Source organism: Streptomyces sp. P3 (assembly GCF_003032475.1).
Taxonomy (GTDB): domain Bacteria; phylum Actinomycetota; class Actinomycetes; order Streptomycetales; family Streptomycetaceae; genus Streptomyces.
The window spans coordinates 8,364,222-8,479,564 of sequence record NZ_CP028369.1 but is presented as its reverse complement, the minus strand read 5'-3'; the positions used below and the strand labels follow the sequence as shown (position 1 = coordinate 8,479,564).

97 protein-coding genes and 16 pseudogenes (2 of these 113 cut by a window edge) are annotated in these 115,343 nt (G+C 70.2%); 77 read left to right on the top strand and 36 right to left on the bottom strand.

The annotated features are described in order from the left end of the window. Positions 1-839 carry the 3' portion of an MBL fold metallo-hydrolase gene (locus C6376_RS37540; protein WP_107447469.1) on the top strand. It extends 205 nt beyond the left edge of the window, so 839 of the gene's 1,044 nt are visible here — the last part of the coding sequence; its start codon lies beyond the left edge, outside the window; the stop codon is at positions 837-839. A 356-nt stretch (positions 840-1,195) separates the two neighbouring features. After that, a complete protein-coding gene (locus C6376_RS37535) occupies positions 1,196-1,495 on the top strand; it encodes a hypothetical protein (protein WP_107447468.1) in 300 nt (99 codons plus the stop codon). Between the two features lie 186 nt (positions 1,496-1,681). Here the strand turns inward: C6376_RS37535 and C6376_RS37530 are convergent, their stop codons facing one another. Further along, on the bottom strand, positions 1,682-2,104 hold the full coding sequence (locus C6376_RS37530; protein WP_107447467.1) for a secondary thiamine-phosphate synthase enzyme YjbQ: 423 nt from the start codon (positions 2,102-2,104) through the stop codon (positions 1,682-1,684). 97 nt (positions 2,105-2,201) lie between these two features. Here C6376_RS37530 and C6376_RS37525 point away from each other — a divergent pair, with 97 nt between their 5' ends. Next, a complete protein-coding gene (locus C6376_RS37525) occupies positions 2,202-3,278 on the top strand; it encodes an NAD(P)-binding domain-containing protein (RefSeq protein ID WP_107447466.1) in 1,077 nt (358 codons plus the stop codon). A 38-nt stretch (positions 3,279-3,316) separates the two neighbouring features. Here C6376_RS37525 and mltG read toward each other — a convergent pair whose 3' ends face one another. Continuing rightward, positions 3,317-4,213, bottom strand: coding sequence for an endolytic transglycosylase MltG (mltG, locus tag C6376_RS37520; RefSeq protein WP_107447465.1), 897 nt, complete (start codon positions 4,211-4,213; stop codon positions 3,317-3,319). Between the two features lie 53 nt (positions 4,214-4,266). Next, complete coding sequence (locus C6376_RS37515; protein ID WP_107447464.1) at positions 4,267-6,069, bottom strand: ABC transporter ATP-binding protein; 1,803 nt, start codon at positions 6,067-6,069, stop codon at positions 4,267-4,269. 93 nt (positions 6,070-6,162) lie between these two features. Here C6376_RS37515 and C6376_RS37510 point away from each other — a divergent pair, with 93 nt between their 5' ends. The 5 genes from C6376_RS37510 (at position 6,163) to C6376_RS37490 (ending at position 12,002) form a co-directional block, all read left to right on the top strand. Beyond that, positions 6,163-6,657, top strand: coding sequence for a MarR family winged helix-turn-helix transcriptional regulator (locus tag C6376_RS37510; protein ID WP_107447463.1), 495 nt, complete (start codon positions 6,163-6,165; stop codon positions 6,655-6,657). Between the two features lie 528 nt (positions 6,658-7,185). Further along, the gene (locus tag C6376_RS37505; protein ID WP_107447462.1) at positions 7,186-9,060 is read left to right on the top strand and encodes an ABC transporter ATP-binding protein; all 1,875 of its coding nucleotides are present in this window, start codon (positions 7,186-7,188) and stop codon (positions 9,058-9,060) included. Further along, on the top strand, positions 9,057-10,838 hold the full coding sequence (locus C6376_RS37500) for an ABC transporter ATP-binding protein (protein WP_107447461.1): 1,782 nt from the start codon (positions 9,057-9,059) through the stop codon (positions 10,836-10,838). The genes C6376_RS37505 and C6376_RS37500 overlap by 4 nt, the downstream gene beginning before the upstream one ends. A 363-nt stretch (positions 10,839-11,201) precedes the next feature. Beyond that, positions 11,202-11,672: a DUF5709 domain-containing protein gene (locus C6376_RS37495; RefSeq protein ID WP_107447460.1), complete on the top strand. Its 471-nt coding sequence runs from the start codon at positions 11,202-11,204 to the stop codon at positions 11,670-11,672. 72 nt (positions 11,673-11,744) lie between these two features. Further along, positions 11,745-12,002, top strand: coding sequence for a type B 50S ribosomal protein L31 (locus C6376_RS37490; RefSeq protein ID WP_107447459.1), 258 nt, complete (start codon positions 11,745-11,747; stop codon positions 12,000-12,002). Positions 12,003-12,088: 86 nt separating this feature from the next. Here the strand turns inward: C6376_RS37490 and C6376_RS37485 are convergent, their stop codons facing one another. Further along, positions 12,089-12,883: a metal-dependent hydrolase gene (locus C6376_RS37485; protein ID WP_107447458.1), complete on the bottom strand. Its 795-nt coding sequence runs from the start codon at positions 12,881-12,883 to the stop codon at positions 12,089-12,091. Between the two features lie 145 nt (positions 12,884-13,028). On the opposite strand from C6376_RS37485, the gene C6376_RS37480 reads away from it, so the two are divergent. Both C6376_RS37480 and C6376_RS37475 read left to right on the top strand, forming a co-directional pair. Next, a complete protein-coding gene (locus C6376_RS37480) occupies positions 13,029-15,542 on the top strand; it encodes an RNA helicase (protein WP_107447457.1) in 2,514 nt (837 codons plus the stop codon). Positions 15,543-15,609: 67 nt separating this feature from the next. Next, positions 15,610-16,476 carry an acyl-CoA thioesterase II gene (locus C6376_RS37475; protein WP_107447456.1) on the top strand — a complete coding sequence of 289 codons (867 nt, stop codon included), beginning with the start codon at positions 15,610-15,612 and terminating at the stop codon, positions 16,474-16,476. A gap of 8 nt (positions 16,477-16,484) precedes the next feature. Here C6376_RS37475 and C6376_RS37470 read toward each other — a convergent pair whose 3' ends face one another. From C6376_RS37470 to C6376_RS37440, 7 genes are all read right to left on the bottom strand, one after another. Further along, on the bottom strand, positions 16,485-17,468 hold the full coding sequence (locus C6376_RS37470) for a DUF6397 family protein (protein WP_254076236.1): 984 nt from the start codon (positions 17,466-17,468) through the stop codon (positions 16,485-16,487). Between the two features lie 148 nt (positions 17,469-17,616). After that, entirely contained in the window at positions 17,617-18,018 is a 402-nt protein-coding gene (locus C6376_RS37465; RefSeq protein WP_107447455.1) for a roadblock/LC7 domain-containing protein, read from the bottom strand. A gap of 221 nt (positions 18,019-18,239) precedes the next feature. Continuing rightward, on the bottom strand, positions 18,240-18,845 hold the full coding sequence (locus C6376_RS37460; RefSeq protein WP_107447454.1) for an ATP/GTP-binding protein: 606 nt from the start codon (positions 18,843-18,845) through the stop codon (positions 18,240-18,242). Between the two features lie 138 nt (positions 18,846-18,983). Further along, positions 18,984-19,394: a DUF742 domain-containing protein gene (locus C6376_RS37455; protein WP_107447453.1), complete on the bottom strand. Its 411-nt coding sequence runs from the start codon at positions 19,392-19,394 to the stop codon at positions 18,984-18,986. Positions 19,395-19,410: 16 nt separating this feature from the next. Then, a complete protein-coding gene (locus C6376_RS37450) occupies positions 19,411-19,848 on the bottom strand; it encodes a roadblock/LC7 domain-containing protein (protein WP_107447452.1) in 438 nt (145 codons plus the stop codon). Further along, positions 19,845-22,523 carry a sensor histidine kinase gene (locus tag C6376_RS37445; protein ID WP_107447451.1) on the bottom strand — a complete coding sequence of 893 codons (2,679 nt, stop codon included), beginning with the start codon at positions 22,521-22,523 and terminating at the stop codon, positions 19,845-19,847. The genes C6376_RS37450 and C6376_RS37445 overlap by 4 nt, the downstream gene beginning before the upstream one ends. A gap of 45 nt (positions 22,524-22,568) precedes the next feature. Next, complete coding sequence (locus tag C6376_RS37440; RefSeq protein ID WP_107447450.1) at positions 22,569-23,369, bottom strand: MHYT domain-containing protein; 801 nt, start codon at positions 23,367-23,369, stop codon at positions 22,569-22,571. Positions 23,370-23,516: 147 nt separating this feature from the next. Between C6376_RS37440 and C6376_RS37435 the strand changes: the two genes are divergently transcribed. Continuing rightward, on the top strand, positions 23,517-24,116 hold the full coding sequence (locus C6376_RS37435; RefSeq protein WP_107447449.1) for a class I SAM-dependent methyltransferase: 600 nt from the start codon (positions 23,517-23,519) through the stop codon (positions 24,114-24,116). Between the two features lie 4 nt (positions 24,117-24,120). Here the strand turns inward: C6376_RS37435 and C6376_RS37430 are convergent, their stop codons facing one another. Beyond that, positions 24,121-24,879 carry an alpha/beta fold hydrolase gene (locus C6376_RS37430; RefSeq protein WP_107447448.1) on the bottom strand — a complete coding sequence of 253 codons (759 nt, stop codon included), beginning with the start codon at positions 24,877-24,879 and terminating at the stop codon, positions 24,121-24,123. 157 nt (positions 24,880-25,036) lie between these two features. Between C6376_RS37430 and C6376_RS37425 the strand changes: the two genes are divergently transcribed. The 3 genes from C6376_RS37425 to C6376_RS37415 all read left to right on the top strand — a co-directional run bounded on the left by C6376_RS37425 (position 25,037) and on the right by C6376_RS37415 (position 27,106). Further along, on the top strand, positions 25,037-25,561 hold the full coding sequence (locus C6376_RS37425; protein WP_107447447.1) for a PadR family transcriptional regulator: 525 nt from the start codon (positions 25,037-25,039) through the stop codon (positions 25,559-25,561). 110 nt (positions 25,562-25,671) lie between these two features. Continuing rightward, a complete protein-coding gene (locus tag C6376_RS37420; RefSeq protein ID WP_107447446.1) occupies positions 25,672-26,001 on the top strand; it encodes a hypothetical protein in 330 nt (109 codons plus the stop codon). Positions 26,002-26,140: 139 nt separating this feature from the next. Continuing rightward, positions 26,141-27,106, top strand: coding sequence for a hypothetical protein (locus C6376_RS37415; protein ID WP_107447445.1), 966 nt, complete (start codon positions 26,141-26,143; stop codon positions 27,104-27,106). A 55-nt stretch (positions 27,107-27,161) separates the two neighbouring features. Here the strand turns inward: C6376_RS37415 and C6376_RS37410 are convergent, their stop codons facing one another. Further along, positions 27,162-27,344, bottom strand: coding sequence for a hypothetical protein (locus C6376_RS37410; protein WP_107447444.1), 183 nt, complete (start codon positions 27,342-27,344; stop codon positions 27,162-27,164). Between the two features lie 261 nt (positions 27,345-27,605). On the opposite strand from C6376_RS37410, the gene C6376_RS37405 reads away from it, so the two are divergent. Next, on the top strand, positions 27,606-30,632 hold the full coding sequence (locus C6376_RS37405) for a DEAD/DEAH box helicase (RefSeq protein ID WP_254076235.1): 3,027 nt from the start codon (positions 27,606-27,608) through the stop codon (positions 30,630-30,632). Positions 30,633-30,670: 38 nt separating this feature from the next. Beyond that, complete coding sequence (locus C6376_RS37400) at positions 30,671-32,032, top strand: SWF or SNF family helicase (RefSeq protein WP_107449411.1); 1,362 nt, start codon at positions 30,671-30,673, stop codon at positions 32,030-32,032. Between the two features lie 81 nt (positions 32,033-32,113). On the opposite strand, the gene C6376_RS37395 is transcribed toward C6376_RS37400, so the two are convergent. Further along, entirely contained in the window at positions 32,114-32,539 is a 426-nt protein-coding gene (locus C6376_RS37395; RefSeq protein ID WP_107447443.1) for a hypothetical protein, read from the bottom strand. A 178-nt stretch (positions 32,540-32,717) separates the two neighbouring features. Then, complete coding sequence (xylA, locus tag C6376_RS37390) at positions 32,718-33,884, bottom strand: xylose isomerase (protein ID WP_107447442.1); 1,167 nt, start codon at positions 33,882-33,884, stop codon at positions 32,718-32,720. A 137-nt stretch (positions 33,885-34,021) separates the two neighbouring features. Between xylA and xylB the strand changes: the two genes are divergently transcribed. The 4 genes from xylB (at position 34,022) to C6376_RS37370 (ending at position 40,276) form a co-directional block, all read left to right on the top strand. Further along, positions 34,022-35,467, top strand: a complete 1,446-nt coding sequence (gene xylB / locus C6376_RS37385) for a xylulokinase (RefSeq protein WP_107447441.1) — start codon at positions 34,022-34,024, stop codon at positions 35,465-35,467. A gap of 62 nt (positions 35,468-35,529) precedes the next feature. Continuing rightward, a complete protein-coding gene (locus tag C6376_RS37380) occupies positions 35,530-36,747 on the top strand; it encodes an ROK family transcriptional regulator (RefSeq protein WP_107447440.1) in 1,218 nt (405 codons plus the stop codon). A gap of 532 nt (positions 36,748-37,279) precedes the next feature. After that, entirely contained in the window at positions 37,280-38,548 is a 1,269-nt protein-coding gene (locus C6376_RS37375; protein WP_107449410.1) for a GAF domain-containing protein, read from the top strand. A gap of 204 nt (positions 38,549-38,752) precedes the next feature. Then, entirely contained in the window at positions 38,753-40,276 is a 1,524-nt protein-coding gene (locus C6376_RS37370; protein WP_107447439.1) for an aldehyde dehydrogenase family protein, read from the top strand. Positions 40,277-40,436: 160 nt separating this feature from the next. Here the strand turns inward: C6376_RS37370 and C6376_RS37365 are convergent, their stop codons facing one another. Further along, positions 40,437-41,828, bottom strand: a complete 1,392-nt coding sequence (locus C6376_RS37365; protein ID WP_107447438.1) for an integrase — start codon at positions 41,826-41,828, stop codon at positions 40,437-40,439. Further along, positions 41,819-42,016, bottom strand: a complete 198-nt coding sequence (locus C6376_RS45925) for an AlpA family transcriptional regulator (RefSeq protein WP_107447437.1) — start codon at positions 42,014-42,016, stop codon at positions 41,819-41,821. The genes C6376_RS37365 and C6376_RS45925 overlap by 10 nt, the downstream gene beginning before the upstream one ends. Positions 42,017-43,019: 1,003 nt before the next feature. On the opposite strand from C6376_RS45925, the gene cutA reads away from it, so the two are divergent. Next, on the top strand, positions 43,020-43,346 hold the full coding sequence (cutA, locus tag C6376_RS37350; RefSeq protein WP_107447436.1) for a divalent-cation tolerance protein CutA: 327 nt from the start codon (positions 43,020-43,022) through the stop codon (positions 43,344-43,346). Positions 43,347-43,409: 63 nt separating this feature from the next. Here the strand turns inward: cutA and C6376_RS37345 are convergent, their stop codons facing one another. Beyond that, complete coding sequence (locus C6376_RS37345) at positions 43,410-44,651, bottom strand: helix-turn-helix transcriptional regulator (protein WP_107447435.1); 1,242 nt, start codon at positions 44,649-44,651, stop codon at positions 43,410-43,412. Positions 44,652-44,782: 131 nt separating this feature from the next. On the opposite strand from C6376_RS37345, the gene C6376_RS37340 reads away from it, so the two are divergent. After that, positions 44,783-45,292 carry an ATP-binding protein gene (locus C6376_RS37340; protein ID WP_254076234.1) on the top strand — a complete coding sequence of 170 codons (510 nt, stop codon included), beginning with the start codon at positions 44,783-44,785 and terminating at the stop codon, positions 45,290-45,292. A gap of 62 nt (positions 45,293-45,354) precedes the next feature. On the opposite strand, the gene C6376_RS37335 is transcribed toward C6376_RS37340, so the two are convergent. Further along, positions 45,355-45,855, bottom strand: coding sequence for an SAM-dependent methyltransferase (locus C6376_RS37335; protein ID WP_107447433.1), 501 nt, complete (start codon positions 45,853-45,855; stop codon positions 45,355-45,357). A gap of 72 nt (positions 45,856-45,927) precedes the next feature. After that, positions 45,928-47,316 (bottom strand): Tat pathway signal protein, encoded by a 1,389-nt coding sequence (locus C6376_RS37330; protein ID WP_173985810.1) that lies wholly within the window; start codon positions 47,314-47,316, stop codon positions 45,928-45,930. 189 nt (positions 47,317-47,505) lie between these two features. On the opposite strand from C6376_RS37330, the gene C6376_RS37320 reads away from it, so the two are divergent. The 15 genes from C6376_RS37320 to folE all read left to right on the top strand — a co-directional run bounded on the left by C6376_RS37320 (position 47,506) and on the right by folE (position 59,427). Then, positions 47,506-48,003: a DUF6415 family natural product biosynthesis protein gene (locus C6376_RS37320; RefSeq protein ID WP_254076233.1), complete on the top strand. Its 498-nt coding sequence runs from the start codon at positions 47,506-47,508 to the stop codon at positions 48,001-48,003. A 228-nt stretch (positions 48,004-48,231) separates the two neighbouring features. Continuing rightward, entirely contained in the window at positions 48,232-50,076 is a 1,845-nt protein-coding gene (locus C6376_RS37315) for a glycoside hydrolase family 15 protein (RefSeq protein WP_107449406.1), read from the top strand. Beyond that, a complete protein-coding gene (locus tag C6376_RS37310) occupies positions 50,076-51,536 on the top strand; it encodes an ATP-binding protein (RefSeq protein ID WP_107447432.1) in 1,461 nt (486 codons plus the stop codon). Before C6376_RS37315 ends, C6376_RS37310 begins: the two co-directional genes overlap by 1 nt. Next, positions 51,533-51,943, top strand: coding sequence for a roadblock/LC7 domain-containing protein (locus C6376_RS37305; RefSeq protein WP_107447431.1), 411 nt, complete (start codon positions 51,533-51,535; stop codon positions 51,941-51,943). Before C6376_RS37310 ends, C6376_RS37305 begins: the two co-directional genes overlap by 4 nt. Beyond that, positions 51,940-52,296: a DUF742 domain-containing protein gene (locus C6376_RS37300; protein ID WP_107447430.1), complete on the top strand. Its 357-nt coding sequence runs from the start codon at positions 51,940-51,942 to the stop codon at positions 52,294-52,296. Before C6376_RS37305 ends, C6376_RS37300 begins: the two co-directional genes overlap by 4 nt. Then, positions 52,274-52,864 (top strand): ATP/GTP-binding protein, encoded by a 591-nt coding sequence (locus C6376_RS37295; RefSeq protein WP_107447429.1) that lies wholly within the window; start codon positions 52,274-52,276, stop codon positions 52,862-52,864. Before C6376_RS37300 ends, C6376_RS37295 begins: the two co-directional genes overlap by 23 nt. Further along, positions 52,861-54,039: a cytochrome P450 gene (locus tag C6376_RS37290; protein ID WP_107447428.1), complete on the top strand. Its 1,179-nt coding sequence runs from the start codon at positions 52,861-52,863 to the stop codon at positions 54,037-54,039. Before C6376_RS37295 ends, C6376_RS37290 begins: the two co-directional genes overlap by 4 nt. A 13-nt stretch (positions 54,040-54,052) precedes the next feature. Further along, complete coding sequence (locus tag C6376_RS37285) at positions 54,053-55,285, top strand: cytochrome P450 (protein ID WP_107447427.1); 1,233 nt, start codon at positions 54,053-54,055, stop codon at positions 55,283-55,285. A 26-nt stretch (positions 55,286-55,311) separates the two neighbouring features. Continuing rightward, on the top strand, positions 55,312-55,794 hold the full coding sequence (locus C6376_RS37280; protein ID WP_107447426.1) for a LuxR C-terminal-related transcriptional regulator: 483 nt from the start codon (positions 55,312-55,314) through the stop codon (positions 55,792-55,794). Continuing rightward, positions 55,791-56,432 carry a hypothetical protein gene (locus tag C6376_RS37275; protein ID WP_367881073.1) on the top strand — a complete coding sequence of 214 codons (642 nt, stop codon included), beginning with the start codon at positions 55,791-55,793 and terminating at the stop codon, positions 56,430-56,432. Before C6376_RS37280 ends, C6376_RS37275 begins: the two co-directional genes overlap by 4 nt. Beyond that, positions 56,429-57,004, top strand: a complete 576-nt coding sequence (locus tag C6376_RS37270) for a DUF6624 domain-containing protein (protein ID WP_107447425.1) — start codon at positions 56,429-56,431, stop codon at positions 57,002-57,004. Before C6376_RS37275 ends, C6376_RS37270 begins: the two co-directional genes overlap by 4 nt. 75 nt (positions 57,005-57,079) lie before the next feature. Then, a complete protein-coding gene (locus tag C6376_RS37265; protein ID WP_107447424.1) occupies positions 57,080-57,547 on the top strand; it encodes a DUF6082 family protein in 468 nt (155 codons plus the stop codon). A 39-nt stretch (positions 57,548-57,586) separates the two neighbouring features. Then, a complete protein-coding gene (locus tag C6376_RS37260) occupies positions 57,587-57,997 on the top strand; it encodes a 6-carboxytetrahydropterin synthase (RefSeq protein WP_107447423.1) in 411 nt (136 codons plus the stop codon). Further along, entirely contained in the window at positions 57,994-58,740 is a 747-nt protein-coding gene (locus tag C6376_RS37255) for a 7-carboxy-7-deazaguanine synthase QueE (protein ID WP_107447422.1), read from the top strand. Before C6376_RS37260 ends, C6376_RS37255 begins: the two co-directional genes overlap by 4 nt. Positions 58,741-58,797: 57 nt before the next feature. Then, on the top strand, positions 58,798-59,427 hold the full coding sequence (folE, locus tag C6376_RS37250; protein ID WP_107447421.1) for a GTP cyclohydrolase I: 630 nt from the start codon (positions 58,798-58,800) through the stop codon (positions 59,425-59,427). A gap of 130 nt (positions 59,428-59,557) precedes the next feature. Here folE and C6376_RS37245 read toward each other — a convergent pair whose 3' ends face one another. The 7 genes from C6376_RS37245 to C6376_RS37215 all read right to left on the bottom strand — a co-directional run bounded on the left by C6376_RS37245 (position 59,558) and on the right by C6376_RS37215 (position 64,117). Beyond that, positions 59,558-60,034, bottom strand: a complete 477-nt coding sequence (locus tag C6376_RS37245; protein WP_107447420.1) for a hypothetical protein — start codon at positions 60,032-60,034, stop codon at positions 59,558-59,560. Positions 60,035-60,127: 93 nt separating this feature from the next. After that, positions 60,128-60,442, bottom strand: coding sequence for an SH3 domain-containing protein (locus C6376_RS37240; protein ID WP_107447419.1), 315 nt, complete (start codon positions 60,440-60,442; stop codon positions 60,128-60,130). 181 nt (positions 60,443-60,623) lie between these two features. Then, positions 60,624-61,373 carry a hypothetical protein gene (locus C6376_RS37235; RefSeq protein ID WP_107447418.1) on the bottom strand — a complete coding sequence of 250 codons (750 nt, stop codon included), beginning with the start codon at positions 61,371-61,373 and terminating at the stop codon, positions 60,624-60,626. Positions 61,374-61,390: 17 nt separating this feature from the next. After that, entirely contained in the window at positions 61,391-62,050 is a 660-nt protein-coding gene (locus tag C6376_RS37230) for a hypothetical protein (protein ID WP_367881072.1), read from the bottom strand. Positions 62,051-62,102: 52 nt separating this feature from the next. Next, entirely contained in the window at positions 62,103-62,588 is a 486-nt protein-coding gene (locus C6376_RS37225; protein ID WP_107447417.1) for a hypothetical protein, read from the bottom strand. Continuing rightward, complete coding sequence (locus tag C6376_RS37220; RefSeq protein ID WP_173985953.1) at positions 62,585-63,121, bottom strand: DUF4913 domain-containing protein; 537 nt, start codon at positions 63,119-63,121, stop codon at positions 62,585-62,587. Before C6376_RS37220 ends, C6376_RS37225 begins: the two co-directional genes overlap by 4 nt. Positions 63,122-63,361: 240 nt before the next feature. Then, entirely contained in the window at positions 63,362-64,117 is a 756-nt protein-coding gene (locus C6376_RS37215) for a site-specific DNA-methyltransferase (protein ID WP_107447415.1), read from the bottom strand. Between the two features lie 515 nt (positions 64,118-64,632). Here C6376_RS37215 and C6376_RS37210 point away from each other — a divergent pair. From C6376_RS37210 to C6376_RS45900, 22 genes and pseudogenes are all read left to right on the top strand, one after another. Next, positions 64,633-65,766 carry a C40 family peptidase gene (locus tag C6376_RS37210; protein ID WP_107447414.1) on the top strand — a complete coding sequence of 378 codons (1,134 nt, stop codon included), beginning with the start codon at positions 64,633-64,635 and terminating at the stop codon, positions 65,764-65,766. 203 nt (positions 65,767-65,969) lie between these two features. Then, complete coding sequence (locus C6376_RS45920) at positions 65,970-66,197, top strand: hypothetical protein (RefSeq protein WP_254076232.1); 228 nt, start codon at positions 65,970-65,972, stop codon at positions 66,195-66,197. Positions 66,198-66,444: 247 nt separating this feature from the next. Further along, positions 66,445-66,753: a DUF6112 family protein gene (locus tag C6376_RS37200; RefSeq protein ID WP_061334899.1), complete on the top strand. Its 309-nt coding sequence runs from the start codon at positions 66,445-66,447 to the stop codon at positions 66,751-66,753. Next, positions 66,753-67,448, top strand: coding sequence for a hypothetical protein (locus C6376_RS37195; protein ID WP_107447413.1), 696 nt, complete (start codon positions 66,753-66,755; stop codon positions 67,446-67,448). The genes C6376_RS37200 and C6376_RS37195 overlap by 1 nt, the downstream gene beginning before the upstream one ends. Positions 67,449-67,484: 36 nt before the next feature. Next, the gene (locus C6376_RS37190; protein WP_107447412.1) at positions 67,485-68,861 is read left to right on the top strand and encodes an ATP-binding protein; all 1,377 of its coding nucleotides are present in this window, start codon (positions 67,485-67,487) and stop codon (positions 68,859-68,861) included. 80 nt (positions 68,862-68,941) lie between these two features. After that, a pseudogene (locus C6376_RS37185) lies at positions 68,942-69,457 on the top strand (SCO6880 family protein); the annotation flags it as partial. Positions 69,458-69,502: 45 nt separating this feature from the next. Then, positions 69,503-70,332, top strand: a pseudogene (locus tag C6376_RS37180) (IS5 family transposase). A gap of 16 nt (positions 70,333-70,348) precedes the next feature. Continuing rightward, positions 70,349-71,308, top strand: a pseudogene (locus C6376_RS37175) (SCO6880 family protein); the annotation flags it as partial. 98 nt (positions 71,309-71,406) lie between these two features. After that, positions 71,407-71,868 (top strand): DUF6238 family protein, encoded by a 462-nt coding sequence (locus C6376_RS37170; RefSeq protein WP_107447411.1) that lies wholly within the window; start codon positions 71,407-71,409, stop codon positions 71,866-71,868. Positions 71,869-71,896: 28 nt separating this feature from the next. After that, entirely contained in the window at positions 71,897-73,432 is a 1,536-nt protein-coding gene (locus tag C6376_RS37165) for a VirB4 family type IV secretion system protein (RefSeq protein WP_107447410.1), read from the top strand. Next, positions 73,429-73,995 carry a hypothetical protein gene (locus tag C6376_RS37160; protein ID WP_173985809.1) on the top strand — a complete coding sequence of 189 codons (567 nt, stop codon included), beginning with the start codon at positions 73,429-73,431 and terminating at the stop codon, positions 73,993-73,995. Before C6376_RS37165 ends, C6376_RS37160 begins: the two co-directional genes overlap by 4 nt. Positions 73,996-74,132: 137 nt before the next feature. Further along, on the top strand, positions 74,133-74,273 hold the full coding sequence (locus tag C6376_RS44120) for a hypothetical protein (protein ID WP_159083375.1): 141 nt from the start codon (positions 74,133-74,135) through the stop codon (positions 74,271-74,273). Continuing rightward, complete coding sequence (locus C6376_RS37150) at positions 74,263-75,180, top strand: hypothetical protein (RefSeq protein ID WP_107447408.1); 918 nt, start codon at positions 74,263-74,265, stop codon at positions 75,178-75,180. The genes C6376_RS44120 and C6376_RS37150 overlap by 11 nt, the downstream gene beginning before the upstream one ends. A gap of 213 nt (positions 75,181-75,393) precedes the next feature. Further along, entirely contained in the window at positions 75,394-76,173 is a 780-nt protein-coding gene (locus C6376_RS37145) for a hypothetical protein (protein ID WP_173985806.1), read from the top strand. Further along, the gene (locus C6376_RS37140; protein WP_107447406.1) at positions 76,157-77,128 is read left to right on the top strand and encodes a hypothetical protein; all 972 of its coding nucleotides are present in this window, start codon (positions 76,157-76,159) and stop codon (positions 77,126-77,128) included. The genes C6376_RS37145 and C6376_RS37140 overlap by 17 nt, the downstream gene beginning before the upstream one ends. Positions 77,129-77,285: 157 nt before the next feature. Then, complete coding sequence (locus C6376_RS37135; protein WP_107447405.1) at positions 77,286-77,792, top strand: hypothetical protein; 507 nt, start codon at positions 77,286-77,288, stop codon at positions 77,790-77,792. 576 nt (positions 77,793-78,368) lie between these two features. Next, entirely contained in the window at positions 78,369-79,187 is an 819-nt protein-coding gene (locus C6376_RS45915; RefSeq protein WP_254076231.1) for a TnsA-like heteromeric transposase endonuclease subunit, read from the top strand. Beyond that, complete coding sequence (locus C6376_RS45910; RefSeq protein WP_254076230.1) at positions 79,184-80,134, top strand: hypothetical protein; 951 nt, start codon at positions 79,184-79,186, stop codon at positions 80,132-80,134. The genes C6376_RS45915 and C6376_RS45910 overlap by 4 nt, the downstream gene beginning before the upstream one ends. A 5-nt stretch (positions 80,135-80,139) precedes the next feature. Further along, entirely contained in the window at positions 80,140-80,700 is a 561-nt protein-coding gene (locus C6376_RS45905; RefSeq protein WP_254076229.1) for a hypothetical protein, read from the top strand. A gap of 465 nt (positions 80,701-81,165) precedes the next feature. After that, entirely contained in the window at positions 81,166-81,399 is a 234-nt protein-coding gene (locus tag C6376_RS44605) for a hypothetical protein (RefSeq protein WP_173985547.1), read from the top strand. Between the two features lie 69 nt (positions 81,400-81,468). Next, positions 81,469-82,482 carry a TniB family NTP-binding protein gene (locus C6376_RS37125; protein WP_254076228.1) on the top strand — a complete coding sequence of 338 codons (1,014 nt, stop codon included), beginning with the start codon at positions 81,469-81,471 and terminating at the stop codon, positions 82,480-82,482. Positions 82,483-82,528: 46 nt separating this feature from the next. Further along, positions 82,529-82,777, top strand: a pseudogene (locus C6376_RS45900) (hypothetical protein); the annotation flags it as partial. Positions 82,778-82,847: 70 nt separating this feature from the next. Here the strand turns inward: C6376_RS45900 and C6376_RS45895 are convergent. The 7 genes and pseudogenes from C6376_RS45895 to C6376_RS37085 all read right to left on the bottom strand — a co-directional run. Beyond that, positions 82,848-83,115, bottom strand: a pseudogene (locus C6376_RS45895) (hypothetical protein); the annotation flags it as partial. 100 nt (positions 83,116-83,215) lie between these two features. Continuing rightward, complete coding sequence (locus C6376_RS37110; protein WP_061334509.1) at positions 83,216-83,530, bottom strand: SH3 domain-containing protein; 315 nt, start codon at positions 83,528-83,530, stop codon at positions 83,216-83,218. A gap of 181 nt (positions 83,531-83,711) precedes the next feature. Continuing rightward, the gene (locus tag C6376_RS37105; RefSeq protein ID WP_107446554.1) at positions 83,712-84,461 is read right to left on the bottom strand and encodes a hypothetical protein; all 750 of its coding nucleotides are present in this window, start codon (positions 84,459-84,461) and stop codon (positions 83,712-83,714) included. 17 nt (positions 84,462-84,478) lie between these two features. Further along, a pseudogene (locus C6376_RS37100) lies at positions 84,479-85,176 on the bottom strand (hypothetical protein). Between the two features lie 18 nt (positions 85,177-85,194). Then, a pseudogene (locus C6376_RS37095) lies at positions 85,195-85,645 on the bottom strand (hypothetical protein). Between the two features lie 28 nt (positions 85,646-85,673). Continuing rightward, positions 85,674-86,212: pseudogene (locus tag C6376_RS37090) on the bottom strand (DUF4913 domain-containing protein). Positions 86,213-86,450: 238 nt separating this feature from the next. Further along, positions 86,451-87,203: pseudogene (locus C6376_RS37085) on the bottom strand (site-specific DNA-methyltransferase). A gap of 510 nt (positions 87,204-87,713) precedes the next feature. Here C6376_RS37085 and C6376_RS37080 point away from each other — a divergent pair. From C6376_RS37080 to C6376_RS37000, 17 genes and pseudogenes are all read left to right on the top strand, one after another. After that, positions 87,714-88,844: pseudogene (locus C6376_RS37080) on the top strand (C40 family peptidase). A gap of 211 nt (positions 88,845-89,055) precedes the next feature. Further along, entirely contained in the window at positions 89,056-89,283 is a 228-nt protein-coding gene (locus C6376_RS37075; protein ID WP_254076227.1) for a hypothetical protein, read from the top strand. A gap of 244 nt (positions 89,284-89,527) precedes the next feature. Beyond that, positions 89,528-89,821, top strand: a pseudogene (locus C6376_RS45890) (DUF6112 family protein); the annotation flags it as partial. A gap of 13 nt (positions 89,822-89,834) precedes the next feature. Further along, a pseudogene (locus C6376_RS37065) lies at positions 89,835-90,525 on the top strand (hypothetical protein). 36 nt (positions 90,526-90,561) lie between these two features. Continuing rightward, a pseudogene (locus C6376_RS37060) lies at positions 90,562-91,936 on the top strand (ATP-binding protein). An 81-nt stretch (positions 91,937-92,017) separates the two neighbouring features. Beyond that, positions 92,018-93,485, top strand: a pseudogene (locus tag C6376_RS37055) (SCO6880 family protein). A 69-nt stretch (positions 93,486-93,554) separates the two neighbouring features. After that, a pseudogene (locus C6376_RS45885) lies at positions 93,555-94,039 on the top strand (DUF6238 family protein). Positions 94,040-94,067: 28 nt separating this feature from the next. Then, positions 94,068-95,604: pseudogene (locus tag C6376_RS37045) on the top strand (VirB4 family type IV secretion system protein). Then, positions 95,601-96,167, top strand: coding sequence for a hypothetical protein (locus tag C6376_RS37040; RefSeq protein WP_173985807.1), 567 nt, complete (start codon positions 95,601-95,603; stop codon positions 96,165-96,167). The pseudogene C6376_RS37045 and the gene C6376_RS37040 overlap by 4 nt, the downstream one beginning before the upstream one ends. A gap of 137 nt (positions 96,168-96,304) precedes the next feature. After that, entirely contained in the window at positions 96,305-96,445 is a 141-nt protein-coding gene (locus C6376_RS44110) for a hypothetical protein (RefSeq protein WP_159083375.1), read from the top strand. Then, positions 96,435-97,352: a hypothetical protein gene (locus C6376_RS37030; protein WP_107447408.1), complete on the top strand. Its 918-nt coding sequence runs from the start codon at positions 96,435-96,437 to the stop codon at positions 97,350-97,352. Before C6376_RS44110 ends, C6376_RS37030 begins: the two co-directional genes overlap by 11 nt. Positions 97,353-97,565: 213 nt before the next feature. Next, positions 97,566-98,345: a hypothetical protein gene (locus tag C6376_RS37025; RefSeq protein ID WP_173985806.1), complete on the top strand. Its 780-nt coding sequence runs from the start codon at positions 97,566-97,568 to the stop codon at positions 98,343-98,345. Beyond that, positions 98,329-99,300 (top strand): hypothetical protein, encoded by a 972-nt coding sequence (locus C6376_RS37020; protein ID WP_107447406.1) that lies wholly within the window; start codon positions 98,329-98,331, stop codon positions 99,298-99,300. Before C6376_RS37025 ends, C6376_RS37020 begins: the two co-directional genes overlap by 17 nt. Positions 99,301-99,457: 157 nt before the next feature. Next, complete coding sequence (locus C6376_RS37015) at positions 99,458-99,964, top strand: hypothetical protein (RefSeq protein ID WP_107447405.1); 507 nt, start codon at positions 99,458-99,460, stop codon at positions 99,962-99,964. 576 nt (positions 99,965-100,540) lie between these two features. After that, on the top strand, positions 100,541-103,567 hold the full coding sequence (locus C6376_RS37010; protein WP_254076226.1) for a TnsA-like heteromeric transposase endonuclease subunit: 3,027 nt from the start codon (positions 100,541-100,543) through the stop codon (positions 103,565-103,567). Next, positions 103,564-104,700, top strand: coding sequence for a TniB family NTP-binding protein (locus C6376_RS37005; RefSeq protein WP_173985805.1), 1,137 nt, complete (start codon positions 103,564-103,566; stop codon positions 104,698-104,700). Before C6376_RS37010 ends, C6376_RS37005 begins: the two co-directional genes overlap by 4 nt. Before the next feature lie 26 nt (positions 104,701-104,726). Continuing rightward, on the top strand, positions 104,727-107,402 hold the full coding sequence (locus tag C6376_RS37000) for a TniQ family protein (protein WP_159083374.1): 2,676 nt from the start codon (positions 104,727-104,729) through the stop codon (positions 107,400-107,402). A gap of 424 nt (positions 107,403-107,826) precedes the next feature. Here the strand turns inward: C6376_RS37000 and C6376_RS36995 are convergent, their stop codons facing one another. After that, entirely contained in the window at positions 107,827-108,006 is a 180-nt protein-coding gene (locus tag C6376_RS36995) for a hypothetical protein (protein ID WP_107447401.1), read from the bottom strand. Between the two features lie 158 nt (positions 108,007-108,164). After that, positions 108,165-114,404 carry a DNRLRE domain-containing protein gene (locus tag C6376_RS36990; protein ID WP_107447400.1) on the bottom strand — a complete coding sequence of 2,080 codons (6,240 nt, stop codon included), beginning with the start codon at positions 114,402-114,404 and terminating at the stop codon, positions 108,165-108,167. 610 nt (positions 114,405-115,014) lie between these two features. On the opposite strand from C6376_RS36990, the gene C6376_RS36980 reads away from it, so the two are divergent. Beyond that, positions 115,015-115,343 carry the 5' portion of a hypothetical protein gene (locus C6376_RS36980; protein WP_107447399.1) on the top strand. The gene runs 25 nt beyond the window's last position, so the window shows 329 of its 354 coding nt (coding positions 1-329); the start codon lies at positions 115,015-115,017; its stop codon lies beyond the right edge, outside the window.

Genomic DNA, 115,343 nt, shown 5'->3' with positions numbered 1-115,343 from the left:
GTCGTAACGGCTACGTGCTCATATCGGGAATCGCGCAGTGCGTCTTCGTCGTCACCCGTGAGGGCGTGGTCCTGGTCGACGCGCCTCCCAGTGCGCGGGCAGCGATAAAGGCCGCCATCCCGTCGGTGACACACAAGCCGGTCACCCATGTCATCTACACCCACGACCACGCGGACCACATCGGCGCCGTCGGCGACCACCCCAAGGCGACGGTGATCGCGCACAAGGACACCGCCACCCTCCTCTCCCTCTCCAACGACCCCGCCCGGCCCCTGCCTCAGTGGGTCATCCGCAAGGACCACGCGGTGATCCACATCGGCGGAGAGGAGATCCACCTCATCTACCCCGGCCCCAACCACGAGGCGGGCAACATCATCGTCCACTTTCCCGGGCTGCGGCTGACCGTCATGACCGACGTGGCCATGCCCGGCTGGGCGCCCTACCGTGCCTGGGGCAACGCCGACAGCATCCCCGGCCTGCTCAAGGCCCACGACGCCATCCTGGACCTCGACTTCGACACCTTCTGCGGCGGTCACGTGTACCGCACGGGCACCCGCGCCGAGGTCGCACAGTCCCGCGAGTTCTTCCTCGACATGTGGACGACGACCCTACGGACCAGCAACAGGATCGCGTACGCCGACGCGATGCAGTCCGTGGCCGAGCAGGAGAACAGCTGGGCTATCCAGAAGGTCTGGTTCGACCGGATCGCACAGTCGGCGACCTCCGAGTTGATCGACCGCTGGGGCACCAAGATCGCCGCGGTGGACACCTTCACAGCGGACTCTGTCGGCGCCTTGCTGGTCTCCAGCTTTACGGACGCGCCGGTCAACTTCCCCTGACCAGCCATACCGGACCGGCCCGCCCGAGGTGTGACAGGCGGGCCGGTCCCGTGCGTTGAACTCGACGACCTAGGAGTGGCGAGCGCGGGCTGCGCACCCGGACGAAGGGCGAGCGACGGCACCGATGCGTGGACATGCGGGGATCGGTCCGGACAAGGCGGCTCCCCTTCGGACGGGGTCCCGCTGCTCCAGCACAAGGACCTCGCCGAGCGGCTCGCGGAAATCTCGGCCGAGTCCGGGCCGAGCGGACACGTGCGACGTCGCCCACTACGCCACGCCCCAGGAGACCGGCTGGCTGCCACGCCCCCGGCGGCTGGTAGTCGTCCTGCCCGCAGGCCGCTCGTACGACCCCCCGTATGGCGGAACAAGGCGAGAGTTTTGATCCCGACGACGAGGTCGCCGACAACGCCGGCCGCGCCTGGCGCTTCGACGGCCCGTGGGACTGGCATCCCTTCGACGGCGCCGAGCCCCACGAGCCCGCCTGGCCCCTCACCCTCCTCCACCGCCACACCCGCGTCAACACGACGACCACTGAAGAAGTCTCCGTCGCCAATGCGACGAACACAGGTTCCCACCAGCAGGAATGCGCTCGCTGGAGCGGCGTCGCCCGGGCGAACCCTCAGTCGTCCGGGCGCCTCCTCGTTCGACCGCCGTGAACCGTGTCGAGAACTCGTCCGGCCTGCCGACAGACCGTTCACTCCATCAACAGCCCCTGCCGCCCGAATTCGGCCCGTCGGCCGCCCGGTCTCTCGCACATCCACATCGACCGTCGACGTCGTCGCCCCGCACCCACTCACTTGGTGCGGCCGGAATTCGGCCCTACAGTCGTGGCCGCACCAGGGCTACCCGAGAAACGACAAGCGGACCTGACGGTGGGGATTATCCCGGTTCGTGTCCACCAGACACACGGACTGCCAGGTTCCGAGTTCCAGCCTCCCGTCCACGACCGGCAGAGTTGCATGAGGCGGGACCAGGGCCGGCAGCACGTGGTCGCGTCCGTGGCCGGGGCTTCCGTGCCGGTGCTGCCAGCGGTCGTCGGCCGGCAGGAGCGTGTGCAGGGCGGTCAGCAGGTCGTCGTCGCTGCCGGCACCCGTCTCCATGATCGCGACGCCGGCCGTGGCGTGCGGCACGAAGACGTTCAGGAGGCCGTCGCGGCCGTCGGCCGCCTCCCTCAGGAACGCCTCGCAGTCACCGGTGAGGTCGACGACCCTCTCCCGGGAGCCGGAGGACACATGGAGGACTCGGGTGGTGAACGCGTCTGACATGCCCTCCATCCTGACGCATGAGCCGACTGCGCACGCGCCTGACGGAGGCCGGCGGCGCTCCGGGAAGATCCACACCTGTCACGCCGTTGGTAGAAGCGTGAACAATGTGCGTGAGGTCGAGGTGGTCGTCATCGGGGCGGGTCAGGCCGGTCTGGCCGGGGCCTACCACCTGCGGCGCAGCGGTTTCGAGCCGGAGCGCGACTTCGTGGTGCTCGACCACGCCCCCGGGCCGGGCGGCGCCTGGCAGTTCCGGTGGCCTTCGCTGACCTACGGCAAGGTGCACGGGATGCACGCACTGCCCGGCATGGAGCTGACCGGCGCCGATCCGTCCCGGCCGTCCTCCGAGGTGGTCGCCGGGTACTTCGACGCCTACGAGCGCGCCTTCGACCTGCGCGTGCGGCGGCCCGTCGACGTGAAGGCCGTGCGGGAGGGCGCCGACGGGCGGCTGCTGGTCGAGACCTCCGACGGCACGTGGTCCACGCGGGCGCTGATCAACGCGACCGGCACCTGGGACCGGCCGTTCTGGCCGCGCTATCCGGGGCAGGAGACCTTCCGCGGACGGCAGCTGCACACCGCTCGCTATCCGGGGCCCGAGGCGTTCGCCGGACAGCGGGTGGTCGTGGTGGGCGGCGGCGCGTCCGGTACGCAGCACCTCCTGGAGCTCGCGCCGTACGCGGCCGCCACCACGTGGGTGACACGGCGGCCTCCGGTCTTTCGCGAGGGACCCTTCGACGAGGGCGCGGGCCGCGCCGCCGTCGCCCTCGTGGAGGAGCGGGTGCGGCAGGGACTGCCGCCGAAGAGCGTGGTCTCGGTGACCGGGCTGCCGCTGAACGACGCGACCCGGCAGGGGCTGGCCGACGGCGTGCTGGACCGGCTGCCCATGTTCGACCGGATCACCCCGGACGGCGTTGCCTGGGAAGACGGCCGGCAGGTCGCCGCCGACGTGATCCTCTGGGCGACCGGCTTCCGTGCGGCCGTCGACCATCTCGCGCCCTTGCGGCTGCGGGAGCCGGGAGGCGGGATCCGCGTCGAGGGCACGCGCGCGGTCGCTGATCCACGCGTCCACCTCGTCGGCTACGGACCGTCGGCCAGCACCATCGGCGCCAACCGGGCCGGGCGCGCCGCCGTACGGGACATCCGGCGGCTGCTGACACGGGAACCGGCCGCCGCCTGATGGCCCGCCGGGTCGCCCGGCAGCGGGCTCCGGTCAGCTCATCCGGCCGCCGCCGACGTGGCCCTCGGGGTCTGCGCGGGGTTTGACCGAGGGCTCTTCCGAGGGGCCTGGCGGCCGCGGTCGAACTCGGCGACGTTGCGCTGGTGCTCCACGAAGCTCGACGTGAAGCGCGTGTCGCCGGGCCTGACCGTGACGAAGTACAGCCAGTCGCCCGGCGTCGGGCTGATGGCGGCGCGCATCGCCTCCTCCCCCGGGTTGTCGATCGGGGTCGGCGGCAGACCCATGCGCTGGTAGGAGTTGTAGGGGCTCTCGATACGGGTGTCGCTCCCGGTCGTCTTCAGGGTGGAGCGGTTCAGCGCGTAGTTGATGGTCGAGTCCATCTGCAACGGCATGCCGCGCTCGAGGCGGTTGTAGACGACCCGGGCCACCTTGCCCATGTCCGCCTTGGTGGCGGCCTCGGCCTGGACGAGGCTGGCGACGGTGACCGCCTGATAGACGTTCAGGGCGTTGCGCTGGGCGCCGGCCGCGACGGGTGCTCCGTTGAACCTCTTGTTCGCGGTGTCGACCATGTAGGTGAGCAGCGTCCGCGGCGTCGACTTCTTGTCCAGGGGGTAGGTCGCCGGGAAGAGATAGCCCTCGGGGTTGCCCGCGGCATCGTTCGGCAGTTTCAGACCGGCCCCCGGCAGCGCCTTTCTGGTGGTGCCGGGGGCCAGCGCGAGCGCCTTGTCCACGGCCTCGTAGACCTGGCTCGCCCGCCAGCCCTCGGGAACGACCAGGGTCGGCGGCGCCTTGGCCGCCTTCTCCTGCGGCGCCTCGACGCTCAGCAGCGGCACCGCCACGGCGGTGCCGGCCACGACGGCTCCGGTCGCGATGAGGACGAGACGGCCCCGGCGCGTCAGTCGAATCGTGCTCGGTGGCGGAGTGTTCATCTGCATGCGGGCACGGTAACCCCGATAACCTCACAAATCTGGCATAACCGGGCATATTTTCATCTTGTCGGCTCCAGTCGTGAGTCTCGCCGCAGCAGCGCCGCATACCGGCCGCCCTGCTCCAACAGCTCCTCGTGCGTGCCCCGTTCGGCCACCTGACCCGAGTCGAGGACGACGATCTGGTCGGCGCCCCGAACGGTGGACAGACGGTGGGCGATGGTGAGCGTGGTGCGGTTGGCCGAGAGCGCGTCGATGGCCTCCTGCACGGCGTGCTCCGTGCGGGTGTCCAGCGCGCTGGTCGCCTCGTCGAGGACCAGCACCGGCGGGTCGCGCAGGATCGTGCGGGCGATCGCCAGGCGCTGCTTCTCGCCGCCGGAGAACCGGTGGCCGCGTTCACCGACGACCGTGTCGTACCCGTCGGGCAGTGCCGCGATGTGGTCGTGGATCTGCGCCGCTCGCGCCGCCGCGTACAGCTCCTCGTCGGTGGCGTCCGGCTTGGCGAAGCGCAGGTTGTCGCCGACCGTCGCATGGAAGAGGTAGGTCTCCTGCGAGACGACGCCGACCGCGCGGGCGAGCGTGTCGAAGTCGAGGTCGCGCACGTCGACGCCGTCGAGTGTGACCCGGCCTCCGGTCACGTCGTACAGACGCGGCACCAGATAGCCGAGCGTGGACTTGCCGGCGCCGGTCGGACCGACGACCGCGAGGCTGCCGCCGGCCGGGACGGTCACATCGACGCCGTCCAGGACCGGCTCGCCCTCGTCGTCGTACCGGAAGGTGACGTTCTCGAAGCGGAGCTCGCCCTTGATGTGGTCGAGGCGGACCGGCTCCTCGCGCTCGGTGATGTCTATGGGCAGGTCGAGATACTCGAAGATGCGCTGGAAGAGCGCCAGGGAGGTCTGGACCTGCACGCCGGTCGACAGCAGACTGACGGCGGGCCGGAACAGGCCCTGCTGGAGCGAGACGAAGGCGACGATGGTGCCCAGCGACACGTCGGGGCCGCCGACCTGGAGCGCCATGCCCGCCGTCCAGTAGATGACGGCCGGCATGGCGGACATGACGATCCCGATCACGGCCATGCGCCAGCGACCGGCCATGTTCGACCGCACCTCGAGGTCGACCAGCTGCTCCGACTCCGCCGCGAAGGACCGCGTGAGGGAGTCGGCGCGGCCCATGGTGCGGCCCAGCAGGATGCCGCTGACCGACAGCGACTCGGTGACCGTGGCCGCCATCGCGGCCATCTGTTTCTGCCGCTGGGTGGTGATCTTCTTGCGTTCGTTGCCGACCCGGCGGCTGATCCACACGAAGACGGGCAGCAGGACCAGGGAGACGACGGTCAGCCGCCAGTCGAGCGCGACCATCGCGATGATCGTGGCGACCACGCTCGTGAAGTTGGAGACCAGGGACGTGGCGGTGGAGGTGACGGTGGCCTGCATGCCGCCGATGTCGTTGGCGATGCGGGACTGCACCTCGCCGGTACGCGTACGAGTGAAGAAGGCGAGGGACATGCGCTGCAGACGCCCGTATACGGCGGTGCGCAGGTCGTGCATGACGCGCTGGCCCACCGTCGTGGAGATCAGCGTCTGCAGGACGCCGAAGACTCCGCTGAGGAGGGTGCTGAAGATCATGCCGAGGGCCAGCAGGCTCAGCAGGCCGGTGCGCCCCTCGGGAATGGCGACGTCGAGCGTCTCCTTCAGCAGGAACGGGGTGGCCACGGCGACCAGGGACGAGGCGGCGACCAGGAGGCCGACCACCGCGAGGCGGGCGCGGTAGGGCTTGAAGAGTCCGAGGATGCGGCGCACCTGCCGGGGCTGGTCGGGTGCGGCGCCGGGCGAGGGGGTCCAGTCGATGTGGTCGCGGGGCATGGCTCCTACGGAGGGGGAGACGATGAGGATTGACGGAGCATAGCTCATTGTTACCTATACTCACAATGAACGGCATCCTGATATTGTTCCCCCATGACCACCCCCGATTCCGACGGACTGCTCGCCGAGCAGCTGCTGCGGCTCACGCGTCGGGTGCACCGCATCCAGAAGCGCCATCTGCAGCAGAGCGGGCTCGGCGTCACCCCGGCCCAGTCCCGGTTGCTGCGCACGCTGGCGCACTGCGACGCGCCGCCGCGCATGGCCGACCTCGCCGTGCGGCTGGAGGTGGTGCCACGGGCCGTCACGACACTGGTCGACGGGCTGGAGGCGAGCGGCAAGGTGCGGCGGGCACCCGACCCCACCAACCGCCGGGTCATCAGGATCGAGCTCACCGAGGACGGCCGTGCGGCCCTGCGGGAGTTGCAGGGCGCGAAGAGATCCGCCGCGGAGGAGATCCTGGATCCACTGACGGACCTCGAGCGCCAGGTCCTGAGCGGACTGCTGGACGCCCTGGTGGGCGTGGGCGACCCGGCGCAACCGGGGCACGGGGCGCCCCACGCGAAGCGGACCCCGGACCACACCTGCTGAACCACGCGCGAACGGGCCGCGGTCGCTCATGCGGCACCGCTTCGGGAACGGCCGCGCCCCACGGCGCAGCCGCCGCGCGTCACCTGTTCTGCAGGCGGCTTCCTTGCCGAGCCTCCGGGGGACGACCCCGACCGGGACACCATCGGCCGCCTTGCGGGCTCACGCAACCCGACAGGCCCGCAACGCAGTACACGCCGCAGGCGGCCGACGCCGCGAGCAGAAAAGCGCGGACCGCCAAGACGCCTCCCGCGCGCCGCACTTCACCATCTCGCATCGGGTGACGCTCGCATCACTTTCCGGACTTCCGGGGAAGGTTACGGACATGGCGACCTCATCGGACGGCTGCCGGATTCTGCCGCCGCCATGGAAAACCGGTTGATTCCGATCACCCTGCGCCGTCAACCTTGCACGGTTTGCTGCCGCTCCCCGCAAACACGTCCGTCGCCTTTTCCGGTTGTCCTTCCCCCCTCCTCTCTCCCCTCTCCCCGTCCTCCCCCTCCCCCCTCTGACTCGAGCCACTGGGACGTCATGCAGATCCAAGACCTTCCGTATCCCGACCCGGGTGTGCCGGACGTACGCTCGGGCCCCCGTTTCCTGTGGTGGCTCGGCCGCAACCAGCTGGGCGGCCAGCTCAAGGCCCTCGCCTGGGGCCTGCTGCACTTCGTCGCCGTCTCCGCGCAGCCGTTCTGCGTCGGGTTCGCCGTCGAGGCCGTCATCGACCGCTCCGGAACCCGACTGGCCCTCACCGGCGGGGTGATGGCGCTGTGCGGTGCAGCCACCGCGATCGGCGACACCTTCCTGCACCGCGCCGCCGTCACCAACTGGATCACCGCCGCCGCGCGGGTCCAGCAACTGCTCGCCCACAAGGCCTCGCACCTCGGCTCCGCGCTGACCCGGCGCGTCGCGGCCGGCGAGGTCGTGGCGGTCTCCACGGGCGACGTCGAGAAGATCGGCTGGTTCGTGGAGGCCGTGTCCCGCTTCACCGCCGCGGCCATCACGGTGCTGCTGGTCTGCGTAGGCCTGTTCGTCTACCAGCCGGCGCTCGGCGTCGTCGTCGCCGTGGGCCTGCCCGCTCTGGCCCTGGCGGTCCTGCCCCTGCTGCCCAAGGCGACCCAGCGGGCCGACCACCAGCGCGAGAAGGCCGGACGGGCCACCGAACTCGCCTCGGACACCGTGGCCGGCCTGCGGGTGCTGCGTGGCATCGGCGGCGAGGAACTGTTCCTCGAGCGCTACCGCAGCGCCTCGCAGGAGGTCCGGCACGCGGCCGTGCGCAGCGCGCGCATGTGGTCGCTGATCAGCGCCATCCAGGTGCTGATGCCGGGCCTGCTGCTGATCGCGGTCGTCTGCTACGGCGTCCACCTGGCGGGCGAGGGCCGCATCTCCGTCGGTGAACTCGTCACGGTCTACAGCTCCGTGATGGTCCTGACCTACCCGCTCAGGCACTTCGAGGAGATCGCGATGGCGTACTCGTTCTCCCGCCCGTCGGCGACCCGGGCCGCGGGCGTGCTGTCCCTCGAGCGGTCCAAGGACATCGACGGGTCGCGGCCGGCCGATGCTCCCACGGGCGACCTGTACGACCCGGCGACCGGTCTCCTCGCCCCGGCCTCACAGCTGACGGCGGTGGTGTGCGGCGACCCGGACGCGGCCGGACGACTGGCGGAACGCCTCGGCGGACACCCCCCGGAGGACGGCCCGTCGGTGCTGCTCGGCGGTGTCCCGCTGGACGAACTGCCGCTGGACTCGGCGCGATCGGCCGTCCTCGTCCAGGACAAGGACCCTGTGCTGTTGTCCGGTTCGCTGCGCGATCTGCTCGACGTGCCCGCCTCCGGCGCGGTCGACGCGCAGGCCGCGCTGGCCGCCGCCCAGTGCGCAGACGTCCTCGATGCGCTCGTCCAGGGCTCGTTCGACGCCGACGACCCGATGGACGCCCGCATCACCGAACGCGGCCGGTCCCTGTCCGGCGGGCAGCGCCAACGCCTCGCGCTGGCACGCTCGTTGTACACGGACCCCGAGGTTCTCGTCCTCGACGAGCCGACCTCAGCCGTCGACTCGCACACCGAGGCCCGCGTCGCCGAGAGCATGCGCGACCTGCGTGAAGGCCGTACGACCGTCGTGTTCACCTCCTCTCCGCTGCTGCTGGACCGCGCCGACCGGGTCGTGCTCGTGCACGAGGGCGAGGCCGTCGCGATCGGCGCGCACCGCGAGCTGCTGCACTCCGAGCCCCGGTACCGGGCCGTGGTGACCCGGGAGACCGACGACGAGGCCGCCCGGGGTAAGCGCCCCGTTTCCGTGGCAGGCGGGGCTCCGGACACGGAGCAGGCCCCCCTGAGCGATGTGTTGAAGAACCTGGAAGCCGACGAACTCGCACGCGACGAGCTCGAAGAGATCGAGGAGACGGCATGATCGGCGTGGCGCCGCCCGCCTACGACCCGGCAGCACCGACGACGGCGAACACCCTGCCCGTCGGTGCCCCCGCGACCGTACGCGCCTACGTGGCCGAACTCCTGCGTCGGCACCGGCGCGCCTTCCTGCTCCTCCTGCTCGTCAACACGGTCGCCACGGTCGCCTCCATGGTGGGCCCCTGGCTGCTCGGCGGCACCGTGGAGCGGCTGTCGGAGGGAGCACGAGAACTGCACCTCGGGCTCACCGCGACGCTGTTCGTGCTCGCCCTGGCCGTCCAGGCCGCCTTCGTACGGCAGGTACGGCTGCGCGGCGCGATGCTCGGTGAACGGATGCTGGCCGACCTGCGCGAGGACTTCCTCGTCCGGTCGGTCCGGCTGCCGCCCGGCGTGCTCGAGCGGGCCGGAACGGGCGACCTGCTGTCCCGCATCACCACCGACATCGACCGGCTGGCCAACGCCATGCGGGAGGCCGTGCCCCAGCTGACGATCGGCGTGATGTGGGCCCTGCTGCTGCTCGGCGGACTCGTGGTCACCTCGCCGCCGCTGGCGCCCGCGGTGCTCGTCGCGGTGCCGCTGCTGGTGGCGGGATGCCGCTGGTACTACAAGCGGGCGCCGGCCGGGTACCGCTCCGAGGCCGCCGGCTACGCGTCGGTGGCCGCTGCCCTCGCCGAGACCGTGGACGCGGGCCGCACCGTCGAGGCCCACCGCCTAGGCGAGCGCCGCATCGCGCTTTCGGACCAGCGCATCCAGCAGTGGACGGCGTGGGAGCGCTACACCCTGTGGCTGCGGTCCGTGCTCTTCCCGGTGATCAACATGGTGCACGTCACCGTGCTCGGCTCGGTCCTCATGCTCGGCGGGGCGTTCGTGCTGAAGGGCTGGATCGACGTCGGTCAGCTCACGACGGGCGCACTGCTGGCGCAGATGCTCGTCGACCCCGTGAACCTCATCCTGCGCTGGTACGACGAGCTCCAGGTGGCCCAGGTGTCGCTGGCGCGCCTCGTCGGGGTGCGCGACATCGAGCCGGACGCGGGGGACGCCGGGGTGGCGCCGGACGGGCGCGAGGTGCTCGCCGACCAGGTCCACTTCGGCTATCGCGAGGGCGTCGACGTGCTGCGCGAGGTATCCCTCGAAGTGTCCCCCGGCACCCGGCTGGCCCTGGTCGGCCCGTCCGGCGCGGGCAAGTCCACCCTGGGCCGGCTGCTCGCCGGGATCTACGCGCCCCGCGACGGCCGGGTCACCCTGGGCGGGGCCGAGCTGTCGCAGATGTCCGCCGAACGTGTCCGCTCGCACGTGGCGCTCGTCAACCAGGAGCACCACGTCTTCGTCGGCGCCCTGCGCGACAACCTCCGGCTCGCCCGCACCGGCGCCGACGACGCCGAACTGTGGGCGGCCCTGGGCGCCGTCGACGCGGACGGCTGGGCGCGTGCCCTGGACGACGGTCTCGACACCGAGGTCGGCTCCGGCGGCGTGCCGCTCACACCGGCCCAGGCCCAGCAGATCGCACTGGCCCGGCTGGTGCTGGCCGACCCGCACACGCTGGTCCTGGACGAGGCGACCTCGCTGCTCGACCCCCGAGCCGCACGTCACCTCGAACGGTCCCTGGCCCGCGTCCTGGAGGGCCGCACCGTGGTCGCCATCGCCCACCGCCTGCACACCGCGCACGACGCCGACGTCATCGCCGTCGTGGAGAACGGCCGGATCAGCGAGCTCGGCAGTCATACGGAGCTGGTCGCGGCGGGCGGGGCCTACGCGGCCCTCTGGCGTTCGTGGCACGGGTGAGCAGGCACGGGCCTCACCCGGGGGACCGCCGCCGCTGCGGTTCCTGAACCGGGCGGCGCCCGTGGTGCCCCCGGGAGGGGGATCCCCGGCGCCGGTTGCGATCGCACCGAAGGAGCGCGGCTCCGGGCGGGCCCTCGCTGGTCGCGGCCCCGGCGCCGCCGCCGGGCCGGCGCGGCGGCGCTGCGGCGAGCGCTCTGGCGTTGCGGGGAACCGATCAGGGGTGGAACGCTGGATACCGGCACCCGTGCGGGCGACCGTCGGGATCCATCCGGAAAGACACGACGAGACCGGCCGGTGCCCCGTGCGGCGGCAGCCCGTCGCCGACCGCGGTGAGAACGGGCCAGTCACCCCCTGGAGGTAGCCGTGACCAGCGCCGACGGATGGGGAGACGACGTCTACCAGCCGGACTCCTCCGACATCCAGGACGACGCGGGGCTGCTCGACGCGGAGGACACCCTGGAGGACGACGGGGTCGACGACCCGCTCGACCGCGGCTGGTCCCCTCCGGACCGGCCCTGGGCCGTGGAGCACGCCGGGGTGACCGCCGCGGAGCGCCGCCGGGGGGAGACCCTGGACCAGCGGCTGGCGGAGGAGCGCCCCGATGTCGGCGTGCCCGACGGTGACGGTCTGGGCGACTGCGACGGCACTGACGGGGAACTCCTCGACAACGAGGTCGGAGACGTACGCTCCGGCAGGCTCGTGGCACCCGACGAAGGAGCCCACGAGGACGAGGAGAGCGCGCTGGTCGCCACGGACGTGGGCATCGACGGGGCGGCCGCGTCGGCGGAGGAGGCCGCCATGCACATCGTCGACGAGGACGCCCTGTCCGGTTGACCCCCGCCCGGTCGACCCGACCGTTCGCCGCGGGTCGCCGCCATCGCCATCGCCACCGCACGAGGAGCACTCATGCAGCAGGACCAGCAGCCCGACTACCACCCGGTCGTCTTCCGCGACCGCACCGCCGGCTACGCCTTCCTGACCCGGTCCACCGCGACCAGCGAACAGACGATCGAGTGGGACGACGGCGAGACCTACCCGGTGGTGGACGTGGAGATCTCCTCGGAGAGCCACCCCTTCTTCACCGGCAGGTCGCGCACCGTGGACACCGAGGGGCGCGTCGCCCGCTTCGAGCGGCGCTACGGCGACGGCGGGGCGATGACCTGAGCGGACCCGGCCGCCGCCGGGTCCGCCACCCCGCCCGCGGCCGGCCGACCCCGCGCAGCAACGGGTCGGATGTACGGCGTCACAGGTCAGATGTAGTTGAGAGCGGCCGCCCCGCCCACTCCCCCGAGCACCATGAACACGGGCATCAGCACCTTCAGCTCGATCCAGCTGCCCGCGCGGAATCGCATCGCCTTGGGCGGGCCGATCGGGTACCAGCGCTTGCGCCCGATCGGGATGGGCCACAGCACCGGACAGCCCGAGACGGTCAGGGCGTCCCCGATGTCGTGGACCAGGGCGCCGAGCACGATGGGCAGCCCCAGCCACAGGTACTCCTGGCCGGGCTGGGTGAACAGCCAGTCCGCGCCGTTTCCGGGCTTGTCCAGAACACCGGCCAGGATCCACGCGCTGGTCGCGGCGAGCAGCCACACCAGGACGTCGCTGCTGGAGCCCCGGGCGGCCCGCCACAGCAGGCCCTCGATCGCCAGCACCATGTGCACGAAGAGAAGCCCCAGCACCGCCCAGCGGCCACCGGTGATCGCCAGCGCCGAGGCGCCCGCGCCGATCATGACCGCCCACAGCCAGGTGTGCGTGAGCGTGCGGTGCCCGCCGGAGCGGCGCGGGTCGCCCTGCTTCCTCGTGGACTTGTAGACGGCGTAGGAGAGCTTGTCGACGATCTCGCACAGCCAGCGTGAGACGGGACCGAAGGACCGGGAGATGGTGGCCGCCTTGTGGTCGAGATCCGGCGCGAGCGCGGCGCCGGCGCAGATCAGCGCACCGGCGAGCAGGACCGGCCACGGCATGGTGTGTCCGGCGGCGGCAGCGGCCGCACCGACGCCGAGCCAGGCGGCGGCGCCCGACAGTGAGTGTGCTGGTCCCATCATGGCCCTTGCCCGCCCTATCCCTCATGTACCGCTGTCCAGTTGACCGGGCGCGATGACGCTCCGTCGGCGACACAGCGTAGCTGCCATGATCTTCGGGTCGGGATCCGATTCCCCTCTCCGGACCGGGGGCAGGCAAGATGGGGTCGTGACCCTCATCGATCAGCTGCCGCCGACCGCAGATCCCGACGCCCTGTACGAAGCCTTCGAGTCCTGGGCGCAGGAGCGCGGTCTGACGCTCTACCCCCATCAGGAGGAGGCGCTGATCGAGGTGGTCTCCGGGGCGAACGTGATCGTCTCGACGCCCACCGGCTCCGGCAAGAGCATGATCGCCGCGGCCGCGCACTTCGCGGCCCTCGCCCGCGACGAGGTCACCTTCTACACGGCTCCGATCAAGGCACTCGTGTCGGAGAAGTTCTTCGAGCTGTGCAAGATCTTCGGCACGGAGAACGTCGGCATGCTGACCGGCGACGCGTCCGTGAACTCCGACGCCCCGGTCATCTGCTGCACCGCCGAGGTGCTCGCCTCCATCGCGCTGCGCGACGGCAGGCAGGCGGACGTCGGCCAGGTCGTCATGGACGAGTTCCACTTCTACGCCGAGGGCGACCGCGGCTGGGCCTGGCAGATCCCCATTCTGGAGCTGCCGCAGGCACAGTTCGTGCTCATGTCGGCGACACTGGGCGACGTGTCCTTCTTCGAGAAGGACCTCGCCCGGCGCACGGGCCGCCCCACGGCGGTGGTCCGCTCGGCGACCCGGCCCGTGCCGCTGTCCTACGAGTACCGGTACACCCCGATGACGGAGACCCTCACCGACCTGCTGGACACCCGCCAGGCGCCCGTCTACATCGTGCACTTCACCCAGGCGCAGGCGGTGGAGCGGGCGCAGGCGCTGATGAGCATCAACATGTGCTCGCGTGAGGAGAAGGACCGGATCGCCGACCTGATCGGCAACTTCCGCTTCAGCACCAAGTTCGGCCAGAACCTCTCGCGTTACGTGCGGCACGGCATCGGTGTCCACCACGCCGGCATGCTGCCGAAGTACCGGCGACTGGTGGAGAAGCTCGCCCAGGCCGGGCTGCTGAAGGTCATCTGCGGCACCGACACACTCGGCGTCGGCGTCAACGTGCCCATCCGGACGGTGCTGTTCACCGCGCTCACCAAGTACGACGGCAACCGGGTGCGCACCCTGCGGGCCCGTGAGTTCCACCAGATCGCGGGCCGGGCCGGCCGCGCCGGGTTCGACACGGCGGGGCTGGTGGTCGCGCAGGCTCCCGAGCACGTCATCGAGAACGAGAAGGCCCTCAGCAAGGCCGGGGACGACCCGAAGAAGCGCCGCAAGGTGGTGCGCAAGAAGGCGCCGGAAGGATTCGTGGGCTGGACGGAGAACACCTTCGACAAGCTCATCGAGTCCGATCCGGAGCCGTTGACGTCCCGCTTCCGGGTCACGCACACGATGCTGCTGTCCGTGATCGCCCGCCCCGGAAACGCCTTCGCGGCGATGCGGCACCTGCTGGAGGACAACCACGAGCCGCGCAGGCAGCAACTGCGGCACATCCGGCGCGCCATCGCGATCTACCGGTCGTTGCTGGACGGCGGCGTCGTGGAGAAGCTCGACGAGCCGGACGCCTCCGGACGTGTCGTCCGCCTCACCGTGGATCTGCAGCAGGACTTCGCGCTGAACCAGCCCCTGTCCACCTTCGCGCTGGCCGCGTTCGAGCTGCTGGACCCCGAGTCGCCCTCCTACGCCCTCGACATGGTCTCCGTCGTGGAGTCCACGCTGGACGACCCGCGCCAGATCCTGGCCGCCCAGCAGAACAAGGCGCGCGGCGAGGCGGTGGCCGCGATGAAGGCGGACGGCGTCGAGTACGAGGAGCGCATGGAACGCCTCCAGGACGTCTCGTACCCGAAGCCGCTGGAGGAGCTGCTCTTCCACGCGTACGACACCTACCGCAAGAGCCACCCGTGGGTGGGCGACCATCCGCTGTCGCCGAAGTCCGTCATCCGTGACATGTACGAGCGGGCGATGTCGTTCACCGAGTTGGTCTCCCACTACGAGCTGGCCCGTACCGAGGGCATCGTGCTGCGTTACCTGGCCGGCGCGTACAAGGCCCTCGACCACACCGTCCCGGACGATCTGAAGTCCGAGGACCTGCAGGATCTGATCGCGTGGCTGGGCGAGATGGTGCGCCAGGTGGACTCGAGCCTGCTGGACGAGTGGGAGCAGCTCGCCAACCCGGAGGAGATGACCGCCGAGGAGGCGCAGGAGAAGGCCGACGAGGTCAAGCCGGTCACGGCGAACGCACGTGCCTTCCGGGTCCTGGTCCGCAACGCGATGTTCCGCCGTGTCGAGCTCGCCGCACTCGACCACATCGCCCAACTCGGCGAGCTGGACGCGGACGCCGGCTGGGACGCCGACGCCTGGGGCGAGGCGATGGACAAGTACTGGGACGAGTACGACGACCTCGGCACCGGCCCCGACGCACGGGGTCCCAAACTGCTCGTCATCCAGGAAGAGCCGCAGAACGCCCTGTGGCGCGTCCGTCAGATCTTCGACGACCCGAACGACGACCACGACTGGGGAATCAGCGCGGAGGTCGACCTCACGGCCTCCGACGCCGAGGGCCGGGCGGTCGTCCGCGTCACGTCCGTCGGCCAGTTGTGAGCGCAGCGGCGGCCGCGGCCGCGGAAACCGGACCATGCACAGCACAGGGCACAGGAGAAACGCACCGATGACGAATCCGGCCGAGAGACTCGTCGACCTGCTCGACCTGGAGCAGATAGAGGTCAACATCTTCCGGGGCCGCAGCCCGCACGAGTCCCTGCAGCGGGTCTTCGGCGGCCAGGTGGCGGGCCAGGCTCTCGTCGCGGCCGGCCGGACCACCGAGGGCGACCGGCCCGTGCACTCGCTGCACGCGTACTTCCTGCGCCCGGGCCGGCCGGGCGTCCCCATCGTGTACCAGGTGGAACGGGTGCGCGACGGCCGGTCGTTCACGACCCGCCGGGTCACTGCCGTACAGCAAGGGCGGACGATCTTCAATCTCACCGCCTCCTTTCATCAGCCTGAGGAAGGTCCTTTCGAGCACCAGCTGCCTCCGGCGCGTGAGGTGCCGGACCCGGAGTCCCTGCCGAGCGTCACGGACGAGGTCCGGACACATCTGGGGTCGCTGCCCGAGCAGTTGGAGCGGATGGCCCGCCGTCAGCCCTTCGACATCCGGTACGCGGACCGGCTGCGCTGGACCGCCGAGGACGTCAAGGACGCCGAGCCGCGCAGCGCGGTGTGGATGCGTGCCGTCGGGCCGCTCGGCGACGACCCGCTCGTCCACACCTGCGCGCTCACCTACGCCAGCGACATGACCCTTCTGGACGCGGTCCGCCTCCCGGTGGAGCCGCTGTGGGGTCCGCGCAACTTCGACATGGCGTCGCTGGACCACGCGATGTGGTTCCATCGGCCGTTCCGCGCGGACGAGTGGTTCCTGTACGACCAGGAGTCGCCGATCGCCACGGGCGGGCGTGGGCTGGCCCGGGGCCGCATCTACGACCTGGAGGGGCGGCTGCTGGTGTCCGTCGTCCAGGAGGGGCTTTTCCGCGCGCTGTAGGCCGTGCGTCAGCCGCTTCGGCGGCGCAGCCAGCCGAACAGGGCGCGCGTCGACGGGCTCGGCTCGTCGGACACCTCTGACCCGCCGGCCGCGTCGGACTCGTGGTGGGACGCCTCGGACTCGTGGGACGCGGAAGTCTGTTCCTGCGTGTCCGGTGCGTCGTCAGGCCGTCCGTCTCGCGGTGACGGACGCTGCCGGGCGGGATTCGGGAGGGGGCGCGGTGCGGGCTGCACGGCACGGGCCTCGGCCAGGGTGTTCGCCAGGTCGGAGGTCAGCCAGTCGATCTCGTCGCGGTCCTGCGCGGTCATGATCTTCTCGATGAGCCGGGCGGCGGGAGAACCCGGGACTCCGTACGCCGGCGGCCTCGGCCGGAACCTGTTCAGGTGCGAGCGCTCGTGGGGGTCGTCGACGATTTCCGCGACGTGTGGCGGGCCGAGGAACGCCGCCAGCGCTCCGGCGCGCTGCCACGGGTCGTCCGTCTGTCGGAGCAGGAAGCCCAGGTGACGTCCCCGCCAGTTCCGGGGCCGCAGGTCGACGCCCGCGGCCAACTGGCTGCGCAACACCTCCGGCGTCCGGCCCGTGAGCAGGAACGCGTTCGTCCGGCCGGCCGCGAACTGCCGCAGTTCCTCGGCGAGATACAGCCACACGACGGCCCGGTACCTGTTGAGGTAGAACGTGACGGGCACCACCAGTCCCACCCGCGCGAGACGCGTGAACCGGGTGGGCGGCACCTCCAGGACGGCGGCGCCCTCGCCGGTGCTCACAGCCTGCACCCGCCGGCGCAGTGTCTCGGGAAAGCCGGGTTCCGCGCGCAGGCGGTCGATCTCTGCGCGGGTCACCCGACGGCCCCCTCCCCCGTCGTCGGGTGTCGTCCTGATCCGCCCGAGGTGCACGCCGAGGTCGAACTCGCTTCGCTTCAGGCACAGTTCGCGTGCCGCTCGGCCCGGCGCGAACGACGTGGAGTGCACACGTGTGACGGTGTTTCCGGACATGGTCGATCTCCCCCGTGGAGTGAGTGGAGTGAAGCAGGCCCGCGCCGTCCGCGGTGACCTCGGGAAAAACCGTACCCGCGGTCGCCGATTTCGTGGCAGCCTGTGGATAACTCCGGATGGGAGAGTGAAAGAGCAGGTCAGATGCCTGTCAGGGGGCACGGTCGGGATTCCGGACGTCCACGGTGAGGTGTTCGCCGACCCGGTTGACCAGCAGGGTCATCTCGTAGGCGATCCGTCCCATGTCGGCGTCCACTCCGCTGAGCACGCACAGACAGGTGCCGGCGCCCGCCGCGGTGACGAACAGCACCGCGTCATCGAACTCGATCATCGTCTGGCGCACCCGGCCCGCCCCGAAGTGACGTCCCGAACCCTTCGCCAGGCTGTGGAGGCCGGACGCTACGGCGGCGAGGTGTTCGGCGTCCTCCCGGCGCATTCCGGTGCTCGCGCCCGCCACCAGCCCGTCGTCGGACAGGACGAGCGCGTGCCGTACGCGGTCGACGCGCTCGGTCAGATCGTCCAACAGCCGGCCCAATCCGTGGTTGCCCGCCATGCCCCGCTCCCCGTGTGACGTTCCCCGTGTGACGTTCCCGCCCGATCGTCCGGCTCGCCGGACGATCCGCCCGTCAGCCTTTCCCAGGGACGTCCGCCGGAGCAAGGAGCACGGCGGCATGGCGCGCAAGTCGGCTTCCTCCACCCCCGAGCCGGCCGGATCGCGACGGCTCGTGCCGTCGCGAGGGCGTCGCGAGCCGATGTCGCGGCCCACGGGTGAGGTCAGCCCACCGAGTCCAGCAACCGGGCGGCGTGCATCCGCCCGGCGTACTCGACCAGCCGGATCAGCACCTCCTTCCCCGAGTCCCGGTCGCGGGCGTCGCACAGGACGACCGGGGTTCCCGCGTCGAGGTCGAGCGCGCGCGACACGTCCTGGGCGCCGTACGTCCGCGTGCCCGTGAAGCAGTTGACGGCCACCACGAAGGGAATGTGGCGGTGCTCGAAGTAGTCGACCGCGGGGAAGCAGTCCTCGAGCCGTCGGGTGTCGGCCAGAACCACCGCGCCCAGTGCTCCCTGGGACAACTCGTCCCACAGGAACCAGAAGCGGTCCTGCCCCGGTGTGCCGAACAGGTAGAGGGAGAGCCCGGAACGGATGGTGATACGGCCGAAGTCCATCGCGACGGTGGTCGTGACCTTCTGGTCCACGCCGTCGGTGTCGTCCACCGACTGCCCTGCCTGGCTGAGCAGTTCCTCGGTGCGCAGCGGTTTGATCTCGCTGACCGCGCCCACCATGGTGGTCTTGCCCACGCCGAACCCGCCCGCGACCAGAATCTTCAAGGCCATGGGGGCCGATTCGCCGTCGGCGGCGTGGGAGTGCTCGAAGACCATGGATCACTTCTCTCGGGATCGGGTTCGGGGCGTCGGCCAGGGTCGACGCGGGACGGAGGAGGCGCCGTACGGAGCGAGCTCAATACGGCGGAGGCGCCGTGGGTGCCGTGCGCCTCCGGGGCGGTCGGAGAGGTTCGTCTACAGGGCTCGCAGCCCTGCGATCACCTCGCGCAGGATCCGCTCGTCGGGCAGTTGCGCGGGCGGGACCGGGCGGCTGACGGTGACGCATCCCAGTTCCAGCAGATCGCCGAGGAGGACCCTGACCACGCCCACGGGCAGGTCGGCACCGGCCGCGAGTTCCGCGACCGACTGGGTCTCGGCGCGGCAGAGACCGACGAGGGTACGGTGCTCCGGTCCGATCGCCAGGCCTTCCGTGCCGGGTGCACCCGGATCCAGGGTGACCAGGGCGATCAGGTCGAAGCGCACGCCCGTCGGGCCGGGTTTCGTCCGTCCGCCCGTCATGGCGTACGGGCGGACGAGTGGGCCGGCCTCGGTGTCGAACCACTGGCTGCCCGCTTCGTGCGGGGCGGCGGTCATGTCCTCGGTCATCGGCGCGGCTCTCGTCTCATCCGACGGCGGGCGGCCGCGCGGCGAGGCGCGCCGGCGTGTAGAGGTGCTCGCCGACGCGCTTGACCAGGCGTGCCATCTCGTACGCGACCAGGCCGATGTCGGCGGTCACGGCGGTGAGTACGGCCAGGCAGGAGCCGTCGCCCGCGGCGGCCACGAAGAGGAAGCCGTCGTCCATCTCCACCATGGTCTGGCGTACGCCGCCGGCGCCGAAGTGGCGGCCCGCGCCCTTGGCGAGGCTGTGGAAGCCGGAGGCGACGGCGGCGAGGTGTTCGGCGTCCTCGCGTCTGAGGTCGGTGGAGGCGCCGACGGCGAGGCCGTCGTTGGACAGCACCACCGCGTGCCGTACCTCGCTCACACGCATCACCAAGTCGTCCAGCAACCAGTCGAGTTCGCCGGACCGCTGGGCCGACCTCATGCTCGGATCCTGGATCATGCGTGGTCTCCTTCACTGCTTTCGCTGCCCGGTGCGGAATCCGGGGCCGCGCCGCGGCCGGGTTGTCTTCCGCCGCCTCGGGCCCAGCCCTCCCGGTACGCGGCCATGCGGTTCCGTACGAGTTCGGGGGTGCGTCCTTCGTCGCCGCCCGGGACGGGGGTCCGGGCGGTTTCCTCCGGGTGCGAACGGCGCAGTTGCGGGGCGAGACTGGCCTGGCGGACCCTGCGTGGAAGATCGTCCGTGTCTTGTGCGTGTCCGGCGTCTTCGGCGTTCTCGCCGTCATCCGGGGGCCGGTGCAGGCGCAAGGCTGTCACTCCGGGGGGCGGTGGACCGGCCGCGGCCGGTTCGGCGGTGCCCTGTGAGGGGGCCGCGAGCGCGGGGCGTTCGACGGGCGCGTGGACGGACTCGCGGCGACGGCCGGAAGGGCCCGCGTCGACCGCCTGCCGGTGGTCGAGCGGCCGCTCGGGCGCATCGTGCGGCCCGAAGGCGTACACGTCGGCGGTGCGGACGTCGGACGCTTGGACATCGGACGCGTGCCGGTCGCCTGCGGCCACGCGCGCGTAGGCGCGTGGCGCCGGCTGCCCCGCCGTCACTGCCGGGGCGGAATCCTCCGGCGTGCCGCTGTGCAGCAGGGCCGTCGGCAGCAGGACGACCGCCGTGGTGCCGCCGTAGGGCGAGGTCCGCAGATGCACCTTGACGCCGTGCCGGGCGGCGAGCCTGCTCACCACGAACAGGCCGAGCCGGTCGCTGTCGAACAGATCGAGGGCCTCGGACTGCGCGATGCGCCGGTTGGCGTCGTCGAGGGTCTCCCTGCCCATGCCCAGGCCCCGGTCCTCGACCTCCACCGCGTAGCCGTTGCCGACGGGTTCGCCGGTGACGCGCACACGCGTGTGAGGCGGCGAGAACTGCGCCGCGTTCTCGACGAGTTCGGCAAGCAGGTGGGTGAGGTCGGCCACGGCCGTGCCGATGACGGCGGTTTCCGGGAGTTGCCGTACCTCCACGCGCGCGTAGTCCTCGACTTCGGAGACGGCGGCGCGGATGACGTTGGTGAGCGGGACCGGTATCCGCCAGGCACGACCGGGCGCCGCGCCGGAAAGGATGATCAGGCTTTCCGCGTGGCGTCGCATGCGCGTGGTGAGGTGGTCGAGCCGGAAGAGGTCGCTGAGCTCGTTCGGGTCGTCGGAGCGGCGTTCCATGCTGTCCAGGAGGCTCAGTTGGCGGTGGACGAGGACCTGGCTGCGGCGGGCCAGGTTGACGAACACCCCCGAGATGCCGCTCGCGAGTTCGGCGCGCTCCACGGCGGCGCGCAGAGCGGCCTGGTGCACGGTGTTCAGGGCCTCGGCGACCTGACCGGTCTCGTCCTCGGCGGGTGGACCGGGCGGAGCTTCCGCGTGGACGTCGATCTGCTGCCCGGCGCGCAGTCTCCCCATCGCCTCCGGGAGTTTGCGCCGGGCGATCTCCAGAGCGCTGTTGCGCAGGCCGACCAGTTCGACGACGAGCCCGCGACCGATGCGCACGGAGATGACGAGCGAGGCGACGACGGCGGCGAGGCCCAGCAGGACGGCGGCTCCGGGTGCGGTGAGCAGACCGCTGGTGAGCGGGTCGGCGCGGTCGGCGACGTCGCTGCCGGCGTCCGCCTCGATGGTCCGCATCCCGTTCTGTACGCGGGCGTGTGCCGAGCCCCAGGTGCTCACGGGAGCGGCCGCGATCGCCTTCGTGCCCGGCCGTCCGGCGAGCACCCCGTCCTCGGAGGCGCTCAGGGCCGCGTAGGCGCTGCCGGCGGCGAGTCGGCGCCAGGCGGTGTACTCGGGGCCGCGCAGGTCCGCGGTGGACGATGCGGTGAGGGCGCGACGCGTGTCGACGGCGCCGGTGAACAGCCGCAGACGGGTTCCGTCGAGGCGCCCGTGCACACGTGCGCCGGCGAGCACGGCGTCCTCCCGGGCCAGTGCCTCTCCCGCGCGGGAGAACTCCAGCAGCACGCGCGCGTCGGAACCGAGTTCGGCGTCCTGGATGCCCGAGAGGGCGCCGCCGACCGCGAAGGCCGAGGAGATGACGCCGGTGTACCGGCTGTAGACCGCCTCCCAGCCGGCGCTGCCGTCGAGCACCGCGGCCCGAAGCGAGGACAGCCGTTCGGCGCCGGAGACGAACGTCTCCAGACGCCGGGCCACGCCGACGGGCAGGTCCTGGCCGTCGGCGACGGTGCTGTCGTCGCCGAGCCGCAGACCGGACACGGCCCGGTCGGTGCGTTCGGCAAGCGTCCTCAGGTCGGCGTCCTGCCCGGGTGCGGGACGGGTCGCATACCGTACGGCAGCCGTCCGTTCGGTCTGAAGGGCGGCCACGGCGGCTGCTACGGGGGCCCGGACCTGGGAGTCGACGCGCTGCAACTGGCGCAGCCGGGAGACGTCCTGTGCGGTGCTGACCGTGGCGTAGGCCCACAGGGCCAGCAGGGACACGACCGGCACCATCAGCAGGCAGACGATCTTGGCTCGTACGGTGCGTGGCCGAAGGCGCCAGCCTTGCGCGCGCGGGACCGGCACGTCCCCGGAGGGGTCCGTCGACGGGACCGCCCGTTCGTCCGGCTCTTCGTCGGCCGGGGGTCCGGCGTGGGCGCGCCGGCCGCGCGCGGGGGGCGGCGCGTCGGCGCCGGCGGTCGGGGTCCTGCGGGGTGTGCGCATGGCCTCCTCGCTCGGAAGGGGGACTGGGGCGGGTGTTTCTGCCGGTCAGGCGGTCCGTGCCGGTTGTCGTCCCGGAAGGTCCTGTGCGCTCTTTTCCTGTTGTGCCGAAGCGGAGGCCGCGCGCTCCCCCGTGGTGGGCGACAGCGCGACGAAGGCCGAGGTCAGGAAGAGGTAGGACCCGAGGCCGACGGCGAGGGGGAAGATGAACTGCATCGCCGTGGCCCCGGGCAGCGCCTCGCCCGAGGGAGTGACGTGCACCCGCACCGCGAACATGCCGGTGTAGTGCATGCTGCTCACCGCCAGGCCCATGACGACAGAGGCGAGGGTGACGGCGATCGGCGACTTGATGTTGAGCGCCGCCCAGAGGGCCGCGGTCGCCGCGACGACGGCGATCAGGACGGAGAGTCCCACCCGTACCGCGTCGTAGGTGACGTCGCCGTGCAGTCGGACCGCCGCCATGCCCAGGTAGTGCATGCTCGCCACGCCCAGACCGGTGGTGAGTCCGCCGATCAGTAACGCACGCGTGCCCTCTTTGCTGTAGCCGACGGCGAAGACGCCGGCGCAGACCACGACCATGGCCACGAGAAGGCTGAGCACGGTCAGGGGGACGTCGTAGCGGATGTCGGTGCCGGTGACACCGAATCCGAGCATGGCCACGAAGTGCATGGTCCAGATGCCGGTGCCGATCGCCGACGCGGCGGTGATCAGCCAGTTGCGGCGTGAGCGCCCCGAGGCGCCGAGCGCACGCACGGTGCAGCGCAGCCCGAGGGCGGCGCCGATGCAGGCCATCGCGTACGACAGCACGGGGGTCAGCCAGCCGAAGGCGGCGTGGTCCAGGTGTCCCATGGCCACGGGACGCTAGCCGGGGCACGGGAGCACAAGGGCGGCGCATTTCGAAAGCTGCTGCAATATGACCCAGTGATGCGCCTGAACGATCGGGTCACGCTCGAACATGCGCGGCATCCTCCAAGTAGGTGAGGGATCATGCGGAGAATGAGCGACCGTCACACACACGTCCAGGAGTTCTTCGGTACCCGTGCCGCCGGTTGGGACGACCGGTTCCCCGACGACGGTCCCGCGTACGCGGCCGCGGTCGCCGGTCTCGGGCTGCGCGAGGGGGACCGCGTGCTGGACGCCGGCTGCGGCACCGGGCGGGCCCTGACGCCGCTGCGCGCCGCCGTGGGGCCTTCGGGAGTGGTCGTCGGGGTGGATCTGACCCCGGCCATGCTGGAGGCCGCCGTACGGGCCGGACGCGACCGCGACGGTCGGCTGGTCCTCGCAGACGTCACGGCGCTCCCTCTGCGCTCCGGGTCCCTCGACGCCGTCTTCGGCGCGGGCCTCGTCGCCCATCTGCCCCGGCCGGCGGAGAACCTGCGCGAGCTGGCGCGCGTGGTGCGCCCGGGCGGCATCCTGGCGCTGTTCCACCCCATCGGCCGAGCGGCGCTCGCGGCCCGCCAGGGCCGGCGGATCACGCCGGAGGATCTGCGGGCGGAACCCAACCTCCGCCCGCTGCTGGCGGGAGCGGGGTGGCTCATGACGTCCTACGTCGACGAGGACGCGCGGTTCCTGGCGGTGGCCGTACGCGAGGACTGAGGGGTCACACGCCGCCGACGATCGCCCGCACGAACGCGTCGGGGTTGTCGAACATGACGTTGTGGCCGGCGCCCTGCACCGTGACCACACGCACCCCCGCGGCCTCCAGCGCGTCTGCTCCCTCGAGCGGACCCGTGATCTCACCCTGCAGGTAGACGCGTTCCACAGAGTGGAGCCCGGTCAGGATCTCGCGCATGACCGGATCGGATCCGCGCCGCAGACCGACGGCGCTGCGGTGCAGTGCCCGCGGGTCGGCGAGCCGCATCGTCGCGGCCCACAGGGGTCCGACCTCGTCCAGCACGCGCGCGTACCCCTCGGCGAGGAACTCCTCCTCCGCGTACGCGGCGATGCCGCTGCTGCCCGCGGCGGGCGGCGGGAAGGCGTCCAGGTTGGCCTCGGTCAGCACCAGCCGAGCGACCAGGTCGGGCCGGCGGTGGGCCAGGACGACGGCCACGGAGCCGCCCATGCTGTGGGCGACCAGTTCGGCGCCGCTCACTTCCGCCGCGTCCAGCGCGGCCGCCAGGGCGTCGGCGTGCTCCTCGAGCGTGTAGCCGAAGTCCGCGGGGCGGTCGCTGATGCCGTGACCCGGCAGGTCGACGAACAGGCTCCGACGGCCGGCCAACTCCGGCCGCGCCGCCACGTGCGCGTGGTACACGGTCGAGGCCGCGCCCAGTCCGTGCACGTACACCCGCGCCGGGCCGCCGCCCCGGGACTCCGTCCAGCGCACTCGGCTGCCCCTGTCGTCGAACTCTGCCTGCCGCATGGCTCCCCCTCAGGATCCTCGTCGTGGTCCGTCTGGATCGATCACCGGTAGGACCGCGACGACAATACATCGGGTACGATGTATTGCGTCAACATGATATCGACACATCGGGGTATCCGGTCAGCGAGGTACACCTGGCCTGCGGCACAATGCGGGCATGCTGGAGCTCGCCGTCCTCGGTTTCCTGTTCGACGCGCCGCTGCACGGCTACGAGCTGCGCAAGCGCATCACCGCGCTCACCGGGCACGTACGCCCCGTGGCGGAGAGCACCCTCTACCCGGCGATCAAACGCCTGGAGAAGGCGGGACTCCTGGTGCGCGCCACGGAGCCCGGCGCCGTAGCCGCTCCGCGGCACGTCCTGCGCCTCACCGCCGACGGCCGGGGCGAACTGCGCAGGCGGCTCGCCGAACCCGACCGGCGCGACATCACCGACGAGAACCGATGGTTCACGGTGCTGGCCTTCCTGCGGCACCTGGACGACTGCGCCGCCCAGGCCGCGGTGCTGCGCCGCCGGCTGGCCTTCCTCGAGGAACCGGCGAGCTTCTTCTACGACGGCGACCGTCCGTTGCGGGCCGAGGAGCTGACGGACCCCTTCCAGCGCGGCATCCTGACCATCGCCCGGGCCACCTCACGGGCCGAGCTCGCCTGGCTGCGCGACACGCTCGACGCGCTCGACGGCTGAAACCGTGACCGCAACTCCGTTCCCTTCGGCCGTCGGACGGGCAACTCCAGGGTGAGCAGCGGGAGATGGACGTCCCATCGACGCATTGAGGCACTGGGAGGGCGGTCGGCATGTTCGGTGCGATACGCAAGGCCTGCGGAAGACTCCTCGACGCGAGGCGCGCGCGGTCCGTTCCGGGTGGCGCGGAAGGTCCGGGCGGGACGGCGCGCACGGGCGGAAAGCGCACGCACAATCTGTTCGAGGCGGCCGCCGTGTACGTCTCGGCCCGCGCGGAGGACGATCAGGACAGAATCGACGAGGCGGCGGACTGGGTGTCGCCGGAGGCGCTGTCCTTCGGCGTCAACGAGCTGGCCTGCCGCGCGGTGATCGCCCTGGCGCGGGAACGCGACGAATCACCGCAGACCGTGGCACGCGAACTCCTCGGGCTGCCGGCAGCGTGACGCATCCGACGGCCGCCCGTGGTCGATTCGCCCCGTCCGGCCGGAAACCTGCAGCTCCGGGTATGTCGGCCAGTCGTGACAAGCGCCTTCTCGCCGCACTAGGGTGCGCGCGGTTGGACGAACCGATGGGGAGGCTGGGATGGCCGGGACGGACGAGGACACCGTCGCCGCCGCGGACGACGCGCTCTATGTGCTCACGGCGGTGCTGTTGACGCCGGCGAAGTTCCCGAGCGCGCTGGGCGACGACTATCCGGAGGCCTGTGCGGCGCTCGGCATGCCGCCGCTCGCCGACGGGTACGGCCTGGTGCTGGGCCAGGACGGCGGAGGGGCCCGGTGGACCGTCGTCATCGACGACGTGTCCCTGGTGGCCGTCGCCATCGCGTCGTGGGACTGCGGCATGGAATACGACCTGTCGCCCGACGAACGGACGGTCGTCGCCGCGCTGCCCGGCTGGCCGCTGGCGGTCGCCGTCGCGGCTCCGGGCGTGCCCGCGCCGCACGACCCCGCCCCGGACGTCGCGGACGGTCCCGCGCTGACGCCTCCGGACACCAGTACCTGGGGTCCGGCGCAGCGCCGGCTGGGCGCCGACGAGATCGCGCTCCAATGGGCCCTGTGGCGGGAGCAGATCGACGACGCGGAGTTCGCGTCGTCGCGGCAGCGCGCGGAGGCATCCGCGGAGGCCGCGGACGACGCCGCCCGCGACGGTGAGGCCGACGTGCCCGGGTCCGACGGTTCGGACGTCGAGGCCCGGCGGTCCGGGCGGCTGACGACGCAGACGCAATCGGCTCACGACGCCGCCGGGTCCGACGCGGCCGGCAAGGCATCGCCGGGCGGCGGGCACAGCGGGATCCGACGGGTCCTGGCCGAGGTGCGCGCCTACGTGGACAGCCCGCCTCCGCTCGGGCGGGTGCGGTCCTCGTTCGCTCCCGGTGACGCGCGAACGCTGCGGGCCGACGGCCCCGGCTGGTCGCTCGTCGCCAGGACCGACGACATCGCGTTCGTGCTGCTCGACGACGAGCCCGGCGAAGTGCTGCCGGTCGGCCGCGGCCCCGAGCTGCCCGGACTGCTGGAGGCGCTCGACAAGATGGCCGTCCGGCCTCTGTGAGGCCGGTCGAGCCTTCCCGAGCGGACGACGGGGACCGCCGCGCGGTCCCCGTCGCTCAGCGGCCGAGCTCCTTGCGCGTGACACGGCGCAGCCTGCGCCGTTGCGAAGGATCCAGCGTGAGGTAGGCCGCGGCGGGCACCCCCACCACGATCAGCAGGGCGGCCCACCAGGGCAGCCAGATCAGCAGGAGGAGCCCTACCACCACACCCCCTGCGGCGATCTTCGCGTTCTTCGACATGTGTGCGTCGCCTCCTTGCGCGGCTGTTGCCGCTCTCTGCCATGAAAACGGCTCCGCGCCGCCCGCGGTTCCGGCAGCGACCCTGAGACGTCCCTGAACTGCGTCCCCGAGATGCCCCCGAGGCGCCTGCGGGTCCCTCGACGCCGGACATGGCGCCGGGGGCGTCCCCCGACCGTCACGCCGGACCTCGCGCGCCCTCCCCGTGCTGTACCCTCGGCGACTCCGCCCTGGTAGTCAAACTTGAGGAGCAGGCTCATCGCCGTGCAGAGGGATTCCACGGAAGTATCACCCCGGAGCTCCGAACTGGTCCGCTGCTGCGCCCTGTTCGTGCCGGGCGCCCAGGCCCGGCCCGGCAGCGTCGCGTTCTGGCGATCCGACGGCGAGGCCCCTCCTGTCCCAGGGGCGCGGGGGGCGCAGGGTCCGTCCGCGACGCTGTCCGTCGTCCGCCCGACCGACTCCGGCGTGGCGGTCACCCGCGTACCCGTCCTGCTGATGCCCGTACTGGACGCCCTTCCCGTACTCGTCCGCGCGCGTACCGCCCCGGACGCCCACCGCTCCACCGCGTTCTGGGGTGCAGCCGCCCTGCTGTCCCTGGCTTTCACGGCGCGAGGCCTGTTGCTGCCCGGCCTGTCCGTGCAGGACCACGACGCCTGGCGGGCCGGCCCACTGGGCCCGGACGACGTCGAGCAGGTGCGCCGACTGGCCGCCTCCATGCCGCCCGAGGCGCACGCCGTCCCGGTCGACGACGCCCTGCCGCCGCGGATCCCCGCCCCCGAGTGGCTGCTGCGCGCCTTTCTGGACGCCGTCGCGGACGCACTGCCCCGCACACCCGCCGCGGAGCTCGTCACCGGCGGACCCGCGTATGCGGCGCGGCAGCCACAAGCCGTGCCGGAGCTGCGCGGCTGGGCGGCCGACGTCGCCGCAGGCCACGAAGCCGGCGTACGGATCTCGCTGCGGATCGAGGTGTCGGGCATCGGGGAATCGGGGTTCGGCGGACACGAACCGCCGGTCGGCGAACCGGCCGTCGAGGGACCGGCAGTCGGCGAAAACGGCGCCGCCGAGTCCCGGACCGACGTCCGCGGAGCCGGTGGGACAACATCCGGCTCCCTCTCCCCCGGCCTCGGCCCCGGCGCCGGCCCGGGGGGAACTGCGCCCGGTTTCCGGGCCGTGCCGCAGGTGCACAGCGTCGGCGACCCCGCGCTCGTCGCCGAAGCCGCCGAGCTCTGGGACGGCCCCGAGGTGACGCGCGAGGCGTTCGGACCCCGCGCGCGGACGGACGTCCTGCTCGCCCTGCGCCGTGCCGCGCGAGCCTGGCCCGCGCTCACTCCGCTGCTGTCGGCCACGGTCCCCGAGGCCGTCGATCTCGTCGACGAGGAGATCATCGATCTCCTGGGCGACGGTTCTCGAGCGCTGGCGAAGGCAGGGGTCGAGGTGCACTGGCCCCGAGAGCTGGTCCGCACGCTGACCGCCCGGGCGGTCGTCGGCCCCCCGGAGGAGGGCTCGGGGTCGGCACGGGCGGGGTCGGAAATACCGTCGTCCCTGTCCGCGGACGCCCTCCTGACGTTCACCTGGCGGTTCGGGCTCGGCGGACAGCAGCTCACGCGTGAGGAGCTGGACCGCCTGGCCGAGGCGAAGCGGCCGCTCGTACGGCTGCACGACCGGTGGGTTCTGATCGACCCCGGGGAGCTGCGTCGTGCCGCCGCCCGGCAGGACCGCGAGCTGACACCCGTGGACGCCCTGAGCGCGGCCCTGACGGGTTCCACGGAGGTGGACGGCAGCCGGGTCGACGTGGAGCCCGCCGGGTGGCTGTCGACCCTGCGGGAGCGGCTGACGCGGCCCGAGGGACACGAGCCGGTGGCGCAGCCCGTCGCCCTCGACGCCACGCTGCGCGACTACCAGCGGCGCGGGCTGGACTGGCTGGTCCGGAACACGTCCCACGGCCTGGGCTGCTGTCTCGCGGACGACATGGGGCTGGGCAAGACCGTCACGCTGATCGCCCTGCACCTGCACCGCCAGACGGACGCGGCGGCCGAGGGCCCCACCCTCGTGGTCTGTCCGACGTCCCTGATGGGCAACTGGCAGCGGGAGATCGAGAGGTTCGCACCGGGCACACCCGTACGCCGCTTCCACGGCCCGCGTCGTGACCTCGCGGCGCCGGCCGGCGGGGAGTTCGTGCTCACGACCTACGGCACGCTGAGGCTGGACGCGAAACGGCTCGGCACGGTCCCGTGGGGCCTGGTCGTTGCGGACGAGGCCCAACACGTGAAGAACCCGTACTCGGCGACCGCGCGGGCGCTGCGCACCATCGGCACGCGCGCGCGGGTGGCCCTCACGGGCACTCCGGTGGAGAACAATCTGTCGGAGCTGTGGGCGATCCTGGACTGGACGACACCAGGCCTTCTGGGCCGGCTCGGCCACTTCCGCGCGCACTATGCGCGAGCCGTCGAGGGCGGCGGGGATCCGGCGGTGGCGGAGCGGCTCGCCAGGCTGGTCGGACCGTTCCTGCTGCGCCGGCGCAAGTCGGACCCGGGCATCGCACCGGAGCTGCCGCCCAAGACCGAGACCGACCGGCCCGTCTCCCTCAGCGACGAGCAGGCGGGCCTGTACGACGCAGTGGTGCGCGAGACCCTGGCGGCCATCGCCGAAGCCGACGACATGGCGCGGCGCGGCCTGATCGTGAAACTGCTGACCGGTCTCAAGCAGATCTGCAACCATCCCGCGCAGTACCTGAAGGAGGACCGGCCGAAGACCGCCGGACGCTCCGGGAAGCTGGAACTCCTGGACGAACTGCTCGACGTTCTCCTCGCCGAAGGGGCGAGCGTGCTGGTCTTCACGCAGTACGTGCGCCTGGCGCGGCTGCTGGAACAGCACCTGGCCGCACGGGGCGTCCCCGCCCTGTTCCTGCACGGCGGCACGCCGGTCGCCGAGCGCGAGGCCATGGTCCGGCGCTTCCAGGACGGCGAGATCCCCGTGTTCCTGCTGTCCCTGCGGGCTGCGGGCACCGGGCTCAACCTCACGCGCGCGGAGCACGTCGTGCACTACGACCGCTGGTGGAATCCGGCCGTGGAGGCGCAGGCCACCGACCGCGCGTACCGCATCGGCCAGACCCGGCCCGTTCAGGTGCACCGGCTGATCGCCGAAGGGACGATCGAGGACCGCATCGCCGACATGCTGCGACGCAAGCAGGCTGTCGCGGACGCCGTCCTCGAGGCCGGAGAGGCGGCGCTCACGGAGCTGACGGACGCCGAGCTGGCCGATCTGGTGGAACTGCGAGGGAACACGCGATGAACGGGCACGACAGCGCCGGGCGGCGCGGCGAGGGACGCATGGCGCGAATCGAGGAACACACGTTCGCGGCGCTGCCTCCCGCGCACGGGAGAGGGTTCGCGCAGACCTGGTGGGGCAGGGCGTGGCTCACGGCGCTGGAGGACGGCGCCATGGACGGGGAGCAGGTGAGGGCGGGCCGGCGACTCGCGCGCGCGGGCTCCGTGGGCGCGGTGACCGTGCGGCCGGGCCGTATCACGGCCGTCGTCCGCGGTCGTGACCGCACGCCGCACCGGGCCGACGTGCTGCTCGACACGCTATCGGCCGCGCAGTGGGACCGCTTCCTCGATCTGACGGCCGAACAGGCCGGCCACACGGCCGCACTGCTCGACGGGGAGATGCCGCCCCATCTCGTCGAGGACGCCGACGCCGCAGGTGTGCACCTGCTGCCGGGGCTCGGCGACCTGGAGGCGGCCTGCGACTGCGGCGCCTGGGACCACTGCGGCCACACGGCGGCCCTCTGCTACCAGGTGGCAAGGCTGCTCGACCAGGATCCGTTCGTCCTGCTGCTGCTTCGGGGCCGCTCCGAACGGGTCCTGCTGGACGGCCTCCAGGAGCGCGGCGCCGGCGCTCCGGCGGTATCGGCGTCGGCGGCGTCCCGAGCCGAAGGAGTGGACGCGGCGGAGGCGTACGCCGCCGGGGACATCCTGCCCGCGTTGCCCGCCGCGCCCCCGCTCCCGCCGGAGCCGGGCATTGCGTGCGCGTTGGACACGGACGCGCCGGCCCCGCCAGGGGTGGAGCCCGCCGCTCTGGAGTACCTGGCCGCCCGGACCGCCGCAGCGGCGCACCTGCTGCTCTCTCAGGCACTGCGCGAGCGCCCGGGGCCGGGTGCGGAGCCGTGGCGGTTGTCGGTCGCCCAGGACGCCGTACGGCTGGCGTCCGGTGCCGTCGGCAGCATTCAGGGCGCGCATCGGCTCGCTGCCGTGGCCGGACGGCTGGCCGTCGGCTCCGGGCGCAGCCGGGAACAGCTGGCCTCGGCCGTACGAGCCTGGCAGCACGGCGGGCCGGCGGCCCTGTCGGTGTTGGAGGAGGAGTGGGCCGTCGAAGGCGATGCGCTCGCCCGCGCGCGGGCCGCACTGCAAGCCGCCTGGGAGGACGACGAGCGGCCGGCGCTGCGGGCGCGAGCCAACCGGTGGACGGTCGCCGGTGAGGCCTGCCAACTGCGGCTGGGACGGGACGGCCGCTGGTGGCCGTACCGCGAGGAGGGCGGCCGCTGGATGCCGGCCGGGGACGCCGACGACGACCCGGCGACGGCCCTGGCCGCAGCTCTCCCCGACCGCGGGGAAGCACCTTCCCGCACGGAGACGCGTTCCCCGACGGAGGTGCCTTCCCCGCCGGAAGTGCCCCCCGCTTTCACAGCGTAGGCACACGGACGTCGTGCTTCACGGGGTCGGCCCCGGGGTCGGTGACGTCGGCTACGGCTACGGCTACGGCTACGGCTACGGCTACGGCACAAGATCCCCCACCGACGGCAGCAACGACTCCAGGTCGCTGGGCAGCAGCTCGGTCGGCAGCGCACTGGGGAAGCCGCTGGGCAGGTCGCTGGGGAAGCCGCTTGGGAAGCCGCTGGGCAGGCCCGACGGAAGGGTGACGGACGGCTCGGGAGAGTTCGTGGCACTGTCCCCGGTCGTCGGTTTGTCGTCCGGCGAGTCGCCGCTTCCCGAGGCCATCAGCACGACGGCGACGACGGCCGCGGCCAGGACCAGCAGCGCGAGCACCACGAAGAGCGGGTTCGTGCGCCGTCGGCCGGGGCCGCCGGGATCACCCGCCGCACCGGTTCCGTAGGGGGCGGTGGGCGGTCCGAAGCCGCCGGGAGGCGGCATGTCCCCCGGCGGTCCGGGCGGCTGAGGCGGTACGGGCGGCATGGCCATACCGCTCAGCGTGGCCGTGAAACCGCTCGGAGGGCGACCCCCGCACGCGACTTGATACCGGTTCATGGCACGGAGGACATGATTCCGGCGTATTGCGTACGGAGGCCGACCGGACGGGGAACGTTCTGCGGCACGCGCGTGTGTGGGCGCCCGGCGCCCACACGTGCGCGTGCGCGGCTCAGCTCCGGGCGCCCAGCAGGTGGTCCATCGCGAGCTGGTCGAGCTGCTCGAAGGCCATGCCGCGGGCGGCGGCCGCCTCGGGGTCGAAGTCCTCGAAGGCGGTGCGGTCGGCGAGCAGGCTCTCCAGGCCGTCGGCGGCGGTGGCCTGCGCCAGCTCGTCGAGGCGGGAGGCGCGCAGGGCCTCCTGGACCTCGGGGTCGGCGCGGAAGGCGGTCGCCCTCTCCTTGAGGATGAGGTAGTTGCGCATGCAGCCCGCCGCCGACGCCCACACGCCGTCGAGGTCCTCGGTGCGCGGCGGCTTGAAGTCGAAGTGCTTCGGGCCCGCGTAGCCGGCGCTCTCCAGCAGGTCGACCAGCCAGAACGCGGAGCGCAGGTCACCGGCGCCGAAACGCAGGTCCTGGTCGTACTTGATGCCGGACTGGCCGTTGAGGTCGATGTGGAAGAGCTTGCCCGCCCACAGCGCCTGCGCGATGCCGTGCGGGAAGTTCAGCCCGGCCATCTGCTCGTGGCCGACCTCCGGGTTGACGCCGTACAGCTCCGGACGCTCCAGACGCTCGATGAACGCCAGGGCGTGGCCGACGGTGGGCAGCAGGATGTCGCCGCGCGGCTCGTTCGGCTTGGGCTCGATGGCGAACTTCAGGTCGTAACCCTGCGAGGTCACGTACTCGCCGAGGAGGTCGAAGGCCTCCTTCATGCGGTCGAGCGCCACGCGGACGTCCTTGGCGGCGCCGGACTCCGCACCCTCACGGCCACCCCAGGCCACGTACGTCTTCGCGCCGAGCTCGACGGCGAGGTCGATGTTGCGGATCGTCTTGCGCAGGGCGTACCGGCGCACGTCGCGGTCGTTCGCGGTGAACGCGCCGTCCTTGAAGACGGGGTGCGTGAAGAGGTTGGTGGTGGCCATCGGCACGGTCATGCCGGTGGTGTCCAGGGCCTGCCGGAAGCGCTTGACGTGCTCCTCGCGCTCACTGTCCGAGGATCCGAACGGGATGAGGTCGTCGTCGTGGAAGGTCACGCCGTAGGCGCCCAGCTCGGCCAGGCGCGTCACCGTCTCGACCGGGTCGAGGGCACGCCGCGTGGCGTCCCCGAACGGGTCCCTTCCCTGCCAGCCGACGGTCCACAGGCCGAAGGTGAACCTGTCGTCGGGGGTGGGCTGGTAGCTCATGCCGGCTCCTTGCTTGAAGTCTGTCGTGCGGGGTGGTGGCGAACTATTTCGTCATGGCCGTTTACAAATTAGTATGCGAACGCATCTCTGGGAAGACAGATCCCGCAGAGCCGCGGAAAAACTTGAGGGAGAACCCGATGTCAGCAGCCGAGGGTCCGCTCGTCGTCGGCGTGGACACGTCCACCCAGTCCACGAAGGTCCTGGTCGTCGACGCCGCCACCGGAGCCGTCGTCGCGAGCGGCCGGGCACCGCACACCGTGTCCTCGGGGGCCGGCCGCGAGAGCGACCCGCGCCAGTGGTGGGACGCCCTGCGCGAGGCGCTGCACCAGTGCGGCGACGCGGCGCGCGAAGCCGCAGCCGTGTCGATCGGCGGCCAGCAGCATGGACTCGTCACGCTGGACGAGCGGGGCGACCCGGTGCGCCCGGCGCTGCTGTGGAACGACGTCCGTTCGGCTCCCCAGGCGCATCGGCTGACCGAGGAGCTGGGCGGAGCGAAGATCTGGGCGGAGCGCACCGGATCCGTGCCGGCGGCTTCCTTCACGGTGACGAAGTGGGCGTGGCTGGCGGAGAACGAGCCGGAGGCGCTGCGCGCGACCAAGGCCGTACGCCTCCCCCACGACTACCTCACCGAGCGTCTCACGGGCGAAGGGACCACCGACCGTGGCGACGCGTCGGGCACCGGCTGGTGGGCTTCGGGGACCGAGGCGTACGACGAGGAGATCCTCGCCCATGTGGGGCTCGACCCGGCCCTGCTGCCCCGCGTGGTGCGGCCCGGGGAGGTGGCGGGCACCGTGCGCGACAGCCACGACCTGCCGTTCGCCAAGGGAACGCTGGTCGCTCCGGGCACCGGGGACAACGCCGCGGCGGCGCTCGGCCTCGGGCTGCGTCCCGGCACGCCCGTGCTGAGCCTCGGCACCTCGGGCACGGTGTACGCGGTGGCCAAGCGCCGCCCCACCGACCCCACCGGCACCGTGGCCGGCTTCGCCGACGCCCACGGCGACTGGCTGCCTCTGGCCTGCACCCTGAACTGCACGCTCGCCGTCGACCGCGTCGCCACTCTGCTGGGTCTGGACCGCGAGGCCGTGGAGCCCACCGCTCACCTCACGCTCCTGCCCTACCTGGACGGGGAACGCACCCCGAACCTGCCGAACGCGTCGGGCGTGCTGCACGGTCTGCGTCACGACACGACCGCCGGCCAACTGCTCCAGGCCGCCTACGACGGGGCCGTGCACTCCCTGCTCGGCGCGCTCGACCTCGTCCTCGACGAGGACGCGGACCGCTCGGCACCGCTGCTGCTGATCGGCGGCGGCGCCCGGGGCACGGCCTGGCAGCAGACCGTCCGCCGGCTGTCGGGGCGTCCGGTCCGGGTTCCGGAGGCGAAGGAACTCGTCGCGCTGGGGGCCGCCGCGCAGGCGGCGGGGCTGCTGACCGGCGAGGACCCTGCCGCCGTCGCCCGTCGCTGGAACACCGCCCGGGGCCCGGTCCTCGACGCCGTCGAGCGGGACGAGGCGACACTGACGAGAATCGCCGGGGTAGTCTCCGACGCGTCCCCGCTGCTGGAGCGGAGCACGAACGCCCACTGACCATCGAAGAAACCGACCCGTTCGACAACCCGGCATCGACGAATCGACGAATCGACGGAGGCATGACCGCACCGCTGCACGAGGCCCGGCCGGCCGGCCGGGGGCGCTCGACTCCCGACACCCAGCAGGGCATGCGCCGCCGCAACCTGGCCCGGGTGATGCACGCCGTCCGTGCCGAGGGCTCGCTCTCGCGGGCCGCGATCGCCTCGCGGATCGGTCTGACCCGGGCGGCGGTGTCGACCCTCGTCGACGAACTCATACGCACCGGACTGCTCGAGGAACTCGGTCCCGAACGCCCCGGCCGGGTGGGCCGACCCGGGTCGGCACTCGCCGTCAGCGGGCGCGGTCCGGCGGGCATAGGCGCCGAGATCGGAGTCGACCACCTCGCGGTCTGTGCCGTCGATCTGCGTGGCGAGGTACGGGCCCGGGCCATGCGACACGGCACGAACCGCGGCCGCTCCCCCGGGCCGGTCGTCGGGGAACTCGCTGAACTCCTGCACCAGGTCGTCGGGGCCGCGGAACGCGAGGGGCTGTGGCCCGCCGGACTGTCCGTCGCCGTGCCGGGCCTGGTGGCCCGGGACGCCCGTACGGTCGTGCGCGCGCCGAACCTCGACTGGCAGGACGTCGATCTCGGCGCGCTGCTGCCCGGGGAGTACCCGTTGACCGTGGACAACGAGGCCAATTTCGGCGGCCTGGCCGAACTCTGGCTCGGCACGGACACCCCGAGGGACTTCCTGCACGTGTCGGCCGAGATCGGCATCGGCGCCGCGCTCGTCGTGGACGGCGCCCTGCTGCGCGGCACCCGCGGTTTCGCGGGCGAGCTCGGCCATGTGCCGGTGCACCCCGACGGCCCGGCGTGCGTGTGCGGCGGGCGCGGATGTCTGGAGCAGTACGCCGGCGAGGAAGCGGTGCTGCGCGCGGCCGGGCTGGAACCGGGCGAGGACCGCGTCGGCCTCCTCGCCGGACGGGCCGCGGCCGGCGATCCGGACGTACGGCGTGCCCTTCGGGAGGCCGGAACATCGCTCGGCATCGCCCTCACCGGGGCGCTCAACCTGCTGGACCCCGAGGGAGTCGTGCTGGGCGGCGCTCTGGCCGCCCTCGCGCCCTGGCTCCTCCCGTCGCTCGAGGCCGAGCTCTCCCGGCGCACCGCGGGCCCCGCTCGCCCTGTCTCCGTTTCGCTGCTGGGCCCCGAAGGACCGCTGCTCGGCGCCGCGCACTCGGTGGTGCGGGCGGTCCTGGACGACCCGGCGACGGTGGCGGAGCGGGTCCGAGCGAACTGAGAGCCGAGCGGACTGGGCGCTGAACGGGCTGAACGGGCTGAGAGCCGAGCCGGTACGAGCGGCGCGGGCCGCGGGCCGTCAGGTGCGCTGTTCGTTCCCGCGAACCGATCGACCGCGGTCATACCGAAGACACCGGGCGTGCCTCTCGGGCCGAGCACACCGAGGGCGCCGTACCCACCGCGCCGGAGAGCGCCAGGCCGGGACGCGCCGGAGAGCGAAACCCCCCGTTCGCCTGAGGAGGTTGTCCACAAACGCCGTGCCGTCCACGGATTCCGGACGCGGGGCACACGGCTGCGGGTCGTGGGACACCATGAGGTGTCGGGCGACGATCGCCCCGACCCCGGTCCGGACCGAGACCGGAGTCGGTCCGGGCGGTTCGTCGGCCGCGTCCGCACCGGAGGGGCCGGGACGGACGGGCCTGGGCCGGACGGGACCGGAGGAACTGGTTTCGGCGGGGGTCGTCCGGACGGTTGTCGGCTCGCGCACCGGGCGTGACGATGTCCCCAGCCGTATCGCCTTCCAGGAGGACGAGTTGAACGATCCCTGGGTGGCCCTCGAACCGGGGGCCGACCCCGCCGAACGGGTAAGGATTCTGCGCCGGGCCCATGAGACGTTCACGGAGGCGGGCACCGTGCCGCGGCCGGTGCGTGCCGTCGTGGCCGACTCGTGGCGGCGTTCGGCGCGGGCCGGCGTGGGCCCCGACGGCACCGCGGACGTGGAACTCACCGACGGCGACCTCGGAACCTATCGGTCGGAGCATCCGCTGGCGCGGGTGATGCCGCTGTTCCGCGAGCTGATGGGCACGTTCGCCGCGGACGGCGAGCATCTCTTGGCGGTGTGCGACGCGCACGGACGGCTGTTGTGGGTGGAGGGCCACGCGGAGACACGGCGCCACGCCGGGCGGATGAACTTCGTGCCCGGGGCACGGTGGTCGGAGAACGCGGTCGGGACGAACGCCCCGGGCACGGCGGTCGCCCTGGACCGGCCGGTGCAGGTGTTCGCGGCCGAGCACTTCATACGACGGGTGCAACCGTGGACGTGCGCGGCCGCGCCGGTGCACGACCCTCGAACCGGTCGGGTGCTGGGCGCCGTGGACATCACGGGCGGCAACGGGCTGGCGCATCCGCACAGCCTGGGTTTCGTCCAGGCCGTCGCCCGGGCCGCCGAGGCTCATCTGGCCCTGCTCGCCCCGGCGCAGCCCGGTGCCGACACTCCGTGGCTGAGCGTGCTGGGCCGGGACGAGGCGCGACTGGTCACGGGCGACCGGGAGTTGCGGCTGAGCCGTCGGCACAGCGAGATCCTGCTGCTCCTGGCCCGGCACCCCGAAGGACTCACCGGCGACGAACTGCTCTGCGCGCTGTACGAGGACGAGTCGGTGACGCCGGTGACCCTGCGGGCCGAGCTCGCCCGGCTGCGCGGAATCCTCGGCCCCGGTCTGCTGGCATCGCGTCCCTACCGGCTCACGATCGCCTGCGAATCGGACCTGGCCGTCGTCGAGAGACGGCTGGCGACCGGCGCCGTCACGGCGGCGGCGACCGCGTACGCGGGACCTCCGCTGCCGGGGTCGCAGGCGCCGGCGGTGGTCCGGCTCGGACGTCGGCTCACCGAGGGTCTGCGTGCCGCGCTGATCGCCTGCGGCGACCCGGATCTGCTGGCGAACTGGGCGCACGCACCGTGGGGCGAGGACGACGTCGACGTGTGGCGGGCACTTGCGCAGGCCCGCCCGACGGCGGCGACGCGGACGCGTCTCGCATCGCTCCAGGCGGAGCTGACGACCCCGCCGCGGTGGCCGCGCCCTTAGGGCGTGTTTCGCCGCAGGCGTCGCGCACACGGCTGGTGGGTGGCCGGCCGCCGAGCGCGGTGTGCCGGATGACCGGTACGGGGCGCTCCGCCCTGCGTGCAGCGTGCTCCGCCGTCGCGCAACGTGGTTGCAACGTCCGCTTCCCTAGCCTTCCGCGAAGAGCTGTCCAACGGCGGGCAGCACTGCTGAAGGAGGCAGAGCAGGATGACCCGTTACGCGGCGCCCGGCACCGAAGGCGCGATCGTCTCCTACCAGACACGTTACGACCACTTCATCGGCGGCGAGTACGTCCCGCCGGCTCTCGGGCGCTACTTCGAGAACCCCTCGCCGGTGACCGGGGAGACCTTCACGGAGGTGGCACGCGGTACCGCGGAGGACGTGGAGCGGGCGCTGGACGCAGCGCACGCCGCCGCGCCGGGCTGGGGGCGCACGTCGGCGACGGAGCGCTCCGACATCCTGCTGAAGATCGCCGACCGGATGGAGGCCTACCTGGAGCCCCTCGCCGTCGCGGAGAGCTGGGAGAACGGCAAGCCGGTCCGGGAGACGCTGGCGGCGGACATCCCTCTGGCCATCGACCACTTCCGATACTTCGCCGGCGCCATCCGCGCCCAGGAGGGCTCGCTCAGCCAGGTCGACGACGACACCGTGGCGTACCACTTCCACGAGCCGCTCGGCGTCGTCGCGCAGATCATCCCGTGGAACTTCCCCATCCTGATGGCCACGTGGAAGCTCGCGCCCGCCCTCGCCGCGGGCAACGCGGTGGTCATCAAGCCCGCCGAGCAGACCCCGGTGTCGCTGCACTACTGGATGAGTCTGATCGCCGACCTGCTGCCGCCGGGCGTGGTCAACATCGTCAACGGGCTCGGACCGGAGGCGGGCAAACCACTCGCGTCCAGCCCACGGGTGGCGAAGGTCGCCTTCACCGGCGAGACGTCCACGGGCCGGCTGATCATGCAGTACGCGGCGGAGCACCTCAAGCCGGTCACGCTGGAACTCGGCGGCAAGTCACCGAACATCTTCTTCGACGACGTCTGGGACAAGGACGACGACCTCCGGGACAAGGCCCTCGAAGGGTTCACCATGTTCGCGCTGAACCAGGGCGAGGTCTGCACCTGCCCCTCGCGCGGCCTCATACAGCGCGGCAACTATGGTGACTTCCTCCAGGCGGCCGTCGCCCGCACCGAGCTCATCACGCCCGGCCACCCCCTCGACACGGACACCATGATCGGCGCACAGGCCTCCGGCGACCAGCTCGCGAAGATCCTCTCCTACATCGACATCGGCCGGAAGGAGGGCGCCAAGATCCTCACTGGTGGTGAACGCGCCCAATACGAAGGCGAGTTGAAGGGCGGATACTATGTCCAGCCGACGATCTTCGAGGGTGACAACCGCATGCGGATCTTCCAGGAGGAGATCTTCGGGCCGGTCGTCTCGGTAGCCTCCTTCGACGACTTCGACGACGCCATCAAGATCGCCAACGACACGTCGTACGGCCTCGGAGCCGGGGTGTGGACACGGGACATCAACACGGCGTACCGCGCCGGCCGGGCGATCCAGGCCGGGCGCGTGTGGACCAACTGCTACCACGCGTACCCGGCGCACGCCGCTTTCGGAGGCTACAAGCAGTCCGGGATCGGGCGCGAGACACACAAGATGATGCTGGAGCACTACCAGCAGACCAAGAATCTTCTGGTGTCGTACTCGCCGAAGAAACTGGGCTTCTTCTAGACGCCAAAAAAGGGCGCCTGACCAGGCATTTCACCTGACAGGCGCCCTTCCCGGCCTGCATCTAAGCCACGGGGTGAAGTGCAGAGTAACTCCTGATATGTCCCACTGCTATCCCACCTCTGACCAGCTGCTCCGGGGCATTTCCGGGCCAAGGCTCGGTTCATGCGTCCTCTGCACTGCCGTCCTGCCCCACCCACCTTCGCATCGACTCCTCGATCAGGCTGTTGGCATGGTTCCGTGCCTCGGCCAGAAACTTGGCGTAGTAGCGGAAGAGGACCTGGATGCTTTGTCCGGCGCGGCGCGCACACTCTGCCGGGTCGACACCGGAGGCAAGCCAGAATGAGATTCCTGCGTGGCGCAGGTCGTAGGGGCGTTTCGCAAGCTCAAGGGCGTGTTCATCGAGAGTCAGTGCGGCCTCACGCGCACGTCCCCATGTGATGCCGTACGCGGAAGGATCGACGTAGTTTCCCGCTGCATTGCGGAACAGACGTCCATCGGGCGCGACACCGAAACTCTCTATATGCTCGCGCAGCATGCGCACCAGCACAGGCGGGATGGGCACGGGCCTCGTCGCCTTGGCCGCCCGTCGCTTCAGTGAGTGGACCTCGTGAACTGCACCGTCATTCGTCCACTCCTTCCCCGCCGTGACCACCCCGCCCTTCAGGTTGAGGAGCCCCCATCCACTCGCTGGCAGTCGGCACTGGGACTTCTGCAAGTGAATAACCTCAGCAGGACGCATCGCGGCGTAGTACATACACCCGAAAAAGGCGTACAGGTGTGGGCCTCGACCGGGCAGCGCCCTCACCGCAGCAAGCAGGCGGCCCACCTGCGCCGGATTGGGCACGCAGTCCGGATCGACTTCGTCGGCAACTTCCGGCGCAGACCACCGCAAGCCGCTCAGCGGGTTCTGGGTGAAGTACCCACGTTCCACTGCGACCCCGAACACCTCGTTGACGGCAGCCTTCTTGCGCTTCACAGTCTTCGCTGCAGCGGCTGCCCCATCGACCTTTCGGCACAGAGCGTCGAGTCCCCGGCGCAGAACATCGGGCTCCGCCAACTCGCTCACGGGCAGTGAATGGCGCTGCAGCCAATCCAGCGCTGCCTGCCACTCCTCGGGCGGATCCTCCCTCCAGGCTTTTTTGTTGAAAGCCCATGAATACAGTGCCCTCCGCAGTTCACGAGGTGCCCGGGACATGTGCTCTGGCTCGACGAAGGCTGGAGTGATGGTCGCGAGAGCGTCGGCAAGCGTTCGACGTGTATTTCCCGGCGTACGGTCCCAACGCTGCTCGATGTACTCCTGCGCGAGGACATACCAGGTGGTGCGCTGTTTCAGGGCCCGAAGCTCGGAGGCCGGCAGGCCCGTCCTTGTGTCGAACGGCTCGCCGTCGCGCGCGGCAGTCACTAGTTTAGAACGTCGGCTCTCCGCAAGCCCCTTCGTGAGAAAGGACTCGGATTTCTCCCGCCCATTGACCGTCCACCGAACCTCGAACCCCTTGCGACGGTCCGGCCGCTCACGTGTGTCCCAAAATCGAACTCTGTAACTCATCGCCATTCAGGCGTATCCCCCTCACACGCTTTCCACCACGCGTCTAGATCGACGCGGCGGCAGCGGAGTTCACCATTCGGAAGTTTGATCATTCGGGGCGCTTGACCGCGAGCGCGCAAGCGGTAGAACGCTGACGGGCTCATTCGGATTTCCGCCAGAACCTCGGAGAGTTTGAGCGCAGGAGGGCGAGCCATTTTTTCCCTTGAAGATTTCAACGAGTCGCCAGACGCTGGGAGGCACAACAGAGCTAACTCAGTTGAGCGTTGGCATGGAAGTTCACCGCATCCGCACAGCTCCACCGCCAAGCGCAGCCGCTGCGAACTCCTCAATGGTCGCGACGATCGCCGGTTTGGCTAACCGGCGATCGTGGTCTATATTGCGTGCCGCATCGCCAGAGTCCGGATGTTCCCGCGCTGGCTTCAGCTAGAAAGTCAACCGGTATGAGCGCAGTGCGGGAGTGGCGCCGTCCGTGGCGCTTACCAGCAGACCCTCATCAGTGAGTCCGTCAAGATTTCGCGCTGCGACACGCTCAGGAGCCCTAATGGCCGGGGCCACGTGCCAAGTTGCAGATCCTGGGTGCGCTGCTCGGTCGAGGCGATGGCTGCGTTGCAATAGATCCTCGCCAAACAGTCCGGCCGCAAAGACGCAAACGCCCAGCCCAGTGGACACGGTGCCGTAGTCACCGGCCGTGGCCGGACCAAGCGCTCAGTGCGCCGAGCGCGAAGAGGACAGGGGAAGGGAAGCGGGCGAAGCAAAATAGCGGGAACCGACAGACCAACCTCCTAGCAAGGGACGACGCCAGAAGGAGCCCGGTGTGGGCGGTACTTCTGACCTGGTGTTTTCCGGGAAGTTGTACGTTGACATGCTCCTGGCGGAGGTTTCCAGTCCTTTGGAGTTCTTTCTTGTCTGCCGTCGGCGAATGCATGCCGACAGCTGCGTGGAACCCCTCTGTCACAGGGCCGTTGAGGCGCAAGACATCCCGGCATCTTCGTCATGAAGTTCGCTGCCCGTGTCTCGTAGACAAGAGGACCTTCACCATGCTGCCGAAAGCGACGCGCCACCCTGGAAGACGGGCTGCCGACTGCCTGATCCAGGCCGGTGGGTGAGTCCCGCCCATCTTGACCGGTAGCGACCGACTGTCGGCGTGCGCTGAACGGCTGGGTAGGGTCGCGGTATCCGAGCTGGAGAGGTAGATGCATGGCCCACGAGATCGTGATCGCGCAGACGACCAGTGACAACGAGGATCAGGCGAAGGCGCTGGCTTGGGGCGCGGTCGAGAGCAAGCTGGCAGCGGGCGTTCACATTGATGCGCCGATCACAGCCTTCTACTGGTGGAAGGGGAAGGTCGAGACGGCGCACGAGTGGCGGATCTCGTATATGACTACGCCGGACCGTCTCCCGGCACTGGAGGCGTGGCTGCACGAGAAGCACCCGTACGACGTCCCCCAGTGGATCACGCTGCCCGTGACCGGCGGGTCGGAGGCGTATTTGTCCTGGGTTGTTGAGGAGACGGCACAGGGCTGAGAAGCGACGGGACTACGACGGCGTTCGCGTCCTGAGTTCGGCCCTGTATCGGCACAAGGGGGTTCAGGAGGCGAACTGCCGCAGGTAGACGGCAAGGTCCTGTTCTCGGTCGGGGAGCGACGCTGCGATAGTCGATGCGCGCTCCTTGCCCATCGTGTTGGGCTTGGCCTGTGCCGCTGCGGCGAACTGGCGTGACACGTAGACCCCTTGATCGACGTCACCTCCACGCAGCAGGGCCGATGCGAGATCACCGAGGACCACGACGCCTCCGTCCGGGAGTTCGTCTCCGAGGCGGTCGACTGCGGTGTCTGCTGTAGCGGTGAGTTCGGGACGCCCCAACTGCCCGTATACAGATAGGGCCAGCGAGTCCATGCGGTACGGGGTCACGAACCGGACCCACGCCTGCTCGCTGGTGTGATCCGCGAAGTCGTAGGCGAAGCGCGCTCGCTCCAACGCCCGGAGCGCCCCCATCTCGTCGCCGGCCGCCGCAGCCTCCTCCGCCTGCCTGCCGAGGACCCAGGCGGCAGCAGTAGCGTTGCCGTGGCCTCGTACATCGCTGGCCGCTTGGGAAAGTAACTCCAACTTCGCTTTCGGCGTCGAGGCGCCGTAGCTGCTGTAGGTCAGGGCAAGGGCTCGGAGCGGAGGGTGCCCGGCGGTCGTCGCGCACTGCGACGTGACCTTGTAGTAGGCGTCGGCTTTGTCGTGCTCGCCCAGGTCCCATGCCACCCAACCGGCAAGGGCAGCGGTTTCTCCGGCGGCGATAGTGAGAGCCCGCTCGTGTTCGCCGGCACGGGGCAGAGCCGCGGTGATCGCGTCAAGATGCGACTCGACCGTGCTTTGTAGCCGCCGGGCGCTGAGGTTGAGTTCCTGGACGTGTAGTTCAGCGGCCCGGTCGATGAGCGCGCCGGCGGAGGGCGAATCGATCTTGGACTCCTTGCTGAGGGCGAAGGCGAGGCGCCCCCAGGGCTCGGCAGCCGCGCTCACGCCGACAGCGGCGCCACCCAGCAGCGTGCGACGCTTCACGGCGTCCAGGTCCTCCCCTGCATTGGCATGCCCCTTTCTCTTCCGAGCGCGGGCAGCCTTGGCCTCCCGTTGTAGTTCCTCGAAGGGGACACCGCAGGCCGCCGCGATGTGGCCGATAGTGTGACTGGTAGGGATGTTCTCGAAGTTCTCATAGCGGCTGATCTCTCGGCGGGTCATGGTGTCCCGGCCGGAGACAGCGTTGATCGCCTCTGCCTGCCCCTCCTGTGTCCGGCCCGCATCCTGCCGAAGCCGCAGGAGCAGGTCGGCGAACGGATCTGGCATGAGTGTGACCTCTGTTGGTGGGCGGAATCCAATCATGGCCTTAATTCCCCCTCCTGCTTTCCCCCTTGACAGATTTTTCCCCCTCTGGATTCCCCTGGTCTACGGTGTCGCCACGCGGTGCGATAGCCCCCATGACCAGGCTCCAAGAGGAGACCCCGCCCGGCGGGGGCATCCGTAGCTTTGCCGACGTGGCAGGCGTGCCATGTGCGAGGTCGGTTCACGAAGACCGGCACAGCACATCGGCGAGGCCAGGCATGCCGACGCCATCCCTTGGTTGTCAGGCGGCCTTTCTCCCTGAGCTCGCGAGAGTTGGGGAGATGCGGCAGACAGCCGGGGCGTTCCTGCGGCTGTGCCGTGTTTCGGAGCCGGTGGCGGGGGTCGTCGTACTGGCCGTCTCGGAGCTGGTCACCAACGCCGTGGTTCACGGCGAGGGAGAAGTCGTGCTCCGGATCACGGTGGCCGTCGACGTGGTGCGCGTCTCGGTCACCGATCACAATCCGGCCCCAGCTGTACTCAATGCAGCCGGACCCGACGGTGAATCCGGTCGCGGGATCCGGCTTGTCGATGCGATCTCAGACGCGTGGGAGAGCAGCGGCGAGGAGACGTGGTGTGAGTTCCGGTATGCGAGGGCTGCGGGTTGAGCCCGACTTCCAAATGGTTCCCGGCCATGTGGTTGACGAGTCAGGCAGCTCAGTCACTTCCCCTACAGGGGACGCTCGGAGGGCCGTTCGCTTGCCTTCGCCCAGTAGTTCGGTTCAAGCATCTCGCCAGGCCATGCGGGCTGACGGATCGGGCCCTGGGGCCCCATCTGTTCGAAGTACGGTGCCAGGTCGATGACGGGCGTCCCGTCGACGGCGTCGAGATCGGTGACCAGGAGGTCCCTGCCTTCGACCTTGAGCAACCGCGGGTAACTGACCGCCAGTTGGTTGGGGCGCCGGTGGTTGCGGTGGACGAACGTGCCGGTCGTCGGCCAGTTCTGGTTTCCCCTTGGACTGCGTGCGTGGAGCTGGACGTCTTCGGGTCGGGCCAGATGGAAGCGCCAGGTCACGGTCAGGTGGGAGAACTCCTCGATTCCTTGCAGCGTTTCGAGGGGATACGCGTCGTCGAGCCGGATGATCGATTCGGCCCCGCCTTGGTAGTCGTCCTGCACGCGGGTGTGGCCGCCCACTACCGTTGCGATCGACTTGACCTCGTAGGTCGGCATCAGCGCTCGTTCCTCTCCCTGGGCGTAGCGTGCGCGGCGACCTCCGGTCAGCGCCGCGAAACGGTTCTGTGGTCAGCCTATGGCGCGCAACATGCCTCGCGCGCGACGGTCCAGTTCGGCGACGTAGCGACCACCGCGCTGCCGGACGGGCGAGATGTCGCTCTGCATGCGGACGATGACGTCGCGGGCTCGCCCGGACTGGATACCGGCCATGGCGTCGAGTGCTTCGTTCCAGGTCGCGCATGCCTCTTCGAGGCGTCCCTGCTGGACTTGGACAGCGCCGAGGTAGCCGAGCGTCACGCTGTGGGTACGGGCGAACTGCTGGCGTCGGCGCGTGGCCACGCTGCGCTTGAAGTGGATCTCCGCATCCCGAGGCTGGCCCATGTCACGCAGAGCGCAGGCCGTCTCGTGGGCGAGGGAGGCTTCCTGAAAAAAGCCGACGCGGGCCGGTGCCTCGGTGGCGTCGGCGCGGGCAAGGTCCCGCTCCGCGCGGCTAATGGCCGCGAGGGTGCCGGCCCGGTCGCCATCGGACGCGAGGGCGCGTGCATGGACGATCGCCAGCAGCGCCCTTTCACGATGGCTGGCCTGGCCGTAGCGGTCGCGGGACATCGAGGCGTCGGCCAGGGCCAGCGCCCGGCGTGGATGCCCGAGGTCCACGGCCTGGTGAGCGAGGGCGCGCAGGACATGACCACCGAGCGGTCCGTCTCCCGCTTCCGCCGCGATACGGGCGGCAATGGTGAGGTAGCGCTGAGCAGTGCGGTGTTCACTGGCGTCAAAGGCCATCCAACCGGCGAGGTAAGTCATCTCCGCCACGGCGGAGTACGTGTCGCGGCGAAGCTGATCTGTACGGAATCGGCCGCCAAGCAGCGGTACCGCACCGTCGAGCAGGTGGCTGGCAAGGGCTTTGCGGCCGGATGCGCCGCCTCGCTGCTGGTCGCGCGCGGAGTAGTAGACCGTGAGGTCGCGGACGTCGTCGACGTCGGCCTGAGTCACCGAGCGCGAGGAGGCCGGTCGGCGGTTCGTCGCTGCATCGGGGGCGGCTGCCCACCACGACGTGGTGGGCAGGGCAAGGCCGGCCGCGGAGTAGGCGGCGGTGGCCAGCAGCTTGCGTCGGTGCATATCGAGATCGTCGCTTCCCAGCTCGGCCAGTGCGGTCAGAGGGTCGACGCTCCAGTCGGATCCGGTGTCGGTCGTGCCTGTCGGCGCTTCTTCCAGCCCGAGGTCGGCCAGGGAGAAGCGGCGGCCGAGTCTGCGGGACAGCGTCTCGCGCAGGATATGCGGCGCTCTGCCACTCGGCTTCGTGCCGAGCACCCACATGGAGATGTGCGAGCGGGAGATCGCCTCCAGCTCGCGCACTCCGCACTCCGCGGCCACGCGGGCAACAGCGGCGGCTGCTTGCGGCTGGGACCAGCCTGCTTCGCGCAGGAGTGCGGCGAGGGCGACGTTTCGTTCACGGGCCATGGACTGCCCCTCGGTTCCGAAATGATCTTTGGCGCCTTTGGCGGCCTTCCCGTCCGCACAGGCATACCCCTCGGACGGGATTCACGGTTCGCTCAACGTAGCTGCCAGGTCACTCACTTCGCATGCCAGCCGTCGGCTCCGCCCGGCGATCTCGGCTCACTTTGGCTTGATCCGAACAGGAGTTGCGTCATGCGCCTTTCGCTGGACCCTCACCGAGACGGCAACCAGCCCGTGGGAGAGCGCGGGCGGCGAGCGCCCGTCACTGAGGTGCCGGCGCCGACGCGCGATCACGTGGTGGCCGCGTCGGAGACGGTGACGCTGGTGCTGGGCGAGGATTCGCCACTGCCCGAGAGCGCTGCCGATGTGGAGGACCTCGTTCGCCTTCTGCGCGGCCACGTTGCCCAGTTGGGCGCACGGACCGCTCCGGGGATTCCCGCCCTGCTGCGCGCGCAGCGGCTCTGCTCCGACAGCGTCCCCGAGGGCTACATGCCGAGCCGGGTGTACCTGGTCAGGCTCGCCGAGGCCACCCAGGAGCTGATGGCACACGTGGAACGCGGCGGTCCCAGGCCGATCAGCGTGGAGGGCGGGCGGCGTTGGCGGAAGCCCAGGGTCAACGTGCTGCGCGGGGCCGTCTTCGCCCTCGCCCTGGCCTGCCTGGTCTTCGCCGCTTCGGTGCCGCGGACATGACGGTGACCGGTGCCGTCGTCATCGCTCTGGTCCTCGGGCCGACGGCCTGGCTGGTGCTTCGCGGCGAGCAGGCGGCCGGCCCTGCACGAGCCGTCGAGGACCTACCGCCGCCCGGCAACGCTCCCCCTAACCCCGGTGACCACCGACCTGCCTCCTGCCCACCGTTCCCGGCCGCTGCGGCGGCCCCGATACCACCCCGGACCCGCGGGGCTCACGGAGATCCACACGATGAAACGGCTTCCGCGCATCGAGCAGTACGGCCTGATCGGCGACATGCAGACCAGCGCCCACGTCTGCGATGACGGTTCGATCGACTGGCTGTGCCTGCCCCGCTTCGACTCGCCGGCCCCGTTCGCGGCCCTGCTCGGTTCGGAGAAGCACGGGGCATGGCGCATAGCCCCCGCCGCCGCCTACCAGGAGGGCGCCGCAGCAAGCGCCGAGCGGCGCTATGTCGGCGAGTCCCTCGTGCTGGAGACGGTGTGGAGGACCTCCTCCGGCACCGTGACGGTCACCGACTTCATGCCGCCGCGCAACGGAGCGCCGCAGGTGATCCGGATCGTGGAAGGCACGGCCGGTCAGGTCTCCATGGTGTCCGCGCTGCGCGCCCGCCCCGGCTACGGCCGCATCAGTCCGTGGGTCCATGAGGTGGAGGGGCGCATGGTGGCCGAGGGCGGCGAGGACGCCCTGTGGTTGGACACGGCCACCGAGCAGCGGGAGAAGGACGGGGCAATCGTGGGTTCCTTCACGGTCGCCGCCGGCGACAGCGTGGCCTTCGTGCTGAGCTGGAGTCCGTCCCACGGCTGCCCGCCCGAGATCCCTGAGCCCGAAGCCGCGCTGGGCGTGACCCTGGCGTTCTGGGAGGACTGGACGAGCCAGTGCAGCTACACCGGGCCCTACCGCGACGCTGTCCTCCGCTCGCTCATCATCTTGAAGGCGATGACGTACGCGCCCAGCGGGGGCATCGTCGCCGCGCCGACCACGTCGCTGCCCGAGGAAATCGGCGGCGAACGGAACTGGGACTACCGCTACACCTGGTTGCGCGATGCCTCCACCACCCTGGCCGCACTGCTCGGGTCCGGCTTCCGCCAGGAGGCCGACTCCTTCCGCCGGTGGCTCCTGCGGGCGGTGGCCGGCGATCCGGAGAACCTGCAGATCATGTACGGCATCACCGGCCAGCGGGAGCTGTCGGAGCGGGAGCTGGGGTGGCTGCCCGGATACGAGAACTCCGCACCGGTCCGGATCGGCAACGGCGCAGCCGACCAGGTGCAGCTCGACGTCTATGGCTACGTGATCGAGACCCTCTACCTCGCGCACGAGAGCGGCGTCGCTCCGTGCGGGGACACCGCGGTCCTCCACCAGCGGCTCGTTGAGCACCTGGCCGAGCGGTGGCAGATGCCCGACGAGGGGATCTGGGAAGTCCGCGGAGAGCGGCGGCACTTCGTCCACTCCAAGATCATGACGTGGGTGGCCGTCGACCGCACCATCCGCCTGGTCGAGGCCGGCGCCATGGAAGCCGACCTGTTCGCGCTGATCGAGCTGCGCGAGGCCATCCACCACGACGTGTGCATGCGCGGCTTCGACGCCGAGCGCAACACCTTCACCCAGTCCTACGGATCGCAGGAGGTTGATGCCGCGCTGCTGCTGATCCCCCGGGTGGGCTTCCTGCCACCGGACGACCCGCGCGTGGTCGGAACGGTGGAAGCGGTGCGCCGGGATCTGTCTACCCCCGAGGGCTTCGTGCACCGGTACCGGACCGCTGGGAAGCGGACCGGGATCGACGGCCTGACCGGTAACGAGGGGACCTTCCTCCTCTGCTCGTTCATGATGGTCGACGCGCTCGCCCTGACCGGCCGTCTGGACGAAGCCCATGCCCTGTTCAGCCGGCTGCTGGCCCTGCGCACCGACCTCGGCCTGCTCGCCGAGGAGTACGACCCCACCAGCGGGCGGCAGCTGGGCAACTTCCCGCAGGCGTACAGCCACATCGGGGTCATCGGATCCGCGCTCCTGCTGCAGCAGCTCGGCGCGGGTGCGCCTGCGGCGGAGGCGGACGTTCTCGTGGCGGCGAGTGCCTGATGAACACGCTCGCCATAACCGCGCTCGTCTTGCTCGCCCTCGTGGCCGTCGTTGCCGTGGCCGCGGTCTGGGTCACCCGTCGCCGCTGGCTCGCGGCACGACAGCAGGCACATCTCCTGGCCCGAGAACAGCAGGCCACCGAGCAGGCCCTGGACCGGCTGGTCCACGAGGTGCTGCCGCAGATCCACACGGCCGGCGGCCGAGCTGCTCCGCCTGTTCTGGCGCCGGAGCTGGCCGGCACCGCGGTCGGCGAGCGGCTGGAGCTCGCGGTCAAGGCCACCGCCGGCCTCGCCCAGGCCATCGTCCGCGACATCCAGTACGCCGCGCACCAGGAGATCGAACAGGTCAAGACAGGCGGAGCGGAGGAGCTCCGTCGTGCGCACACCGACGCGCAAGCGGAGATCGCCCGCGTGCAGGCGAACGCCGTGCGGTCGACCGAGGCCGCGGTGCGCAGCGTGTCGTCGGCGCTGGTGGGCATGGCCGCCCGGACCAGCCGCAAGGTCAGCGAGGGGGTCCGGGCGCACCAAGACGACGCCGCCTTCGAGACGCTGACCGGGATCGACCGCACCGTCCAGCAGACGCTGCTGGTCGCCCAGGGCTGGACCGTCCTGGCCGGCGGCAAGCTGACCCGGCACTGGACCACCACGACCCTGACCGATGTGGTGCGGGCTGCGATGGGCTACGTCGAGGACTACCAGCGCGTGGCACCGCAGGAGCTGCCCCTCGCGGTGAAGACCCGCGTCGTCGGGCCCGTGGTGCACACCCTCGCCCTCTTGCTGGACAACGCGCTGCGGTTCTCCCCGCCGCAGTCCCGCGTTCACGTCTCCTTCGAGCAGGGCCACCACGGGGTCACCGTCATCGTGGACGACAGCGGCCTGCAGATGACGCCGGAGCAGCTCGACGAGGCACGGGACGTCCTCACCGGCCAGCGCACCGACGACATCACCCAGCTCGGCGCCCTGCCCAAGACCGGTTTCCGGGTCACCGCCGCTCTCGCTCGCGCCTACGGCTTCCGCGTCGACGTCCAGGCCCCCAACGCGCTGCTGGGCACCCGCGCGCTCCTCACCCTGCCCGGGGACCTCCTCACCACCGTGGCCGAGGCCACACCCGCGCCCGCTCAGGCGGCGGAGAGCATTCCGCAGGGCGCGCTCGCCCCCGTTCCGGAGAGCCGCCTGGCACTGGCCCCGCCCGCGCGAGGCCCGCAGCCCGTCCCCGTCCCGGCACACACGCCGGCAGAGGAGCGCCTCGGTGCGCCAGCCGCTGCCGGGACGACGGCCAGCGGGCTGACACGGCGCCACCGGCGCGGCACTCCGGCCCCTGCTCCCGCCCGCCGCCCGGTCAACGCGGAGCCGGGACGCGCGAGCGTGATCGCCTCCTGGGCCCGCGGCACCCAGGCGGCACGCGCCGAACTTGACGCCGCCCCCTCCCCGACCCCTGACGAGCAAGGACACGAGGCATGAGCGAGAAGAACATCGGCTGGCTCCTGGAGCGCCTGGAGGAGACCGACGGCGTGGAGTACGCCGTGCTCGTCGCGGCCGACGGCATGAGCCCGGACTACACGCCCCGCCTCCCGCAGGAGCAGGCGGAGAAGATCGCCGCCATCACCTCCACGCTGTGGGCGGCGTCGCGGGCCTACGACCGTGAGACCGGCGGCGGGGGCGTGCGCCAGTTCGTCATGGAGTCGGTCGACCACATCTCCCTGCTCATCCCGGCCGGGGAGAACACAATGCTCGCCGTCCGCACCAGCAGCCCCAACGTCGACATCGGCGTGATCAGCGAGGCCGCCCTGCGGCTGGCGGGAAGCGTCGGCGATCATCTGGGCGTCAAGACCCGGGTGACCAGCGGCGTGGAAGCACCGCCGGCATGAGCAGGCCGCGGCAGGATCCCGACCTGGTCAGGCCCTACGTCCGCACGGGCGGACGTACCCGCCCCAGCACGGACGTGCGTCTGGAGAGCGTGGTCTTCGCCGCGACCGGCACCCACCCCGGGCTTAATGCCGACGGACGCCGCCTGCTGGCTCTGTTCTCCGGCTCCCGTGGCGGCGGTCTGGCCGTCGCCGAGATCGCCTCCGAACTCGCCCTGCCGCCCTCGACCACCCGCATCCTCGTCGCCGACCTCATCGGACTCGGGCTGATGACCCTCGCCCAAGGCCACGACGTCGAACGCCCGCCCGCCTCACTGATCGAAAGGGTCCTTCATGGCCTCCGCGCTCACGCCTGACCGGTTCGTCGCGTCGACGGTGACGGCGACCGCGAAGATCGTGGTCGCCGGAGCCTTCGGCGTGGGCAAGACCACGTTCGTCGGCAGCGTCTCCGAAGTGCCGCCCGTGCACATGGAAGAGACCATCACCCGGGCCAGCGCTCTGGTCGACGACCTGGCCCGCACGCCGGAGAAGTCGACCACCACCGTCGGCGTCGACTTCGGGCGCAAGCACCTCGGCGACGACCTGGTGCTGTACCTGTTCGGCACCCCGGGCCAGGCCCGGTTCCGGTTCCTGTGGGAGGAGCTGATCGTCGGCGCCCTCGGCGCCCTGGTCCTGGTCGACCCCCGCGACCTGGACGCCTCCCACGAGATCCTCACCCTCCTCGAAGAGGCCGAAGTGGCGTACGCGGTCGCGGTCAACCAGTTCGACGGCGCACCCCGCTACCCGCTCGCCGAGATCCACGAGGCGCTCGCCCTGGAGCAACACACCCCGCTCAGCGTGTGCGACGCCCGCGAGCGGGCGTCGTGCATGCAGGCCCTGATCCAGCTCACCGAATACCTCGCACGTCTGGAGCCCCGACCGTGAGCACCGCGCCCCCTCGCATCTCCCTGTACGAGCCGGACTTCGCGCAAGACCCGCACGCATTCTACCGGCGTATGCGCGAGCAGTTCGGTCCCCTGGTCCCGGTGGACCTGGCACCCGGCCTGCCCGCCACGCTGGTCGTCGGCTACGAGGCGGCCCGCCGTATCCTCGGCGACCCGCAGCGCTTCCCCGCTGACCCGCGCCGGTGGCAGACCGCCGTCCCGGACGCCTGCCCCATCCGGCCGATGATGGAGTACCGGCCCAACGCGCTGCGCTCCGCCGGCGCCGAGCACGCCCGCTACCGGGCCGCGAACACCGCCGCGTTGCAGGCCGTCGACCAGCACGCGCTGCGCGATCACGTCGAGCAGGTCGCCGCCCAGACCATCAGCGCCTTCGCTGCCGAGGGGAAGGCCGACCTGCTGGCCCAGTACGCCTGGCCGCTCGCGTTCCAGACGCTCAGCCACCTGCTCGGCTGCCCCGACGAGGTCGGGCGACGGATCGCGGACGGCATGTCCAAGATCTTCGACGGGGTCAACGCCTCCATCGGCAACCAGATCCTCGCCCAGGCCGTCACCGACCTCGTCGCCCTGCGGCGGGCGCATCCCGGCGACGACGTGACCAGCAGGCTCCTCGTCCACGTCGCGCGGCTGACCGACATCGAGATGGGCCAGCAGCTCATCACCCTCTACGGCGCGGGCATCGAACCGCTGACCAACCTGATCACCAACACGCTCCTGGAGATGCTGACCAACCCGGATTTCTCCGGGGACCTGCACGCCGGCGACGCCTCCGTCCGCGAAGCCCTGGACACGGTGCTGTACCGCGACCCGCCGCTCGCGAACTTCTCCATGAGCTACCCGCCCAGGCCCGCCGACGTCGGCGGCTACCTGCTCCCGGCCGACGAGCCGGTGGTCATCAGTTACGCCGCCTGCAACAACGACCCCGATCTCGGCGGTCGCGCGCCGCTGGGCAACCGCGCCCACCTCGCCTGGGGCGCCGGCCCGCACAGCTGCCCGGCCAGCTCGCACGCCTACCTCATCGCCGAGGCCGCCATCCTCCACATCCTCGACGCCCTGCCCGAGATGGACCTCGCTACCCGCCGCGAGGACCTCACCTGGCGCCCCGGCCCCTTCCACCGCTCCCTGGTGACCCTGCCAGTCCTTTTCCCCACCAGCTGAAAGAGACCCCGACGTGCCCGAACAGCAGATACTCGTCCTCGACCCCACCGGCAGCGACCCCGTCGCCGAACACCAGGCCCTGCGCGAGCGTGGCCCCGCCACCCTCGTAGACATCCTCGGAGTGCGCGCCTGGTCCGTCTCCGACCCGGCTCTCCTGAAGGAACTGCTCACCAGTAAGGACGTCTCCAAGGACGGCCGCGCCCACTGGCCGGCCTTCGCCGAGAACGTCCCCACCTGGCCGCTGGCCCTGTGGGTCGCGGTGGAGAACATGTTCACCGCCTACGGCGCGAACCACAGCCGCCTGCGCCGCATGGTCGCCCCCGCCCTCTCAGCCCGCCGCACCGCCGTCCTCCAGACGGGCATCGAGACCCTGGTCACCGGGCTGCTCGACGACCTCGAGGCCCTCCCGGCCGGGGAAAGTGCCGACCTGCGCGAGCACCTCGCCTACCCGCTGCCGATCGCCGTCATCGGACAGCTCATGGGCGTCCCCGCCGACCAGCGCGCCGAGTTCCGCACCGTGGTCGACAACGTCTTCGCCACCCACCTCACCGCCGAGGAACAGACGGCCAACACCGCCGCCCTCTACGGCCTGCTGGACGCTCTCATCCATGCCAAGCGGACCACGCCCGGCGAGGACATGACCTCGCTGCTGATCGCCACCCGCGACGAGGAAGGCGACGGTTCCACCCTCAGCGACGCCGAACTGCGCGACACGCTCCTGCTGATGATCAGCGCCGGGTACGAGACCACCGTCAACGTCATCGACCAGGCCCTCACCACCCTGCTGTCCGACCCGGAGCAGCTCGCCCACGTCCGGGACGGACGGTGCACCTGGCAGGACATCGTCGAGGAGACCCTGCGGCACGAGCCCGCGGTCAAGCACCTGCCCCTGCGCTACGCCCTCACCGACATCCCGCTCCCCGACGGGCAGACCATCCGGTCCGGCGACGCCGTCCTCGCCTCCTACGCCGCCGCCAACCGACACCCCGGCCTGCACCAGGACGCCGACCAGTTCGACGCCACCCGGATCAGCAAGGAGCACCTCGCCTTCGGGCACGGCGTCCACTTCTGCCTCGGTGCCCCGCTGGCCCGCCTCGAAGTCGCCACGGCCCTGCGCCTGTTCTTCGAGCGCTTCCCCGACGCTCAGCTCGCCACCCAGCGCGAAGACCTGCAGCGCCTGCCGAGCCTCATCAGCAACGGACACACCCGCGTCCCCGCCCTGCTGCGCCCCACGACGACCGACTGACCGACCCTCAACGAGGAATCCTTGCCATGACCGCCCTCGCCCCAACACAGCCCCTCACCCCCTCCGAACAGCGCATCGCCCAGCATGTGATCAAGGGCCTGGACGCCCGCGAGATCGCAGCCGCCACGCAGCTCAAGCCGAACACCGTCCACTCCACGCTGCGCACCGTGCGCTGGAAGCTGGCCTGTCCCGAACGCTGCTCCCTCGCCGTCGTCGCCCACCGCCTCCTCGGCTCCGGCCAGATCACCGCCCCGACACCGCCACGCCCCACTCCGGATCTCAGCCCCGAGCAGATCAGCCTGCTCAAGGCCGCTACCGAACACACCCTGCCCCGCGACATCGCCCTCGCCGCCGGCCTCGCCCCGGCCGACCTACGCGACGCACTGGACCAACTCCACGCCGCCACAGGAGCACAGGACACCACCGAACTGGTGGTCCTGGCGCACAGCTGGCAGCTGCTACCGGCCGAGCATGCCGCCCACGCGACGCGAAGCGGGGCAACCCAGTGACCCGCCCTATAACCCCCACGGCCAGCGAGGACCGCTCCGTCCCCGTCCCGTTCACGCAGACGCCGCCGGCCGCCATCTACGAGATGCGCATGCTGAGCACCGCGGCCGAGCGCGAGGAAGCCGCCGCCCTCGTCCAGGACCGCCAGCACTGGCTCACCCTGCCCGTACCCGCCCGAGCCGACATCCCCGCGCAGTTCCGCGAGGCGCAGACCTTGCCCGCCGGACTGTTCGAGGACGGGAGGCTGCTGGCCTGCATGATCCCCGAGCGCGACCCCGACCTCGGATGGGGCCAGGGGCCGTACCTCTTCCTCCACAGCGTCCACACCCTGCCCGGCCAGTCCGACGACATCACCCGCCTGATCACCCTGTGGGCGTCCGACTTCGCCGCCCGACTCGAGCTCCCTGTCGTACGGGCCGAGACCCTGGCCCGCCACGCCCTCGAAGCCGAACCCCTCGCTGCTCTCCTGCGTCGGCTCACCGACACCGGCTGGGACGTGTGCGGATCCGGCCCCGGACGCGACGGCGATCGAATCGCCCGCCTCGAACTCCCCGCCGAGCCCCGCCCCGGGCTCAGTGCGCTGATCAGCTGCCAGGTCCACGCGCCTCAGCAGGCCCCGGGTGATCGGAGCAACGCGTGACAACCGACGAACCGCTGCGGCCCGACCTCGCCCGCGAGCTGATCGCCCGCGCCACGGAGTCGGCCGCGCACCGGGCCAAGCGCGTGCGCGACCAGCTCGACGCCGTCCAACTCGGACAGGGCCGGCACACCGACCACGCCAACACCAAGATGCTGCGCCGCATCCTGGCCGAGCACGACTGGCCCGGCCACCGCCTCGTCGGCCCCGACGCGGCCCGCGCCGCGTGGAGCATCGCCCTGCACAGCGACGACGAACCCGACTTCCAGCGCGCCGCCGCCACCCTGCTGGGACGTGCGGTCCAGGCCGGCGACGCACTGGTCCAACACTGGGTGCACCTGCACGACCGCACCCTCATCACCAGCGGGCGAGACCAGGAGTACGGCACCCAGCTCCTGCTGCGCGCCGACGGCATCGAGCTGTGCCCGCTGCGCGCGCCGGAGTCAGTCGACGCACGCAGGGCCACCGTCGGTCTGCCGCCGATCGCCGTCGCGCTGAAGACAGTGCGCCGCCGGTTCACCCCCTACGGCTCTGCCGATGAGGCCCCGACCGTCGTCCTCGCGGGGGCCGCGTGAAGAAGCGGAACCCCCAAGTTCTCGACCAGTCGGTCTCACGGCCGCAACTCCGCTCTGCGAAAGGATCGTTGACGCATGAAGCTCACCACCGCCGTTCTCGCTGCCGGTGTTGCCGTCTCCCTCACCACCGCCGTGGTCGGAGCGGCCCGGCTCCGGCAGGACGCGCGACACCAGGCCGAGCGAAACGAGGCGCTGCTCGCGGGCAACCAGATCGACTGGCTGGCGCAGATGTCCACCAATCCCGATCTCGCCAAGCTCTGGAAGCCGGAGGACATGGAGGCCGAGGAGTACATGCAGCTCATGTCGGCCAACCGGCTCATCTGCGCGCTCAGTCTGCGCGACCGCCTGGGCTTCGTCCCGAAGGGGCACCTGCCCTTCTTCGCTGCCTGGATCATGAAGAGCGACGTCAGCCGACGGTACTGGAAGCGGTTCGGTGACCTCCGCGCCCAGGAGGCCGAGGGAGACGAGCGCGCCGAGCGGTTCACGAACGCTCTGGACCGGGCCGCTCACGCCCATTCGCACGAACAAACCGCAGCCGCCTGAAGAAGAGGCTGCCTCGCTCTCAACTCGTGAAGGAACTCCATGGACTTCAGTGCTGTTCCACTACCGCCCGGCGATTTCACCATCGGGAAGACGTTCAACTTCGAGGCTGGCCACCGGCTTCCCGGGCTGCCGGACGAGCACAAGTGCTCGCGCCAGCACGGGCACAGCTACGAGGTCGAGGTCATCCTCACCGCACCCTCGCTGGAGGAGCCCGGCTTCGTCGCGGACTTCGGGGCGCTCGCTCCGTTCAAAGAGTTCCTGAACACCGAACTCGACCATCACAACCTGCACGAGATTCTTCCCTGCGAGCCGACCTCGGAGCGCCTGGCCCAGTTCCTGGCCGGGTGGTTCATCCAGAACCTTCAGCCCGCCATCCCTGGCCGCCTGGTCGCCGTTCTGGTCCGCGAGACCCAGAGCAGCTGGGCCCGCTTCGATGTGGAGGGACGGTGACCGCATCCGAGCCGATCACCGACGAACCGACGGCTGACGACGGCGAATCCCGCCTGATCATCGCGGAGTGCTTCGGCGTCGAGGTGCCGACCTTCCAGGGCGAGGGACCGAGCTGCGGACACCCGGCGCTGTTCATCCGCCTGTCCCGGTGCAACCTCACCTGCGCGAAATGCGAAACGAAGTACACCTGGGACTGGTCCCGGTTCGATCCGCGCAAGGAGTCGGCGCAGCGGTCGGTAGCGGACCTGGTGGCCTGGGCCGCGTCCTCGCCGGTCGAGCTGGTCGTGATCACCGGCGGCGAGCCGTTGATCCAGCAGGCGCGACTGGTGCCTCTCGTCCGGGGACTGACAGCAGCCGGCAAGCGGATCGAGTTCGAGACGAACGGCACCATCGCGCCCGCTCCCGAGCTGTTGGCCGACGGTGTCCGGTTCAACGTCTCGCCCAAGCTCGCCAGCTTCGGCGTGAAGGAGACCAAGAGCATCGTGCCCGCCGCGCTGGAGTCGTTCGTGTCGTCCGGGCAGGCGGCGTTCAAGTTCGTCGCTTCCACGGTGGCCGACCTCGACCGGATCGCCGAGCTGACCGACACCTACCGGCTCGCGCCGGTGTGGGTGATGCCGGAGGGCACCACCCCCGAGGTGATCACCGCGACCACCCGGGTCCTCGCGGACGCGGTCGCGGCCCAGCACTGGCACTTCACCACCCGCCTTCACGTGTTGGCCTTCGCGGACGCCCGAGGCCGCTGACCGCAGGGGCCACCACGCCCCATCCGTTCCCCCAGTCCCCGGAAACGAGAGACGCCCATGACGACCTCTATCGCCAGCCCTGCGGCGGCGCCGACCGCCGCCGTCCCCGGGCCCGCTGCGGTCATCGACACCGGCCGGGTCGCCGGCCTGATCCACCAGCTCTTGGCCGAGCTGGGCGAGGACCCCGCCCGCGAGGGGCTGACCGGCACCCCGGACCGCGTCGCGGCCTGGTGGAAAGCCTTCCTGTCCCCGGACCGCGCCGCAACGGCCACCTGCTTTACCGAGTCCCAGCTGGGTGGTCAGCTGGTCATCGTGGGCGGCATGAGCGTGTGGTCGCTCTGCGAGCACCACATGCTGCCCATGAACTTGCAGGTCACGGCCGGATACGTGCCGGATGGCGAGGTGGTGGGCCTGTCGAAGTTCGGGCGGATCGCCCAGCACTTTGCCGGCCGACTGCAGGTCCAGGAACGCTTCACCCGCCAGGTCGCCGAATACCTCAACGGCGTGATCGGACACGAGGACGTCGCCGTCGCCGTGCGCGGCGTGCACCTGTGCATGAGCATGCGGGGCGTACGGATGGAGGAGGCCCGCACCACCACGGTGCACTCGGGCGGGCGCTTCGGCACCGACCCCGTCCTTTCCCAGCAGTTCCTCACCCTCACCACCGGCCTGTGGGGGGCGCCGTGATCACCACTGCGGGAATCGACTTCTCCGTCATCGCTCCGCCTGCCTACCTGGAGCACTTCGTCGCCCAGGAGCCGGCCCGCGTCCACCACGTGGCCGCCCAGCACGTCCATGGTGCTTGCCTTGTCCCGGCTCATCGGACGGGCCTTCCCGCCCGCCACGCCGACGCGGGTGTGCCCGCGGGTCGGTGGGGAACGCTGGTGTGTACCGCCGGCCCGGTTCGGGGTCGCAGACGGGCAAGGCGTTCGGCGGCGAGGTCCTTCTTCCCCGGAGCGTCCGGGTCGAGGAGCCACCGCACGACCAGGGCCCGGCCGTCGCGTGTGGTCACGGCCGCGTTCACGCGGTGGGCGAGTCCCATCGTCGGGTCGTCGACCTCGCTGGGCTGGGTTTCCAGCGCGGCGAGGAGGTCGTCCTCCGCGCGGTCGAGCACGGACTGCGCCTGGACGAGAAGGCCGTGCCACTTGACGACGTCGGTGGCGTCAGGGTTCGCGGTCGGCGCGGCGGCGACCGCGGCCTTCAGCTGGTCCATGTCCATGGCGAAGTGCGCTTCGATCCGTTCGGTGAGCACGCCCACGACATCCTCAGCGTCATCGGATATGCCGTCGGACAAAAGGAAAACTCCTGTTCTGGAAGGGCCGATGCCTGGGTGAATGTGAGGGGCGTCCGTGCCCGGCGGCCCAGTCGCTTTCCTGCTGAATGCCTGTCAGTCCAGGCACATGCGGGTGTCGCGGTACACGTAGGTGCCGGAGACCCAGCCCTTGACGCCGGTCGACCTGTCCGTGATGTAGAGCCAGCTGCCGCTCTTCTTGTGCACGGTGAACTTGTGGCTCTTGTAAAGCACGCCGAGCGCGGTGGACTTCGTGGTGGCCTTGGACCGGATGGTCACAGCCGACGCGTGGACCTTGTACGGCAGCGGCGGCAGGGACGAACAGCTGCTCGCGAAGGCCGCAGATACCGCGGCGGGTGCCGCACTGACGGTGGTGGCGCAGAGCACCGGCAGGGCGAGCGTGCCGAGCATCGCCGCGGATATGGCAATTCGAGTGGAGCGCATGCGGAAGAAACCTCCGTGAAGGCATAGGGATTGCGTGGAATGGCGCCGCGGGAGTTGTCCCGGCGGCTGTATAAGAGTCCGGAGAATCGCCGGTTTGGCTAACCGGCGATCGTCGGCTATGTTGCGCCGCGCCCGTCGGCTCCGGCGTTTAGCGCGAGCGGCCAGGCGGGCGCGGAGCAGGGGCCTTCGGCAGGACGGCCGGGCGGCTGGCTGCCGCTGCCGGGCGGACCGGCGGCAGGGGGCCGGCCTCGCCGGTAAGCCGGTCGTCGCACCACTGCAGTGCCTCGCCCACCGTGTCGAAGCCGCCCTCGCGCAGGGTGTGCGTCCACGCGTCGGTGTCGACTTCCTCGACCACGACGCGGAACGGGCTGGGGGCTCGTTCATCCAGGGCGCGCAGTGCCACGACGGTGACCGTGTCGTCCGGGTCGTCGCGGGTGTAGGAGTAGCCCATGGCGTAGTGGTCGCCGTCGCCCGCGAGGCGTCGCTCCAGCACACGAGTCGCCTCGTCCGCCGGCGGTGGCCCCAGCTCGGGGTCGAGGCCGATGGTGTTCTGCGGGCAGCCGCGGTGGATGAGCCAGGACTGCGCCATCGCGGGCAGCGGCATGCCGTCCTGCTCGAAGGTGAACGTCCGCTTCTCTCGGTCCCGTTGCAGATGCACGGCGAGCAGTTGCGGCATACCAGGGTGTCCCCAAGTGGCGGTGCGGTCGAAGAGGACGTAGTAGCTGTGCGCGCCGTTGGGGGTGTGGTGTGCGGCGAGGGGGACGAGCATGTCCTCGTGGACGGCGACCTGGCGATAGAAGTCGAGGTACATCTCCTCGTCGGCATCGAAGTCGTCCAGCTCGAAGTCGACTTGGGGGATGGGCTTCCGGGCTGGCACCGGTTCGGTAGGGGGCAACAAGGGCCTTTCGGTGGAGTTCAGCGCCGCTGCACCGGCGTGGACGGCGACGTGCCGGGGCGAGCCGGGATCGTGGGTGCCCGTGTCGTGGGGGTCCGACGGGCGGCGAACAGCGCGGCGCGTCCGGCGTCGGTGAGTGCGACCGGCTGGCCGGCGTGCACGGGGTGGCCGGTATCCCTCACGACCAGGCCGGCGTCCTCCAGTCGCTGCAGCTTGGCGTGTGGGATGCGGGTACCGGAGGCGGCGGTGACGGACATCCGGCCGGTCAGCAGGTGTTCGTAGAGCTTGGCGCCGCCGGCGATGGCGAGCAGCGCGGCCTGGTCGTCCGTCGAGAGCTGCTGCGCGCTGGGCGCCGGGGCCGCTGCGGCGGCCTCGATGGGCTCCAGGGCGGCGAGTACCTTCTCGGCGGCGGCGTTCCGCACTTCGGCGGCCTCCTCCAGCTGGTCCACGGTGCGGTTGATGCGCGTGAACAGGGCGTCGTTGACGTCGAACTCGCCGCTGGAAAGGCGGTTGAGGAGGCGGAGGTAGAAGGTAACGCCGGTCTGGGTCTTGGCCAGCTCGCGGTGCTGGTCGACCAGGTGGGAGTGTGGCTCGTCGAGGATGCCGCGGTCGCGGCAGGCCCACAGGGTGTCGATGTCGTGGCCGGTGGCGGCTTCGAGGCGGTAGCGGGGAGACCGCACGCCGGGCTGGTGTCGGCGCGGGTTCAGGGGGCATAGGCGAGGTTCCGTGCGTTCAGCGGGTGTGGTGGTGTGCGGGGTTGTGTGCGGGACGGGGCAGACCCGGCGTTGCGGTGGGCGGTGGACCGGGCCGGGGCGCGGGAGTGCGGGTGGTCAGCTGCGGGGAGCGGGAGCGGGCCGCGTGGGTGCGGGCGCTCAGCGGCCGGCGGGTCATCCCCAGGCGGCGGCCGACCTCGTCGTAGACGTCGTTGCCCGCACGCGGCCGGATAGCGACGACGTGGATCTCCTTCGGGTGCGCGGACTCCGCGGGCGCCGGGCGGACGCCGTAGACGACCCGCCAGTCCTTGCGCGAGTCCACGAACAACTTTCGGTAGCCCTCCAGGTCACCGTCGAGGCGCAGTCCGAAGCGCTGCGCGTTCACGACTTCTTGCAGGTAGGCGAGGGCGAGGTCGCGGATATCGCTGGGGGCCTGGAGGAGATCGGTAAGCGCGCGGGGGTCGAAGCTCAGTCCGAAGGCGGGCTGTCCCTGTCCCGCGGTCATGACGTCGGCTCTGCGTCGGCTTCCGCCGTGGCCGCCGCCTCCGTGCGCGCGGACGGCGGCGGGCCGGGCAGAAGACGGTGCGCGGGCCGGTCGGGAGAGGTCATGCAGGCCGACAGCGACCCGCCCGGTGCGCGGACGGCCGCAAGGGCGTGGGTTAGGAAGTCCCGGTGCCACACGAACAGGCCGCTCAATCCGGCTTCGGGGTCCTTGTGCTGCTGGTAGGCGAGCCACAGGGCGTGGAGCCAGGCCACGACGTCGTCGTGCTCCTGCCACTGCAGGCACCAGGGCGCTGCGGTGGTGACCTCCGCCCCGTACACCGGGAGGAAGAAGTCGTCGATCCAGTCCGACAAGGCGTCGAGTTCGTCTTCGCGTTCCTCCCCGTCGAGTTCCAGGATCGGGCGGGGCTCCGGCGGAGCGGCGGCAGGCGGCCCGCCGAGCCCCGGCATGCCGAACGCGGCGAACGGCGATCCGCTCGGCTCAGGGGCGGACGCGAGGTGGTCGAGTTGCTGCGCCTGTTGCGCCGACTGCTCCATGAGCCGTCGGACGCTCGCCTCGATTCCTTCCAGCTGTGGATCGGGAATGCGTACCGGCTCCAACTCCCCATCGTCAGGGGGTTTTATGGGTTCGGGCATGAAGAAGTCGGGCCTCCTACGAGACGCGGAATGTGAGGTAGACGGAAGCGGCAATGCTCGGACCGCCGACGGGTGACAAGTCCACTTCGCCGGATTGCCGACTAGGGCGCCGGTCGCCTTGACGGGAAGCGCGCTCGCGGCTCAGGCGGTGAGAACCACGTCGTCTTGCGTGAGGGTCTCGCGGATCGTCTCGGTGAGCCGGTCAGCCGCGATCGCCGCGTAGTGCTCGGTCTTCTCCACGCCGATGAAGTCCCTGCCTTCCAGCAGAGCTGCCACCCCCGTGGAGCCGGAGCCGGCACAGAAGTCGAGCACCGTACCGCCCTCAGGACTGATCTTGACCAGCTCGCGCATCACCTCGACGGGCTTCTGCGTGATGTGCTGACGCTTCGCCCCCGAGGGCTGCGAGGCCGAGTACATGCCGGGCAGATAGACGGGGTTCCGGGAGCCGTCGATCGCCCCCTTGCTGGCCCAGACGATGAATTCACAGTTCTGGGTGAACCGGCCCTTCTGGGGCCTGGCCTGCGGCTTGTGCCAGGCCAGTACCCCGCGCCACAGCCATCCTGCCGCCTGGATCGCATCCGTCGTGATCGGGAGTTGACGCCAGTCGGTGAACAGCAGAGCGGTCCCGCCGGTCTTGGTGAGGCGGTGGGCTTCGGTCATGATCTGCGTCAGCCAGAACCCGTAGCTGCGCTGGTCCATGTTCTCGCCGGTGAAGTCCGGCAGGGTGTGCTGCGCGTCGGCGGAGGTGTACTTCTGCTTCGCGGAGCGGGTGGTGCGCTCCTTCGCGGTCCTACCGCCCGAGTTATACGGCGGATCGGTAATGACGGAGTCGACGCAACCGTCCGGAAGGCCGGCGAGAACACTGAGGGCGTCGCCCTGGTGCAGGGAAAAAGGCAAAGGGGAACCCCTATTCGGGTGCGGATTCGCGGAGAGAACTCACCGCCTCGCACAGAAATCCTCGCGGGCCGGAAGTGGGTATGCAGAGCCCAGGGCCACAGACCGAGGAAGGCGAGGGGGGAGTCCAAAAACTGTAGAGGCGAAAACGCCGACGACCAAAAAGCTGGCGTGAGGTGCCGGATTCCGATACCTCACGCCAGCTTTTTGGTCAACCGCCGATCTGGGCCTACTGTTTTTGAACCGCCCGGCGCACACCGCCGCTGACTACTCCCCTGCCCCACCTCACGGAGGTACCCCCTTGTCCCGGCACACCTAGCTCACCGCCCGGCCACGCGGAGCGAGCGGCACCTCGCCCACACCCGGCCCGCCTTGATCGCCCACCCCGGCCGCCGCGCCCTTCCCATCACGCCTCGCGCACGCGGCACGGCCGGACACTGCACCCCGAAGGACACGCTCATGACGTCTCGCCACCCGCCCATGCCCGAAAGCCCTGACCGGCGAGCGATCCGCTCCGGTTGAAGGCGCTCGCCGCCGGCATCGGCGTCGTCTTCCTCTCCCCAATCCTGATCGCCGGCACCGGCATGATGCTGGCCTCCTCCGCCGACGCCGTGCAGAGCAGCAGCTCCTTCAGCAGCTGCCTCACCGACATCGACACCGACGAGGTCGCCGAGCAGGTCACCAAGATTCTCGACGGCGCGTCCGGAAAGAACGTCCATGTCGAGGGCCTGGACCTGCCCGCCGAACAAGTCCCCAACGCGGCGACGATCGTGGCCGCCGGCCTCTCGCTCGACATCCCCAGGAAGGGACAGATCATCGCGCTCGCCACCGCGATGCAGGAGAGCCGGCTGCGCAACCTCAACTACGGGGACCGGGACTCGCTCGGCCTGTTCCAGCAGCGTCCCTCCCAGGGCTGGGGCAGTGCCCAGCAGATCCGCGATCCGGTCTACGCCTCCGAGCAGTTCTACAAGCACTTGCTCAAGGTGAGCGGCTGGCAGCAGATGACCGTCGCCCAGGCCGCCCAAGCCGTGCAGAGATCCGCCTACCCCGACGCGTATGCGCAGTGGGAGAGCCTGGCCACCGCGCTGCAGGATGCCATCGCCAAGACCTTCCCGGGCGGCGGCACCAACGCGGACAGCAAGGACGCAGACCAGGGCGAGCAAGCATCGACCGGCACGAGCGGCTGTGCTCCGGGCCAGGATGGTTCCGGCTTCGGCCGTATCCCCGAGGGAAGCGTCCCGAAGGGCTACGCGATCCCGAAGGACGCCGATCAGAAGGCGCGCAAGGCCATCGAGTGGGCGATGCACCAGCTCGGCACGCTCTACCAGTGGGGCGGCACCTGCACCAACGCTCACGGCCCCGACCCCATGGGCCGCTGCGACTGCTCCAGCCTCATGCAGCAGGCGTACGCACATGCAGGCGTCACGCTCACCCGCACCACGTATACGCAGGTCAACGAGGGCAAGGCGGTATCGCCAGCCCAACTCAAGCCCGGCGACCTGGTCTTCAGCCGCGGCATCGCCGCCCGCCCTGAGCACGTCGGCATGTACATGGGCGAGGGCCTCGTGATCGAGGCGCCGCGCACCACCAAGCCGGTCCGGATCACTCCGATCAAGGACTGGACGATTCTCGCCACCCGCCGCGTCCTCTGATCTCGGCCGGGGCTGGACCGCCCCGGCACACCATCTCTGACCGAGATTCCCCCAACAGTACGGAGCATCTTCTTGATAACCCGCCACCGCGCCCAGCGTGCCCTCGCGGCAGCCTCTCTGGGCCTGGCCGTCGCCGCCGGCGGCCTGGCCACCGCCTCCACGGCACAGGCGTACGACACCGGCTCAGCTGCAGTGCGGTCAAGGTGCGCAAGGCGCCGTCGAAGACGTCCACGGTCTTGGGCATCGGCTACCGCCGCGACAAGGTCGTCTACGACCAGTGGGTCTACAAGAAGGCCGAGAAGACCTGGTACACGCGCGGCACCGTCACCCGGAAGTCGGACGGCAAGAAGATCGGCCGCGGTTACATGATCTACAACTGCGCGAACCCGTACAAGACCAACCCCGCTCCGAAGCCGTCGATCCCAAAGTAGGGGTCTCCCACGGCCGGTTCGGCCCCTGAGTCAGCGCGCCTTCGCTGGAAGCACCGGCTCGGTCCGCAGCCTCGGCGCGACACCAGCTGCGTCCTCGTGCGAGCGATGTCGTCTCTTCACGGCCGCCGCCCGGGCCAGCCGGTTCCTCCACGGTGTCTGCCCTCCCTTTCTATGAGGCGCTGCCTCGTTCCTCCCTTTCCTTCTGTGATTCCCGCGCGCCGGGTTTCGGCGTGCCCAAGGAGCCTCCTTGCCCCTACTCGAAACCGTGCAGTACCTGGCCTACGATCCCGGCATCACGCCGTCGGGCGGTGGCCTGCCCGGCCTGAGCGTTCTGAAGAACGTCGTCAACTCGATCAACCTGTTCGGCATCATCGCCGTCGTCGGCGCTCTCGCTGTGTCGCTCGGCGTGTGGGCATGGGGCCACCACACGGGCGGTCACCAGGCCGAGGCCAATGGGAAGAAGGGCGCGGTCGTGGCCGCAGGCGCCGCCCTGGGCCTGGGCGCCGCTAACGGAATCGTCGCGTTCTTCTCGACCCTCGGGTCGCAGGTGCACTGATGAAGAAACGACTGCCTTCCCTCTCCCTATCCTCGTACGGGGCGGGCTGGTCGGCCAACCGGCGCATCGCGATCGCCGCCTCCGCCGTCGCCGTCCTGCTCGCCGTCGCCGGGATCGTCGCGCTGCTGACCGGCGGCGGCAACGGCCACCAGGCCCCGGGCACCGCCGCGCCTACCCCGAGTGGCAGCAGCCCGTCCTCCTCCGAGGCCGCCCCCAAGCCTTCCTCCGGATCCGGGTCGGTGTCCCAGCCTCCGCAGATCGCCGAACCGGTCGCCTACGACAAGGCAGCGGCCCAGATGCTGTGGTCCTACGACACCCGCGACACCAGCCGCGACCAACAACTCGCCGGCATGCGCGCCTGGATGACCACGGAGACCAAGTACGCCGACTGGGCCTCGGTCTCCGGCCAAGTGCCCGATCCGGTGCTCTGGTCGCGGATGGCCGACCAGGACCAGCACGCCACCGCCAGCGTCACCGAGGGCCACTACCCCTCCGCGTTCAAGCAGGCGCTGGCCGACGACCCGTCCGCGATCACCGAGGCGTACATCTACGTCGTCACCGTCAACGGCCAACTGCAGATCGCCTGGACAAAGGGCGGCGGCGGTGCCGAGGAACGCGCCGTGACCCTCGCCGTGCAGTGCCGTCCCAACCACGACTGCACCCTGGCCGCCATCGCCCCGAGCGTTACGCAGTGACCCGCTCCTGAGACAAGAAAGGAGGAGTAACTCCCGTTGGGTTTCTGTGATTTCCCCCTGGCAGACAAGCTGTGCGCCGTCGGCGACGCAGTCGATTTCGCCTCGGACCCCGGCAAGGCCATCGGTGACTGGATGGCGAAATCCGCCGGTGAACTGGCCGCCGCCGCAGCCGATCTGGCCGCCGAGGCCGTCAACACCACCACGAAGGTCGACCTCAACGCGTCGTGGTTCGTCGATAACTACGAGATGCTGCTGCCTCTGGGCCTGGTCCTGCTGGTCGCCACATTCTGCGCACAACTGGTCCGGGCCGCCATCCGACGCGACGGACAAGCCCTGGCACAGGCGTTCACCGGCACCATGAGCGGCGTCCTGTTCGCCTTCTGCGCCATCGCCTTCACCACGGTCGCCGTCGAAGTGGTCGATGCCGTCAGCGACGGCCTGTTCAAGACCGCCCACCTGAACATCGAGTCGGCCGTGCGACGCATCGTGAAGGTCAACCAGATCGCGGGCCTGTCCGGGATGGGCTGGCTCGTTGCGGTTGTCGCCGGCCTTGGTGCCGCCGTCGGTGCCTTCCTCTACTGGTGCGTGATGATGGTCCGCAAGGTCGGCATCCTCGTCATGGTCACGCTGGCTGTCTTCGCGTCCGCCGGCGGCGGGTGGGAGGTCGCGCGGCGCTGGCGCAAGGGCTGGATCGAGGCCACCGCCACCCTCGTCGTCTCCAAGCTCCTGATGACCGTGATCTTCGTCCTCGGTATCGCCGCCATGGGCAAAACCGAGGCCAAGGACGGCATCGCCGCTCTGGCCGACGTCATGTCCGGCATCGTGATCATGATCCTGGTGCTGCTGTGCCCCTACGCCGTCTTCAAGTTCGTGCACTGGGCGGCCGACGGGACCGACGGCGAGTCCATCCACCGGGCCGGCGGCCCCGGAGCGCAGATCGCCAGGGCGCATGCCGAGAACGCCGCCCGTAAGGCCGCCGCGGCTGCGGCCACTGCTGGAACCGGTGGCGCTGCCGCCGGAGCAGGCGCCGCACCGCAGGGTCCCGACGCCGCTGGCGGGGGCGGTTTCCCCGGCGACGTCGCCGCCACCCCGACCGGCGGCGGAGGGGGCAAGGAAGGTTCGCAGGACGGCGGAACGGGCATCTCGCCCGGTGGCGACGCGGTCAAGTCCGGTCTGGAGAAAGCCGTCCAGCCCGCGCCGACGAGCGTGTCCGACGACACCAGCGGCCAGATGGGCGGCAGCCCAGGGCCGGGCGGGCCCGGAGCGAACGCCGCCTCCGGCCAGGGCAGCGGATGGCAGTCCGCGCCGCCGACCACCACCGCGCCGCCGCAGGGCGCACCCCCGCCCTCTAGCTCACAGAACGCCACGTCCAGCGGGTCGGCCTCACCTCCTCCGCCGCCGACCGGCCTCTGATCCCCTGCCCGTCCACCGGGGGCGGGACGTGCGCTGCACCTCCCGTCCCCGGGTTCCCCCGCGTCTCCAGGAACCGCCCCTTGACTGATCTCTCCGTCGCCCCGGTCACGGTGAAGTTCCCTCACCGGTCCCGCCGCGGCATCCTCCTCGGCCTCTCCCTGCCCCAACTCATCCTCGTCTCCTGCACACTGGCGCTACTGCTGATGACGGTGGTCTCCACCGGACTGCTCGGCGCCGTCGCCCTGGCCCCGCTGTGGGCGGCATCCGGTGCCCTCGTCACAATCCGCCGGCACGGCCGCTCCCTCATCGACTGGGCGCCAATCGTCGCCCGCTACGCACACCGCCGCCGCACCGACCAGACCCTCTGGCTCGCCCGGCCCGTCACCCGGCCCCGGCAGGACGGCATCCTCCACCTGCCCGGCACCACCGCCTCCCTCAAGGTGGTCACCCCCGGCGACTCCGCCAACGGCGCCGCGGCCGTGCACGACCCACAACAGCAGACCCTGACCGCCATCGCCCGCGTCACCAGCCGCGCCTTCGCCCTCCTCGACCCCGCCACCCAGAACCACAACGTGAGCAGTTGGGGCCGCGCGCTAGGTCGTGTCTTCAATTGATCTTGAGTGGTGGATCATGGTCGGGTGATACGTCGCCATGAACTGTCCGATGAGGAGTGGGAGTTCCTCCGTCCGCTGCTGCCCGAGTCCTTGCGTGGGCGGAAGCGGTTGGACGACCGCACCGTGCTCAACGGGATCGTGTGGAAGTTCCGGACCGGCACCGCCTGGCGGGACGTGCCCGAGCGGTACGGCCCCTGGCACACACTGCACACCCGCTTTCGACGGTGGGCCCTGGACGGCACCTTCGAGCGGATGCTCCAGGCCGCCCAGGCCCGGGCGGACGCGGCGGGAGAGATCGACTGGCTGGTGTCGGTCGACTCCACCGTCGTACGCGCCCACCAGCATGCCGCCGGGGCCCGAAAAGGGGGCGCCGCAGCCCCGCGCTCGGACGCTCCCGGGGCGGCCTGACCAGCAAAATACACCTGGCCTGCGATGCCTTCGGGCGTCCGCTCGCCTTCGTGCTCACGGGCGGCAACACCAACGACTGCACCCAGTTCACCACCGTGATGGAGGCAATCCGGGTGCCCCGCCTCGGTCCGGGACGGCCGCGGGTGCGGCCCGCTCATGTGCTGGGCGACAAGGGCTACAGCTCCCGCGCGATACGCACCTGGCTGCGACGCCGCGGCATCGCTCACACCATCCCCGAGCGGGCCGACCAGATCCGCAACCGGCTGCGGCGCGGCAGCCGAGGCGGGCGCCCGCCGGCCTTCGACAAACAGCTCTACAAGCGGCGCAACGTCGTGGAACGGTGCTTCAACCGCCTCAAGCAGTGGCGCGGCATCGCGACCCGCTACGACAAGACCGCCGAGTCCTACCAGGCAGCCGTCACCCTCGCCTCGCTCCTGATGTGGGCGTGACATTTGAAGACAGCTCCTAGCGGGCATCGCCCGCACCGGGCACGTCGCCACCGTCCAGGTGCTGGAGCGCACCGTTCCCGACAGCAGCGACACCCTCACCCGCCACTGGACCCACAACGGACAGCCCCAGACCCCGGTGGCCGGGCAGATCTACTCCGAGCTGGTCGCCTCGGCCGGCCCCGCCGCCGCCCCTCACGAGACCTACCTCGCCATCTCCCTCGACCTCAAGGCCGCCCGGCGCCTGATCAGTCAGGCCGGCGGAGGGCTGCCCGGGGCGTTCACAGTCATGGAGCAGACCACCGCGTCCATCGCCCAGGCCGCCCGTAACGCCGGGCTCCAGGTCACCGGGTGGCTGAGCGCGCGGGAGATCGCCGCCGTTATCCGCACCGCCTACGACCCAAAGGCGCTCGCCGCCCTCCAGCAGTGGTCCGAGACCGGCCGCGCCGAGGCCGATCCCGCAGCCGCCGGGCCCGTCGTCCAGTTCGAGGAGTACGACCGGCTCGCCACCGACAGCGCACGGCACGCGACGTACTGGGTGGAGAACTGGCCGAGGACGGAGATGGGGGCCGGCTTCCTGCACGGGATCATGTTCACGGCCGGCGTGCGGCGCAGCCTCTCCCTTATTTACGTGCCGCAGGGACTCGAGTCCGCGCTGCGAGACGTCCAGCGGAAGAAGGCGGCGATCATCGCCGACGCCAACGAGAGGGCCCGCCGGGGGCAGGTCGACAGCGAGGAAGACTCCGTCGAGTACGCCGACGTCAAGCAGCGTGAGCGCCAGCTCATCGCCGGACATGCCGACGTGGCCCTGACCGGCCTGGTCACCGTCACTGCCGAGACCGACGCCCTCCTGGACGCCGCCTGCGCACAGATCGAGACCCACGCCGTCACCTCCGGCGTCGATCTCCGACGGCTCAACTACCAGCAGCCGGACGCCTTCACCCTCACCGCGCTCCCCCTCGCACGGACCGCCCTGTGAGCGGGGCCCGTCCCCGCCGGTCAGCGCCGTGGCGACCGCCGCTCTTCGATCATCCGTCACCGCCCCTGCCTGCCGGCAGGAAGGAAGGACCACCACCTTTGACCTCGCTCACACCTCCGGACGACGCGCACCCCTACCTTCGCGCCGCGAGCGCCGGCGTCCGCCATCACACCCGGGCCCTGGCACTGTCCCCCGCGAACCCGCCCCGGCCGGCGGACCGGCTGCACCTTGACGTGCTGCACGCCCACCTCACCGCCCTGCACCAGCTCGTGGACCGGCTTGCCGAAAACACCCGGCCTGCGCACCCCGCCGCCGGCCGCCACCTTGCCACCGCGCACACCCGCCTCTGGCAGGCCACCAGCGATGTCCACTCCGCCTTCCACCTGCTGCCCAACAGCGCAGCAGCAGAAGCCGAGTCGAGCGCATGCCATCCGGAGCGGCTTCCTGAGGGACCGCCCGTGCTCACGATCTGCCAGCGCCACCTCGCCGCCGGGCATGTCATCCGCCGCAAGACCACCCCCACCGACCTCCGCCCGCACACCACAGCCTGCGTGCGATGAGCACTGCCCGCAGAAACGAGGGCCACCGATGAACCACCGGCCCGCACGGCGCGCCCGCCGCGCCTCCGCCAGCCCGCTCTTCACCCCCCACGGCACCGACCGCGCCAGCCGCAAGGCCGCCCGTCGCCAGCTCGCCGAGGCCACCGCCAGGGCCCGCGCGAAAGCCAGTGCCCACCAGTGCGAGACCGCGTCCGCCGCGCACGAGATGCCCGCCGCGCTTTACCCGGCGAACGGACGTCCCGGACCCGACTCCGCGCGGGGGAACCGGCTGAAACTGCCCGCCCACCGCATGACCACCGCGGTCGCGGCCGGTGCCTATCCCTTCCTCGCCGAAGGCGGACTCGGCGCCGAGGGCATCTACATCGGGCGCGACGTACACGCGGAAGCGTCCTTCGTCTTCGATCCGTTCGCGCTGTACGGCAAGGTCGAGGGATTCACCAACCCCAACCTCCTGCTCGCCGGGGTCATCGGCCAGGGCAAGAGCGCACTCGCCAAGAGCTTCGCGCTGCGTTCGGTGGCCTTCGGATACCGGGTATACGTCCCGTGCGACCCGAAGGGAGAATGGACGCCGGTGGCACAAGCCCTCGGCGGCCGGTCCGTCGCTCTCGGCCCCGGACTGCCCGGACGGCTGAACCCCCTGGACGCGGTCCCGCGCCCGCACAGCGTCTCCGAGGACGACTGGGTCGGCGAGATCCGCAAACGGCGCCTGCTCCTGCTCGGCTCCCTGGCCCGGACGGTCCTGGGCCGCGACCTGATGCCCATGGAGCACACCGCCCTGGACGTCGCCCTGGACGCCGTCGTCACCCGCGCCGTCCACACTGGCCGCACCCCGCTGCTCGGCGATGTCGCCGCCACCCTCAACAACCCCAGCGCGCTCGACGAGGCCGCCGGGATGATGTCGGGCCAACTCGGCGACGCCGCACGCGACCTGGCCCACGCCATGCGCCGCCTCGTCCACGGTGATCTGGCCGGCATGTTCGACGCCCCTTCCACCGTCGCCTTCGACCCGAACGCACCGATGCTCACCATCGACCTCTCCCGGCTCGGCGGATCCGGCGACGACACCGCCCTCGTCCTGGCGATGACCTGCGCGAGTGCCTGGATGGAGTCCGCCCTCTCCGACCCGTCCGGCGGCCGGCGCTGGATCGTGTACGACGAGGCGTGGCGGTTGATGCGGCACGTCGGCCTGCTGCAGCGCATGCAGGCCCAGTGGAAGCTCTCACGCGGCCTCGGCATCGCCAACCTCATGGTGATCCACCGGCTGTCTGACCTGCTCACCGCCGGCGACGCCGGATCACAGGGCCGGGCCTTGGCCGAGGGCCTCCTCGCCGACTGCAGCACCCGCATCATCTACCGCCAGGAGACCGACCAACTCCACGCCGCGGCCTCGCTGCTCGGCCTGACCTCCGTCGAAATGGACGCCATCGCCCACCTCAACCGAGGGCGTGGCCTGTGGAAAGTCGCCGGACGATCTTTCATCGTGCAGCACCTCCTGCACGCGTACGAGCTGGCGCTCTTCGACACCGACGCCCGAATGCATAAAAAAGCCGCAAAAGACTCATGAAATCTGATATCCGGCGTGAATTGATCCCGCGCGCCACCACGCTCCACCTCATCGACGCGATCAACGCCGTGAGGGGCAAACTCTCCGGCGCGTTCGAGCAGTGGGAGTTGCTGGACGACACCGGTCGCGTCCCGGCCTCGCCGTCCTACACCGCGCTTCTCCAGCACGTCACCGGCGCACAGACGCTCGCCCGTGATGTCGTCCAGCTGACCGCGGACTTCGCCCGGACCACCTCCAGTACGAACCGTGCCGGCAGCGCCGTCCTCGCTCATCTGGCGTCGGCGGTCACCCTGTCGAGCCAGGCCGTAGCGCACTTCGCCGAGACCGCGCAGACCGCGCTCTCACCGCCCCGGCCGCACAGCGAGAACGACAGCTGCGTCCGTGACAACCGCATGGTCGTCGAACACGCGACGGCGCGTTCCTGTCTGCGGCGCGCGGCACAGGCGCTCGGTGACGCGGTCCAGGAACTCACCGACCACCTCGACTTCCACCGCTTCTTCCTCACGCCCTCCCACCGCCCAAGCCCGGTACCGCCGCCCAAACCGCGCGGTCGCCACCGCTGACCCGGACCGGCCCCACCCTTTCAAGGAGCCCTCTGAACCGCCCCGCCCACCTAAGCGACGCCGACTGGGCCGACTACCAGCAGTGCCAGGCCGAGCACGACGACCTCATCGCACAAGTCGCCGAACGCGAAGCCCAGATGGAACACGACCTGATCGCCGCCTACGACGACTACGAACTCGGTTTCGCTCCCGTGCCGAAGCCCGAAGCCGACCCCGCACGCCGGACACCTCCGTCCCACCACGCGCCGGCCACCCGCAGGAGGAACCGTGGCCGCTGACCAGGAGAACACTCCAGAGGCCCGCCGCGCGACTGCGCTGGCACCGCTTCCCGACCACCGCAACGTGGACACGCCGTGGTGGCAGGAGCTGTGGCGCCGCCACGCGCACATCACCACGCCACTGCGAGAGCGCGGGCTGGAGTGCGACATCGAGTTCGGCCTCAGCGCCTACATCGTGCGGGTATCCCTCCCCGACGGCAGTTGCCTGATCATCGGTCCGCCGCAGGAGCCCCCATCCGACCGCCCGCCGGGACATCCGGAGGGCTGGATCGCGACCCGCGAGCACCCCGACGACACGTCGCTGTCCGAGGTCCTCTACGACTCGGCACCCTCTGACGACCCCGGTGCACCCCAGCGGCCCGAAGCCCGGCACGGCGGCAGCGCCCAGCCCCTGATCGAGGCGATCGACCATCGCCTCGATCAGCTCGGACTGCTGCCAACTCCCTCCTCGCCCACCGCCCGTACGCCCGTGTCCGCAGCCGAGCCGGCGCTCCGCACCCCCGAGCCCGCGGACGTCTCCGGCAATGCGGACCGCACCTTCGTCTACGGCGACGTACTCCTCGCTCTCACCGACCGGCTCAACGCCACCGAGTCACCTGCGGACGCCGCCGCCCTGCTGCACCAAATCCTGGACCCCACCAGCGGCCTGCTGGAACGGCTCAGCGAGTTCTTCGAAGCAGCCGCGGAAAAGGCCAGGGAATCCGAGCAGGACGACGGATTCGACCTCCACTACGACCTTCAGGACGCGGCGGCCACCCTGCGCAGTCTCGGCGAGGACCTGCACACCGCTGTCGACCGCATGCGTGCCCTGGCCCCCGCGCGCCGGACCACCCGGGCCGGTCTCCCGCCGGGCCCGAGCCCGGGGCCACCGACGGCGACCATCCCCGTGCCCGGCCGCACCCGGTGAACCAGGCACACCTGACGCTCACTGCGCCCTCGCCCGGCTCAAAGACCAGGAATGTGCCGCCTTCCCGAAATGGCGAGGTCCACCAGCCGCAGGCCCCACTTCGTGGACTTCCGCCCGGCAGGGACGTGGCCCGGACGGCGGTCGGCGTCGCCTCCGGGGAGGTACACGGTGCGCTATCTCGGCACTCCCTCAGGGCCTGAGATTCGGGCTGCGATGAGCGCCGGACGCATCGGCTGTATGACCACCCCGGCGCAAGGCAGCCGGATCCCCGAGGGTGCGCTGTATGCCTGTGACAACTCCAAGTTCGGCAGCGACGGCAAGGGCCGCTACTGGCCCGGAGCCCAAGCGTGGTTCGCCTGGCTGCACCGGACCGTTGAACGGTACGGGCCGGATCGCTGCCTGTGGGCGCTCGCCCCGGACCAGCCGTTCGACGCCGCCGGCACCCTCACCGAGTCCCTGCCGTGGCTGGCCCGCATCCGCGAACTCGGCGTGCCCGCGGCCTACGCGGCCCAGGACGGCTGCGATACACCCGGGCTGCTGCCCTGGGACGACTTCGACGTCCTGTTCCTGGCCGGATCGACCGAGTGGAAACTCGGCCCCGTCGCCGAACGGCTGGCCCGCGAGGCGAAGGCCCGCGGCAAAGGCGTGCACATGGGCCGCGTCAACTCCCGGATCAGGCTGGGGATAGCCGAGTGGTTCGGCTGCGACAGTGCCGACGGCACCTACCTCGCGTTCGGGCCCGACAAGAACCTGCCCAAACTTCTGAGCTGGCTCGACGAACTCGACGGCCGCCCCTCCCTCGTCGGCGGCACACACCCCTTCGCCGCCCCCGACGCTCCGTCGACGGCTCCGCCTCCGCGAGCAGACCTCCGACGACGTGTACCGCCAGGTCACGAGGCTGCCATGAGATCGAAGAAATACCCGCCCACGGCGACAAGCGATGTAGCCCCCGCCCTCCCGACACCACGAGGTCCCCGTGCCAGAACCCGCTGAACAGTCGACGCCACACCGGTCGCAGCAGCAGAACCTCGAACTGCGCAGTACCTCCGAGCCCCTCGAACTGCTCGACCACACCGACCACGTCCCGGACGATGGCGGGTCACCGGCCGGAGCTTCATCGTCCGACGTCAACTCCATTCGCACGAGCCTGGCGTTGTTCGACACTGACGGACCTGCAGACAAGCCCATGCCCGCCATTAGCCTCGGCGATCACGACCAGATCGGTGTCATCGCCCTCACCAGCAACGACGCCCCCGCTGCAGCCCACACCCTTCTTACCGACCACGGCATCTGGCGCCCACGAGGCGTCTTCGGCTCCATCCTGATCCACGACAGGTACGACCACGACGTTCCGGCCCGCCTCACGCGGTTCCTCGCCGATGCCGACCGGCAAGGCATCGGCGTGGAATACCACCTGCCCCGCATCTTCGCGGACGCCGGTTCTCCCGCTGCGGGCCAGCGCGTCGAAGAACTGTGGTGCGACAACCAGCAACGGGAGTACCGCCGTTCACAGCGTGAGACCGTCCGCATCGCCACCTCCGGCAGCGATCTGGAGTCCCTCACCCATGGCCTGTGTCACCGTCTGCCCGGCGAATGGGTTTCCTGCATCACCGACTTCGCCGATCCGGACAGCCAGCTCGACTTCTTCGACGACCTGTGGGACAACGCGTCTTTGGCCAGTGCCTGGATGCAATTCCGCGTTCCCCGCGCCGCGATTCTCACCGGCCCCAGCCGCCTTGAGCTCGTCGTGATCGACCGCCCGCTGCATCGCGGGCAGGTCCTCGTCGGCGCGCGATCTCTGCACGGCATCACCCACGACTACTTCGGCGACGACAACGCCCCGCACGCGATCGCAGTCCCCGCCGAGGCAGTCCGCGCCGCGCACACCGTCTCCCGGCGGCTCCTGCCCCGCTACCGCCAGGCCGCCTGGCGCCTCCGGAACCCATGACCGCGTCCCGCACCGATCTGTCCGCCTCCGAGGGCCCACCGACCCGCCCGCCCACAGCAGCGCCCGGCATACAGCCGACGGCGGGCACTTCGTCCTCAGCACAGCGGTAGACGCCCCCGCCCATCCTGGAGTTCCCCTGTCCGATCCTGACCAGCGGATGCTGCTGCACGACGTGGCCGACCGGCTCAACACCGTGGCCGACCACCTCCCGCTCCCCGACCAGATCCAACCGGACCCGGCCCTGAGCGAGATCCTGGACGACGAAGTCCGCCACCTGGCCAGCCTGCTGACCTACCTCGTCGGCGAGAGCGCCTTCCGCCACCGGGCCGCCGCCCGCTACCCGACCCGCGTCACGGCCACCCACCGCAGCACCACGCTCGCGCTCGCCCAAGCGGCCGAGCCCACCAGTGCCGCGCTCGCCGCACTCGGCTCGGCCGTGCGCCACCTCGGCGTCCTCGCCGACCTCACCCACCAAGCACCTGGTCCCGCCCGCACCCGGGCGATCGCCTCCACTTACCCGGGTCTCGTGGACCGGCTCGGTGAGAGCCGCACCTGCCTCGCCCGCGCCGCGAAGCAACTACGTGCCGCCGATACACGGGCGGCACCAGCCGTGACCGCGCCGTCCCCGCCGACGGCATCCGCCACCGCATCCCGTACCCGCTAACCCGCTATTTCCCGGAGCCTCCTGATTCCCCTGCACACCTCCGCACGCCGCACCGCCCTCCTGCTCACTGCCGCATCCGTCGCGCTGACCGCGTCCGCCTGCGCCACTTCCGGCAGCCCGGACGCCGACACCACAGCCAGGGCCACCCGCAGCAGCGCCTCCCCCACCCCGACCGCCGAGCCGGCACTGACAAAGAAGGAGGCCCTCGCCCAGATCTCCCACTACTCCAAGATCAACAACGAGGCCAACACCGACCGCGCCCGGCGCCTGCTCGACACGGTCGAGGACGGCCCGCTGTACGCGATGTCCATCTCGGACTACACCGAGATGTAGGTTCGCATTTCGCGTGTCCCTTTCCAATTAGTGGTGGCCTTTGTCCGGCCCAAAGGACAGCGCGGTGAGACGAACTGCTGTCTGATCGTTCACTCGTCGTAGTGCTGTTCCCGGCCCCGTTCTATGCAGCGGTCCCCTTCAGCTCGATTGTGGAGACGTCGCAGCTGGTCGGGACCGGGAGCTCTGCGCCCCGCTCTGGCTGCTCGGAGGTGGGGCATGTCGCGGGTGATTGACGAAGTCTCGATGAGTCTCCGTCGTACGAACGGAAAGATCGACGAGGACCTGATCTGGTCGACGTCGGGAGTCGATGTCTTCGAGCCCTCCATCCCGTGGCGTACGTTCCGCTGGCGCAACGGGCAGAAGCACTACTCCGGCACGCACTGGTCTTCCACCATGCGGGACCACGTCGTCTACGAGTCCCGCCTTGAGCTGACACGCCTGCTCTACGCCGACTTCGACCAGAACGTGACGGCCGTCTTCGCCCAGCCGTTCCTCCTCACCACCACCGTGGACGGGCGGAAACGTCGCCACGTCCCGGACTACCTCGTACTGCGCGAGAAGGACGTTCCACTGGTCGTGGACGTCAAACCGCGGCACTTGCTCACCCGACCGAAGGTGAACTTCGCGCTCGCCTGGGCCCGCGAGGTCGTCCTGTCACGCGGCTGGGACTTCGAAGTATGGTCCGAGCCGCCCGAGGGCGAGTTGGCCAACCTGCGCTTCCTCGCGGGCTATCGCCGAGACTGGCTCTTCGACGAAGACCTGCTCACGGAGATACGGCAGGCGGATCTACACGGGGCGACCCTGAGCGAGGCGTTTCACGCCTTCCCTCGACACCCCGACTGGAAGGTACGGGCCGCCGTCCTGCGGCTGTTGTGGAGCCAGCACTTCGTGACCGACCTGACGGAGGTCTTGTCCCGGCGGCACGTCCTGGCCAGGGGCCGGCCACGGTGGTCGGCTCCGGTCGACGCGACCTCCCTCATCCCATCGACGCGTCCGAGCTCGACGGCGGTGACGACGAACCGGCCTATCGAATACGGGGATCTCGTTCGGGAGGACATGTGAACGGAGCCGCGGTACGTGTCGGGGTGGGCACGAGGCTGAAGTACGACGGCGAAGTCGTCGTGGTGGAAGAGATGTTCGGCTCGGCCGCGGGCAACGAGCTCCTGGTCCGCGATGCGGCCGACCGCAGGTTCCGGCTGTCCTTGAGAGTGGCGCTCTCCTCGGGCCGGGCCACGGTCATCGCGACCGGGCCGGGGCCGGAGGCCGACGAGGACGGCGAGACGGCCTCGGTGCTGTTCGCTCTGCTCAGCGAGGAGGAGCTGGCCGAGGTCAGGGAACGGGCCGCGCATGTCAACGAGGTTCTGACCGGCTTTCGTTCGGGCAGTGAGAAGGCGCCGGAGCCGGGCGAACCGCGGGCGCAGTACGCGGCCACAGTGCCCAAACTGCAGCGCTACGAAACGAAAGCCACCGAGGTGGGCGTGAGCGTGAGAACCATCAAGCGATGGGTGCGCGCCTTCCTGCTTGACCGCGAGGCCGGGCTGGTGCACGGCGGCCCGGATCGCGGAAGCGGGGACATGGGCAGGCTCGGCCGGGCCGATGAGCGGTGGGTGGAGATGGCCCTGGAGATCATGGCCGAGCACGGGCAGGAGTCGGAGTCAAAACCGACCCGCGCGAAGGTGATCCGCGCCGTCGGCCCGCGACTGGAGGCCCGCTACGGCAAGGGCGAGGTGAAGCTGCCGACCCGGGCGACCGCGTACCGATGGCTGGAGGAGCTGGAGCGGCGGCTGCCGACGTTCCGCCTCAGCACGAAACGCAACCGGGACATCGCCTCCCGGCCGCCGGGCGCGTACGGAAAGCTGCGGCCGACCAGGCCGGGCGAGTACCTGCTGATGGACACCACACGCCTGGACGTCTTCGCGATGGACCCGATCACGCTGAAGTGGGTGCAGGCCGAGCTGACCCGTCGCGATGGACTGGTACGACCGGTGCGTAACGGGGGATCCGGGTGACGCCGGTGTCCACGCAGTCCATCGACGTCGCGGCGGTGCTGTTCCAGACCTATCGTCCCCGGCCGCCGGGCAAGGGCTGGCCGTCGTGGGCGGTCTGGCCCGATCACGGCATCCCCCGCACGGTCTTCGTGGAGCGCAAGGCGCTCGAAAAGGACGCCAAGGAAGACCGGGAGGACGTCGAGGCGAAGGGGGTCGCGGGCCCGGCGCTGGTTCCCGAGACCATCGTGGGTCGACCACCGGCAAGCCGTACATCAGCGAGCACATCACCTCGGGTGTGCCAGCGTCTGGGGCTGTCGATCCAGCCGGCTCGCCTGCGAACGGGCCGCGACAAAGGTCCGCTCGAGCGATTCTTCAAGACCCTGCGCGAGGGGCTGCTGGAGTCGCTGCCCGGGTATAAGGGGCCGGATGTGTTCTCGCGGGGCGAGCGGCCGGAGGACGCGGCGTTCTTCTTCCTCCACGAGTTGGAGGCGATCATCCGTGAGTGGGTGGCCTGCACGTATCACCACCGGCCGCATAGGGGCTCCTCGACGCGAACGTGCCGGGCCAGCGGCTGTCACCGGCGATGATGTTCGAGCACGGGATTGCCCGGGCCGGGTACGTCGAGGTGCCACGCGACCCCGCGCTCGGCTTCGAGTTCCTCAAGACCGAGTGGAAGCCGCTGCACCACTACCGGTGTCGAGATCCGCAAGTGCCGCTACAACGGCCCCGGGCTGGACGGCTACCGGGGCGAGAGCAGCGAGTACACCGGGGTCAAGCCAAGGGCATGTGGCCCATCCAGGTCGACCCGGACAACATCAACTACATCTACTTCCGGCGCCCGGACACCCGCCGCTGGCACCCCTGGAGTGGGAGCACGCCGCCGGCGTTGAAGTTCCCGATCAGCGAGGGAGCCATCGAACTCGCCCGGAAGGTGGCGGGCGAGAAGTCGCCCTTCCCCGACGACGAGACCGCGGTGGGCCGAGCTCCTGGAACGGTGGCACCTGGGCCTGGGGCTGACGTTGCCGGAGCGGCGGCTTGCCCTGCGCCAGCCCGTGAACAGTCCGCTTCGACCTGCCCGGAGACCGTGTGGGACGACGTACGCGCGCTGCCGTCCCGTCGCCCGGATCCTGGCCGCCGGCGACGACGACGATGACGCGGAGGAGCCCCAGGCGGGCGAGGCCGAGCCTTATGAGGGCCCGGTGCCCAGCGACGACGACGAGGACGACGAACTCGACGGCCCCGATGACGACGGGGACTTCTACGACGATGCCCTGGAGGACGCATGATGCCGACCCGCCCCGAGAACCCGCCGCTGGACAACCTCACACTCTCGCGGAAGGAGGGACTGCGAGCTCTTGCCGAGGCGCCGGAAGCGGCAGCCGCCGGAGCTGCTCACGCTGAAACAGAAGGCGCTCCTGGGCGAGGCGGCGTTGCTGGAGTACGAGCAGGCCCGGAGCGTCTGGCACGCCAACCTGGTCCGATCCGGTACGCCGCAACTCAAGGCGCTGCACGAGGACTTGCGGGACATCGTCGACAGCAATCAGCAGGACGGTGACAAAGCCAAGGGCGCCGTGGCGGTGGACGCCTTCCCAGGGCTCGGCAAGACCACCGCGGTCCTGGACTTCGTGCTGAAGTATCACCGGCGGGTGATCGAGCGGGAGGGTACGTTCACCCCCGCCGGACACGAGCGGTGGCCGGTCTGCCGGGTCGGTCTGACCAGCAATATCGGCATGAAGGACTTCAACCGGTCGCTGCTGGAGTACTACGCGCACCCCGGCCGCAAGAGCGGCACCGCCACGCTCTTCGCTCAGCGCGCCCTGGACTGCGTGTTGGAATGTGAGACGCGCGTCTTGGTCATTGACGACATGCACTTCCTGAAGTGGCATGACCGCAACGGGACCGAGGTCAGCAACCACTTCAAGTACATCGCGAACGAGTTCCCCGTCACGATCATCTTCATCGGTGTCGAGCTGGGCAACCGCGGCCTGTACTCCGAGGCCAACTCCCGCGGCAACATCACGCTCGCCCAGACCGCGCGCCGCACCACCCCGCTGACGATGGAGCCGTTCGTCGTCACCAACGACAAGCACCGCCGTGAGTGGCGCAGCATGCTGCTCGCCCTGGAAAAGCGGATCGTGCTGTGCCGGAAGTTCCCCGGCATGGTCGCCGACGGCCTGTCCGACTACCTCTACATCCGCACCACCGGGCACATCGGCTCGTTGATGACGCTGATCAACCGTGGATGCCAGCGTGCTGCCCGCACCGGCGCCGAGCTCCTGGACGAGGAACTCCTCGACCAGGTGAAGCTCGACGCGGCGGCGGAGCGGCGCGCAAGGCGCTGGCGAAGAAGTTCGAACGCGGTCGCATGACGACCAAGCCCAACTCTCGCCGCTCGCGCACTGCGAAGCACGTGGCGTGAGCTTCGTCCGTACGCTACCGATCCGCGTGGCACCGGTGCCGGGAGAAGCACTGGACTCCTGGGTCGAGGCGATCGCACACCGCACGGACACCTACCTCAATGACCTCCTGCCCGCCCTGGGCTTTCTTCCGCGCCACGAGGGGCTGTCACCGGCCCGGTGGGACTGGTCGGGGATGCCCACTGACCTGGAGCTGGAGTCGATCGCGTCGGCCACCGGCATCACGGCCGGGCAGGTGCACCGGATGACGCTGCGCCCCTACGACCAGCGCGCCCTGGTGCTCAACCCGCACAGCAGGCGAGTCGACCAGCGGCTGCTCTGTGGGCAAGGCCCATCGTCGGGTCGTCGACCTCGCTGGGCTGGGTTTCCAGCGCGGCGAGGAGGTCGTCCCGCGCGCTCGAGCAGGGACTGAGCCTCGACGAGAAGGCCGTGCCACTTGACGACGTCGGTGGCGTCAGGGTTCACGGTCGGCGCGGCGGCGACCGCGGCCTTCAACTGGTCCATGTCCATGGCGAAGCGCGCTTCGATCCGTTCGGTGAGCACGCCCACGACATCCTCAGCCTCATCGGATATGCCGTCGGACAAAAGAGAAACTCCTTTTCTAGAAAGACCGGTGCCTGGGGGAATGCGAGGGGGCGGCCGTACCCGGCGGCTCAGCCGCTTACGGGCACCTGCTGAATACCTGTCAGTCCAGGCACATACGGGTATCGCGGTAGACGTAGGTTCCGGACACCCAGCCCTTGACGCCGGTCGACCTGTCCGTGATGTAGAGCCAGTTGCCGCTCTTCTTGTGCACGGTGAACCTGTGGCTCTTGTAAAGCACGCCGAGCGCGGTGGACTTCGTGGTGGCCTTGGACCGGATGGTCACAGCCGACGCGTGGACCTTGTACGGCAGCGGCGGCAGGGACGAACAGCTGCTCGCGGGGGCCGCAGATACCGCGGCGGGTGCCGCACTGGCGGTGGTGGCGCAGAGCACCGGCAGGGCGAGCGTGCCGAGCATCGCCGCGGATATGGCAATTCGTGTGGAGCGCATGCGGAAGAAACCTCCGTGAAGGCATAGGGATTGTGTGGAATGGCGCCGCGGGAGTTGTCCCGGCGGCTGTATAAGGGTCCGGAGACTCGCCGGTTTGGCTAACCGGCGATCGTCGGCTATGTTGCGCCGCCAGCGTCGGCTTTGGCGCTCAGCGCGAGCGGCCGGGCGGGCGTGGAGCAGGGGCCTTCGGCAGGACGGCCGGGCGGCTGGCTGCGGCTGCCGGGCGGACCGGCGGCAGGGGGCTGGCCTCGTCGGTAAGCCGGTCGTCGCACCACTGCAGGGCTTCGCCCACGGTGTCGAAGCCGCCCTCGCGCAGGGTGTGCGTCCACGCGTCGGTGTCGACCTCCTCGACCACGACGCGGAACGGGCTGGGGGCTCGCTCGTCCAGGGCGCGCAGTGCCACGACGGTGACCATGTCGTCCGGGTCGTCGCGGGTGTAGGAGTAGCCCATGGCGTAGTGGTCGCCGTCGCCCGCAAGGCGTCGCTCCAGCGCACGAGTCGCCTCGTCTGCCGGCGGTGGCCCCAGCTCGGGGTCGAGGCCGATGGCGTCCTGCGGGCAGCCGCGGTGGACGAGCCAGGACTGCGCCATCGCGGGCAGTGGCACGCCGGCCTGCTCGAAGGTGAACGTCCGCTTCTCTCGGTCCCGTTGCAGATGCACGGCGAGCAGCTGCGGCATACCAGGGTGTCCCCAGGTGGCGGTGCGGTCGAAGAGGACGTAGTAGCTGTGCGCGCCGTTGGGAGTGTGGTGTGCGGCGAGGGGGACGAGCATGTCCTCGTGGACGGCGACCTGGCGGTAGAAGTCGAGGTACATCTCCTCGTCGGCATCGAAGTCGTCCAGCTCGAAGTCGACTTGGGGGATGGGCTTCCGGGCCGGCGCCGGTTCGGTAGGGGGCAACAAGGGCCTTTCGGTGGAGTTCAGCGCCGCTGCACCGGCGTGGACGGCGACGTGCCGGGGCGAGCCGGGAGCGTGGGTGCCCGTGTCGTGGGGGTCCGACGGGCGGCGAACAGCGCGGCGCGTCCGGCGTCGGTGAGTGCGACCGGCTGGCCGGCGTGCACGGGGTGGCCGGTATCCCTCACGACCAGGCCGGCGTCCTCCAGTCGCTGCAGCTTGGCGTGTGGGATGCGGGTACCGGAGGCGCGGTGACGGACATCCGGCCGGTCAGCAGGTGTTCGTAGAGCTTGGCGCCACCGGCGATGGCGAGCAGGGCGGCGTGGTCGTCCGTCGCGAGTGGCTGCGCTTCGGGCGCCGGGGCCGCTGCGGCGGCCTCGATGGGCTCCAGGGCGGCGAGTACCTTCCCGGCGGCGGCGTTCCGTGCGTCGGCGGCCTCCTCCAGTTGGTCCACGGTGCGGTGGATGCGCGTGAACAGGGCGTCGTTGACGTCGAACTCGCCGCTGGAAAGGCGGTTCAGGAGGCGGCGGTAGAAGGTGACGCCGGTCTGGGTCTTGGCCAGCTCGCGGTGTCGATCGACCAGGTGGGCGTGTGGCTCGTCGAGGATGCCGCGGTCGCGGTAGGCCCACAGGGTGTCGATGTCGTGGCCGGTGGCGGCTTCGAGGCGGTGGTCGAGCGGGGAGACCGCACGCCGGGCTGGTGTCGGCGCGGGTTCAGGGGGCATAGGCGAGGTTCCGTGCGTTCAGCGGGTGTGGTGGTGCGCGGGTTGTGTGCGGGACGGGGCAGACCCGGCGTTGCGGTGGACGGTGGACCGGGCCGGGGCGTCGGAGTGCGGGTGGTCAGCTGCGGGGAGCGGGAGCGGGCCGCGTGGGTGCGGGCGCTCAGCGGCCGCGGGTCATCCCCAGGCGGCGGCCGACCTCGTCGTAGACGTCGTTGCCCGCACGCGGCCGGATGGCGACGACGTGGATCTCCTTTGAGTGCGCGGACTCCGCGGGGGCCGGGCGGACGCCGTAGACGACGCGCCAGTCCTTGCGCGAGTCCACGAAGAGCTTTCGGTAGCCCTCCAGGTCACCGTCGAGGCGCAGTCCGAAGCGCTGTGCGTTCACGACTTCTTGCAGGTAGGCGAGGGTGAGGTCGCGGATATCGCTGGGGGCTTGGAGGAGATCGGTCAGCGCGCGGGGGTCGAAGCTCAGTCCGAAGGCGGCTGTCCCTGTCCCGCGGTCATGACGTCGGCTCTGCGGGCCCGTCGGCTTCCGCCGCCGCCGTCTCCGTGCGCGCGGACGGCGGCGGGCCGGGCAGAAGACGGTGCGCTGGCCGGTCGGGAGAGGTCATGCAGGCCGACAGCGGCCCGCCCGGTGCGCGGACGGCCGCAAGGCGTGGGTGAGGAAGTCCCGGTGCCACACGAACAGGCCGCTCAATCCGGCTTCGGGGTCCTTGTGTTGCTGGTAGGCGAGCCACAGGGCGTGGAGCCAGGCCACGACATCATCGTGCTCCTGCCACTGCAGGCACCAGGGCGCTGCGGTGGTGACCTCCGCCCCGTACACCGGGAGGAAGAAGTCGTCGATCCAGTCCGACAAGGCGTCGAGTTCGTCTTCGCGTTCCTCCCCGTCGAGTTCCAGGATCGGGCGGGGCTCCGGCGGAGCGGCGGCAGGCGGCCCGCCGAGCCCCGGCATGCCGAACGCGGCGAACGGCGATCCGCTCGGCTCAGGGGCGGACGCGAGGTGGTCGAGTTGCTGCGCCTGTTGCGCCGACTGCTCCATGAGCCGTCGGACGCTCGCCTCGATTCCTTCCAGCTGTGGATCGGGAATGCGTACCGGCTCCAACTCCCCATCGTCAGGGGGTTTTATGGGTTCGGGCATGAAGAAGTTGGGCCTCCTACGAGACGCGGAATGTAAGGAAGACGGAAGCGGCAATGCTCGGACCGCCGACGGGTGACAAGTCCACTTCGCCGGATTGGCACTAGGGCGCCGGTCGCTTGACGGGAAGCGCGCTCGCGGCTCAGGCGGTGAGAACCACGTCGTCTTGCGTGAGGGTCTTGCGGATCGTCTCGGTGAGCCGGTCAGCCGCGATCGCCGCGTAGTGCTCGGTCTTCTCCACGCCGATGAAGTCCCTGCCTTCCAGCAGTGCGGCCACCCCCGTGGAGCCGGAGCCGGCACAGAAGTCGAGCACCGTACCGTCCTCAGGACTGATCTTGACCAGCTCGCGCATCACCTCGACGGGCTTCTGCGTGATGTGCTGACGCTTCGCCCCCGAGGGCTGCGAGGCCGAGTACATGCCGGGCAGATAGACGGGGTTCCGGGAGCCGTCGATCGCCCCCTTGCTGGCCCAGACGATGAATTCACAGTTCTGGGTGAACCGGCCCTTCTGGGGCTGGCCTGCGGCTTGTGCCAGGCCAGTACCCCACGCCACAGCCACCCTGCCGCCTGGATCGCATCCGTCGTGATCGGGAGTTGACGCCAGTCGGTGAACAGCAGAGCGGTCCCGCGTCTTGGTGAGGCGGTGGGCCTCGGTCATGATCTGCGTCAGCCAGAACCCGTAGCTTCGCTGGTCCATGTTCTCGCCGGTGAAGTCCGGCAGGGTGTGCTGGGCGTCGGCGGAGGTGTACTTCTGCTTCGCGGAGCGGGTGGTGCGCTCCTTCGCGGTCCTACCGCCCGAGTTGTACGGCGGATCGGTAATGACGGAGTCGACGCAGCCGTCCGGAAGGCCGGCGAGAACACTGAGGGCGTCGCCCTGGTGCAGAGAAAAAGGCAAAGAGGAACCCCTATTCGGGTGCGGAGTCGCGGAGAGAACTCACCGCCTCGCACACAAATCCTCGCGGGCCGGGAGTGGGCATGCAGAAGCCCAGGCCACAGACCGAGGAAGGCGAGGGGGAGTCCAAAAACTGTAGAGGCGAAACGCCGACGACCAAAAAGCTGGCGTGAGGTGCCGGATTCCGATACCTCACGCCAGCTTTTTGGTCAACCGCCGATCTGGGCCTACTGTTTTTGAACCGCCCGGCGCACACCGCCGCTGACTACTCCCTGCCCCACCTCACGGAGGTACCCCCTTGCCCCGGCACACCTAGCTCACCGCCCGGCCACGCGGAGCGAGCGGCAACTCGCCCCCACCGGCCCGCCTTGATCGCCCGCCCCGGCCGCCGCGCCCTTCCCATCATGCCTCGCGCACGCGGCACGCCGGACACTGCACCCCGAAGGACACGCTCATGACGTCTCGCCACCCACCCACGCCCGAAAGCCCTGGCCGGCGAGCGATCCGCTCCGGTTGAAGGCGCTCGCCGCCGGCATCGGCGTCGTCTTCCTCTCCCCAATCCTGATCGCCGGCACCGGCATTGCTGGCCTCCTCCGCCGACGCCGTGCAGAGCAGCAGCTCCTTCAGCAGCTGCCTCACCGACATCGACACCGACGAGGTCGCCGAGCAGGTCACCAAGATTCTCGACGGCGCGTCCGGCAAGAACGTCCACGTCGAGGGCCTGGACCTGCCCGCCGAACAAGTCCCCAACGCGGCGACGATCGTGGCCGCCGGCCTCTCGCTCGACGTCCCCAGGAAGGGACAGATCATCGCGCTCGCCACCGCGATGCAGGAGAGCCGGCTGCGCAACCTCAACTACGGGGACCGGGACTCGCTCGGCCTGTTCCAGCAGCGTCCCTCCCAGGGCTGGGGCAGTGCCCAGCAGATCCGCGATCCGGTCTACGCCTCCGAGCAGTTCTACAAGCACTTGCTCAAGGTGAGCGGCTGGCAGCAGATGACCGTCGCCCAGGCCGCCCAAGCCGTGCAGAGATCCGCCTACCCCGACGCGTATGCGCAGTGGGAGAGCCTGGCCACCGCGCTGCAGGATGCCATCGCCAAGACCTTCCCGGGCGGCGGCACCGACGCGGACAGCAAGGGCGCAGACCAGGGCGAGCAAGCATCGACCGGCACGAGCGGCTGTGCTCCGGGCCAGGACGGTTCCGGCTTCGGCCGTATCCCCGAGGGAAGCGTCCCGAAGGGCTACGCGATCCCAAAGGACGCCGATCCGAAGGCACGCAAGGCCATCGAGTGGGCGATGCACCAGCTCGGCACGCTCTACCAGTGGGGCGGCACCTGCACCAACGCTCACGGCCCCGACCCCATGGGCCGCTGCGACTGCTCCAGCCTCATGCAGCAGGCGTACGCACATGCAGGCGTCACGCTCACCCGCACCACGTATACGCAGGTCAACGAGGGCAAGGCGGTCTCGCCAGCTCAACTCAAGCCGGCGACCTGATCTTCAGCCGCGGCAGTGCCGCCCGCCCTGAGCACGTCGGCATGTACTTGGGCGAGGGCCTCGTGATCGAGGCGCCGCGCACCACCAAGCCGGTCCGGATCACTCCGATCAAGGACTGGACGATCCTCGCCGCCCGCCGCGTCCGGTGACACCGGCCGGGGCGCAAGGGGCCCCGGCGCACATCTCTGACCGAGATTCCCTCAACCGTACGGAGCATCTTCTTGATAACCCGCCCCCGCCCAGCGTGCCATCGCGGCAGCCTCTCTGGGCCTGGCCGTCGTCGCCGGCGGCCTCGCCACCGCCACCGCAGCACAGGCGTACGACACCGACACCACCACCATCAGCTGCAGTGCGGTCAAGGTGCGCAAGGCACCGTCGAAGACGTCCACGGTCTTGGGCATCGGCTACAGGCACGACAAGGTCGTCTACGACCAGTGGGTCTACAAGAAGGCCGAGAAGACCTGGTACACGCGCGGCACCGTCACCCGGAAGTCGGACGGCAAGAAAATCGGCCGCGGTTACATGATCTACAACTGCGCGAACCCGTACAAGACCAACCCCGCTCCGAAGCCGCCGGTCCCGAAGTAGGGGTCTTCCACGGCCGGTTCGGCCCCTGAGCCGGCGCCTTCGCCGGGAGCACTGGCTCGGTCCGCAGCCTCGGCGCGGCACTGCTGCGTCCTCGTGCGAGCGATGCCGTCTCTTCGCGGACGCCGCCCGGGCCAGCCCGTGTCTCCACGGTGTCTGCCCTCCCTTTCTACGAGGCGCTGCCTCGTTCCTCCCTTTCCTTCTGTGATTCCCGCGCGCCAAATTTCGGCGCGCCCAAGGAGCTTCCTTGCCCCTACTCGAAACCGTGCAGTACCTGGCCTACGATCCCGGCATCACGCCGTCGGGCGGTGGCCTGCCCGGCCTGAGCGTGCTGAAGAACGTCGTCAACTCGATCAACCTGTTCGGCATCATCGCCGTCGTCGGCGCCCTCGCTGTGTCGCTCGGCGTGTGGGCTTGGGGACACCACACGGGCGGTCACCAGGCCGAGGCCAACGGGAAGAAGGGCGCGGTCGTGGCCGCGGGCGCCGCCCTGGGCCTGGGCGCCGCGAACGGCATCGTCGCGTTCTTCTCGACCCTCGGTCGCAGGTGCACTGATGAAGAAACGACTCCCCTCCCTGTCTTCGTATGGCAGTGGCTGGTCGGCCAACCGGCGCATCGCGATCGTCGCCTCCGCCGTCGCAGTCCTGCTCGCCGTCGCCGGGATCGTCGCCCTGCTGACCGGCGGCGGCAACGGCCACCAGGCCCCGGGCACCGCCGCGCCTACCCCGAGTGGCAGCCCGTCCTCCTCCGAGGCCGCCCCCAAGCCTTCCTCCGGATCCGGGTCGGTGTCCCAGCCTCCGCAGATCGCCCGAACCGGTCGCCTACGCCAAGGCGGCGGCCCAGATGCTGTGGTCCTACGACACCCGCGACACCAGCCGCGACCAACAACTCGCCGGCATGCGCGCCTGGATGACCACGGAGACCAAGTACGCCGACTGGGCCTCGGTCTCTGGCCAAGTGCCCGATCCGGTGCTGTGGTCGCGGATGGCCGACCAGGACCAGCACGCCACCGCCAGCGTCACCGAGGGCCACTACCCCTCCGCGTTCAAGCAGGCGCTGGCCGACGACCCGTCCGCGATCACCGAGGCGTACATCTACGTCGTCACCGTCAACGGCACGCAGCAGATCGCCTGGAAAAAGGGCGGCGGCGGAGCCGAGGAACGGGCCGTGACCCTCGCCGTCCAGTGCCGCCGCCCGAATCACGACTGCACCCTGGCAGCCATCGCCCCGAGCGTCACGCAGTGACCCGCGCCTGAGACAAGAAAGGAGGAGTAACTCCTCGTGGGTTTCTGTGATTTCCCCCTGGCAGACAAGCTGTGCGCCGTCGGCGACGCAGTCGATTTCGCCTCGGACCCCGGCAAGGCCATCGGTGACTGGATGGCGAAGTCCGCCGGTGAACTGGCCGCCGCCGCAGCCGATCTGGCCGCCGAGGCCGTCAACACCACCACGAAGGTCGACCTCAACGCGTCGTGGTTCGTCGACAACTACGAGATGCTGCTGCCTCTGGGCCTGGTCCTGCTGGTCGCCACATTCTGCGCACAACTGGTCCGGGCCGCCATCCGACGCGACGGACAAGCCCTGGCAGCGTTCACCGGCACCATGAGCGGCGTCCTGTTCGCCTTCTGCGCCATCGCCTTCACCACGGTCGCCGTCGAAGTGGTCGATGCCGTCAGCGACGGCCTGTTCAAGACCGCCCACCTGAACATCGAGTCGGCCGTGCGACGCATCGTGAAGGTCAACCAGATCGCGGGCCTGTCCGGGATGGGCTGGCTCGTTGCGGTTGTCGCCGGCCTTGGTGCCGCCGTCGGTGCCTTCCTCTACTGGTGCGTGATGATGGTCCGCAAGGTCGGCATCCTCGTCATGGTCACGCTGGCTGTCTTCGCGTCCGCCGGCGGCGGGTGGGAGGTCGCGCGGCGCTGGCGCAAGGGCTGGATCGAGGCCACCGCCACCCTCGTCGTCTCCAAGCTCCTGATGACCGTGATCTTCGTCCTCGGTATCGCCGCCATGGGCAAAACCGAGGCCAAGGACGGCATCGCCGCTCTGGCCGACGTCATGTCCGGCATCGTGATCATGATCCTGGTGCTGCTGTGCCCCTACGCCGTCTTCAAGTTCGTGCACTGGGCGGCCGACGGGACCGACGGCGAGTCCATCCACCGTGCCGGTGGCGCCGGAGCGCAGATCGCCAAGGCGCATGCCGAGAACGCCGCCCGTAAGGCCGCCGCGGCTGCGGCCACTGCCGGAACCGGTGGCGCTGCAGCCGGAGCAGGCGCCGCACCGCAGGGGCCCGACGCCGCTGGCGGTGGCGGTTTCCCCGGCGACGTCGCCGCCAACCCGACCGGCGGCGGAGGGGGCAAGGAAGGTTCGCAGGACGGCGGTACGGGCGTCTCGCCCGGTGGCGACGCGGTCAAGTCCGGTCTGGAGAAAGCCGTCCAGCCCGCGCCGACGAGCGTGTCCGACGACACCAGCGGCCAAGTGGGCGGCAGCCCAGGGCCGGGCGGGCCCGGAGCGAACGCCGCCTCCGGCCAGGGCAGCGGATGGCAGTCCGCGCCGCCGACCACCACCGCGCCCGCCGCAGGGCGCACCCCCGCCCTCCGGCTCACAGAACGCCACGTCCAGCGGGTCGGCCTCACCCTCTCCGCCGCCGACCGGCCTCTGATCCCCTGCCCGTCCACCGGGGGCGGGACGTGCGCTGCACCTCCCGCCCCCGGGTTCCCCCGCGTCTCCAGGACCCGCCCCTTTGACTGATCTCTCCGTCGCCCCGGTCACGGTGAAGTTCCCGCACCGGTCCCGCCGCGGCATCCTCCTCGGCCTCTCCCTGCCCCAACTCATCCTCGTCTCCTGCACACTGGCGCTCCTGCTGATGACGGTGGTCTCCACCGGACTGCTCGGCGCCGTCGCCCTGGCCCCGCTGTGGGCGGCATCCGGTGCGCTCGTCACAATCCGCCGGCACGGCCGCTCCCTCATCGACTGGGCGCCGATCGTCGCCCGCTACGCACACCGCCGCCGTACCGGCCAGACCCTCTGGCTCGCCCGGCCCGTCACCCGGCCCCGGCAGGACGGCATCCTCCACCTGCCCGGCACCACCGCCTCCCTCAAGGTGGTCACCCCCGGCGACTCCGCCAACGGCGCCGCAGCCGTCCACGACCCGCACCAGCACACCCTGACCGCCATCGCCCGCGTCACCAGCCGCGCCTTCGCCCTCCTCGACCCCGCCACCCAGAACCACAACGTGAGCAGCTGGGGACGCGCGCTCGCGGGCATCGCCCGCACCGGGCACGTCGCCACTGTGCAGGTGCTGGAACGCACCATCCCCGACTCGGGCGACACCCTCACCCGCCACTGGACCCACAACGGACAGCCCCAGACTCCCGTCGCCGGACAGATCTACTCCGAGCTGGTCGCCTCGGCCGGCCCTGCCGCAGCCCCGCACGAGACCTACCTCGCCATCTCCCTCGACCTCAAGGCCGCCCGGCGCCTGATCAACCAGGCCGGCGAGGGCTGCCCGGCGCGTTCACGTCATGGAGCAGACCACGCCTCCATCGCCCAGGCCGCGCGCAACGCCGGACTCCAAGTCACCGGATGGCTGACCGCGAGGGAGATCGCCGCCGTCATCCGCACCGCCTACGACCCCAAGGCGCTCGCCGCCCTCCAGCAGTGGTCCGAGACCGGCCGCGCCGAGGCCGATCCCGCAGCCGCCGGCCCGTCGTCCAGCTCGAGGAGTACGACCGGCTCGCACCGACAGCGCACGGCACGCGACGTACTGGGTGGAGAACTGGCCGAGGACGGAGATGGGGGCCGGGTTCCTGCACGGGATCATGTTCACGGCCGGCGTGCGGCGCAGCCTCTCCTTTATATACGTGCCGCAGGGACTCGAGTCCGCGCTGCGAGACGTCCAGCGGAAGAAGGCGGCGATAATCGCCGACGCCAACGAGAGGGCCCGCCGGGGGCAGGTCGACAGCGAGGAAGACTCCGTCGAGTACGCCGACGTCAAGCAGCGTGAGCGCCAACTCATCGCCGGACACGCCGACGTGGCCCTGACCGGACTGGTCACCGTCACCGCCGAGACCGACGCCCTCCTGGACGCCGCCTGCGCACAGATCGAGACCCACGCCGTCACCTCCGGCGTCGATCTGCGACGGCTCAACTACCAGCAGCCGGACGCCTTCGCCCTCACCGCGCTCCCGCTCGCCCGGACCGCCCTGTGAGCCGGGCCCGTCCCCGCCGGACAGCGCCGTGGCGCCCGCCGCTCTTCGATCATCCGTCACCGCCCCTGCCTGCCGGCAGGAAGGACCACCACCTTTGACCGCTCCACGCGTCCGGACGACGCGCACCCCTACCTCCGCGCCGCGAGCGCCGGAGTCCGCCACCACACCCGGGCCCTGGCACGTCGGACGCGAACCCGCCCCGGCCAGCGGACCGCGTGCACCTTGACGTGCTGCACGCCCACCTCACCGCCCTGCACCAGCTCGTGGACCGGCTTGCCGAAAACACCCGGCCTGCGCACCCCGCCGCCGGCCGCCACCTTGCCACCGCGCCACCCCGCCTCTGGCAGGCCACCAGCGATGTCCACTCCGCCTTCCACCTGCTGCCCAACAGCCGCAGCAGCAGAAGCCGAGTCGAGCGCATGCCATCCGGAGCGGCTTCCTGAGGGACCGCCCGTGCTCACGATCTGCCAGCGCCACCTCGCCGCCGGCATGTCATCCGCCGCAAGACCACCCCCACCGACCTCCGCCCGCACACCACAGCCTGCGTGCGATGAGCACTGCCCGCAGAAACGAGGGCCACCGATGAACCACCGGCCCGCCCGGCGCGCCCGCCGCGCCTCCGCCAGCCCGCTCTTCACCCCCCACGGCACCGACCGCGCCAGCCGCAAGGCCGCCCGTCGCCAGCTCGCCGAGGCCACCGCCAGGGCCCGCGCGAAAGCCAGTGCCCACCAGTGCGAGACCGCGTCCGCCGCGCACGAGATGCCCGCCGCGCTTTACCCCGGCGAACGGACGTCCCGGACCCGACTCCGCGCGGGGGAACCGGCTGAAACTGCCCGCCCACCGCATGACCACCGCGGTCGCGGCCGGTGCCTATCCCTTCCTCGCCGAAGGCGGACTCGGCGCCGAGGGCATCTACATCGGGCGCGACGTACACGCGGAAGCGTCCTTCGTCTTCGATCCGTTCGCGCTGTACGGCAAGGTCGAGGGATTCACCAACCCCAACCTCCTGCTCGCCGGGGTCATCGGCCAGGGCAAGAGCGCACTCGCCAAGAGCTTCGCGCTGCGTTCGGTGGCCTTCGGATACCGGGTATACGTCCCGTGCGACCCGAAGGGAGAATGGACGCCGGTGGCACAAGCCCTCGGCGGCCGGTCCGTCGCTCTCGGCCCCGGACTGCCCGGACGGCTGAACCCCCTGGACGCGGTCCCGCGCCCGCACAGCGTCTCCGAGGACGACTGGGTCGGCGAGATCCGCAAACGGCGCCTGCTCCTGCTCGGCTCCCTGGCCCGGACGGTCCTGGGCCGCGACCTGATGCCCATGGAGCACACCGCCCTGGACGTCGCCCTGGACGCCGTCGTCACCCGCGCCGTCCACACTGGCCGCACCCCGCTGCTCGGCGATGTCGCCGCCACCCTCAACAACCCCAGCGCGCTCGACGAGGCCGCCGGGATGATGTCGGGCCAACTCGGCGACGCCGCACGCGACCTGGCCCACGCCATGCGCCGCCTCGTCCACGGTGATCTGGCCGGCATGTTCGACGCCCCTTCCACCGTCGCCTTCGACCCGAACGCACCGATGCTCACCATCGACCTCTCCCGGCTCGGCGGATCCGGCGACGACACCGCCCTCGTCCTGGCGATGACCTGCGCGAGTGCCTGGATGGAGTCCGCCCTCTCCGACCCGTCCGGCGGCCGGCGCTGGATCGTGTACGACGAGGCGTGGCGGTTGATGCGGCACGTCGGCCTGCTGCAGCGCATGCAGGCCCAGTGGAAGCTCTCACGCGGCCTCGGCATCGCCAACCTCATGGTGATCCACCGGCTGTCTGACCTGCTCACCGCCGGCGACGCCGGATCACAGGGCCGGGCCTTGGCCGAGGGCCTCCTCGCCGACTGCAGCACCCGCATCATCTACCGCCAGGAGACCGACCAACTCCACGCCGCGGCCTCGCTGCTCGGCCTGACCTCCGTCGAAATGGACGCCATCGCCCACCTCAACCGAGGGCGTGGCCTGTGGAAAGTCGCCGGACGATCTTTCATCGTGCAGCACCTCCTGCACGCGTACGAGCTGGCGCTCTTCGACACCGACGCCCGAATGCATAAAAAAGCCGCAAAAGACTCATGAAACCTGATATCCGGCGTGAATTGATCCCGCGCGCCACCACGCTCCACCTCATCGACGCGATCAACGCCGTGAGGGGCAAACTCTCCGGCGCGTTCGAGCAGTGGGAGTTGCTGGACGACACCGGTCGCGTCCCGGCCTCGCCGTCCTACACCGCGCTTCTCCAGCACGTCACCGGCGCACAGACGCTCGCCCGTGATGTCGTCCAGCTGACCGCGGACTTCGCCCGGACCACCTCCAGTACGAACCGTGCCGGCAGCGCCGTCCTCGCTCATCTGGCGTCGGCGGTCACCCTGTCGAGCCAGGCCGTAGCGCACTTCGCCGAGACCGCGCAGACCGCGCTCTCACCGCCCCGGCCGCACAGCGAGAACGACAGCTGCGTCCGTGACAACCGCATGGTCGTCGAACACGCGACGGCGCGTTCCTGTCTGCGGCGCGCGGCACAGGCGCTCGGTGACGCGGTCCAGGAACTCACCGACCACCTCGACTTCCACCGCTTCTTCCTCACGCCCTCCCACCGCCCAAGCCCGGTACCGCCGCCCAAACCGCGCGGTCGCCACCGCTGACCCGGACCGGCCCCACCCTTTCAAGGAGCCCTCTGAACCGCCCCGCCCACCTAAGCGACGCCGACTGGGCCGACTACCAGCAGTGCCAGGCCGAGCACGACGACCTCATCGCACAAGTCGCCGAACGCGAAGCCCAGATGGAACACGACCTGATCGCCGCCTACGACGACTACGAACTCGGTTTCGCTCCCGTGCCGAAGCCCGAAGCCGACCCCGCACGCCGGACACCTCCGTCCCACCACGCGCCGGCCACCCGCAGGAGGAACCGTGGCCGCTGACCAGGAGAACACTCCAGAGGCCCGCCGCGCGACTGCGCTGGCACCGCTTCCCGACCACCGCAACGTGGACACGCCGTGGTGGCAGGAGCTGTGGCGCCGCCACGCGCACATCACCACGCCACTGCGAGAGCGCGGGCTGGAGTGCGACATCGAGTTCGGCCTCAGCGCCTACATCGTGCGGGTATCCCTCCCCGACGGCAGTTGCCTGATCATCGGTCCGCCGCAGGAGCCCCCATCCGACCGCCCGCCGGGACATCCGGAGGGCTGGATCGCGACCCGCGAGCACCCCGACGACACGTCGCTGTCCGAGGTCCTCTACGACTCGGCACCCTCTGACGACCCCGGTGCACCCCAGCGGCCCGAAGCCCGGCACGGCGGCAGCGCCCAGCCCCTGATCGAGGCGATCGACCATCGCCTCGATCAGCTCGGACTGCTGCCAACTCCCTCCTCGCCCACCGCCCGTACGCCCGTGTCCGCAGCCGAGCCGGCGCTCCGCACCCCCGAGCCCGCGGACGTCTCCGGCAATGCGGACCGCACCTTCGTCTACGGCGACGTACTCCTCGCTCTCACCGACCGGCTCAACGCCACCGAGTCACCTGCGGACGCCGCCGCCCTGCTGCACCAAATCCTGGACCCCACCAGCGGCCTGCTGGAACGGCTCAGCGAGTTCTTCGAAGCAGCCGCGGAAAAGGCCAGGGAATCCGAGCAGGACGACGGATTCGACCTCCACTACGACCTTCAGGACGCGGCGGCCACCCTGCGCAGTCTCGGCGAGGACCTGCACACCGCTGTCGACCGCATGCGTGCCCTGGCCCCCGCGCGCCGGACCACCCGGGCCGGTCTCCCGCCGGGCCCGAGCCCGGGGCCACCGACGGCGACCATCCCCGTGCCCGGCCGCACCCGGTGAACCAGGCACACCTGACGCTCACTGCGCCCTCGCCCGGCTCAAAGACCAGGAATGTGCCGCCTTCCCGAAATGGCGAGGTCCACCAGCCGCAGGCCCCACTTCGTGGACTTCCGCCCGGCAGGGACGTGGCCCGGACGGCGGTCGGCGTCGCCTCCGGGGAGGTACACGGTGCGCTATCTCGGCACTCCCTCAGGGCCTGAGATTCGGGCTGCGATGAGCGCCGGACGCATCGGCTGTATGACCACCCCGGCGCAAGGCAGCCGGATCCCCGAGGGTGCGCTGTATGCCTGTGACAACTCCAAGTTCGGCAGCGACGGCAAGGGCCGCTACTGGCCCGGAGCCCAAGCGTGGTTCGCCTGGCTGCACCGGACCGTTGAACGGTACGGGCCGGATCGCTGCCTGTGGGCGCTCGCCCCGGACCAGCCGTTCGACGCCGCCGGCACCCTCACCGAGTCCCTGCCGTGGCTGGCCCGCATCCGCGAACTCGGCGTGCCCGCGGCCTACGCGGCCCAGGACGGCTGCGATACACCCGGGCTGCTGCCCTGGGACGACTTCGACGTCCTGTTCCTGGCCGGATCGACCGAGTGGAAACTCGGCCCCGTCGCCGAACGGCTGGCCCGCGAGGCGAAGGCCCGCGGCAAAGGCGTGCACATGGGCCGCGTCAACTCCCGGATCAGGCTGGGGATAGCCGAGTGGTTCGGCTGCGACAGTGCCGACGGCACCTACCTCGCGTTCGGGCCCGACAAGAACCTGCCCAAACTTCTGAGCTGGCTCGACGAACTCGACGGCCGCCCCTCCCTCGTCGGCGGCACACACCCCTTCGCCGCCCCCGACGCTCCGTCGACGGCTCCGCCTCCGCGAGCAGACCTCCGACGACGTGTACCGCCAGGTCACGAGGCTGCCATGAGATCGAAGAAATACCCGCCCACGGCGACAAGCGATGTAGCCCCCGCCCTCCCGACACCACGAGGTCCCCGTGCCAGAACCCGCTGAACAGTCGACGCCACACCGGTCGCAGCAGCAGAACCTCGAACTGCGCAGTACCTCCGAGCCCCTCGAACTGCTCGACCACACCGACCACGTCCCGGACGATGGCGGGTCACCGGCCGGAGCTTCATCGTCCGACGTCAACTCCATTCGCACGAGCCTGGCGTTGTTCGACACTGACGGACCTGCAGACAAGCCCATGCCCGCCATTAGCCTCGGCGATCACGACCAGATCGGTGTCATCGCCCTCACCAGCAACGACGCCCCCGCTGCAGCCCACACCCTTCTTACCGACCACGGCATCTGGCGCCCACGAGGCGTCTTCGGCTCCATCCTGATCCACGACAGGTACGACCACGACGTTCCGGCCCGCCTCACGCGGTTCCTCGCCGATGCCGACCGGCAAGGCATCGGCGTGGAATACCACCTGCCCCGCATCTTCGCGGACGCCGGTTCTCCCGCTGCGGGCCAGCGCGTCGAAGAACTGTGGTGCGACAACCAGCAACGGGAGTACCGCCGTTCACAGCGTGAGACCGTCCGCATCGCCACCTCCGGCAGCGATCTGGAGTCCCTCACCCATGGCCTGTGTCACCGTCTGCCCGGCGAATGGGTTTCCTGCATCACCGACTTCGCCGATCCGGACAGCCAGCTCGACTTCTTCGACGACCTGTGGGACAACGCGTCTTTGGCCAGTGCCTGGATGCAATTCCGCGTTCCCCGCGCCGCGATTCTCACCGGCCCCAGCCGCCTTGAGCTCGTCGTGATCGACCGCCCGCTGCATCGCGGGCAGGTCCTCGTCGGCGCGCGATCTCTGCACGGCATCACCCACGACTACTTCGGCGACGACAACGCCCCGCACGCGATCGCAGTCCCCGCCGAGGCAGTCCGCGCCGCGCACACCGTCTCCCGGCGGCTCCTGCCCCGCTACCGCCAGGCCGCCTGGCGCCTCCGGAACCCATGACCGCGTCCCGCACCGATCTGTCCGCCTCCGAGGGCCCACCGACCCGCCCGCCCACAGCAGCGCCCGGCATACAGCCGACGGCGGGCACTTCGTCCTCAGCACAGCGGTAGACGCCCCCGCCCATCCTGGAGTTCCCCTGTCCGATCCTGACCAGCGGATGCTGCTGCACGACGTGGCCGACCGGCTCAACACCGTGGCCGACCACCTCCCGCTCCCCGACCAGATCCAACCGGACCCGGCCCTGAGCGAGATCCTGGACGACGAAGTCCGCCACCTGGCCAGCCTGCTGACCTACCTCGTCGGCGAGAGCGCCTTCCGCCACCGGGCCGCCGCCCGCTACCCGACCCGCGTCACGGCCACCCACCGCAGCACCACGCTCGCGCTCGCCCAAGCGGCCGAGCCCACCAGTGCCGCGCTCGCCGCACTCGGCTCGGCCGTGCGCCACCTCGGCGTCCTCGCCGACCTCACCCACCAAGCACCTGGTCCCGCCCGCACCCGGGCGATCGCCTCCACTTACCCGGGTCTCGTGGACCGGCTCGGTGAGAGCCGCACCTGCCTCGCCCGCGCCGCGAAGCAACTACGTGCCGCCGATACACGGGCGGCACCAGCCGTGACCGCGCCGTCCCCGCCGACGGCATCCGCCACCGCATCCCGTACCCGCTAACCCGCTATTTCCCGGAGCCTCCTGATTCCCCTGCACACCTCCGCACGCCGCACCGCCCTCCTGCTCACTGCCGCATCCGTCGCGCTGACCGCGTCCGCCTGCGCCACTTCCGGCAGCCCGGACGCCGACACCACAGCCAGGGCCACCCGCAGCAGCGCCTCCCCCACCCCGACCGCCGAGCCGGCACTGACAAAGAAGGAGGCCCTCGCCCAGATCTCCCACTACTCCAAGATCAACAACGAGGCCAACACCGACCGCGCCCGGCGCCTGCTCGACACGGTCGAGGACGGCCCGCTGTACGCGATGTCCATCTCGGACTACACCGAGATGTAGGTTCGCATTTCGCGTGTCCCTTTCCAATTAGTGGTGGCCTTTGTCCGGCCCAAAGGACAGCGCGGTGAGACGAACTGCTGTCTGATCGTTCACTCGTCGTAGTGCTGTTCCCGGCCCCGTTCTATGCAGCGGTCCCCTTCAGCTCGATTGTGGAGACGTCGCAGCTGGTCGGGACCGGGAGCTCTGCGCCCCGCTCTGGCTGCTCGGAGGTGGGGCATGTCGCGGGTGATTGACGAAGTCTCGATGAGTCTCCGTCGTACGAACGGAAAGATCGACGAGGACCTGATCTGGTCGACGTCGGGAGTCGATGTCTTCGAGCCCTCCATCCCGTGGCGTACGTTCCGCTGGCGCAACGGGCAGAAGCACTACTCCGGCACGCACTGGTCTTCCACCATGCGGGACCACGTCGTCTACGAGTCCCGCCTTGAGCTGACACGCCTGCTCTACGCCGACTTCGACCAGAACGTGACGGCCGTCTTCGCCCAGCCGTTCCTCCTCACCACCACCGTGGACGGGCGGAAACGTCGCCACGTCCCGGACTACCTCGTACTGCGCGAGAAGGACGTTCCACTGGTCGTGGACGTCAAACCGCGGCACTTGCTCACCCGACCGAAGGTGAACTTCGCGCTCGCCTGGGCCCGCGAGGTCGTCCTGTCACGCGGCTGGGACTTCGAAGTATGGTCCGAGCCGCCCGAGGGCGAGTTGGCCAACCTGCGCTTCCTCGCGGGCTATCGCCGAGACTGGCTCTTCGACGAAGACCTGCTCACGGAGATACGGCAGGCGGATCTACACGGGGCGACCCTGAGCGAGGCGTTTCACGCCTTCCCTCGACACCCCGACTGGAAGGTACGGGCCGCCGTCCTGCGGCTGTTGTGGAGCCAGCACTTCGTGACCGACCTGACGGAGGTCTTGTCCCGGCGGCACGTCCTGGGCCAGGGGCCGGCCACGGTGGTCGGCTCCGGTCGACGCGACCTCCCTCATCCCATCGACGCGTCCGAGCTCGACGGCGGTGACGACGAACCGGCCTATCGAATACGGGGATCTCGTTCGGGAGGACATGTGAACGGAGCCGCGGTACGTGTCGGGGTGGGCACGAGGCTGAAGTACGACGGCGAAGTCGTCGTGGTGGAAGAGATGTTCGGCTCGGCCGCGGGCAACGAGCTCCTGGTCCGCGATGCGGCCGACCGCAGGTTCCGGCTGTCCTTGAGAGTGGCGCTCTCCTCGGGCCGGGCCACGGTCATCGCGACCGGGCCGGGGCCGGAGGCCGACGAGGACGGCGAGACGGCCTCGGTGCTGTTCGCTCTGCTCAGCGAGGAGGAGCTGGCCGAGGTCAGGGAACGGGCCGCGCATGTCAACGAGGTTCTGACCGGCTTTCGTTCGGGCAGTGAGAAGGCGCCGGAGCCGGGCGAACCGCGGGCGCAGTACGCGGCCACAGTGCCCAAACTGCAGCGCTACGAAACGAAAGCCACCGAGGTGGGCGTGAGCGTGAGAACCATCAAGCGATGGGTGCGCGCCTTCCTGCTTGACCGCGAGGCCGGGCTGGTGCACGGCGGCCCGGATCGCGGAAGCGGGGACATGGGCAGGCTCGGCCGGGCCGATGAGCGGTGGGTGGAGATGGCCCTGGAGATCATGGCCGAGCACGGGCAGGAGTCGGAGTCAAAACCGACCCGCGCGAAGGTGATCCGCGCCGTCGGCCCGCGACTGGAGGCCCGCTACGGCAAGGGCGAGGTGAAGCTGCCGACCCGGGCGACCGCGTACCGATGGCTGGAGGAGCTGGAGCGGCGGCTGCCGACGTTCCGCCTCAGCACGAAACGCAACCGGGACATCGCCTCCCGGCCGCCGGGCGCGTACGGAAAGCTGCGGCCGACCAGGCCGGGCGAGTACCTGCTGATGGACACCACACGCCTGGACGTCTTCGCGATGGACCCGATCACGCTGAAGTGGGTGCAGGCCGAGCTGACCGTCGCGATGGACTGGTACGACCGGTGCGTAACGGGGATCCGGGTGACGCCGGTGTCCACGCAGTCCATCGACGTCGCGGCGGTGCTGTTCCAGACCTATCGTCCCCGGCCGCCGGGCAAGGGCTGGCCGTCGTGGGCGGTCTGGCCCGATCACGGCATCCCCCGCACGGTCTTCGTGGAGCGCAAGGCGCTCGAAAAGGACGCCAAGGAAGACCGGGAGGACGTCGAGGCGAAGGGGGTCGCGGGCCCGGCGCTGGTTCCCGAGACCATCGTGGTCGACCACGGCAAGCCGTACATCAGCGAGCACATCACCTCGGTGTGCCAGCGTCTGGGGCTGTCGATCCAGCCGGCTCGCCTGCGAACGGGCCGCGACAAAGGTCCGCTCGAGCGATTCTTCAAGACCCTGCGCGAGGGGCTGCTGGAGTCGCTGCCCGGGTATAAGGGGCCGGATGTGTTCTCGCGGGGCGAGCGGCCGGAGGACGCGGCGTTCTTCTTCCTCCACGAGTTGGAGGCGATCATCCGTGAGTGGGTGGCCTGCACGTATCACCACCGGCCGCATAGGGGGCTCCTCGACGCGAACGTGCCGGGCCAGCGGCTGTCACCGGCGATGATGTTCGAGCACGGGATTGCCCGGGCCGGGTACGTCGAGGTGCCACGCGACCCCGCGCTCGGCTTCGAGTTCCTCAAGACCGAGTGGAAGCCGCTGCACCACTACGGTGTCGAGATCCGCAAGTGCCGCTACAACGGCCCCGGGCTGGACGGCTACCGGGGCGAGAGCAGCGAGTACACCGGGGTCAAGGCCAAGGGCATGTGGCCCATCCAGGTCGACCCGGACAACATCAACTACATCTACTTCCGGCGCCCGGACACCCGCCGCTGGCACGCCCTGGAGTGGGAGCACGCGCCGGCGTTGAAGTTCCCGATCAGCGAGGGAGCCATCGAACTCGCCCGGAAGGTGGCGGGCGAGAAGTCGCCCTTCCCCGACGACGAGACCGCGGTGGCCGAGCTCCTGGAACGGTGGCACCTGGGCCTGGGGCTGACGTTGCCGGAGCGGCGGCTTGCCCTGCGCCAGGCCCGTGAACAGTCCGCCTTCGACCTGCCGGAGACCGTGTGGGACGACGTACGCGCGCTGCCGTCCGTCGCCCGGATCCTGGCCGCCGGCGACGACGACGATGACGCGGAGGAGCCCCAGGCGGGCGAGGCCGAGCCGTATGAGGGCCCGGTGCCCAGCGACGACGACGAGGACGACGAACTCGACGGCCCCGATGACGACGGGGACTTCTACGACGATGCCCTGGAGGACGCATGATGCCGACCCGCCCCGAGAACCCGCCGCTGGACAACCTCACACTCTCGCGGAAGGAGGGACTGCGAGCTCTTGCCGAGGCGCCGAAGCGGCAGCCGCCGGAGCTGCTCACGCTGAAACAGAAGGCGCTCCTGGGCGAGGCGGCGTTGCTGGAGTACGAGCAGGCCCGGAGCGTCTGGCACGCCAACCTGGGTCCGATCGGTACGCCGCAACTCAAGGCGCTGCACGAGGACTTGCGGGACATCGTCGACAGCAATCAGCAGGACGGTGACAAAGCCAAGGGCGCCGTGGCGGTGGACGCCTTCCCAGGGCTCGGCAAGACCACCGCGGTCCTGGACTTCGTGCTGAAGTATCACCGGCGGGTGATCGAGCGGGAGGGTACGTTCACCCCCGCCGGACACGAGCGGTGGCCGGTCTGCCGGGTCGGTCTGACCAGCAATATCGGCATGAAGGACTTCAACCGGTCGCTGCTGGAGTACTACGCGCACCCCGGCCGCAAGAGCGGCACCGCCACGCTCTTCGCTCAGCGCGCCCTGGACTGCGTGTTGGAATGTGAGACGCGCGTCTTGGTCATTGACGACATGCACTTCCTGAAGTGGCATGACCGCAACGGGACCGAGGTCAGCAACCACTTCAAGTACATCGCGAACGAGTTCCCCGTCACGATCATCTTCATCGGTGTCGAGCTGGGCAACCGCGGCCTGTACTCCGAGGCCAACTCCCGCGGCAACATCACGCTCGCCCAGACCGCGCGCCGCACCACCCCGCTGACGATGGAGCCGTTCGTCGTCACCAACGACAAGCACCGCCGTGAGTGGCGCAGCATGCTGCTCGCCCTGGAAAAGCGGATCGTGCTGTGCCGGAAGTTCCCCGGCATGGTCGCCGACGGCCTGTCCGACTACCTCTACATCCGCACCACCGGGCACATCGGCTCGTTGATGACGCTGATCAACCGTGGATGCCAGCGTGCTGCCCGCACCGGCGCCGAGCTCCTGGACGAGGAACTCCTCGACCAGGTGAAGCTCGACGCGGCGGCGGAGCGGGCGCGCAAGGCGCTGGCGAAGAAGTTCGAACGCGGTCGCATGACGACCAAGCCCAACTCTCGCCGCTCGCGCACTGCGAAGCACGTGGCGTGAGCTTCGTCCGTACGCTACCGATCCGCGTGGCACCGGTGCCGGGAGAAGCACTGGACTCCTGGGTCGAGGCGATCGCACACCGCACGGACACCTACCTCAATGACCTCCTGCCCGCCCTGGGCTTTCTTCCGCGCCACGAGGGGCTGTCACCGGCCCGGTGGGACTGGTCGGGGATGCCCACTGACCTGGAGCTGGAGTCGATCGCGTCGGCCACCGGCATCACGGCCGGGCAGGTGCACCGGATGACGCTGCGCCCCTACGACCAGCGCGCCCTGGTGCTCAACCCGCACAGCAGGCGAGTCGACCAGCGGCTGCTCTGGGGCCGCGCGAGGGGCTCGCGCTACTGTCCCGTCTGCCTGTCCGAGAGCGGCGGACGCTGGCAGGTGTCGTGGCGGCTGGGCTGGTCGTTCGCCTGCCTGGTGCACAACCGGCTGCTGGCCGACGACTGCCCGGGCTGCCTGCGCCCGCAACACATGCGCCCGCACAGCGGCTACGGCATCCCGATCCCCGGCCGGTGCGCGAACACGACGCGGGGCAGCGACAAGCACCCCCGCTGCCACCACGACCTGACCTCGGCCCCCAGCCTCCCGTTCCCGGCCGAATCTCCGGTGCTCCAGGCTCAGCACCTGCTTGCCACCTGCATCGACACCGGCAGGGCCGAGTTCGGGATCTACGCGGCCGACCCCCAGCCGGCCCGGGTCGCCCTCGCCGACATCCGCGCGCTGGCCGCCCGCTTCCTCATGGCCGCCTCCCGGGCAGCGGATCTGATGTCCGACACCTGCCTCACCCACGGCATCCCCGCCGAGGTCGTCACCCGCATGCCCACCCGGGAACACACCTCGCGCTTCCCCGACCGTCCCGGCGCATCGGCGCCACCGGGGGCGCCGTCGACGGCTGCGGCCGTTCTTGCCGCACTGAACATCCTCAACCAGCCCGCGTTCGCTGAAGCCAGGCAGCGCATGAGGTCCTTGGTGGAAGCCGTCTCGCGGGTGTCGCCCCAGGCGGCCCTGACCGTGAGCACGTGGGGTGCCGACATCAGCCCTCTTCTCAAGTCCGTGCACCTTGCCGCTGGCCTACACCGCCGGCCGCTGAGCGAGCAATTGCGCCATCGAGCCGTCACTTCGACCCCCCGAAAGCCACCCGCCGACGCGGGCCGGGCGACCCAACGCGCCCGCAAGATCCCCACTCTCGCCTGGCCGGGCTGGTGGCTACGGATAGCCCCCGCGCAAGGCGCGTTCGACACGATCATGCGTCAGGCCCTGTCTGCGATGCTCTTGATCGTCGGCAGCCGAATGGACAAGAAGGCAGCCTTCACCAGCCTCGGCTCTCACCTCAACTCCAGCCACATGTCCCGCATGCTGCGCGTGCTGGAGAAGTCAGGCCACTGGGATGCCGTCCAAGAAGCACTCACCCGCGTCAGCGACTACCTCGACAACACCGACATCCCGATCGCCTACCACCGGCGCCGACACCTGGACTACCACCAGCTGCTGCCCGACGAGCAGTGGCACAGCATCTGCCGCACCGTGGGCATCTCGGCAGGCAAGCAGCGCCGAGCCGGCATCGTACGCGCGGTACTCGTCGAGCGCCTCAGCGCACAACCCACCCCCAACACGACACCTCGAACCGTGCGCGACCACAAGGTCAAGTTCCCCGTCTGGCACACCCCCGCCCTGGCCGAAGCCCTCGACGACGTGGCCCGCGCATTCCTGAACCGCCACCACCTCGCCCACGAACCACTCACCTGGCAACCACCCACAACCCTGCTCGACGGACTCGACCTGCCCGGATGCGACCCCCACACCGTCGACCTCGCCCGACTGCACCAGCTCATCCGCGGCCCTTCCCAGTCACCCACCGCGGCCGCGCAGAAACTCGACACCACGCCCGAAGTGGTCCGCTACCTCCTGGCCCTCCACCCCGCTCCCACCACCCAGCGCGCAGCTCACGGCTGGCGACCCAACGCAGCCCTGCGTTACGCACGGGAGGCACTGCCACCCGACGACCTCGCCCGCCTCTACACCGTGCGGCAGCGCACACTCCAACAGATCGGCGACCAGATCGGGGTGAGTGCACGTGTGATCACCAACCTCGCCGACGAATACGGCATCCCCCTACGCCGCCCACGCGAACCCGGACACAATCGAACGGTCCACATCGACCGGGAATGGCTGCAAGAGCAGTACCTCGTCCGTCAACGCTCCGCCACCGATCTCGCGGCCGAGCTGGGCATCGGCGCATCCACTCTGCTCAAGCGCATCAAGGAAGCCGGCATACAAACCCGCACACGTGGTGGAGGAAGCCACCAACGCGTTCTCCACCGCGATACCGAACTCCAACACATCCCGTCACAGCTGCGGCCCGCGCTCACCGGCAGACTGGGCCGAACTCGCCTCGAACTCTTCGCCGCCGCAGCCCCCTACGGCAGTCTCGCCAAAGCCGCCAAAGCCCTCGACATCGTTGACGCCACCCTCCGAACTGCCATCCGCCAGGTTGAAGCCGACCTCGGCCTCCACCTCATCGAACGCGCCACCCCCACCACGCCGATGCAGCTCACCGGCCCAGGACGCCGCATCCTCGCCGTCATCCACGCGTGGCAACGCGGCGAAGAGGCTCCGACGCCAGCGTTCTCGGCGACGAACCCGCCTCCGCCCGCAGGGCCGACCCTGCTCACCACATCGAAGCGGGACGATCTTGAGTAGCTTTTTCTGGCGGGGGATCAGTTCAGCCTGTGGGCCCCTCATAACCAGGGCAGGCTGCTGCGGCCTGTCCTGCATGTAATGGACAAGGACCAAGCCCGCGAACGCTGGCTACCCTCACCGAGCGGTACACCGACGCCCTCCTCGCCCCCCTCAGGGAGCCTGCGGAGGCTTGCTGTCGCGGGAGGCGGCGCCGGTCATCCCGGAACAACCGGCGTGCCGGTGACCCCCGCCGCTATGAGGGCAACCGCAATCCGTAGTCTGCGCGATCTCGTCTGATCCCCTCATCGCCCATGGCGCGATATCTCCACACGAGGGAGACCCTCAACAGGTAGACGGCCCGACAACCGGGACAAGCGGCGGATCCGCGTCACTATGCAGCTGGGCCCCCGCCCCTTCGAAGTGGCGACGGCCCGAACCCGCTCGTCTAGCGAAGGCTGGACGCCTTGCGCTCGAGGAACCACGCTGCAGCGAGACTGCCCGACGCCAGCCAGAAGAGCGGGGCTCCGAATCCGCGCCCGAAGGCCACGGAGAGCGGTATCCCGATGAGGACGTAGACCACGCCCATCACCAAGAAGGCGACCGCGGCACGCTTGTGCTGGTTCATGCAGCTCACATCTCTGTTCGATGGAATGACGGTTGAGTACTGCGGGCGGCAGCCAGACCCGGAGGGTCAGTCGCCAGATGTGAACAGGGGCACCGGAGCGTAATGCCTCGGTGCCCCCGTCATGGTGATGTGCGGATCCTGCTAGCGATCAGCTCTTGTCAGCAGCTGCCACGCCAGGGGTAGACGTAGCGTCCGAAGATATAGCGCGGGGTCCACCACTTGTTGTAGACGCTGGCGCCGGCGTTGATATGCAAACACCGGCCAGTATTGGCCGCCCAGTTGGCGACAACCTGGATGGTTGCCAGGACGATGGTCAGCAACAACCCTACCGCGACGATGATCGGCGCCGCAGGGATGAAGATCAGCGCGAGGAGGCCGGTGACAGCTCCGACGATGGTGTACGTGTACCAGCCGTAGTTGCCGATCCGGTAAGTCCACCGCTTATTGGCGACGACCTTGACCGATACGCCACCGACGCCGGTACCCCAGCCTCCGGGCGCCCAGTACTTGACCGAGAGCCGTCCCCACGAATATGAGCGATTTTTCGTCCGGCTCCAGCGGCCGTCCAGGTCGGTGCAGTTCACCGGGTCGCCGGCGCAGTACTCGTACGCGTTGGAGCTACCGCCGTAGACGGGGTCGAGCGACAGGAAGCGTCCCGTGGCAGGGTTGTAAAGCCGGGCACCCATGAGGACGGTGCCAGTCGGAGTCTCACTGGAACGCTGCTTGTCCCCAAGCCAGTTGTAGCGCGTCTGAGCCTGGCCGGCCCGGGCGTTGCCGTACTCGTCGTTGTCGAGTGCGACGGGCGCCTTGGAGGTGTCCAGGGGCAACTGGAGAGCTATGTCTCCATGGATGTTGGACAGTTGCAGGACGGTGTCGCCGGTCTTGCTGGTGATCGCACCGATGGAACCGCCGAGAGATTCGACGATGCGGCTCACGGAGCCCGAACCGTCTTCGGTGATCCAGCGCGGGCTGTCGCCGTCGCTGTCGTAGTGGTTGAGTTTGGACTGGGTCTGTGTCCACGTCGAGCCACTGCCCGTCTCGACCGTGGAGGAACGGAGCCGGTGGAGGGCGTCGAGCTCCCAGGTCTGGCGGGTGCCGTTCGCGGTCTGCTGACGGACGAGGTCGTTGGCGTAGTAGCCGACGGCCACGCTGCCCGGGAGGGCGGTGGTCCGGCCGAAGGCGTCGTAGACGTAACCCGTGTCGGTCAGCCGGTCGGCGCTGTCGTACGTCTGGGTGGTGGTCGTGCCTCCCGTGGTGGGGCAGTCGAGACCGGGCTGGCCAGTCGTGGTGGTCAGCGCGGTCCGGTTGGCCCGTTTGTCGAAGGTGTAGTTGCGGACGGTGCAGACGGTGTTCGCGGTGTCCACGACCGAGGTGAGTCGACCCGCCGCGTCGTATTGGTAACCCTGGTCCGACCAGCCGGAGTGGCGGGCTACCTGGCCGTTCACGGTCTGCGTGACCGTGTCGGATACGAGGGTCACGCCGTCGCTGTCCCGGGTGTACGTGCGGTCAGTCACCGTGCCGCTGGCATCACGGGTCTGCCGCAGGGTGTAGCCACCCGGCAGCTTCTCGGTGTCCAGAGCGCCGTCGACGTCATACGTGGCGCGGAAGGTGCCCGCGACAGAGTCCGTGATGCTGGTCGCGAAGCCGCGCGGGTCGGCGGTGTGGTCGTATGTGTACGTCACCGAGGACGGCACACTGTCGCTGACCTTGAGCGGCCGGTCGAGCAGGTCGTATTCCGAGGTGGTCTTGCCACCGTCGGCGTCCGTGTAAGAGATTTGACGGCCGAGCTTGTCGAACGCCCGGATGATCGTGCCGCCGGTCGGCGACACGCTCTTGACGATCTTGCCGGACTCGGGGTCGTACTCGGTGGTGACCTCGGGAACCGCCTGGCCCAAGCCGCCCGTCGTCTTGACGTTGTCCGGTCGGCCCGCGGCGTCGTACGTCGTGGTGGTCGTGCGGGTCACGCCGCCAGCGGTCTCCGTGGTCTTCGCCACGTTCCCATACCTGTCGTACTCGAACGTGCTGACGGGCAGCTGCGAGGGGTTCGAGCCGCCGCCGGTGATCGCACCGCCGGGACCGGTGGAGCAGAGCAGATCCGCCCATTCAGGGCGCCCCTGGCAGGTTCCGGTGCCGGTGGCCGACCAGTAGGCGGAAACACGGGTGGTGGCCTCGGAGGCGGTGGCTCCGGGCAAGATCTGCTTGCTGACCCGACCCTGGGTGTCGTACTGCGTGGTCGTGGTGAGCGCGAGACCCGAGGGGTCCACGACGGACGTCAGGGGCAAGCCCTTGGTCCAGTCGAGCGTCGTCCTGGTCGAGCGCGTCTCGCCCTGGATGGCCGGGTACTCGCGCACCTGGGCACCCGAGGTGACCGTGGTGACCTGTCCTTCCACCTGGGCGGAGCCATCGGTCGGGCGGCCCTCGTCGTAGGTGTTGATCACCCACGGACGAGCGGTGACCGAGGTCCCCGCGGCCACCAGCGTGGTGGAACCCGACTTGAGATCCGACGTGAGTTCCACCCGCTGGAGCGGACTGAGCTCCTCCAGCTCCACGGATCCGTCGGCGCTGTACACCGACCGGATGGAGAGCAACTCGGCACGCTCGGCCGTCGACAGGCCGTCGATGCCGAGGTTGGCCAGCATGGCCTTGTCGGAAGCCGAGATACCGAGGGCCACGGCGCGGTTCGCGGCAGAGATCTCCCGCACCGTGTTGCCGAAGCGGTCGTACTCGGTGGTGGTGATGCTGCCGCTGGGCGCGGCCGAGTTCACCGGCTGTCCGGAGACGCCGATGTAGTGGACCGTCGCGCGCTTGTAGGCGTCGGCGGCCAGAGACGCGCCAGAGTTGGAAGCGGGCCGGGAGTCGGCAGGGAAGACCGCGGTCGCGTCACTCGGGAGGTTGGTTTGCCCCCACGCCTTCACATCGCTCGCGCCCATCTTGTATGGAGCGGACGCCCCGGTGAGCGGCACATCGTAGACCACCGTGGTGACCGACTCACCCTGCTCCGTGTCGATGGTGCCGGCCGCGAGGCCGGTACGGCGGGCGTTGAGGAGCATGCCGTCACCTGCCCCCGATCCCCCCGCCGTGCCGTAGGCGAGCGACCAGGGCTTCTCGCCCTTGGACTGGTAGGTCACGACGCGGCCGACGCTGTCGTACGCGTATGCGGTCTGGGACTGCTGGGACAGCCGCGGGTCCCACTGCTGGCGCAGCCGACCTTGTGAGTCGTAACGGTAAGTGGACACAGCGATGGCCGTGGCCGCGGCGGCACCGGGGGTCGTGGACCAGAGTTTGATCTCACGGACCTGTCCCGCGTAGTCGCCGAAGTCGGCGCTCGACGCGGTGCCGGTTGCCGTGGTGGCCGTGGCGTACACGAACTCCAGGACCCGGCAGCCCTGCGTGGCGGAGTTCGCCTCACAGGCCGCAGCCGTTGCGGCCGGGGTCGGCGCGATGATCTTCTTCGGCCGGATGAAGCTGCTCTCGCCGACCGTCACGGTCTCGGTAACGGTCGTCGTGGTCGAGTTCCCGAGTCCGTCCATGTAGGTCGTCGACGCACGCCAATGGCTCGGCGAGGTCGTCTCGACCGGAACGAACGTCGTGACCTTGCCCTCGTTGTCCCTGAGCGTGAAGTTCCCGGTGAAACTGCCCGTCAGCGTGTAGTCGGAGAGCCATGCCTCGGGGACCCAGCCAGTTTTATCCTTGTTCGCGGTGAAATGGTACTGCGTGTCGTCCGCGATGGACGTGACGCTGAGCGAGGTGGCGGAGGTCTTGACCAGACCGCCGTACGGGGAACTCACCTGGCTGGAGGCGGCGCCATAGAGCCACTCCTTGCCGAAGATCGCCGACTGGCCGCCCTCAGCTCCCGCCAGCTTCGCTGCGGCCTGCGGGTCCCGCGAGGACGCGGTACGTGCGGCGGCCAGGCCGAAGTAGGAGGCGTCGCTCGCGGAGACGGTGAAGTCGCCGGTGAGTAGATTCAGCGAGCCGGGTCCGATGTCGGTGCCGGCCGCGTCATCCCCGTTGCGGTTGACGACGACGGACAGCGCCTCGGTGCTGCCGGCGGCGCTGTTCGGCCCGGTGAAGTCGGCCTTGATCTGGACGCTTCCGTCCGGGTCCACGGTGCTCGTGGCGTTCCAGACCAGGGCGTCGTTCTTTCCGGCGGCCAAGGGCACAGGCCATGCGGTGAGCGCCTGGTCGGCCTTGGTGACATCGGCGACCGGGATCTTCACCCATGTGTCGGCCTCGGAGCGGCGCCAGGAGAACGACACGGAGTTGTATTTGGCGGCGTCGGCCTCAGCGACCAGCGGCAGACGGCGGGCGGTGCGCTCACCCTCGCGGGGCTGGACGAAGCCGCCCGGACCCGCGTGGAACGCGTACTCCGTGACGGCGGACTTGTTGTCAGCCTTGTCCACAGCGCGGACTTGGAGCGTGTGGTTGCCGTCCCGCGGCGGGGCGATGGAGATGCCCTTGTCAGCAGTGGAACCGTTGGTGGTGACATTGGTCCAGGTCAGGCCGTCAAGGGACCACTCGAGTGAGTTGTGATCCGCGGCGGGTGGCGTCACCGTGAAGGTGCCCGCCTGCCCCGCGCCCTTGACCCACTTGTCAACGGGGTAGTCGGTGGAGACGATCTTCACCGGAGCGGCCGGAGCAGTCGTGTCGACCGTGAAGGTCTTCCACGCCGACCAGCCGGTGTTGTAGTGCGTGCCGTCGTACGGGTTCGTCCGGAACTTGTACGTCTTGCCGTTCGTCAGTACGCCTGCGGGCACGGTCACTGATGCGATTTGGCCCGAGGGCACATACGGCGACACGAGGACGTTGCCCACCTGGGTGTCCGTCGCGGAATCGAAGATCTGGAAGGTGCCATTGACCTTGTCGCCGTTGGCGTCGACGAAGGTGTCGCGAAGAATCGGCCTCACCGTGTCGACCGTGTACGCGCCACCGTAGGAGAAGTACGGCGGGCCGGCCTCTTGCTTGGTACCGGTGCGCGGACGGTAGTTGTAAGTGACGACCATCTTCGGCGGGTTCGACGCGGCGTTGGCGGAGTTGACCCGCTTCCACTGCGCGGTCACCGTCTCGCTGGTGGCTCGCAAGCCCATGTGGCCGCGGGTGGCCTTCGCCGAGGCCCACTCCTGGACCAGTGTGGTGACATCGGCATTGACCCAGCCGTCCGGCGCCGAGGTGCACGACGGGTTGCCGTTGGTCTCGGTGGAGGTGGCCTTCTTCGCCGTCCACGCGGGCTGCGCGGTCCAGCGCGACGACGTCGAGGCGGCGCCGGCCGACCAAACCTCCCAGGACTGGGCGGCACACGTGGTGTTGCCGGAGTGGAAGTTCCACAGGCTCAGCTTCGCGCTGGAGACCAGCGCATCGGAGATCGGCGCGGTGTTCCAGCTGACGAAGGAACGGGCAGTCCGCGGAGTGCCGTCAGCGTTGGTCGTACCCGGGTTGCCGAGGTCGAGCTCGACATCGTTGGACCAGTCGACCGTCTCACCCTGCTGGACGTAGGTGTCGAAGACGTTGCTCAGCGAGGACGTCGACGGGTCGACCGTCACGGGGTACTTGGTGGCCGGATCCGCGAGAAACTTCGCGTCCGGCGTGATCACCAGATCGACCGTGTCCTTGTGCTGGACAACCTTCATCCCCGCCTTGACACGGTGGGTGTGCTCGCCCGAAACCGGATCCACGGCAGCGTCCCACATCACCGGAGCGGGCATGACCGCCCGCGACTTGTTCCGCTTGTCGATGAAGAGCAGGCTGCCGTCCTTCTGCTGCTTGACCTTCAAGCCCTTGGCCTTGAGCGGCAGCGTGTAAGCGTAGCCCTCGACGGTCGGGCGCTGCTTGATCTCGACATACTGCTCGAAGCCAGTGCGGGTCGCCTCGACGACGACGTCCCCCTGCGGAACGGCGTTCTCGTACGTGGCACGTGTGCCGTTGAGCTTCGGCTTCGGGAGGCCGCCCTTCCACTGAAGCGTGATCTTCTGATCGCCCTCACCGAGACTGACGAGGTCGCGGGGCGCGGCCTTTTCGTTCTGCGCCACGGCGGTGAGTTTCTGGCCGCCGGGCTTGGCGAGTTCGAGCCCGTGCGGGTGGGCCTTGGGCTCGACGGACCCGTCCACGTTACTGACCAAAGAAAGGTCGACATCGCGCCAGTCGTCGGTTTCCCCGTCCCGGAAGCGCACAGGCCCAGCGGACAGTTCAGTGGTGAGGCTGCCGTTGGGATTGACCCAGGTCGTCGAGGTATCGGTGCGCTCGGACAACGCCTCTACGCGCTTGCCGTTCAGCCGGGCGGCCACGCGAGCGGAAACAATGTCCGCCGCCGATGCGGGTGCGGCCTTGGCCGGCTTCTGGTCTGCCTTCGGGACTGCCGCCGGTGCGGCGAGCGCGCCCTCGGCGCCCAGGACCGACACCGACATGATGAGAGCGAGACTGACCGATATTCGGCGCACCCCTCTGCCCCCTCTGGACCATGTGCGCCTGCTTCTACCCCAAGCAGGCATGGGTCTGCGGGTATTCACGCATTTCCCCCTTACTGCCGCGAGACGGCAGCGTGATCTGTGACGCATTACATGCGCCTCAGGGAACCTATCTTCCCAAGTAAGATCAATAACGGGACAATGGCGGGCGAATTAGACATCCTGACGCCCTATCAGTTTGTGATAAACGACATGGTTTGCCTAAAGCATCGCAAAGAAATCGTCATGAAACGCTGACGCTCATCGGGGGTGGTTCGTCTGCGGGGTGCTGGAGGGTTGACTGACCTCCCCTCTCCGGCATGGAACGCGAGTACATCTGCGACCGCACCCTCGAAGGCCACTAGTCCGCCCGCAAGCGCGGCAAGACCATCGGCGGCGTGGGCGTCACCGACGACCACATGCTTTCCATGGCCCTCCACCTACGGGAGCAGAAGATGAGCCTGTGTGACATCGCCGCCCGGCTCGTCATCAGATCAGCAGACCCGCCCACCTGATCGACCAAGCCGAGCGAGACAAACTCGCCGCCGAGGTCACCCGCCGCGTTGCCACCATGGCGCCGTTCACCGTCATGATCAGATCCGTACTCAGCTACGCCAGCAGCGCCATCGCAGACACCCACCCCGATCACCAGATCGCGGACCTGCACACTGCGGCCCGGAACGGCACCCGCGCCACGCTCGGCGATGGCGCCTGCCAGTACGTCGGGATTCAGCATCTGACCACGGCCTACGCCTATGCCGAGGCGGACTCCGGCGCCGCGCAACGCCTCCTCCGACGAGTCCGATCGGGCCATGCCCCGCTGCACATCAACGCGGTGCACCTCGTCGACGTCGCTGCGGACCCGCAGGCCAAGACGATCACCTGGGAAACGGTGACGCG

What these genes read in the sequence shown, in the direction of transcription:
- C6376_RS37160 (WP_173985809.1), top strand. Translation starts at nt 73,429, where the DNA reads ATGAAATCTGATATCCGGCGTGAATTGATCCCGCGCGCCACCACGCTC.
- C6376_RS37340 (WP_254076234.1), top strand. Translation starts at nt 44,783, where the DNA reads ATGACCAGGCTCCAAGAGGAGACCCCGCCCGGCGGGGGCATCCGTAGC.
- C6376_RS37370 (WP_107447439.1), top strand. Translation starts at nt 38,753, where the DNA reads ATGACCCGTTACGCGGCGCCCGGCACCGAAGGCGCGATCGTCTCCTAC.
- C6376_RS37225 (WP_107447417.1), bottom strand. Translation starts at nt 62,588, where the DNA reads ATGACCGCGGGACAGGGACAGCCCGCCTTCGGACTGAGCTTCGACCCC.
- C6376_RS37345 (WP_107447435.1), bottom strand. Translation starts at nt 44,651, where the DNA reads ATGCCAGATCCGTTCGCCGACCTGCTCCTGCGGCTTCGGCAGGATGCG.
- C6376_RS37430 (WP_107447448.1), bottom strand. Translation starts at nt 24,879, where the DNA reads ATGCGGCAGGCAGAGTTCGACGACAGGGGCAGCCGAGTGCGCTGGACG.
- C6376_RS37445 (WP_107447451.1), bottom strand. Translation starts at nt 22,523, where the DNA reads ATGCGCACACCCCGCAGGACCCCGACCGCCGGCGCCGACGCGCCGCCC.
- folE (WP_107447421.1), top strand. Translation starts at nt 58,798, where the DNA reads ATGACGACCTCTATCGCCAGCCCTGCGGCGGCGCCGACCGCCGCCGTC.
- C6376_RS37500 (WP_107447461.1), top strand. Translation starts at nt 9,057, where the DNA reads ATGATCGGCGTGGCGCCGCCCGCCTACGACCCGGCAGCACCGACGACG.
- xylB (WP_107447441.1), top strand. Translation starts at nt 34,022, where the DNA reads ATGTCAGCAGCCGAGGGTCCGCTCGTCGTCGGCGTGGACACGTCCACC.
- C6376_RS37040 (WP_173985807.1), top strand. Translation starts at nt 95,601, where the DNA reads ATGAAACCTGATATCCGGCGTGAATTGATCCCGCGCGCCACCACGCTC.
- C6376_RS37265 (WP_107447424.1), top strand. Translation starts at nt 57,080, where the DNA reads ATGAAGCTCACCACCGCCGTTCTCGCTGCCGGTGTTGCCGTCTCCCTC.
- C6376_RS36995 (WP_107447401.1), bottom strand. Translation starts at nt 108,006, where the DNA reads ATGAACCAGCACAAGCGTGCCGCGGTCGCCTTCTTGGTGATGGGCGTG.
- C6376_RS37485 (WP_107447458.1), bottom strand. Translation starts at nt 12,883, where the DNA reads ATGATGGGACCAGCACACTCACTGTCGGGCGCCGCCGCCTGGCTCGGC.
- C6376_RS37015 (WP_107447405.1), top strand. Translation starts at nt 99,458, where the DNA reads ATGCTGCTGCACGACGTGGCCGACCGGCTCAACACCGTGGCCGACCAC.
- C6376_RS37380 (WP_107447440.1), top strand. Translation starts at nt 35,530, where the DNA reads ATGACCGCACCGCTGCACGAGGCCCGGCCGGCCGGCCGGGGGCGCTCG.
- C6376_RS37455 (WP_107447453.1), bottom strand. Translation starts at nt 19,394, where the DNA reads ATGACCGAGGACATGACCGCCGCCCCGCACGAAGCGGGCAGCCAGTGG.
- C6376_RS37010 (WP_254076226.1), top strand. Translation starts at nt 100,541, where the DNA reads ATGAGTCTCCGTCGTACGAACGGAAAGATCGACGAGGACCTGATCTGG.
- C6376_RS37415 (WP_107447445.1), top strand. Translation starts at nt 26,141, where the DNA reads ATGGCCGGGACGGACGAGGACACCGTCGCCGCCGCGGACGACGCGCTC.
- C6376_RS37505 (WP_107447462.1), top strand. Translation starts at nt 7,186, where the DNA reads ATGCAGATCCAAGACCTTCCGTATCCCGACCCGGGTGTGCCGGACGTA.
- cutA (WP_107447436.1), top strand. Translation starts at nt 43,020, where the DNA reads ATGGCCCACGAGATCGTGATCGCGCAGACGACCAGTGACAACGAGGAT.
- C6376_RS37110 (WP_061334509.1), bottom strand. Translation starts at nt 83,530, where the DNA reads ATGCTCGGCACGCTCGCCCTGCCGGTGCTCTGCGCCACCACCGCCAGT.
- C6376_RS37420 (WP_107447446.1), top strand. Translation starts at nt 25,672, where the DNA reads ATGTTCGGTGCGATACGCAAGGCCTGCGGAAGACTCCTCGACGCGAGG.
- C6376_RS37165 (WP_107447410.1), top strand. Translation starts at nt 71,897, where the DNA reads ATGAACCACCGGCCCGCACGGCGCGCCCGCCGCGCCTCCGCCAGCCCG.
- C6376_RS37305 (WP_107447431.1), top strand. Translation starts at nt 51,533, where the DNA reads ATGAGCGAGAAGAACATCGGCTGGCTCCTGGAGCGCCTGGAGGAGACC.
- C6376_RS37335 (WP_107447433.1), bottom strand. Translation starts at nt 45,855, where the DNA reads ATGCCGACCTACGAGGTCAAGTCGATCGCAACGGTAGTGGGCGGCCAC.
- C6376_RS37240 (WP_107447419.1), bottom strand. Translation starts at nt 60,442, where the DNA reads ATGCTCGGCACGCTCGCCCTGCCGGTGCTCTGCGCCACCACCGTCAGT.
- C6376_RS37025 (WP_173985806.1), top strand. Translation starts at nt 97,566, where the DNA reads ATGAGCGCCGGACGCATCGGCTGTATGACCACCCCGGCGCAAGGCAGC.
- C6376_RS37470 (WP_254076236.1), bottom strand. Translation starts at nt 17,468, where the DNA reads ATGTCCGGAAACACCGTCACACGTGTGCACTCCACGTCGTTCGCGCCG.
- C6376_RS45915 (WP_254076231.1), top strand. Translation starts at nt 78,369, where the DNA reads ATGAGTCTCCGTCGTACGAACGGAAAGATCGACGAGGACCTGATCTGG.
- C6376_RS37435 (WP_107447449.1), top strand. Translation starts at nt 23,517, where the DNA reads ATGAGCGACCGTCACACACACGTCCAGGAGTTCTTCGGTACCCGTGCC.
- C6376_RS44120 (WP_159083375.1), top strand. Translation starts at nt 74,133, where the DNA reads ATGGAACACGACCTGATCGCCGCCTACGACGACTACGAACTCGGTTTC.
- C6376_RS37195 (WP_107447413.1), top strand. Translation starts at nt 66,753, where the DNA reads ATGAAGAAACGACTGCCTTCCCTCTCCCTATCCTCGTACGGGGCGGGC.
- C6376_RS45925 (WP_107447437.1), bottom strand. Translation starts at nt 42,016, where the DNA reads ATGGCTCGCCCTCCTGCGCTCAAACTCTCCGAGGTTCTGGCGGAAATC.
- C6376_RS37280 (WP_107447426.1), top strand. Translation starts at nt 55,312, where the DNA reads ATGACCGCCCTCGCCCCAACACAGCCCCTCACCCCCTCCGAACAGCGC.
- C6376_RS37510 (WP_107447463.1), top strand. Translation starts at nt 6,163, where the DNA reads ATGACCACCCCCGATTCCGACGGACTGCTCGCCGAGCAGCTGCTGCGG.
- C6376_RS37515 (WP_107447464.1), bottom strand. Translation starts at nt 6,069, where the DNA reads ATGCCCCGCGACCACATCGACTGGACCCCCTCGCCCGGCGCCGCACCC.
- C6376_RS37395 (WP_107447443.1), bottom strand. Translation starts at nt 32,539, where the DNA reads ATGGCCATGCCGCCCGTACCGCCTCAGCCGCCCGGACCGCCGGGGGAC.
- C6376_RS37475 (WP_107447456.1), top strand. Translation starts at nt 15,610, where the DNA reads ATGACGAATCCGGCCGAGAGACTCGTCGACCTGCTCGACCTGGAGCAG.
- C6376_RS37365 (WP_107447438.1), bottom strand. Translation starts at nt 41,828, where the DNA reads ATGGCGATGAGTTACAGAGTTCGATTTTGGGACACACGTGAGCGGCCG.
- C6376_RS37535 (WP_107447468.1), top strand. Translation starts at nt 1,196, where the DNA reads ATGGCGGAACAAGGCGAGAGTTTTGATCCCGACGACGAGGTCGCCGAC.
- C6376_RS37145 (WP_173985806.1), top strand. Translation starts at nt 75,394, where the DNA reads ATGAGCGCCGGACGCATCGGCTGTATGACCACCCCGGCGCAAGGCAGC.
- mltG (WP_107447465.1), bottom strand. Translation starts at nt 4,213, where the DNA reads ATGCAGATGAACACTCCGCCACCGAGCACGATTCGACTGACGCGCCGG.
- C6376_RS37450 (WP_107447452.1), bottom strand. Translation starts at nt 19,848, where the DNA reads ATGATCCAGGATCCGAGCATGAGGTCGGCCCAGCGGTCCGGCGAACTC.
- C6376_RS37300 (WP_107447430.1), top strand. Translation starts at nt 51,940, where the DNA reads ATGAGCAGGCCGCGGCAGGATCCCGACCTGGTCAGGCCCTACGTCCGC.
- C6376_RS37005 (WP_173985805.1), top strand. Translation starts at nt 103,564, where the DNA reads ATGATGCCGACCCGCCCCGAGAACCCGCCGCTGGACAACCTCACACTC.
- C6376_RS37260 (WP_107447423.1), top strand. Translation starts at nt 57,587, where the DNA reads ATGGACTTCAGTGCTGTTCCACTACCGCCCGGCGATTTCACCATCGGG.
- C6376_RS37440 (WP_107447450.1), bottom strand. Translation starts at nt 23,369, where the DNA reads ATGGGACACCTGGACCACGCCGCCTTCGGCTGGCTGACCCCCGTGCTG.
- C6376_RS37315 (WP_107449406.1), top strand. Translation starts at nt 48,232, where the DNA reads ATGAAACGGCTTCCGCGCATCGAGCAGTACGGCCTGATCGGCGACATG.
- C6376_RS37135 (WP_107447405.1), top strand. Translation starts at nt 77,286, where the DNA reads ATGCTGCTGCACGACGTGGCCGACCGGCTCAACACCGTGGCCGACCAC.
- C6376_RS36990 (WP_107447400.1), bottom strand. Translation starts at nt 114,404, where the DNA reads ATGTCGGTGTCGGTCCTGGGCGCCGAGGGCGCGCTCGCCGCACCGGCG.
- C6376_RS44110 (WP_159083375.1), top strand. Translation starts at nt 96,305, where the DNA reads ATGGAACACGACCTGATCGCCGCCTACGACGACTACGAACTCGGTTTC.
- C6376_RS37410 (WP_107447444.1), bottom strand. Translation starts at nt 27,344, where the DNA reads ATGTCGAAGAACGCGAAGATCGCCGCAGGGGGTGTGGTGGTAGGGCTC.
- C6376_RS37530 (WP_107447467.1), bottom strand. Translation starts at nt 2,104, where the DNA reads ATGTCAGACGCGTTCACCACCCGAGTCCTCCATGTGTCCTCCGGCTCC.
- C6376_RS37465 (WP_107447455.1), bottom strand. Translation starts at nt 18,018, where the DNA reads ATGGCGGGCAACCACGGATTGGGCCGGCTGTTGGACGATCTGACCGAG.
- C6376_RS37320 (WP_254076233.1), top strand. Translation starts at nt 47,506, where the DNA reads ATGCGCCTTTCGCTGGACCCTCACCGAGACGGCAACCAGCCCGTGGGA.
- C6376_RS37400 (WP_107449411.1), top strand. Translation starts at nt 30,671, where the DNA reads ATGGCGCGAATCGAGGAACACACGTTCGCGGCGCTGCCTCCCGCGCAC.
- C6376_RS37310 (WP_107447432.1), top strand. Translation starts at nt 50,076, where the DNA reads ATGAACACGCTCGCCATAACCGCGCTCGTCTTGCTCGCCCTCGTGGCC.
- C6376_RS37330 (WP_173985810.1), bottom strand. Translation starts at nt 47,316, where the DNA reads ATGGCCCGTGAACGAAACGTCGCCCTCGCCGCACTCCTGCGCGAAGCA.
- C6376_RS37460 (WP_107447454.1), bottom strand. Translation starts at nt 18,845, where the DNA reads ATGGTCTTCGAGCACTCCCACGCCGCCGACGGCGAATCGGCCCCCATG.
- xylA (WP_107447442.1), bottom strand. Translation starts at nt 33,884, where the DNA reads ATGAGCTACCAGCCCACCCCCGACGACAGGTTCACCTTCGGCCTGTGG.
- C6376_RS37425 (WP_107447447.1), top strand. Translation starts at nt 25,037, where the DNA reads ATGCTGGAGCTCGCCGTCCTCGGTTTCCTGTTCGACGCGCCGCTGCAC.
- C6376_RS37295 (WP_107447429.1), top strand. Translation starts at nt 52,274, where the DNA reads ATGGCCTCCGCGCTCACGCCTGACCGGTTCGTCGCGTCGACGGTGACG.
- C6376_RS37220 (WP_173985953.1), bottom strand. Translation starts at nt 63,121, where the DNA reads ATGGAGCAGTCGGCGCAACAGGCGCAGCAACTCGACCACCTCGCGTCC.
- C6376_RS37490 (WP_107447459.1), top strand. Translation starts at nt 11,745, where the DNA reads ATGCAGCAGGACCAGCAGCCCGACTACCACCCGGTCGTCTTCCGCGAC.